At 73.6% G+C, this 111,862-nt stretch carries 101 protein-coding genes, 1 tRNA gene, 1 other RNA gene and 2 pseudogenes (2 of these 105 only partly in view); 50 read left to right on the top strand and 55 right to left on the bottom strand.

Annotated features, from left to right (window positions below; translation table 11 throughout):
• On the bottom strand, positions 1–358 hold the start of the coding sequence (locus ACZ47G_RS12485; protein ID WP_465741729.1) for a hypothetical protein. It extends 962 nt beyond the left edge of the window; 358 of the gene's 1,320 nt are visible here — the first part of the coding sequence; it begins with the start codon at positions 356–358; the stop codon falls past the left edge of the window.
• Positions 359–557: 199 nt separating this feature from the next.
• On the opposite strand from ACZ47G_RS12485, the gene ACZ47G_RS12480 reads away from it, so the two are divergent.
• The 7 genes from ACZ47G_RS12480 to ACZ47G_RS12450 all read left to right on the top strand — a co-directional run bounded on the left by ACZ47G_RS12480 (position 558) and on the right by ACZ47G_RS12450 (position 8,217).
• Positions 558–629, top strand: a tRNA-Val gene (locus ACZ47G_RS12480).
• Between the two features lie 959 nt (positions 630–1,588).
• Positions 1,589–2,080 carry a methyltransferase family protein gene (locus tag ACZ47G_RS12475; protein ID WP_465741727.1) on the top strand — a complete coding sequence of 164 codons (492 nt, stop codon included), beginning with the start codon at positions 1,589–1,591 and terminating at the stop codon, positions 2,078–2,080.
• Between the two features lie 207 nt (positions 2,081–2,287).
• Positions 2,288–2,992 (top strand): VIT1/CCC1 transporter family protein, encoded by a 705-nt coding sequence (locus ACZ47G_RS12470; protein WP_465741725.1) that lies wholly within the window; start codon positions 2,288–2,290, stop codon positions 2,990–2,992.
• A gap of 178 nt (positions 2,993–3,170) precedes the next feature.
• Complete coding sequence (locus ACZ47G_RS12465) at positions 3,171–5,684, top strand: ATP-dependent Clp protease ATP-binding subunit (protein ID WP_465742080.1); 2,514 nt, start codon at positions 3,171–3,173, stop codon at positions 5,682–5,684.
• 286 nt (positions 5,685–5,970) lie between these two features.
• Positions 5,971–7,083: a sensor histidine kinase gene (locus ACZ47G_RS12460; protein ID WP_465741723.1), complete on the top strand. Its 1,113-nt coding sequence runs from the start codon at positions 5,971–5,973 to the stop codon at positions 7,081–7,083.
• Positions 7,080–7,757, top strand: coding sequence for a response regulator (locus ACZ47G_RS12455; protein ID WP_465741721.1), 678 nt, complete (start codon positions 7,080–7,082; stop codon positions 7,755–7,757). The genes ACZ47G_RS12460 and ACZ47G_RS12455 overlap by 4 nt, the downstream gene beginning before the upstream one ends.
• Positions 7,758–7,920: 163 nt before the next feature.
• Positions 7,921–8,217 carry an SHOCT domain-containing protein gene (locus ACZ47G_RS12450; protein WP_465741719.1) on the top strand — a complete coding sequence of 99 codons (297 nt, stop codon included), beginning with the start codon at positions 7,921–7,923 and terminating at the stop codon, positions 8,215–8,217.
• A gap of 189 nt (positions 8,218–8,406) precedes the next feature.
• Here the strand turns inward: ACZ47G_RS12450 and ACZ47G_RS12445 are convergent, their stop codons facing one another.
• The 3 genes from ACZ47G_RS12445 to ACZ47G_RS12435 form a co-directional block, all read right to left on the bottom strand.
• Positions 8,407–9,297, bottom strand: coding sequence for a metallophosphoesterase family protein (locus ACZ47G_RS12445; RefSeq protein WP_465741717.1), 891 nt, complete (start codon positions 9,295–9,297; stop codon positions 8,407–8,409).
• 115 nt (positions 9,298–9,412) lie between these two features.
• The gene (locus ACZ47G_RS12440) at positions 9,413–9,736 is read right to left on the bottom strand and encodes a DUF4190 domain-containing protein (protein WP_465741715.1); all 324 of its coding nucleotides are present in this window, start codon (positions 9,734–9,736) and stop codon (positions 9,413–9,415) included.
• Positions 9,737–9,865: 129 nt separating this feature from the next.
• Entirely contained in the window at positions 9,866–10,021 is a 156-nt protein-coding gene (locus tag ACZ47G_RS12435; protein ID WP_380455354.1) for a hypothetical protein, read from the bottom strand.
• A 121-nt stretch (positions 10,022–10,142) separates the two neighbouring features.
• Here ACZ47G_RS12435 and ACZ47G_RS12430 point away from each other — a divergent pair, with 121 nt between their 5' ends.
• The 3 genes from ACZ47G_RS12430 to ACZ47G_RS12420 all read left to right on the top strand — a co-directional run bounded on the left by ACZ47G_RS12430 (position 10,143) and on the right by ACZ47G_RS12420 (position 13,539).
• Entirely contained in the window at positions 10,143–10,772 is a 630-nt protein-coding gene (locus ACZ47G_RS12430) for a TetR family transcriptional regulator (protein WP_380455353.1), read from the top strand.
• Between the two features lie 239 nt (positions 10,773–11,011).
• Positions 11,012–11,884 carry a S1 family peptidase gene (locus ACZ47G_RS12425; RefSeq protein WP_465741712.1) on the top strand — a complete coding sequence of 291 codons (873 nt, stop codon included), beginning with the start codon at positions 11,012–11,014 and terminating at the stop codon, positions 11,882–11,884.
• A 161-nt stretch (positions 11,885–12,045) separates the two neighbouring features.
• Positions 12,046–13,539 (top strand): S28 family serine protease, encoded by a 1,494-nt coding sequence (locus tag ACZ47G_RS12420; RefSeq protein WP_465741710.1) that lies wholly within the window; start codon positions 12,046–12,048, stop codon positions 13,537–13,539.
• A 38-nt stretch (positions 13,540–13,577) separates the two neighbouring features.
• On the opposite strand, the gene ACZ47G_RS12415 is transcribed toward ACZ47G_RS12420, so the two are convergent.
• On the bottom strand, positions 13,578–13,757 hold the full coding sequence (locus ACZ47G_RS12415; RefSeq protein WP_465741708.1) for a hypothetical protein: 180 nt from the start codon (positions 13,755–13,757) through the stop codon (positions 13,578–13,580).
• Between the two features lie 7 nt (positions 13,758–13,764).
• On the opposite strand from ACZ47G_RS12415, the gene ACZ47G_RS12410 reads away from it, so the two are divergent.
• The 3 genes from ACZ47G_RS12410 to ACZ47G_RS12400 all read left to right on the top strand — a co-directional run bounded on the left by ACZ47G_RS12410 (position 13,765) and on the right by ACZ47G_RS12400 (position 17,058).
• Positions 13,765–14,490: a TetR/AcrR family transcriptional regulator gene (locus ACZ47G_RS12410; protein ID WP_465741706.1), complete on the top strand. Its 726-nt coding sequence runs from the start codon at positions 13,765–13,767 to the stop codon at positions 14,488–14,490.
• Entirely contained in the window at positions 14,474–16,108 is a 1,635-nt protein-coding gene (locus ACZ47G_RS12405; protein ID WP_465741704.1) for an acyl-CoA dehydrogenase family protein, read from the top strand. The genes ACZ47G_RS12410 and ACZ47G_RS12405 overlap by 17 nt, the downstream gene beginning before the upstream one ends.
• A 119-nt stretch (positions 16,109–16,227) precedes the next feature.
• A complete protein-coding gene (locus tag ACZ47G_RS12400) occupies positions 16,228–17,058 on the top strand; it encodes an amidohydrolase family protein (protein WP_465742078.1) in 831 nt (276 codons plus the stop codon).
• Here the strand turns inward: ACZ47G_RS12400 and ACZ47G_RS12395 are convergent.
• Complete coding sequence (locus ACZ47G_RS12395) at positions 17,051–17,863, bottom strand: inositol monophosphatase family protein (RefSeq protein ID WP_465741702.1); 813 nt, start codon at positions 17,861–17,863, stop codon at positions 17,051–17,053. The genes ACZ47G_RS12400 and ACZ47G_RS12395 overlap by 8 nt on opposite strands.
• A 115-nt stretch (positions 17,864–17,978) precedes the next feature.
• Here ACZ47G_RS12395 and ACZ47G_RS12390 point away from each other — a divergent pair, with 115 nt between their 5' ends.
• Entirely contained in the window at positions 17,979–18,968 is a 990-nt protein-coding gene (locus ACZ47G_RS12390; RefSeq protein ID WP_465741700.1) for an Lrp/AsnC family transcriptional regulator, read from the top strand.
• A gap of 45 nt (positions 18,969–19,013) precedes the next feature.
• Here ACZ47G_RS12390 and ACZ47G_RS12385 read toward each other — a convergent pair whose 3' ends face one another.
• The 3 genes from ACZ47G_RS12385 to ACZ47G_RS12375 form a co-directional block, all read right to left on the bottom strand.
• The gene (locus ACZ47G_RS12385) at positions 19,014–19,841 is read right to left on the bottom strand and encodes a helix-turn-helix domain-containing protein (protein WP_465741698.1); all 828 of its coding nucleotides are present in this window, start codon (positions 19,839–19,841) and stop codon (positions 19,014–19,016) included.
• Between the two features lie 73 nt (positions 19,842–19,914).
• Positions 19,915–20,397: a DUF2269 family protein gene (locus tag ACZ47G_RS12380; RefSeq protein WP_465741696.1), complete on the bottom strand. Its 483-nt coding sequence runs from the start codon at positions 20,395–20,397 to the stop codon at positions 19,915–19,917.
• A 131-nt stretch (positions 20,398–20,528) separates the two neighbouring features.
• Positions 20,529–21,236: a 4'-phosphopantetheinyl transferase family protein gene (locus ACZ47G_RS12375; protein WP_465741694.1), complete on the bottom strand. Its 708-nt coding sequence runs from the start codon at positions 21,234–21,236 to the stop codon at positions 20,529–20,531.
• 380 nt (positions 21,237–21,616) lie between these two features.
• Here ACZ47G_RS12375 and ACZ47G_RS12370 point away from each other — a divergent pair, with 380 nt between their 5' ends.
• Positions 21,617–23,065 (top strand): choice-of-anchor A family protein, encoded by a 1,449-nt coding sequence (locus ACZ47G_RS12370; protein ID WP_465741692.1) that lies wholly within the window; start codon positions 21,617–21,619, stop codon positions 23,063–23,065.
• 89 nt (positions 23,066–23,154) lie between these two features.
• Here ACZ47G_RS12370 and ACZ47G_RS12365 read toward each other — a convergent pair.
• From ACZ47G_RS12365 to ACZ47G_RS12355, 3 genes and pseudogenes are all read right to left on the bottom strand, one after another.
• A pseudogene (locus ACZ47G_RS12365) lies at positions 23,155–23,256 on the bottom strand (3-alpha-hydroxysteroid dehydrogenase); the annotation flags it as partial.
• A gap of 1 nt (position 23,257) precedes the next feature.
• Positions 23,258–24,484 carry a kynureninase gene (gene kynU / locus ACZ47G_RS12360; RefSeq protein WP_465741690.1) on the bottom strand — a complete coding sequence of 409 codons (1,227 nt, stop codon included), beginning with the start codon at positions 24,482–24,484 and terminating at the stop codon, positions 23,258–23,260.
• Between the two features lie 26 nt (positions 24,485–24,510).
• Positions 24,511–25,341: a tryptophan 2,3-dioxygenase gene (locus ACZ47G_RS12355; RefSeq protein ID WP_465741688.1), complete on the bottom strand. Its 831-nt coding sequence runs from the start codon at positions 25,339–25,341 to the stop codon at positions 24,511–24,513.
• Positions 25,342–25,560: 219 nt separating this feature from the next.
• Here ACZ47G_RS12355 and ACZ47G_RS12350 point away from each other — a divergent pair, with 219 nt between their 5' ends.
• Positions 25,561–25,995, top strand: a complete 435-nt coding sequence (locus ACZ47G_RS12350) for an Lrp/AsnC family transcriptional regulator (protein WP_033348146.1) — start codon at positions 25,561–25,563, stop codon at positions 25,993–25,995.
• A 109-nt stretch (positions 25,996–26,104) separates the two neighbouring features.
• The gene (locus ACZ47G_RS12345; protein WP_465741686.1) at positions 26,105–26,644 is read left to right on the top strand and encodes an NADPH-dependent FMN reductase; all 540 of its coding nucleotides are present in this window, start codon (positions 26,105–26,107) and stop codon (positions 26,642–26,644) included.
• Positions 26,645–26,669: 25 nt separating this feature from the next.
• On the opposite strand, the gene ACZ47G_RS12340 is transcribed toward ACZ47G_RS12345, so the two are convergent.
• Positions 26,670–27,302: a MarC family protein gene (locus tag ACZ47G_RS12340; protein WP_465741684.1), complete on the bottom strand. Its 633-nt coding sequence runs from the start codon at positions 27,300–27,302 to the stop codon at positions 26,670–26,672.
• Positions 27,303–27,541: 239 nt separating this feature from the next.
• Here ACZ47G_RS12340 and ACZ47G_RS12335 point away from each other — a divergent pair, with 239 nt between their 5' ends.
• The 3 genes from ACZ47G_RS12335 (at position 27,542) to ACZ47G_RS12325 (ending at position 31,073) form a co-directional block, all read left to right on the top strand.
• Positions 27,542–28,102, top strand: a complete 561-nt coding sequence (locus tag ACZ47G_RS12335) for a DoxX family protein (RefSeq protein ID WP_380455326.1) — start codon at positions 27,542–27,544, stop codon at positions 28,100–28,102.
• A 327-nt stretch (positions 28,103–28,429) separates the two neighbouring features.
• Entirely contained in the window at positions 28,430–28,942 is a 513-nt protein-coding gene (locus ACZ47G_RS12330) for an FxLYD domain-containing protein (RefSeq protein ID WP_465741681.1), read from the top strand.
• Between the two features lie 313 nt (positions 28,943–29,255).
• Positions 29,256–31,073 (top strand): glycosyl hydrolase family 18 protein, encoded by a 1,818-nt coding sequence (locus ACZ47G_RS12325; protein WP_465741679.1) that lies wholly within the window; start codon positions 29,256–29,258, stop codon positions 31,071–31,073.
• 115 nt (positions 31,074–31,188) lie between these two features.
• Here the strand turns inward: ACZ47G_RS12325 and ACZ47G_RS12320 are convergent, their stop codons facing one another.
• Positions 31,189–31,773, bottom strand: coding sequence for a MarR family winged helix-turn-helix transcriptional regulator (locus tag ACZ47G_RS12320; RefSeq protein WP_380455321.1), 585 nt, complete (start codon positions 31,771–31,773; stop codon positions 31,189–31,191).
• A 155-nt stretch (positions 31,774–31,928) separates the two neighbouring features.
• On the opposite strand from ACZ47G_RS12320, the gene ACZ47G_RS12315 reads away from it, so the two are divergent.
• From ACZ47G_RS12315 to ACZ47G_RS12305, 3 genes are all read left to right on the top strand, one after another.
• Complete coding sequence (locus ACZ47G_RS12315) at positions 31,929–33,227, top strand: MFS transporter (RefSeq protein ID WP_465741676.1); 1,299 nt, start codon at positions 31,929–31,931, stop codon at positions 33,225–33,227.
• Positions 33,228–33,707: 480 nt separating this feature from the next.
• Entirely contained in the window at positions 33,708–35,327 is a 1,620-nt protein-coding gene (locus tag ACZ47G_RS12310; protein WP_465741674.1) for a dolichyl-phosphate-mannose--protein mannosyltransferase, read from the top strand.
• Between the two features lie 293 nt (positions 35,328–35,620).
• The gene (locus ACZ47G_RS12305) at positions 35,621–36,205 is read left to right on the top strand and encodes a TMEM165/GDT1 family protein (protein WP_465741672.1); all 585 of its coding nucleotides are present in this window, start codon (positions 35,621–35,623) and stop codon (positions 36,203–36,205) included.
• A 76-nt stretch (positions 36,206–36,281) separates the two neighbouring features.
• On the opposite strand, the gene ACZ47G_RS12300 is transcribed toward ACZ47G_RS12305, so the two are convergent.
• Positions 36,282–37,388, bottom strand: coding sequence for a peptidoglycan-binding domain-containing protein (locus ACZ47G_RS12300; RefSeq protein ID WP_465741670.1), 1,107 nt, complete (start codon positions 37,386–37,388; stop codon positions 36,282–36,284).
• 286 nt (positions 37,389–37,674) lie between these two features.
• Between ACZ47G_RS12300 and ACZ47G_RS12295 the strand changes: the two genes are divergently transcribed.
• On the top strand, positions 37,675–39,777 hold the full coding sequence (locus tag ACZ47G_RS12295; RefSeq protein ID WP_465741668.1) for an MDR family MFS transporter: 2,103 nt from the start codon (positions 37,675–37,677) through the stop codon (positions 39,775–39,777).
• Positions 39,778–39,793: 16 nt separating this feature from the next.
• Here the strand turns inward: ACZ47G_RS12295 and ACZ47G_RS12290 are convergent, their stop codons facing one another.
• A complete protein-coding gene (locus ACZ47G_RS12290; protein ID WP_380523442.1) occupies positions 39,794–40,270 on the bottom strand; it encodes a MarR family winged helix-turn-helix transcriptional regulator in 477 nt (158 codons plus the stop codon).
• Between the two features lie 62 nt (positions 40,271–40,332).
• Here ACZ47G_RS12290 and ACZ47G_RS12285 point away from each other — a divergent pair, with 62 nt between their 5' ends.
• Together ACZ47G_RS12285 and ACZ47G_RS12280 are read left to right on the top strand one after the other, a co-directional pair.
• The gene (locus tag ACZ47G_RS12285; protein WP_465741666.1) at positions 40,333–40,743 is read left to right on the top strand and encodes a cupin domain-containing protein; all 411 of its coding nucleotides are present in this window, start codon (positions 40,333–40,335) and stop codon (positions 40,741–40,743) included.
• A 97-nt stretch (positions 40,744–40,840) separates the two neighbouring features.
• Positions 40,841–41,167, top strand: a complete 327-nt coding sequence (locus tag ACZ47G_RS12280) for an antibiotic biosynthesis monooxygenase family protein (RefSeq protein WP_465741665.1) — start codon at positions 40,841–40,843, stop codon at positions 41,165–41,167.
• A 67-nt stretch (positions 41,168–41,234) separates the two neighbouring features.
• Here the strand turns inward: ACZ47G_RS12280 and ACZ47G_RS12275 are convergent, their stop codons facing one another.
• From ACZ47G_RS12275 to ACZ47G_RS12250, 6 genes and pseudogenes are all read right to left on the bottom strand, one after another.
• Positions 41,235–41,834: a hypothetical protein gene (locus ACZ47G_RS12275; protein ID WP_465741664.1), complete on the bottom strand. Its 600-nt coding sequence runs from the start codon at positions 41,832–41,834 to the stop codon at positions 41,235–41,237.
• Positions 41,831–42,181 (bottom strand): hypothetical protein, encoded by a 351-nt coding sequence (locus tag ACZ47G_RS12270; protein WP_465741663.1) that lies wholly within the window; start codon positions 42,179–42,181, stop codon positions 41,831–41,833. Before ACZ47G_RS12270 ends, ACZ47G_RS12275 begins: the two co-directional genes overlap by 4 nt.
• The gene (locus ACZ47G_RS12265) at positions 42,178–47,262 is read right to left on the bottom strand and encodes an HD domain-containing protein (protein ID WP_465741661.1); all 5,085 of its coding nucleotides are present in this window, start codon (positions 47,260–47,262) and stop codon (positions 42,178–42,180) included. Before ACZ47G_RS12265 ends, ACZ47G_RS12270 begins: the two co-directional genes overlap by 4 nt.
• Positions 47,263–47,335: 73 nt before the next feature.
• A complete protein-coding gene (locus ACZ47G_RS12260; RefSeq protein WP_465741659.1) occupies positions 47,336–48,214 on the bottom strand; it encodes a LysR family transcriptional regulator in 879 nt (292 codons plus the stop codon).
• Positions 48,215–48,493: 279 nt separating this feature from the next.
• Positions 48,494–51,328, bottom strand: a complete 2,835-nt coding sequence (locus tag ACZ47G_RS12255) for a glycoside hydrolase family 3 C-terminal domain-containing protein (RefSeq protein WP_465741657.1) — start codon at positions 51,326–51,328, stop codon at positions 48,494–48,496.
• 313 nt (positions 51,329–51,641) lie between these two features.
• Positions 51,642–51,812: pseudogene (locus ACZ47G_RS12250) on the bottom strand (NUDIX domain-containing protein); the annotation flags it as partial.
• Between the two features lie 79 nt (positions 51,813–51,891).
• Between ACZ47G_RS12250 and ACZ47G_RS12245 the strand changes: the two are divergent.
• Complete coding sequence (locus ACZ47G_RS12245) at positions 51,892–52,338, top strand: hypothetical protein (RefSeq protein ID WP_465741655.1); 447 nt, start codon at positions 51,892–51,894, stop codon at positions 52,336–52,338.
• Positions 52,339–52,342: 4 nt separating this feature from the next.
• Here the strand turns inward: ACZ47G_RS12245 and ACZ47G_RS12240 are convergent, their stop codons facing one another.
• The gene (locus tag ACZ47G_RS12240) at positions 52,343–52,990 is read right to left on the bottom strand and encodes a M15 family metallopeptidase (RefSeq protein ID WP_465741653.1); all 648 of its coding nucleotides are present in this window, start codon (positions 52,988–52,990) and stop codon (positions 52,343–52,345) included.
• Between the two features lie 56 nt (positions 52,991–53,046).
• Between ACZ47G_RS12240 and ACZ47G_RS12235 the strand changes: the two genes are divergently transcribed.
• Positions 53,047–53,352, top strand: coding sequence for a putative quinol monooxygenase (locus ACZ47G_RS12235; RefSeq protein WP_465741651.1), 306 nt, complete (start codon positions 53,047–53,049; stop codon positions 53,350–53,352).
• 59 nt (positions 53,353–53,411) lie between these two features.
• On the opposite strand, the gene ACZ47G_RS12230 is transcribed toward ACZ47G_RS12235, so the two are convergent.
• The 8 genes from ACZ47G_RS12230 to ACZ47G_RS12195 all read right to left on the bottom strand — a co-directional run bounded on the left by ACZ47G_RS12230 (position 53,412) and on the right by ACZ47G_RS12195 (position 61,761).
• Positions 53,412–54,065, bottom strand: a complete 654-nt coding sequence (locus ACZ47G_RS12230) for a hypothetical protein (RefSeq protein ID WP_465741649.1) — start codon at positions 54,063–54,065, stop codon at positions 53,412–53,414.
• A 58-nt stretch (positions 54,066–54,123) separates the two neighbouring features.
• Positions 54,124–55,101, bottom strand: coding sequence for a ricin-type beta-trefoil lectin domain protein (locus ACZ47G_RS12225; RefSeq protein ID WP_465741647.1), 978 nt, complete (start codon positions 55,099–55,101; stop codon positions 54,124–54,126).
• Positions 55,102–55,154: 53 nt separating this feature from the next.
• Positions 55,155–55,994 (bottom strand): ECF transporter S component, encoded by an 840-nt coding sequence (locus tag ACZ47G_RS12220; protein ID WP_465741645.1) that lies wholly within the window; start codon positions 55,992–55,994, stop codon positions 55,155–55,157.
• Positions 55,991–57,592, bottom strand: coding sequence for an ABC transporter ATP-binding protein (locus ACZ47G_RS12215; protein ID WP_465741643.1), 1,602 nt, complete (start codon positions 57,590–57,592; stop codon positions 55,991–55,993). Before ACZ47G_RS12215 ends, ACZ47G_RS12220 begins: the two co-directional genes overlap by 4 nt.
• Positions 57,589–58,695, bottom strand: a complete 1,107-nt coding sequence (locus ACZ47G_RS12210; protein WP_465741641.1) for an energy-coupling factor transporter transmembrane component T — start codon at positions 58,693–58,695, stop codon at positions 57,589–57,591. The genes ACZ47G_RS12215 and ACZ47G_RS12210 overlap by 4 nt, the downstream gene beginning before the upstream one ends.
• 20 nt (positions 58,696–58,715) lie before the next feature.
• Positions 58,716–59,465 carry an SCO2322 family protein gene (locus ACZ47G_RS12205; RefSeq protein WP_465741639.1) on the bottom strand — a complete coding sequence of 250 codons (750 nt, stop codon included), beginning with the start codon at positions 59,463–59,465 and terminating at the stop codon, positions 58,716–58,718.
• A complete protein-coding gene (locus tag ACZ47G_RS12200; RefSeq protein ID WP_465741636.1) occupies positions 59,465–60,712 on the bottom strand; it encodes a prenyltransferase/squalene oxidase repeat-containing protein in 1,248 nt (415 codons plus the stop codon). Before ACZ47G_RS12200 ends, ACZ47G_RS12205 begins: the two co-directional genes overlap by 1 nt.
• Before the next feature lie 428 nt (positions 60,713–61,140).
• Entirely contained in the window at positions 61,141–61,761 is a 621-nt protein-coding gene (locus ACZ47G_RS12195; protein ID WP_465741634.1) for a TetR family transcriptional regulator, read from the bottom strand.
• 270 nt (positions 61,762–62,031) lie between these two features.
• Between ACZ47G_RS12195 and ACZ47G_RS12190 the strand changes: the two genes are divergently transcribed.
• The 3 genes from ACZ47G_RS12190 (at position 62,032) to ACZ47G_RS12180 (ending at position 65,395) form a co-directional block, all read left to right on the top strand.
• A complete protein-coding gene (locus ACZ47G_RS12190) occupies positions 62,032–63,342 on the top strand; it encodes a glycosyltransferase family 4 protein (protein WP_465741632.1) in 1,311 nt (436 codons plus the stop codon).
• A 245-nt stretch (positions 63,343–63,587) separates the two neighbouring features.
• Positions 63,588–64,337, top strand: coding sequence for a class I SAM-dependent methyltransferase (locus ACZ47G_RS12185; protein WP_465741630.1), 750 nt, complete (start codon positions 63,588–63,590; stop codon positions 64,335–64,337).
• Positions 64,334–65,395, top strand: coding sequence for a prenyltransferase/squalene oxidase repeat-containing protein (locus ACZ47G_RS12180; RefSeq protein WP_380455281.1), 1,062 nt, complete (start codon positions 64,334–64,336; stop codon positions 65,393–65,395). Before ACZ47G_RS12185 ends, ACZ47G_RS12180 begins: the two co-directional genes overlap by 4 nt.
• Before the next feature lie 108 nt (positions 65,396–65,503).
• Here ACZ47G_RS12180 and ACZ47G_RS12175 read toward each other — a convergent pair whose 3' ends face one another.
• The 4 genes from ACZ47G_RS12175 to ACZ47G_RS12160 form a co-directional block, all read right to left on the bottom strand.
• Positions 65,504–66,406, bottom strand: coding sequence for a hypothetical protein (locus ACZ47G_RS12175; RefSeq protein ID WP_465741628.1), 903 nt, complete (start codon positions 66,404–66,406; stop codon positions 65,504–65,506).
• 209 nt (positions 66,407–66,615) lie between these two features.
• Positions 66,616–67,599 carry an N-acetylmuramoyl-L-alanine amidase gene (locus ACZ47G_RS12170; protein ID WP_465741626.1) on the bottom strand — a complete coding sequence of 328 codons (984 nt, stop codon included), beginning with the start codon at positions 67,597–67,599 and terminating at the stop codon, positions 66,616–66,618.
• A 7-nt stretch (positions 67,600–67,606) separates the two neighbouring features.
• Positions 67,607–68,878, bottom strand: a complete 1,272-nt coding sequence (locus ACZ47G_RS12165) for a hypothetical protein (RefSeq protein WP_465741624.1) — start codon at positions 68,876–68,878, stop codon at positions 67,607–67,609.
• Positions 68,879–69,075: 197 nt separating this feature from the next.
• Positions 69,076–69,729, bottom strand: coding sequence for a class I SAM-dependent methyltransferase (locus tag ACZ47G_RS12160; protein ID WP_465741622.1), 654 nt, complete (start codon positions 69,727–69,729; stop codon positions 69,076–69,078).
• A 200-nt stretch (positions 69,730–69,929) separates the two neighbouring features.
• Here ACZ47G_RS12160 and ACZ47G_RS12155 point away from each other — a divergent pair, with 200 nt between their 5' ends.
• Entirely contained in the window at positions 69,930–71,033 is a 1,104-nt protein-coding gene (locus ACZ47G_RS12155; RefSeq protein WP_465741620.1) for an alcohol dehydrogenase catalytic domain-containing protein, read from the top strand.
• A 118-nt stretch (positions 71,034–71,151) separates the two neighbouring features.
• Here ACZ47G_RS12155 and ACZ47G_RS12150 read toward each other — a convergent pair whose 3' ends face one another.
• From ACZ47G_RS12150 to lanL, 6 genes are all read right to left on the bottom strand, one after another.
• Positions 71,152–71,325 carry a hypothetical protein gene (locus tag ACZ47G_RS12150; RefSeq protein WP_465741618.1) on the bottom strand — a complete coding sequence of 58 codons (174 nt, stop codon included), beginning with the start codon at positions 71,323–71,325 and terminating at the stop codon, positions 71,152–71,154.
• 163 nt (positions 71,326–71,488) lie between these two features.
• Positions 71,489–73,246, bottom strand: a complete 1,758-nt coding sequence (locus tag ACZ47G_RS12145; RefSeq protein ID WP_465741616.1) for an ATP-binding cassette domain-containing protein — start codon at positions 73,244–73,246, stop codon at positions 71,489–71,491.
• Between the two features lie 452 nt (positions 73,247–73,698).
• On the bottom strand, positions 73,699–75,378 hold the full coding sequence (locus tag ACZ47G_RS12140; protein ID WP_465741614.1) for an ATP-binding cassette domain-containing protein: 1,680 nt from the start codon (positions 75,376–75,378) through the stop codon (positions 73,699–73,701).
• A gap of 169 nt (positions 75,379–75,547) precedes the next feature.
• Positions 75,548–75,691, bottom strand: coding sequence for a VenA family class IV lanthipeptide (locus tag ACZ47G_RS12135; RefSeq protein WP_157882160.1), 144 nt, complete (start codon positions 75,689–75,691; stop codon positions 75,548–75,550).
• 150 nt (positions 75,692–75,841) lie between these two features.
• Complete coding sequence (locus ACZ47G_RS12130; RefSeq protein WP_465741612.1) at positions 75,842–77,833, bottom strand: alpha/beta hydrolase family protein; 1,992 nt, start codon at positions 77,831–77,833, stop codon at positions 75,842–75,844.
• Positions 77,830–80,958, bottom strand: coding sequence for a class IV lanthionine synthetase LanL (gene lanL, locus ACZ47G_RS12125; protein WP_465741610.1), 3,129 nt, complete (start codon positions 80,956–80,958; stop codon positions 77,830–77,832). Before lanL ends, ACZ47G_RS12130 begins: the two co-directional genes overlap by 4 nt.
• Positions 80,959–81,513: 555 nt before the next feature.
• Between lanL and ACZ47G_RS12120 the strand changes: the two genes are divergently transcribed.
• Genes ACZ47G_RS12120 through ACZ47G_RS12110 form a run of 3 tightly spaced genes read left to right on the top strand, consistent with a single transcriptional unit; the run spans position 81,514 to position 84,255 of the window.
• Positions 81,514–82,350: a Nif3-like dinuclear metal center hexameric protein gene (locus ACZ47G_RS12120; protein WP_465741608.1), complete on the top strand. Its 837-nt coding sequence runs from the start codon at positions 81,514–81,516 to the stop codon at positions 82,348–82,350.
• A 23-nt stretch (positions 82,351–82,373) separates the two neighbouring features.
• The gene (locus ACZ47G_RS12115) at positions 82,374–83,117 is read left to right on the top strand and encodes a zinc ribbon domain-containing protein (protein ID WP_465741606.1); all 744 of its coding nucleotides are present in this window, start codon (positions 82,374–82,376) and stop codon (positions 83,115–83,117) included.
• A 4-nt stretch (positions 83,118–83,121) separates the two neighbouring features.
• On the top strand, positions 83,122–84,255 hold the full coding sequence (locus ACZ47G_RS12110) for a bifunctional RNase H/acid phosphatase (protein WP_465741604.1): 1,134 nt from the start codon (positions 83,122–83,124) through the stop codon (positions 84,253–84,255).
• 18 nt (positions 84,256–84,273) lie between these two features.
• Here the strand turns inward: ACZ47G_RS12110 and yaaA are convergent, their stop codons facing one another.
• Positions 84,274–85,059, bottom strand: coding sequence for a peroxide stress protein YaaA (yaaA, locus tag ACZ47G_RS12105; RefSeq protein WP_465741602.1), 786 nt, complete (start codon positions 85,057–85,059; stop codon positions 84,274–84,276).
• A gap of 10 nt (positions 85,060–85,069) precedes the next feature.
• Positions 85,070–85,519, bottom strand: coding sequence for a DUF3995 domain-containing protein (locus ACZ47G_RS12100; protein ID WP_465741600.1), 450 nt, complete (start codon positions 85,517–85,519; stop codon positions 85,070–85,072).
• A 257-nt stretch (positions 85,520–85,776) separates the two neighbouring features.
• Between ACZ47G_RS12100 and ACZ47G_RS12095 the strand changes: the two genes are divergently transcribed.
• From ACZ47G_RS12095 to rnpB, 5 genes are all read left to right on the top strand, one after another.
• Positions 85,777–86,112: a hypothetical protein gene (locus ACZ47G_RS12095; protein WP_465741598.1), complete on the top strand. Its 336-nt coding sequence runs from the start codon at positions 85,777–85,779 to the stop codon at positions 86,110–86,112.
• Positions 86,109–86,483: a type II toxin-antitoxin system death-on-curing family toxin gene (locus ACZ47G_RS12090; protein ID WP_465741596.1), complete on the top strand. Its 375-nt coding sequence runs from the start codon at positions 86,109–86,111 to the stop codon at positions 86,481–86,483. Before ACZ47G_RS12095 ends, ACZ47G_RS12090 begins: the two co-directional genes overlap by 4 nt.
• 84 nt (positions 86,484–86,567) lie before the next feature.
• Entirely contained in the window at positions 86,568–88,043 is a 1,476-nt protein-coding gene (locus ACZ47G_RS12085; RefSeq protein ID WP_465741594.1) for an RNB domain-containing ribonuclease, read from the top strand.
• Positions 88,044–88,081: 38 nt separating this feature from the next.
• Positions 88,082–89,599 carry an MFS transporter gene (locus ACZ47G_RS12080; protein ID WP_465741592.1) on the top strand — a complete coding sequence of 506 codons (1,518 nt, stop codon included), beginning with the start codon at positions 88,082–88,084 and terminating at the stop codon, positions 89,597–89,599.
• 13 nt (positions 89,600–89,612) lie between these two features.
• An RNA gene (rnpB, locus tag ACZ47G_RS12075) (RNase P RNA component class A) lies at positions 89,613–90,010 on the top strand.
• 85 nt (positions 90,011–90,095) lie between these two features.
• On the opposite strand, the gene ACZ47G_RS12070 is transcribed toward rnpB, so the two are convergent.
• Positions 90,096–90,353, bottom strand: a complete 258-nt coding sequence (locus ACZ47G_RS12070) for a Prokaryotic metallothionein (protein ID WP_380454557.1) — start codon at positions 90,351–90,353, stop codon at positions 90,096–90,098.
• A 151-nt stretch (positions 90,354–90,504) separates the two neighbouring features.
• The gene (locus ACZ47G_RS12065) at positions 90,505–90,903 is read right to left on the bottom strand and encodes an ACT domain-containing protein (RefSeq protein WP_465741590.1); all 399 of its coding nucleotides are present in this window, start codon (positions 90,901–90,903) and stop codon (positions 90,505–90,507) included.
• A gap of 338 nt (positions 90,904–91,241) precedes the next feature.
• Here ACZ47G_RS12065 and ACZ47G_RS12060 point away from each other — a divergent pair, with 338 nt between their 5' ends.
• A complete protein-coding gene (locus ACZ47G_RS12060) occupies positions 91,242–91,919 on the top strand; it encodes a PadR family transcriptional regulator (RefSeq protein ID WP_465741588.1) in 678 nt (225 codons plus the stop codon).
• Between the two features lie 142 nt (positions 91,920–92,061).
• On the opposite strand, the gene ACZ47G_RS12055 is transcribed toward ACZ47G_RS12060, so the two are convergent.
• Both ACZ47G_RS12055 and ACZ47G_RS12050 read right to left on the bottom strand, forming a co-directional pair.
• Complete coding sequence (locus ACZ47G_RS12055) at positions 92,062–92,271, bottom strand: hypothetical protein (RefSeq protein WP_465741586.1); 210 nt, start codon at positions 92,269–92,271, stop codon at positions 92,062–92,064.
• Positions 92,272–92,310: 39 nt separating this feature from the next.
• Positions 92,311–92,541, bottom strand: a complete 231-nt coding sequence (locus tag ACZ47G_RS12050) for a hypothetical protein (protein WP_465741584.1) — start codon at positions 92,539–92,541, stop codon at positions 92,311–92,313.
• A gap of 428 nt (positions 92,542–92,969) precedes the next feature.
• On the opposite strand from ACZ47G_RS12050, the gene ACZ47G_RS12045 reads away from it, so the two are divergent.
• Positions 92,970–93,668 (top strand): bifunctional DNA primase/polymerase, encoded by a 699-nt coding sequence (locus tag ACZ47G_RS12045; RefSeq protein ID WP_465741582.1) that lies wholly within the window; start codon positions 92,970–92,972, stop codon positions 93,666–93,668.
• Positions 93,669–93,749: 81 nt separating this feature from the next.
• Here the strand turns inward: ACZ47G_RS12045 and map are convergent, their stop codons facing one another.
• On the bottom strand, positions 93,750–94,595 hold the full coding sequence (map, locus tag ACZ47G_RS12040; RefSeq protein WP_380454548.1) for a type I methionyl aminopeptidase: 846 nt from the start codon (positions 94,593–94,595) through the stop codon (positions 93,750–93,752).
• Between the two features lie 117 nt (positions 94,596–94,712).
• On the opposite strand from map, the gene ACZ47G_RS12035 reads away from it, so the two are divergent.
• Entirely contained in the window at positions 94,713–94,943 is a 231-nt protein-coding gene (locus ACZ47G_RS12035; RefSeq protein WP_465741580.1) for a hypothetical protein, read from the top strand.
• Positions 94,944–94,955: 12 nt separating this feature from the next.
• On the opposite strand, the gene ACZ47G_RS12030 is transcribed toward ACZ47G_RS12035, so the two are convergent.
• Positions 94,956–96,284: an MFS transporter gene (locus ACZ47G_RS12030; protein WP_465741578.1), complete on the bottom strand. Its 1,329-nt coding sequence runs from the start codon at positions 96,282–96,284 to the stop codon at positions 94,956–94,958.
• Between the two features lie 46 nt (positions 96,285–96,330).
• Positions 96,331–96,933, bottom strand: a complete 603-nt coding sequence (locus tag ACZ47G_RS12025; RefSeq protein WP_465741576.1) for a hypothetical protein — start codon at positions 96,931–96,933, stop codon at positions 96,331–96,333.
• A 47-nt stretch (positions 96,934–96,980) separates the two neighbouring features.
• Here ACZ47G_RS12025 and npdG point away from each other — a divergent pair, with 47 nt between their 5' ends.
• Both npdG and ACZ47G_RS12015 read left to right on the top strand, forming a co-directional pair.
• Positions 96,981–97,673: an NADPH-dependent F420 reductase gene (npdG, locus tag ACZ47G_RS12020; RefSeq protein WP_465741574.1), complete on the top strand. Its 693-nt coding sequence runs from the start codon at positions 96,981–96,983 to the stop codon at positions 97,671–97,673.
• A gap of 123 nt (positions 97,674–97,796) precedes the next feature.
• Positions 97,797–97,988, top strand: a complete 192-nt coding sequence (locus ACZ47G_RS12015; RefSeq protein WP_465741572.1) for a hypothetical protein — start codon at positions 97,797–97,799, stop codon at positions 97,986–97,988.
• On the opposite strand, the gene ACZ47G_RS12010 is transcribed toward ACZ47G_RS12015, so the two are convergent.
• Entirely contained in the window at positions 97,985–98,800 is an 816-nt protein-coding gene (locus ACZ47G_RS12010; RefSeq protein ID WP_465741570.1) for a site-2 protease family protein, read from the bottom strand. The genes ACZ47G_RS12015 and ACZ47G_RS12010 overlap by 4 nt on opposite strands.
• Positions 98,801–98,993: 193 nt before the next feature.
• Between ACZ47G_RS12010 and ACZ47G_RS12005 the strand changes: the two genes are divergently transcribed.
• Positions 98,994–102,395, top strand: coding sequence for an AfsR/SARP family transcriptional regulator (locus tag ACZ47G_RS12005; protein ID WP_465741568.1), 3,402 nt, complete (start codon positions 98,994–98,996; stop codon positions 102,393–102,395).
• Positions 102,396–102,549: 154 nt separating this feature from the next.
• Here ACZ47G_RS12005 and ACZ47G_RS12000 read toward each other — a convergent pair whose 3' ends face one another.
• The 3 genes from ACZ47G_RS12000 to panB all read right to left on the bottom strand — a co-directional run bounded on the left by ACZ47G_RS12000 (position 102,550) and on the right by panB (position 105,429).
• On the bottom strand, positions 102,550–103,380 hold the full coding sequence (locus ACZ47G_RS12000; protein ID WP_465741566.1) for an ABC transporter permease: 831 nt from the start codon (positions 103,378–103,380) through the stop codon (positions 102,550–102,552).
• Positions 103,377–104,402 carry an ATP-binding cassette domain-containing protein gene (locus ACZ47G_RS11995; protein WP_465741564.1) on the bottom strand — a complete coding sequence of 342 codons (1,026 nt, stop codon included), beginning with the start codon at positions 104,400–104,402 and terminating at the stop codon, positions 103,377–103,379. The genes ACZ47G_RS12000 and ACZ47G_RS11995 overlap by 4 nt, the downstream gene beginning before the upstream one ends.
• Before the next feature lie 157 nt (positions 104,403–104,559).
• Positions 104,560–105,429, bottom strand: coding sequence for a 3-methyl-2-oxobutanoate hydroxymethyltransferase (gene panB / locus ACZ47G_RS11990; RefSeq protein WP_380455878.1), 870 nt, complete (start codon positions 105,427–105,429; stop codon positions 104,560–104,562).
• Positions 105,430–105,707: 278 nt separating this feature from the next.
• On the opposite strand from panB, the gene ACZ47G_RS11985 reads away from it, so the two are divergent.
• From ACZ47G_RS11985 to ACZ47G_RS11975, 3 genes are all read left to right on the top strand, one after another.
• Positions 105,708–107,333 carry a DHA2 family efflux MFS transporter permease subunit gene (locus ACZ47G_RS11985; protein ID WP_465741562.1) on the top strand — a complete coding sequence of 542 codons (1,626 nt, stop codon included), beginning with the start codon at positions 105,708–105,710 and terminating at the stop codon, positions 107,331–107,333.
• Positions 107,334–107,513: 180 nt separating this feature from the next.
• Complete coding sequence (locus tag ACZ47G_RS11980; protein WP_465741560.1) at positions 107,514–108,143, top strand: TetR/AcrR family transcriptional regulator; 630 nt, start codon at positions 107,514–107,516, stop codon at positions 108,141–108,143.
• 198 nt (positions 108,144–108,341) lie between these two features.
• Positions 108,342–109,385 carry an endonuclease/exonuclease/phosphatase family protein gene (locus ACZ47G_RS11975; protein WP_465741558.1) on the top strand — a complete coding sequence of 348 codons (1,044 nt, stop codon included), beginning with the start codon at positions 108,342–108,344 and terminating at the stop codon, positions 109,383–109,385.
• A gap of 3 nt (positions 109,386–109,388) precedes the next feature.
• Here the strand turns inward: ACZ47G_RS11975 and ACZ47G_RS11970 are convergent, their stop codons facing one another.
• Positions 109,389–111,143, bottom strand: coding sequence for an NAD+ synthase (locus tag ACZ47G_RS11970; RefSeq protein ID WP_465741556.1), 1,755 nt, complete (start codon positions 111,141–111,143; stop codon positions 109,389–109,391).
• Between the two features lie 185 nt (positions 111,144–111,328).
• Between ACZ47G_RS11970 and glnA the strand changes: the two genes are divergently transcribed.
• Positions 111,329–111,862, top strand: the beginning of a protein-coding gene (gene glnA / locus ACZ47G_RS11965) for a type I glutamate--ammonia ligase (protein ID WP_360228084.1). The gene runs 828 nt beyond the window's last position; only the first 534 of its 1,362 coding nucleotides appear in the window; the start codon lies at positions 111,329–111,331; the stop codon falls past the right edge of the window.

Here is a 111,862-nt window from a genome sequence, read left to right as displayed (position 1 = left end):
CCGCAGCGGCGTCCAGCGCCTCGTTATCCAGGTCATGGGCGTCCAGGGCGGCCAGGTAGTTCACCGTGACCTGCTCCACCCGGCCGGAGATCGCCGGCAACTCGGCCAGCACCCGCTGCGCCGCCGCGGCGTCCTCCGCCGCCCGCACGGTCTCCACCGCCAGCTGCAGCTCCCGCTGGGTCTCGTCCAGCTCGTAGAACGCCTCCTGCGCCGCGGCCCGCGCCTCCCGCGCCTCCGCCCGCACCCCGTCCCCGGCACCCCGCCGGCCCCACCAGCCGCCACTTCCCGCCGACGCCAGCCCGACCGCCCCCAGCGCACCTGCCAGCACCACCGGCAACACCAGCGCGTCGCCCAGCACACTCCCCGCCCGACGCCGCCCCCGCCGCCCGCTCCCGCCGGCCACCGTCACTGCGCGCTCCCTGCTCCGACCCGCTGATCCGCGCCCATTCTCCCCGATCCCCCCGCCCCAAGGGGACCCCGGGGCCCGCCCCACACCACACCACCCTTCCGAACCAGGTACCCTAGGCACTCGTCGTGCGCCCACCGGCCACGACTGGGGGCGCGTAGCTCAGTGGTAGAGCGCCGCTCTTACAAAGCGGATGTCGGCGGTTCGAAACCGTCCGCGCCCACCCACGCGAAGGGCCAGTTCGGAGGCAACATCCTCCCGAACTGGCCCTCGATCGTTCCCGGGGTCCTACCCGTCCCGTGCCACCCGCGTGCTTGGTTGACGGCTTCGCCCAGCCGGTCGGCCCAGTCCCAGTCCCAGTCCCGGTCGTTGGTCATGTGCTGGTGGATTCAGTGTGGGGCGGGTGCTGCTGTGGCCCATCCTGGTCATGAGTTCCCGGGTGCTGGCTTCGGGGCGAAACGGCCGTGTCCTGTCTGTAGTGTCCGGGCATGATGAGCGAGTTGGAGCCGGATGGGCCGTTGAGCGATGCTGAGGCCGAGCGGCTCCGGCAGTTGCTGAAGCGGTAACTGTCCCACGAGCTTGATCAGTGGGAGATGTGGAAGAGCGAAACGCCCCATGGACCGGCGTACGTGGTTCTGAGTCGTGCGCTGCTTGACGGAGAGCTGCCGGAGCACTTCCTCGACTTGTGAACGTGTCACAGGCCCGCCAGAACGGATGGCGCGTGGCGGTCGGTCGCGGGCGCCGGAGGCGCGGTGGTCGGGGAAAGCGGATGTCGGCGGTTCGAAACCGTCCGCGCCCACCCCGTGAACAGCTGAGACGGCAGGGTGCGGCCCAGGTCAGGAGCATGATTCCGACCTGGGCCGCAGTCGTTTCGGCAGTCTCGGCGCAGAAGTCGATCTCCGATATTTCACCCAAACGATCAAGGGGAGCCCCCCCCCGGGGGCGTTCCGGTCTGCGCGGTGGGGGCTCCACCTGGGGGTGGACGGGGGTGGGGGGTCCATCGGCCCGGGGGTGGTGGTGAGGGGTCAGTGGGCGGAGCAGCCTTGGGGGATGGATTCTCTGCAGTCGGCAACCGGGTTGCTGGCCGAGGCGTGTGTCGTGATCTTCTGTGTGGCTTGGATCGCGGGTGTCCTGTATTTCGCGGTGGCGGGGCGGTCCGGTTTCCGGGGGTGGTTGGGCGGGTTGCGCCGTTCGTTGTTCCGGCGGGTGTTGTTGGGCGTCGGGGTTTACGGGGTGCTCGCCGTGCTGGACCGGACGCGGGGGTTCTGGCGGCACTTGGAGTACTGGCAGCCGGAACTCGCGGTGGTGGGTGTGCTGTTGGCGGTGGCCTCGACCGGGCTCCTGCTGTGGGCCCGGTGGGTGCTGGGGACGATGTGGGCGAGCGTGCCGACCGTCCGGGAGCGGCACGAGCTGCGCACCGACGGTCCGTACGGGCTGGTCCGTCACCCCATCTACACCGGTCTGCTGGGTCTGATCGGCGGGGGCATGCTGGCGTGCGGCTTCGGTGTGTGGGTCGCCTACTTCGTGGTCGTGCTCCCGTGGCTGCTGCTGCGGGTCCGGGCGGAGGACGGGCTGATGGCCGGCCTGTTCGGCGCGGACTACGAGGGCTACCGGGACCGTGTTCCGGCGCTGATCCCGCGGGGGTGGTCCCGCTCCGGTTCGGCCGGGCGCTGACGGCATCCGGTGCGGGGGGCGGTGGTCGTGCGTGGTAGGAGAGGTGGGGGGGAGGTGGCGGCCTGTCGGCGGCCGGGCGGGAGACCCCGGTCGGGCTGCTGGACAAGCCGCCGACCGACGTCCGGTCGCGGGTGGCGGGGCCGGGGGCGGCGGGCGAGGATCGGGGGGACCGTATGGACCCCACGGACCAGGGAGCGGTGGGCGCGGATGGCGGAGCAGACCGGGGGGACCCGGGCGGAGCTGTCGGCGCGGCTGAACTGGCTGCGGGCGGCCGTGCTGGGTGCCAACGACGGCGTGGTCTCCACCGCCGGGATCGTGACCGGTGTGGCGGGCGCGGCCGGCTCCCGTACCGCGCTGCTGGCGGCGGGGGTGGCCGGGCTGCTGGCCGGGGCGATGTCGATGGCGGCCGGCGAGTACGTCTCGGTCAGCACCCAACGGGACACCGAGCGGGCCGCGTTGGCGAAGGAGCGGCGCGAGCTGGCGGAGGACCCGGAGGGGGAACTCGACGAACTGACCGACTACTACCGGGACAGCGGGCTGACCGACGGCCTGGCCCGGGAGGTGGCGACGGCGCTGACCGCGCGGGACGCGCTGGGCGCCCACGCGCAGACCGAACTCGGCATCGACCCCGAGGCGTTGACCAATCCCTGGGAGGCGGCGCTGGCCAGCGCGGCCGCGTTCACCCTGGGCGCGCTGGTGCCGCTGCTGGCGGTCATGCTGCCGCCGGAGTCCTGGCGGCTGGTGGTGACGGTGGTGGCGGTCATGCTGGCGCTGACCCTGTCGGGCTGGACGAGCGCCCGGCTGGGCGGGGCCGGGCCGGGGCGGGCGGTGCTGCGCAACGTGGTGGGCGGGCTGCTGGCGATGGCGGTGACGTACAGCGGCGGTGTGCTGCTGGAGCAGATCACCGGTTGAGCGGGCGGGACCGCGGTCCGGGGGATCAGGGACCGGGGATCGCGGGATCGCGGGACCGGGGACCCGGGGAGCGGCATCCGGATCCGGAGCGCTCCGGACGGTTCGCCCGGGAGGCGGGTCCACGCGCCCTGTGTTTGTGTGGCTGCAAACCGCTTGGGAGAGGTGAACCTCCGTGACCATGCCCCCGTTCGGATCGAACGATCCGTTCTCCGACCTGCTCAGCCGGTTCTTCGGAATGAGCCCGCTGGCCTCTCCACCCGCCGTGCAGCGGGTGCCGATCGGGCGGTTGCTGAGCGAGTCCTCCCAGGAGTTGCTGGGGCTCGCCGCGCAGCGCGCGGCCGAGGACGGCAGCAGCGACCTCGACACCGCGCACCTGGCTTGGGCGGCCACCCGGGTGGAGCCCTCGCGGCGGATGCTGGAGCGGGCGGGGATCGACCCGGACCGGCTGTCCGAGGACCTGGCCCACGCGCTGCCCACCGGCGACCGGGAGTCGCTGGACGGGCAGCCCGCGCTGACCCCCTCGGCCAAGCGCGCGCTGCTCGCCGCGCACGCCCGTTCGCAGGCGGTCGGCGCCTCGTACATCGGCCCGGAGCACATCCTCGGCGCGCTGCTGGAGCAGGAACGTTCCGGCGCGGGTACGGCGTTGCGCAACGCGGCGCCCTCGCAGGAGGCGCTGAAGTCGGTGCTGGAAGGTCGCGGTACCGGCGGTGAGCGCAGCAGTTCGGGCGCCCACCCGAGCGAGACGCCGACGCTGGACGAGTACGGCCAGGACCTCACCGAGGAGGCGCGCGGCGGCCGGCTGGACCCGGTGGTCGGGCGGGCCGAGGAGATCGAGCAGACGGTGGAGATCCTCTCCCGGCGGACCAAGAACAACCCGGTGCTGATCGGCGAGCCGGGCGTCGGCAAGACCGCGATCGTCGAGGGGCTGGCCCAGCGGATCGTCTCCGGGGACGTGCCGCAGAGCCTCAAGGACAAGCGGGTGGTCACCCTGGACCTGACCGCCCTGGTGGCCGGCTCCAAGTACCGGGGCGAGTTCGAGGAGCGGCTGAAGAAGGTGATCGACGAGGTCACGGCGGCCGAGAAGAGCGTGATCCTGTTCCTGGACGAGCTGCACACCGTGGTCGGCGCGGGTGGTGGCGGCGAGGGCTCGATGGATGCCGGCAACATCCTCAAACCGGCCCTGGCGCGTGGTGAGTTGAGCGTGGTCGGGGCGACCACGCTGGACGAGTACCGCAAGCACGTGGAGAAGGACGCCGCGCTGGAGCGGCGCTTCCAGCCGGTGCTGGTGCCGGAGCCGAGCGTCGAGGAGACGATCGAGATCCTCCAGGGGCTGCGCGACGCCTACGAGGCGCACCACCAGGTGCGGTTCACCGACGAGGCGCTGGACGCGGCGGCGACGCTCTCCGACCGGTACGTCAGCGACCGCTTCCTGCCCGACAAGGCGATCGACCTGCTCGACCAGGCGGGCGCCCGGGTGCGGCTGCGCAGCCTCAGCGGCTCCACCGCGGCGACCTCGGTGCAGGACCGGATCACCAAGCTGAAGCGGGAACTGGACGAGGCCGTCGCGGACGAGGAGTTCGTGCGGGCCGCCAACCTGAAGACCGAACTGCGGCAGACCGAGGACGAGTTGGCGGCGATCGCGGAGTCCCGCGAGGAGGTCGTCGACGTGACCGCCGACGACATCGCCCAGGTGCTCTCCTCCCGGACCGGCATCCCGGTGGCGGAGCTGAACGCGACCGAGAAGGAGCGGCTGCTCAAGCTGGAGCACCACCTGCACGAGAAGGTGATCGGTCAGGACGAGGCGGTCACCGCCGTCGCCCAGGCGGTGCGCCGCGGCCGGGCCGGGATGGGCGACCCGGACCGGCCGACCGGCTCCTTCCTCTTCCTCGGGCCGACCGGCGTCGGCAAGACCGAGCTGGCCAAGGCGCTGGCGGCGCTGCTGTTCGGCGACCCGGACCGGATGATCCGCTTCGACATGAGCGAGTTCCAGGAGAAGCACACCGTCTCCCGGCTGGTCGGCTCCCCGCCCGGCTACGTCGGCTACGAGGAGGCGGGGCAGCTGACCGAGGCGGTGCGCCGCAAGCCGTACAGCGTGCTGCTCTTCGACGAGGTGGAGAAGGCGCACCCGGACGTCTTCAACCTGCTGCTCCAGGTGCTGGACGACGGGCGGCTCACCGACTCCCAGGGGCGTACGGTCGACTTCCGCAACACCGTGGTGATCATGACCAGCAACATCGGGTCGCAGCGGATCCTGGACCACTCGGGCAACGTCGACGAGATCCGCGACGACCTGATGCAGGACCTGCGCCGGCAGTTCCGGCCGGAGTTCCTCAACCGGATCGACGAGGTGATCGTCTTCCACGCGCTCACCCGGAAGGACCTGCTGTCGGTGGTCGGCCTGCTGCTGGAGCGCACCCGGCGGCGGCTGCGGGCCCAGGGCGTGCGGCTGGAGGTCACCGAGGCGGCCAAGGAGTACCTGGTCAACCGCGGCTACCAGCCGGAGTTCGGGGCCCGGCCGCTGCGCCGGACGATCCAGTCGGAGCTGGACAACCGGATCTCCAACCTGCTGCTGGACGGGTCCGTGCGGGAGGGGGACACGCTGCTCGCGGACGTCGTCGACGGGGAGCTGGCGGTGACGCTGGTGCGGCCGGAGGCGTCGGCGACCTCCGGACAGGCGGAGCAGGAGGGGTGACCGGTTCGGGCGTACTCCAGCGGGAGTACGCCCGAACGCCACTGGTGGAGGACGCGCGGGGGTCGGGCGCGGGTCTAGCCTTCCGGGCATGATGCCGCCCACGCCCCAGCCCCCGGAGCGCCCGGAGCCGTCGGAGCCGTCGGGCACGCCGTCCGCCGGGACGCCACCTGCGCCGGAGCCGCCGTCCGGGCGCCGGCGCCCGGCCTGGGCGCGTGCGGGTTGGCCGGGCCGATCGGGCTGGCCCGGCTGGTCCGGCGGGTCGGGACCGCCGGTGCGGCTGGCGCTGGTGGCTGCGGTGGTCCAGGCGGTCGGGTCGGGCGTCGCCGCGCGCCACCAGGGCGGCCGGGTCCCGCTGGACGTCTTCGGCTACCTCCTGCTGCTGCTCGGCCCGGCGCTGCTGATGCTGTTCGGGCGCCGTCCGGTCGCGGCGGTGGCGGGGACGTCGGTGGTCACCGCCGGGTACCTGGCCGCCGGGTACCCGTACGGGCCGGTGTTCGTGAGCTGGGTGATCGCCTGCGGCCTCGCGATCGGCTGCGGGCACCGCCGGGCGGCCTGGGCCGGGGTCGCCGGGGTGTACCTGGTGCACGTCCTGGCCACCTTCGTGCTGCCGGACAGCTGGCAGCGCACCCCGCCGAGCAGGTTCGTCTGGCAGGCCGAACTCGGGCTGCTGGCCTGGCTGTTGCTGGTGCTGGCGGTCGCCGAACTGATCCGCTTCCGGCGCGAGCGGATCGCCGCCCACCGGGCCTACCGGCAGCAGCTGGAGCAGCGCCGGGCCAACGAGGAACGGCTCAGGATGGCCCGGGAGTTGCACGACATCCTGGCGCACAGCCTGTCGCTGATCAACATCCAGGCCGGGGTCGCGCTGGCGCTGCTCGACCGGCGGCCGGAGGAGGCCCGCACCGCGCTGGTGACCATCAAGTCGACCAGCAAGGAGGCGCTCGGCGAGGTCCGCCAGGTGCTCGCCACGCTGCGCGGGCCCGACGCGGCGCCGCGCGGGCCGGCCCCCGGGCTGGGTCGGCTGGACGAACTCACCGAGCAGGCCGACCGGGTGGGCCTGGCGGTCCAGGTGCACGAGGACGGCGAGCGCCGACCGCTGTCCGCCACTGTCGACCTCACCGCCTTCCGGATCGTCCAGGAGGCACTGACCAACGTCATCCGGCACTCGGTGGCCCGGGAGGCGGTGGTGGTGCTCGACTGGCGGGACGCCGCCGCCCTGGTGGTGCTGGTCGAGGACCCGGGGCCCGCGGTGGTCGGCGACGCCGGGGGGTCCGGCAGTGGGCTGGTCGGGATGCGGGAACGGGCGTCCGCGTTCGGTGGCACCATCACGGCGGGGCCGCTGCCGGGCGGCGGCTTCCGGGTCCGGGCGGAGCTGCCGACACCGAAGGCGGAGAGCGATTGATTCGGGTACTGCTGGCGGATGACCAACTGCTGGTCCGGGCGGGCTTCCGGGCCCTGCTGGACCTCCAGGACGACCTCACGGTGGTCGGCGAGGCGGACGACGGCGAGGCGGCGCTGCGGCTCGCCCGCGAACTGGTGCCGGACGTCGTGCTGATGGACGTCCGGATGCCCCGGATGGACGGGCTGGAGGCGACCAGGAGGATCGCCGCGGACCCGGCGCTGTCCTCCGTACGGGTGGTCGTGCTGACCACCTTCGAGCTGGACGAGTACGTCTTCGAGGCGCTGCGCTCGGGGGCGGCGGGCTTCCTGGTCAAGGACACCGAGCCGGCCGACCTGCTGCGGGCGATCCGGGTCGCGGTCGCCGGCGACGCGCTGCTCTCACCGGGCGTGACCAGGCGGCTGATCGGCGAGTTCGCGGCCCGCTCGAAGGGGCCCGAGGCGGCTCCGGCGGGGCTCTCGGACATCTCGATGCTGACCGAGCGGGAGCGCGAGGTGCTGGCGCTGGTCGGGATGGGGCTGTCCAACGACGAGATCGCCCGGCGGCTGGTGGTCAGCCCGCTGACGGCGAAGACCCACGTCAGCCGGGCGATGGTGAAGCTCGGGGCCCGGGACCGGGCGCAACTGGTGGTGCTGGCGTACGAGTCGGGGCTGGTGCGGCCGGGCTGGCTGGGCTGACGGCTACTCCCGGCCCGGCGTGTCGGGCGGTGTTCGTACTCTCGCGGGAGTACCCCAACTGCCGCTGCTGGGAGGATGCGCGACGAGACTCCTCGGCGGGACGCTCAAGACACCTCGGGAAACCCCGGGGGTGTGGAGCCGACCGCGAGGAGATGAACCCGCGATGTACACCCAGCTGGCAGATTGGCACGGGCCGGGCGCCTGGATCCTGCTGGTGCCCCTGGTCTGGATCGCCGTGGTGGTCCTGGTGATCGCGCTGCTGCGCCGGACGGTCTGGCGGCGTCGCGGAGCCTGCGGCTTCGCGGGCGGGGCCGGGGCCGCCGGGGCGGCGGAGCACCCGCTCGCCGTCCTGGGCCGCCGCTACGCGGAGGGCGACATCGACGCCGAGGAGTACCGCGCCAAGCGGGCCGTGCTCACGGAACCGACCAGGGACACCGACCGGGGAGGTGGCGCCAGGTGACCGTGCCCGACACCGGACTCGACACCGGATGCGGCACCGGATGCAGCGTCGGATGCAGCGCCGTTGCCCGGGCTGCCGGCGCCGTGGAGGTCCACGGCGCCGGTGGCACCGGCATCCGGGCGCGGGGGCTCAGGACGCGGGGGCTCAGGACGCGGAGGCTCAGGGCGCCGCCGCTCACGGAACCGCCGCTCAGCCCACCGTGACCTGGGGGAGCACCTCCCGCAGGAGCGGGTCCGGCAGCCCGCGCTTGCGCCACTCGCGCGGGTAGCCGAGCGAGACCTCCTCGAACGGGACGCCGTCGTAGGTGGTCTTGCGCGGGATGTGCAGGTGACCGTAGATCATCGCGGCGGTATTGAAGCGGCGGTGCCAGTCGGCGGTCAGCTCGGTGCCGCACCACTGGGCGAACTCGGGGTACCACAGGATCTCGGTGGGGTGGCGGACCAGCGGATAGTGGTTGACCAGGACCAGCGGGACATCCGGGTCACAGGCCGCGAGCCGCTGCTCGGTCAGCCGGACGCGTTCGCGGCACCAGGAGTCGCGGTCCGGGAACGGGTCCGGGTAGAGCATCCGCTCGTCCGCGCAGACGATGCCGCTCTCGTAGGCGGCCGCCAGGGACTCCTCCTTGGTGGTCGTGCCCGGGGCACGGAAGGAGTAGTCGTACAGGAGGAAGAGCGGGGCGATCCGGACGGGGCCGCCCGGGCCCTGCCAGATCGGGTACGGGTCCTCGGGGGTGACGACGCCGAGGCCGCGGCACAGTTCCACCAGGTGGTCGTAGCGGGCCACGCCGCGGAGCTGGACCGGGTCCTCGGGGTGGGTCCACAGCTCGTGGTTGCCGGGCGCCCACACCACGCGGGCGAAGCGGTCGGCGAGCAGGCCGAGCGCCCACTCGATGCTGGTGGTGAGTTCGGCGACGTCCCCGGCGACGAGCAGCCAGTCGTCGGGGTGGGTGGGCCGGAGCTTCTCCACCAGTTCGCGGTTCTCCCGGTAGGAGATGTGCAGATCGCTCACCGCGAGCAGCCGCCCGCCCCCGCCCGCGTCGGTGGACGCCGACTGTGCGTCGCTGCGGATCTCGGTACTCACTCCTGCCCCCTGGTGTCACCCGGCCGATGTGGCCACCCTACGTGGCGGGCGGGGGCCGTGGGCAGAGTTGGGGTGATCAGTGGTTCGGCCCGCGGGCCGGGGAGTTGAGCGTGGTTCAGGAGCCGAGGTCGATCAGCACGCCGTGCGAGGTGACGGTGGTGACGGCGAGGATGACCAGGGAGGTGATGCCCAGGGCCAGGCCGAGGGAGGCGCGGACGCGGCGGTCGGTGCCGCGGACCAGGGCCAGCGTGGCGAGGGTGATGGCGATCGGGCCCAGGACGATGTTGAAGAGCAGCAGGCCGGGGAGGCCGAGGAGGAAGGAGGCGATGGCCAGGTTGTCGGCCTCGGCGGTGCCCTGACGGTCGCCGGCGGTGCGCTCTGTGGCGGCGTGGGCGCTGGCGGCGCGGTTGGTGCGGGCGTGCTCGGTGACGGTGCTCATGGCGGTGGCGGTCCTCTCAACGGGAGTGGACGGGGCGGCGGGGGTTGCGGGGGCCTGTGGCGTTCGGCCGGGTCAGCGGCGTTCGGCTGGGCTCGTAACGTTCGGCCGGGCCTGTGGCGTTCGGCCGGGTCAGCGGTGGCGCAGGCGGGCGATGCCCTCGCGGGCGCCGAACGCGAGCAGCCAGGCGGCGATGGCGGCGGAGGCGGCGAGGAACACCGGGAGGGGGAGGTGGGCGGCGGTGCCGATCAGGACTCCCATGGCGACCAGTGCGGAGAACAGGATCACGGCTGGCTCCTTCGGCTGCGGCTGGTGCTGTGCCGGTTTCGGTTGACAAGTGTTCACTGACTTCGGGCACCACTGTACGCCCGGCTGGCCAAGTTCGGCAAACGACTGTTTACTGAATGGCGTGAGTCACACCGTAGGGGCCAGACAGGCCCAGAAGCAGCAGAGTCGGCGGGCCTTGCTGGACGCGGGGCTGCACCTGCTGGCCGATCAGAACCTGGCCAGCCTGGGCGTCCGCGAGGTCACCCGGGAGGCCGGGCTGTCCCCGGCCGCCTTCTACCGGCACTTCCCCGATCTCGCCACCCTCGGTGTCGCGCTGGTCGAGGAGTCGCTCGCCAGCCTGCACGTCATGATCCGCTCGGTGCTCGCCGAGGCCGGCGGCGCCGAGGAGCTGATCGACCGGACGGTGGACGTGATCCGGCAGCACGTCCGCGAACACCGCCCGCACGTGCGCTTCCTGGCGCGCGAGCGGCACGGCGGGGTCCGGCAGGTGCGCGAGGCGATCGACGCCGAGCTCGGCCGCTTCGCCGCCGAGGTCGGTTCCGCTCTGGCGCTCCAGCCGGTCTCGAAGGGCTGGAGCGAGCAGGACCTGCGGATGCTCGCCGAGTTGTACGTCGACCACATGGTGTCGACGGCCTCCGCCTTCCTGGAGGCCCAGGAGGCGGACCCGGCCCGCGAGCAGCGGATCGCCGCGACCGCCCGGCTGCAGCTGCGTCTGATCAGCCTCGGTCGGCGTCATTGGCAGGGGAGTTGAGCGCTCCGGGCTCCTGGCGGACCCCCGGCGAGCTTCCGACGAGCCCCGGATGGGCCCCTGGGTGAGCTCCTGCTGGGCCCCCATTGAGCGCCCATTGAGCCCCCATTGAGCCTCCGGCCGGGCTCGGTGGGGAGGGGCGGCCCTCGCGGTCAGGGGTGTTCTCTTGGTCTTGTTTTGACTCTTGACAGTAAGTCATGTCCGCGACAGTTTTGGGGGACCCCCACACCGAGAGGTCTCTCATGAAGAAGCCGCTCATAGGCATGCTCTCCACGCTCCTGGTCGCCGGCGCGTCCTCCCTCGTCGGCGCCCTCCCGGCCCAGGCCGCCGCCCCGACCCAGGCCGCCCCTCTGACCCAGGCCACCCCGACGGCCCGGACAGCCGCCGTCAGCTTCGCCGGGACGGTCGCGCTCAGCAACTGCTCCGGTTCGCTGGTGCGGATGCCGAACTCGGCCGCGACCGACCCGGCCCTCGTGCTCTCCAACGGCCACTGCCTGGAATCCGGCATGCCGGGCCCCGGCGAGGTGGTGCTCGACCAGGCCTCCAGCCGGACCTTCACCCTGCTCAACGCCACCGGCGGCCGCCTCGCCACCCTGCGCGCGACCAAGGTGGTCTACGGCGCCATGACCGACACCGATGTGTCGATCTACCAGCTGAACACCAGCTACGCCTCGATCAAGTCGAAGTACGGGATCTCGCCGCTGACCATCGCCGACACCCACCCCACCCAGGGTGCGGACATCCGGGTCGTCTCCGGTTACTGGAAGAAGATCTACTCCTGCTCGATCGACGGTTTCGCCTACCGGCTGAACGAGGCCGACTGGACCTTCAAGGACTCGGTCCGCTACACCTCCGGCTGCAACGTCATCGGCGGCACCTCCGGCTCGCCGGTGGTCGACGCCTCGACCGGTCAGCTGGTCGCGGTGAACAACACGATCAACGAGAACGGCGAGTCCTGCACCCTCGACAACCCGTGCGAGGTCGACGCGAGCGGCGCGGTGACGGTGCACCAGGGCATCGGCTACGCCCAGGAGACGTACGGCATCCCCGCCTGCTTCGCCCCCGGCAACCGCCTGGACCTCACCCTGTCGGGCTGCACCCTGCCCCGCCCGTAGGCCTCGTCGACAGCCCCCTGACCAGCACCTTCTCCCGATGGGCCACCCGCGACCAGGCGGGTGGCCCATTCGGCCGTCCACCGGGCGGCCGCCGCACCATCCGCACCGCAGAGTTGTGCCGACGAGGCAGCTGTCATGTCCGTTGACCAGATGGAGAGTTGATGACAACCAAGCTGAAGAGGCTGTTGGTTTCCGCCCTGCTGATACCGATGTTCGCGATCGGAGGCCTGGCCGCGCCGGCCTCGGCCGCCGACGGGCAGGGGGTCGAGGCGGCCGGTGCCGCGCACGGCCGGAGCCCCGCGGACGACCCGACCGCCGACATCAAGGACCGCCTGGCGGCGATCCCCGGCGTGACGATCACCGAGGAGCAGCCGACCACCACCGGCCACCGCTACTTCCTGGCCACCTACACCCAGCCGATCGACCACTTCCGCCCCTGGCTGGGCACCTTCCAGCAGCGCTTCAGCGTGCTGCACCGGGGCTACGACCGTCCGACCGTCTTCTACACCAACGGCTACACGCTGGGCACCACCCCGTCCCGCACCGAGCCGACCCGGCTGGTGGACGGCAACCAGGTCTCCATCGAGTACCGGTTCTTCACCCCCTCCCGCCCCGAGCCGGCCGACTGGTCCAAGGCGGGCATCCGCCAGCAGGCCGCCGACTCGCACAAGCTGGTGACCGCGCTCAAGCGGATCTACCAGCAGGAGTGGCTCTCCACCGGGGGCAGCAAGGGCGGCATGTCCTCCACCTTCTACCGCCGCTTCTATCCGGACGACGTGGCGGGCACGATCGCCTACGTCGCGCCGAACAACACCGATGTCAACGACTACGCGGCCTACACCGACTTCTTCCGCACCGTCGGCACGCCCGAGTGCCGCGCCAAGCTGAACGCCGCGCAGCGCGAGCTGCTGGTGCGCCGCGACCGCCTGGAGCCCCGCTACATCGCCGACAACAAGGCGGCGGGCTCCACCTTCAACACCCTCGGCACCCCGGACCGCGCCTACGAGGCCGGTGTGCTCGACGTGGTCTGGGCGTTCTGGCAGTACAGCCTGGAGTCGGACTGCGCGAAGGTCCCGGTGGCCGCCACCGCGACCGACGACGAGCTGTACGCGTGGTACGACGCCCAGTCCGGCATCACCGGCAACAGCGACCAGTCACTGGCGAAGTACACCGCGTACTACTACCAGGCCGCGACCGAGCTGGGTGCGCCGTACTTCGACGTCTCGTACCTGAAGGACCAGCTGCACTACGACTACAAGGAGCTCTACTCGGCCCGCTCCTACGTGCCGAAGGAGATCCCGACCGTCTTCAACCCGCGTGCGATGCCCGACATCGACCGCTGGGTGAAGCGCGAGGGCGAGCGGATCATGTTCGTCTACGGCGGCAACGACCCGTGGGGCGCCAAGCCGTTCCACCTCGGCCGGGGCAGTGACGACAGCTATGTCTACGTCGTTCCGGGCGGCAACCACGGCTCCAACATCGGCAAGCTGCCGGCCGCGCAGTCGGCGGAGGCCACCGCCAAGGTGCTGGAGTGGGCCGGTCTGGGTGACCAGGACGGCGCCCGCTCGCTGGCCAAGTCCCCGCAGACGGGGGCGCCCTTCGGCCCGCTCGACATCGAGGGCCAGCGGCTGGAGCAGGAGCGCCGCCCGCTGTAACACCCCGTAGCCGTAGCACCCCGTAGCCGACCGGCTGATCAGCCGACCGGCCGGACCAGCCGGACCAGCACGACCGGCACGACCAGCCGTACCAGCACGACCAGCACGACCAGCGCGACCAGCAGGGCCAGGAGGCCGCCCCACCCGGGGCGGCCTCCCGTCGTTGAAGCCGAACGAGGGCGCCGACCCCTCCCCGAAGCAGTGAATCGGTGCTTCAATGCTTCCATGGCCTACCGACGCACCCCAGCCGTCCAAGCCCGCCTGGACGCCCAGCGCGAGGCGGTGCTGCAGTCGGCGGTCGGCCTGCTCGCCGAGCGCGGCTACGGCGGCTGCACCATGGCCGCCGTGGCGGACCGCGCCGGGATCGCCACCGGCAGCGTCTACCAGCACTTCGCCAACAAGGCCGAGCTGTCGGTGGAGTTGTTCCGCCGGGTGGTCACTCACGAGATGGCCGCGGTGAACACCGCAGTCGCCCTCCGGGACACCCCGCAGCGGCGGATCGCCGCCGTGGTCGAGACCTTCGCCGCCCGCGCTCTGCGCGCGCCCCGGCTGGCGTACGCGCTGCTGGTGGAGCCCGCCGACGCGGTGGTGGACGGCGAACGCCTGGTCTTCCGGCGGGCGTTCCGGGACGTGATCGCCACCGAGATCGCCGCCGCCGTGGCAGCCGGCGAACTCCCCGAGCAGGACCCGGTGCTGACTGCCGCCGCCCTGGTCGGCGCGGTCGGCGAGGCCCTGGCCGGCCCGCTCGCCGCCGCCCCGGTCGAGACGACTGCCCCTGCTGAGACAGCCGAGACAGCCGAGAAGGCCGAGACAGTCGGGAGCGCCGAGACGGCCGGGAGATCCGAGACAGCCGAGCCCTCCGAACCCCAGCGGGCCACCGCCGAGGTGGTCCCCGCCCTGGTCTCCTTCACCCTGCGTGCCCTGGGAGGACGCGATGACAGCGACGCATGAGGTCACCAACCAGGTGCCCCTGCCGTACGGACACGACACCGCCGCCGACCCGACCCTGCTCGCCGCCCTGCACCGGGCCGGCGCGGGCTGGGCCGAGCCCGAACTGCGCGAGCTCGGCCGCCTGGCGGGCTCCGAGCAGGCCGCCGACTGGGGTCGGCTGGCCAACGAGAACCCGCCCGTGCTGCGCACCCACGACCGCTTCGGCCACCGGATCGACGAGGTCGAGTTCCACCCGTACTGGCACGAGCTGATGCGCACCGCCGTCTCGTACGGGCTGCACGCCGCGCCCTGGCGGGAGGATCGGCCCGGCGCCCACTCCGCCCGCGCCGCCAAGTTCTTCGTCTGGAGCCAGGTCGAGGCCGGCCACACCTGCCCGATCTCGATGACCTACGCCGCCGTCCCGGCGCTGCGCCAGAGTCCGGAGCTGGCAGCCGAGTTGGAGCCGCTGCTGGCCGCCACCGAGTACGACTACGGGCTGCGCGAGCCGCACACCAAGCGCGGGCTGATCGCCGGCATGTCGATGACCGAGAAGCAGGGCGGCTCGGACGTCCGCACCAACACCACCACGGCGCTCCCGCAGCCGGACGGCAGTTACCGGCTCACCGGCCACAAGTGGTTCACCTCGGCGCCGATGTCCGACCTCTTCCTGACCCTCGCCCAGGCCCCCGGCGGGCTCAGCTGCTTCGTGCTGCCGCGGGTCCTCCCGGACGGCAGCCGCAACCGGCTGCACCTGATGCGGCTCAAGGACAAGCTCGGCAACAAGTCCAACGCCTCCGCCGAGCTGGAGTACGACGGCGCGGTCGGGCTGCTGGTCGGGGCCGAGGGCCGGGGTGTGCAGACCATCATCGAGATGGTCAACATGACCCGCCTGGACTGCACCATCGGCGCCGCCTCCGGGATGCGCTACGGCGCCACCCGCGCGGTCCACCACGCCCTGCACCGGCGGGCGTTCGGCAAGGCACTGGTCGACCAGCCGCTGATGCGCAACGTGCTGGCCGACCTCGTGGTGGAGTCCGAGGCGGCCACCACCGTCGCGATGCGGCTGGCCCGGTCCACCGACCTCGCCCTCGCCGGGGACGAAACCGAGGTGCTGGTACGGCGGTTGGGCCTGGCGGTGGCCAAGTACTGGGTGTGCAAGCGCGGTCCGGCGCACTCCGCCGAGGCGCTGGAGTGCCTGGGCGGCAACGGCTACGTCGAGGAGTCCGGGATGCCCCGGCTCTACCGGGAGGCCCCGCTGGTGTCGATCTGGGAGGGCTCCGGCAACGTCGCCGCGCTGGACGCCCTGCGTGCCATGGCCAAGCGCCCGGAGACGGTCGAGGCCTTCCTCGGCGAACTCGACGCGGCCGCCGGGGCGGACCGCCGACTGGACGCCGCCGTCGCCGAACTCCGCAAGCAGCTCAGCGACTTGAGCGATCTTGAGTACCGCACCCGGCGGCTGGTCGAGTCGATGGCGCTGGCCTTCCAGGGCTCGCTGCTGGTCCGCTACGGCAGCCCGGCGGTGGCCGACGCCTTCTGTGCGAGCCGGCTCGGCGGCGACCACGGCGCCGCCTTCGGCACCCTGCCCTCCGGTGTCGACACCGCGGAGATCATCGACCGCGCCCGCCCGGTGCCCGCGTGAACGACGAGGAGGCCCAGGGGGCCCAAGAAGCCCAAGAAGCCCAAGAAGCCCAAGAAGCCCAGGAAGCCCAGGAGGTCCAGGAGGCCCAGGGCGTACGGGAGTTCTGGCAGGCGCTCGGCCTGCCCGGGCTGATCGACGTGCACACCCACTTCATGCCGAAGAACGTCCTCGACAAGGTGTGGGCGTACTTCGACGCGGCCGGCCCGCTGGTGAACCGCCCCTGGCCGATCACCTACCGCGAGGCCGAGGAGCAACGCGTCCAGCGGCTGCGGGACTTCGGCGTCCGGGCGTTCACCTCGATGCTCTACCCGCACAAGCCGGGCATGGCCGGCTGGCTGAACGCCTGGGCGGCCGAGTTCGCCGCCCGCACCCCGGACTGCCTGCACACCGCGACCTTCTTCCCCGAACCGGGGGCGGCCGGCTACGTGGCGCGGGCGATCGAGGACGGCGCCCGGGTGTTCAAGGCGCACCTCCAGGTCGGCGGCTACGATCCGACGGACGCCCGGCTGGACGGGGTCTGGGCGCTGCTGGCCGACTCCGGCACCCCGGTGGTCGCCCACTGCGGATCCGGTCCGGTCCCGGGCAAGTTCACCGGCCCCGGCCCGATCGGCGCGGTCCTGGACCGGCATCCGGGCCTGGTCCTGGTGGTCGCCCACCTCGGCATGCCCGAGTACCGCGACTTCCTCGACCTGGCCGAGCGCCACCCGTTCGTCCGGCTGGACACCACCATCGCGTTCACCGACTTCGCCGAGGCCGACGTCCCGTTCCCGCGCGACGAACTGCCGCGCCTGCGCGGGCTGGGCGAACGCGTCCTGCTGGGCAGCGACTTCCCCAACATCCCGTACCGGTACGTCCACCAGCTGGAGGCGCTGGCCGGGCTGGGGCTGGGGGAGGAGTGGCTCCGGGCGGTCTGCCACGACAACGCGGCCGCGCTGTTCGGCCTCAGCTGACGGCGCCCAGCACCCCCACCGCCGCCGGGTGCAGTCCGGGCGCGGCGGCGAGGAAGCTGTCCGAGCCGGCCGTCCAGGCCGCCCCGGCGGCGTCCGTCACCGTCGCCCCCGCCTCGCTCGCCACCAGGGCGCCGGGCAGCAGGTTGCCCGCGTCCTGCCCGTACTCCCAGAACAGCGCCAGGTGCCCGGAGCCGACCTGCGCCACCTGGAGCGCGGTCGGGCCGAGGTTGCGCACCGCCAGCACCGCGCCGGCCATCGCGGACACTGACTCGCCGGCCCGGCGCAGCGCCACCGGGTCGGCGGCCACCAGCGGCGGCTGGCTGGTGGCGGCGACGGTGGCTGCCAACTCCCGCTCCAGCGGCGCGATCGGCCGCCCGTCCAGCTGTGCTCCGCCGCCCAGCACCGCGCGGTAGGTGCGGCCCGCGCCGAACAGCTCCGGGGCGTGCACCACGGCCAGCACCGCCGCGCCGTCGCGCACCAGGGCCGCGGTGACCGCCCAGTGCGGCTGCCCGAGCAGGTACTGCACCGCGCCGTCGGTCGCGTCGCACACCCACCATTCGCCCTCGGCGGGCACCGAGCCGTCCAGCTCCTCCGGCAGCCAGCCGGCCTGCGGGCGCAGCGCGGCCAGCCGCTCGCGCAGCTCGGCTGAGGCCGGGTCGTCCAGCTCCGCGAACCGCGCCATCGCCTCCTCGACGGTCCGCCCCGGGGTGGGCTCGGCCGGCCGGCCCGCGGCCAGCTTCGCGCCGACCTCCCGCACCGCCGCCTCCACGGCCGCCGCCAGCGTCCACAGCTCCGTCGTCCCCATCGCGGTCTCGCCCTCTCCCGGTGGCCGGTCCGCTCCGGCCGAACGGGACAAGGAGTACCGTCAGGGCTGCCGAACAGGACGCTCAATCGGCCCAGAACGACGGAGATCGGACACCATGGACCTCGCCACGACCGATCCGGACACCGTGCTGGACACCCTCGACCGCCGCCTGATCGGCGCCCTCCAGGTGGACGGACGGGCCGAGCCCGGCCGGATCGCCGAGGTGCTGGGCGTCTCCGCCCGGACGGTCACCCGCCGACTGGGCCGGATGCGGCAGGCCGGGGTGCTGCGGGTGGTCCGGATGCCCGACGTCGAGGACGCCGCCGTGGGGGCGCTGCTGCTGCGGGTCCGGGTGCTGCGCGGCCGGGTCGACGCCACCGCCCGGGCGCTGGCCGACCGCCCCGACGTCCCCTTCGTCGACGTCATGCTCGGCGGCCACGAGGTCGGCGCCGTGATGCTGAGCGACGCGGGCGCCCGCGACCGCCTGCTGTACGGGCAACTGCCCGCGACCGGCGCCGTCACCGAGACCACCACCCACGCCGTGCTGCACGCCTTCGCGGACGCCGGGCAGTGGTGGGCCGGCTCGCTGACCGACCAGGAGGCCGCCGCGCTCGCCCGGCCGCTCGCCCCGCGCCCGGCCACGCCCCCGCCGCTGGACGGCCTCGACCGCGCGCTGCTGGACCGGCTGGAGCAGGACGCCCGGCAGTCCCACGCCGTACTGGCGGCGGCGGTCGGCGCCCCCGAGTCGACCGTCCGGCGCCGCCTGCACCGGCTGGACGGGCTCGGACTGCTGCGCACCCACGCCACCGTGGACCCCCGACTGCTCGGCATGGCCGTGGACGCCAACCTCTGGCTCGACGTGCCGCCCGGCCGGCTCGCCGAGGTCGGCGCCGAACTGGCCCGCCACCCCCGGGTGCACGGCGTCTTCGCCACCAGCGGCCCGACCAACCTGCTGGCCACGCTGTTCTGCCCCGACCACGGCGGCCTCTACCGCTTCCTCACCGACACCCTCGGCCCGCTCGGCGTCATCCGCGCCGAGACCACCATCACCGCCCGCGCGGTGAAGCGGGCGGGCGTGCTGCTCCGGCAGCCGGGCCGGCCGTGAGGGGCCGGGCCTTCCCGCCGCCGGGGCAGGGGGAGCGGTGGCCGGCTACCGCTCCGGGCCGACCACGGACTGGAGGTACCGGACGGTCGCCGGGTCGGCGGGCAGGAAGGTCTCCATGGCGAGTTCGGAGACGGTCACGTCCAGCGGTGTGTTGAAGGTGGCGATGGTGGACAGGAAGGAGAGCACCCGCCCGTCGCGCCGGACCCGCAACGGCAGTGCGAAGGGGTGCCCGTGCCCGGCGTCGTCCCCGGGCGGCCCGTCCTCCGCCGGTTCCGGGTAGCCGCGGACCTCCTCGTACAGCCGCCGCAACGGCTCCGCGCGGACCAGCTCCAGCCGGTGTTCCAGCCGCGCCAGCAGGTGCCCGCGCCACTGCCGGAAGTTGACGATGTGCGGCGCCAGCCCGTCCGGGTGCAGGGCGACCCGTACGGCGTTGAACGGCGGTCGGAGCAACTGCGGGTCGACGCCGTCCAGCAGCAGGGCGAGCGAGCGGTTGGCCGCCAGCACCCGGAAGGTCCCGTCGAGCACCATCGCCGGGTACGGGTCGTGCGCGGCGAGCAGCCGCTCGACGCCGCCGCGCAGCGCGTCCATGGACGGGTCGTCCAGTGGTGTCTCGGGGTAGTGCGGGGCGTAACCGGCCGCCAGCATCAGGGAGTTGCGCTCGCGCACCGGGACGTCCAGCTGTTCGGCCAGCCGTAGCAGCAGGTCCCGGCCCGGCCGGGCGCGGCCGTTCTCGACGAAGCTGAGGTGCCGGGCCGAGGAGTCCGCCCGCAGGGCCAGTTGCAGTTGGCTGAGCTGCCGGAGTTCCCGCCAGCCGCGGATCAGCGGGCCGACGCCCGTCCCGGTGGGGCTGCCCATGCCCGCCACGATCGTCATGGGCAAGGACGGTACTCGAACGAGCCGGTCCTGCGGGAGGGGGCCGTGCGGATCAGGCGGGGTCGGCCGGGGGTCAGGCGCCGGTGGTCGAGCCCGGGCGGATCACCATCAGCACCACGACCACGGCCCACAGCAGGTTGAACACCCCGGCGGTCATCGGCAGCAGTCGCAGGCCGCTGACGGCCTTGGTGTGCTTCTCGTCCGCCGGGTCGAGGCCGAGCGCGTCCACGGCGGCCTGCTGGCCGGGCAGGACGAAGAGCAGCAGGGAGAGCGCGGCGATCGCGGTGAGCACCATCGAGGCGATCAGCCAGGACTGGCTCAGCACGTCCATCACCTGGGCGACGCCGATGCCCAGCACCGGCACGGCGACGCCGAGCAGCGCGTAGACCTGGGTGATCCGGTGCAGGACGCGCAGCACGCCCGCGTCCGAGGCCTGGTCCGGCCCGCCGGCCAGGGCGGCCTTCGCCCGGCGCGGGAACATGCTGACGGCCACCGCGACCGGGCCTATGAACAGGACCGACGCGAGGACGTGCAGGCTCAGCAGGAACTTGGCCATGGCGGGCACCCTTTGGTCCGGTGGGCAGCTGGGGGTCGGCGGGCGTGCGCCGTCGGCGTGCCCACGACCAGGCACGCTAACACCGCTTATTCAGCGGCCCCGCGCTCGGGTGCCCCCGGCCGGTGCCCTGCTCAGCCCGCCGGGACCAGCTCCACGATCCGCGGCGGGGCGGTGCTGACGGCGGCGACGGCCGCGCCCTGCCCGGGGTCGGTCCAGTCGAGCAGGTGGAGGTCCTGGAAGCGGTTGCGCGCCGGGGGGCCGGGCGGCACCTCCAGCGGCAGGGCGGAGAGGTCGACCTGTCCGAGGGTGTCCAGGGTGGCGCGCCCGATCTTGATCAGCGACTCCTTGCGCACCCACAGCCGCAGGAACGCCCGGTCCGGCTCCGGGGCCGCCTCGACCAGGGCCAGCTCGGCCGGGGTGAGCACCCGGCGGGCCACCGCGCCCAGCGAGCCGCCCCGGGTGGCGAGTTCCACGTCCACGCCGACCGGCCGGCGGCCCGCCCCGGCGGCGACCACGCCCCGGGTGTGGGACAGGCTCACCTCCACCCCGGGGTGGTCGGGCAGGTAGGGCTTGCCGTGGTCGGCGAGGCCGCAGTCCGGGCACTGCTGGGCGAGGACCAGCCCGGCCGCGGGGACGCCGAGCAGCCGGGCGGCGCAGAGCCGGACCAGGACGTGCCCGGCGACGAAGTCGGTCCGCCCGGACTCGTGCCGGAAGCGCGCGGCGCGGGCCCGCTCGACGTCGGTGAGCAGGTGCTCGCCCGCCTCGGGGTGGCGGAGTACGGCGTCTGCGGACGCGACGGCGACGAGCGGTGCGTCCTGCTCCTGGGCCTCGGTGGTCATGGGCTCCAACCTAGTCCGCCGGGTCGTCGCGCGGGGACCCGGACCTCGGGAGCCCGCGGTGAGCCCGCAGTGAGCCCGCGGGGACGGCGCGGGAAGCCCGCGGGGACGGTGCGGGACACGGCGAGGCCTTGGGCCGATCGGATGATCGTCGGATCGGATCTGAGGGTCCGTAGGGTAGGAAAAGTCCCTTTTGGGATTGGATGTCCCGGATCTGTGGGATCGCCAGCAGATACCACGGGACATGGCAGGTCCTCCGGGCCTGTCTTTTTCTATGCGCGGAGGAAATGTCGATGGGTCAGGCCACCGGTTCGCCGGATCACCGCACGACCGCCGTGAGAAGAACACCCGCCGGCGGACGGCGCCGGGCCGTCCGGATCGCCGTGGCCACTGCCGTGGCCGCGGTGCCGCTGGCCGCCGTGCTGACGGTCGGTTCGGCCGCCCCGCTGGCCCCGCCGCTGGGTGCCTGCTCCGGTCCCGACTGCCCCGCCACCTGGCCGCCGCCGCACAACGGCGACTTCCCCGGGCGGGACGCCACGATCAACGTGTTCACCGGCGGCGACTACACCGTCAACGGCCGCGCGGCCGAGGCCGAGGGCAAGATCGTCACGCTGGGGAACCTGACCGTCGACAAGAACGGCGGCGGCATCTACAACATGGGTGTCGTGGGCGTCGGGTCCCGCGTCGTGCCGCCGAACGGCAGCGACTTCGTCACCACCGGCGGCAACGTCGACGCGAGGAGCGGCAACTCGATCCTGATCGGCGGCAGTGACTCCCACGGCCCGGCCTTCGGCAACCTGCGCCACGCGGGCGGCGTCACCGGCACCGTCACCATCGACCCCACCGGCCAGTCGATCCAGGACCCGAACGCGGCCGCGCCGTACCAGGACGTGCTGACCCAGATCGAGGAGGTCTCCGACTGCGTCAGGCGGGCCGCCGCGACCGGCACCGTCGACGTCTCCGCCAGCCAGGCCACCTTCACCGGTGACGGCGTCAGCATGAAGCAGGTCTTCAACGTCTCCCGGGACCTGGCCTCGCCGAGTGGCGGCCAGATCGGCCTGGTCTTCGCCAACATCCCGGCCGGGGCCACCGTCGTGGTGAACATGCTCGGGGACAGCCCGATCATCAACACCTACACGGGCACCGGCCAGCCGGGCGACCAGACCACCGACATGCGCTCCAAGCTGATGTACAACTTCCCGACCGCGACCAACGCCCGGATCCTGGGCAGCGCCCAGTTCCAGGGCTCGGTCCTGGCGGGCAACCCGGGCGGCACCACGACCCTCGCCCAGCCGGGCGTGAACGGCCGGGTGTACCTCGCGGGCAACCTGATCCACACCGGGACGGGCGGCTACGAGATCCACAGCTACCCGTTCGACGGGGACCTGCCGGACTGCAAGGTGACGCCGAGCCCGACGCCGACCTCGCCCTCGCCCTCGCCCTCGCCCTCGCCGAGCCCGACATCGCCGTCGCCGTCGCCGACCTCCCCCTCCCCGACCTCCCCCTCCCCGACGTCTCCGAGCCCGACGTCGCCGTCCCCGACGTCTCCGAGTCCGACCTCGCCGTCCCCGACCTCCCCGAGTGCGAGCGCCACCTCGCCGTCGGCGAGCACGTCCACGTCGAGCGGGCACCCCGCTCCGACCAGCCACCACCCGACCAGTCACCACCCGACCGGCCACCGCCCGACCGGCCACCACCCCGGTGGCGGTGGTGAGTTGCCCTCGACCGGTGCGGGCGACGCTCCGGTGGTCTTCGGGCTGGCCGGTGTCGGCCTGCTCGGGCTGGGCGGTCTCGCCGTCCTGGCCGCCCGCCGCCGCGGCCGCCACAGCTGACGGTCGCGCCGACGCGAAGGCCGCCCGGTCGATCCGACCGGGCGGCCTTCGCCGTACCGCGGCCGGTGCGCCGGGTTGACCCGGATCCGCATGGTGACGACCGAGCCGCCGCCGATGGCCGCCCGCATCGCCGGGACGACGGCCTCCATCCCGATGAAGACGCCGGTCAGGCTGATGTCCAGGACCTTCCGGTTACGTCACCTCGCCCCGACGGGAGAACCGTTCCTCCCGCCACTCGCCGCTCGCCAGCACCTCGGCCAGCTGCCGGGCCGCGTCCCAGACCTCGGTGTACGAGAGGTAGAGCGGCGTGAAGCCGAAGCGCATCAGGTCCGGCGCGCGGAAGTCCCCGATCACCCCGCGGGCGATCAGCGCCTGCACCACCGGGTAGCCGTCCGCGTGCCGCAGCGCGACCTGGCTGCCCCGCCGGGCGTGCTCGCGCGGGGTCACCACCTCGACCCCGTCCAGGCCCTCGACCAGCGAGACGAACAGGTCGGTCAGCGCCAGGCTCTTGGCCCGTACGGCGGCCAGGTCGGCCCGCTCCCAGATGTCCAGCGAGACCTCCAGCGAGGCCTGGCCGAGCAGCGAGGGCGAGCTGGTGAGGAAGCGCCCGATGCCGGGCTTGGGGTCGTAGCCGGGCTCGAAGGCGAACGGGCGGGCGTGCCCGAACCAGCCGCTCAGCGGCTGCCGCGGACCGGCCGCCAGGTGGCGCTCGGCGACGTACAGGAAGGCCGGCGAGCCGGGGCCGGAGTTCAGGTACTTGTAGGTGCAGCCGACCGCGAAGTCCGCGTTCGCGGCGCCCAGTTCGACCGGCAGCGCGCCCACCGAGTGGCACACGTCCCAGATCATCAGGGCGCCCGCGGCCTGCACCCGGGCGGTGATCCCGGGCATGTCCAGCAGTTCGCCGGTGCGGTAGTCCACGTGCGACAGCACCACTGCGGCGACGTCGCCGTCCAGGTGCCGGTCCAGCTCCTCGGGGCGGATCAGCACGCTGCGCCCGCCCTCGGTCAGGCCGGTCACGCCCTCGGCGATGTACAGGTCGGTGGGGAAGGCCTCGACGTCGCCGAGTACCGTGCGCCGCTCCGGGCGCAGCCGCAGCGCGGCGGCGAGCACCTTGAACAGGTTCACCGAGGTGGTGTCGCAGACGACCACCTCCGCCGGATCGGCGCCGATCAGCGGCGCGATCCGCCGTCCCAGCCGGTACGGCTGCTCGAACCAGCCGGCGTCGTTCCAGCTGCGGATCAGCTCCCGGCCCCACTCCTGCTCGACCACCCGGGCCACCCGCTCCGGGGTGCGCACCGGCAGGGCGCCCAGCGAGTTGCCGTCCAGGTAGATCACCCCGTCCGGCAGGGTGAACTCCTTGCGGAACGCCGCCAGCGGGTCGACGGCGTCCAGCGCCGCGCACTCCTCGCGCGTGATCATGCCCATCCCTCGTCCGTCGCTTCTGCTCACAGCTCGTCCCGGATCGCCCACAGCTCCGGGAACACGTCCTGCTCGGCGGCCTTGCGCAGCCAGGTCAGCCCGCTGGAACCGCCCGAGCCGGGCTTGCCGCCCATGGTCCGCTTGACCGAGCTCAGGTGCCGCTGGCGCCAGCGGGTGACCCGCTCGGCCACGTCCAGCAGCGTCTCACCGAGTGGCTGCAGCTCCGCGAACTCCGGCTCGGTGTAGACCCGGCGCCAGGCCGCGGCGGCCTCCTCGGAGGGGCGGTAGCGCTGCTCCGAGGCCTCCGGGTGCACCGCCAGGCCGCGCCGGGCCAGCAGCCCGAGCGCCTCGTCGTACAGGCCGGGGGAGCGCAGTGCCTCGGTCAACTCGGCCTGGACGTCGGGCATTTCGCCGTACATGTTGAGCAGTGCGGCGTTCTTGTTGCCGAGCAGGAACTCCAACTGCAGGAAGGCCGAGGACTGGAAGCCGGAGGCCTCGCCGAACAGGGCGCGGAAGGAGTTGAACTCCTGCGGCGTCATGGTGGCCAGTAGGTCCCACGACTCCACCAGCACGTCCTGCACATGGGTGCCGCGGCGCAGTGCGGCCAGCGCGCCGGTCAGGTCGTCCTCGCGCAGCGCCTGCCGGGCGATCGTCCACTCGTGCCGCAGCAGGTCGAAGAGCAGCTCCATCACCTGGGTGGTGACGATGAACGACAGCTCGGCCGGCTCCTTGCTGCGCGGGTGCTGGAGGCTGTGCAGCTCCTCCAGGCGCACGTACTGCGCGTAGGGGGTGCCCCGACCCGGCCGGCCGCCCCGACCGAACGACAGGTTGGGTGTCTCCACCGTGTCGTGCCCCATCCCGATCCCTCCTGATCCGTCCGGGCACGGTCGCCCGGGGCCGGCGGAGCGGACGGACGTCCTGGTTCCACCGGGGAGCCCATTGTGCGGCGCCGTGGCCCCCCGCTTGAATGGCCGATGAGCACCGCAACCGTGCTTCGGGTTGTCGTTCGCGAGGCGTTCGGTCGATCTGCTTAATGAATGTAAAACCGCCGATCGCAACGCTTCTCGGGAGCCGCCATGGACGCCGTCGACCGCCGCCTGCTGGCCGAACTGCAGGCCGACGCCAGGCTCTCGTACAACGAACTCTCCCGCCGGGTGAGCCTGTCCGCACCCGCGGTGGCCGAACGGGTCCGCCGCCTGGAGGCGGACGGGGTGATCAGCGGCTACCACGCCCACGTCGACCCCACCCGGGCCGGACTGCCGATCACCGCACTGGTCCAGGTCCAGTGCTACGGCCCGCGCTGCGTGCTGCGCGACCCCGAGGTGGCGACCTGGCCGGAGGTGCTGCAACTGCACCGGGTCACCGGCGGGGCGTGCTGCGTGCTGCTGGTCGCGGTGGCGACGATGGCCGAGTTCGAGGCGCTCTGCGACCGGCTCGGCGGGTACGGGCCGCCGGCCAGCTCGATGATCCTCTCCAGCCCGGTGCCCTGGCGCCCGCTGCTGCCGAACTGACGGCCGGGCGGCCGGGCGGCCGCGCGGTCGTGCGGTCGTGTGGCACCGGCGGTCGTGCGGTACCGGCCGCCGTGCGTTGACGTCGACGTCAGGGAGTAGCTTCCTCGGCATGCCGAACGAGCGCCACATCCTGCTGCTGTCCGGGAGCCTGCGGGCCGGCTCCGCCAACGAGGCCGTGCTGCGCACCGCCGCCGCGGTGGCCGACACCCTGCCCGGCCTCCGGACCACGTACTACCCGGGCCTGGCCGGACTGCCGCACTTCAACCCGGACCACGACACCGACCCGCTGCCGGAGCCGGTGGCCGCGCTGCGGGCGGCGATCGGGGTGGCCGACGCGCTGCTGGTCTGTACCCCCGAGTACGCCGGGACGCTGCCGGGGGCCTTCAAGAACCTGCTGGACTGGACGGTCGGCGGGATCGAGATCTCGGACAAGCCCGCGGCCTGGATCAACTGCGCCGGCCCGGGCCGCGGCCGGGGCGCCGAGGCCACCCTGGGCACCGTGCTCGGCTACACCGGCGCGGCGGTGCTGGCGGAGGCCTGCGTCCGGATCCCACTGGAGCGCGGCGCGGTCGGCCCGGACGGGCTGGTCGCCGACCCGGCGGTGCGCGGGCGGATCGGCGAGGTGCTGGCCCGCCTGGCGGCCGGCTGAGCCGGCCGCGGTCGGTGCGCCGCGGTCAGTGCGCCGCCGGCAGGTGCACCCCGAGCCCGGCCAGGCCCTCCAGGAACAGCTCGACGCCGACCGCCGCCAGCAGCAGGCCGAGCAGCCGGGACAGCACCTCCAGCGAGGTGCTGTGGGTGCGCCGCATCAGCGGTGCGAGGACGGCCACGCAGACGTAGTTGAGTGCCACCACGGCCACGTACGCCCCGGCGACGGCGGCCTTCCAGCCCCAGTCGTCCCGGTTGAGCGAGGCGACCAGCACGGCGGTGATCGCGAGCGGGCTGGCGATGTACGGCAGCAGCAGCTCGCGGATGCCGTCCGCCAGCGGGTTCGCCAGGTGATCGTCGTCGTCGCCGTCCGCGCCGAGGTGCAGGCCGAAGACCAGGGCGACCGCGTAGACGAAGAAGATCGCCCCGCCGGCGAGCTGCAGCGACTGGTCGCTGATGTGGAAGAGGGTGGTGACCTCGTCCGCCCCGAAGCCGAGCACCAGGCCGATCACCGCCGAGATGACGGTGCTCAGCGCGGCCAGGCCGCGCAGCTCCCGGTTGCTGCGGGTACCGGCCAGCCGGGCGAAGGACAGCATGGTCTTCGGCGGGCCGACCACGGCGAAGAAGGTGATGAAGGCGCTGCCGAGGTTGAAGACGAACATGGGCCCAGCATGACCGCGGCGCCGGGTGCGACCGCTCCGCCACGCCACGCCCCGCGCTCGGGCGTGGCGCGGATCTCCCCGTTCGCGGTTCATTCCGCACAGTGGGCGGATTCGCCCGGATGGCGGTCCCGGCTCGAACGGGCGAGCGCTCTCGGGTGCCATGGAGGTAGGTGCCACGGAGGTGGGTGCGACCGCTCCCCGGCGGTACGACCACTCCTCGGCGGAAACGAGGATGCGACATGTGCCTGAACCGTAAGGACCTGGGCCTGCTGGCCCTGCGCAGTGCGGTCGGCGGGGTGCTGATCGCGCACGGCACCCAGAAGCTGTTCGGCTGGTTCGGTGGCGCCGGCCTGGAGGGGACCACCCAGGCGATGGACCACATGGGCTTCCACCCGGCCCGGGAGAGCGCCATCGCGGCGGGCCTCGGCGAGGCGGGCGGCGGCGCGCTGCTGGTGGCCGGACTGGCCACCCCGGCGGCCGGCGCGGTGGTGGCCGGAACGATGGCCGGCGCCGTGGCGGTGCACGCCCCGGCGGGCTTCTTCATGACCGGTGGCGGCTACGAGTACCCGGCGTTCCTCGGCGCGACCGGGCTGGCGATCGGCCTGGCCGGCCCGGGGCGGTACTCCCTGGACCACTGCACCGGGCACGTCTTCGACCGGCCGTGGGTCGGCGCGCTGGCCTTCGTGGCGAGCGCGGCGGGCGCGTACGGGGTGGTGGCTCGGCGCCGTCACCTGGTGCGGCTGCGCGAGGAGCGGGCGGCGGTGGAGGCGGACGAGCAGGAGGGCTCCGGGCTGTCGTAGGGCCGCTCCGACGGTTCCGGTCCGGCGGTTCCCGTCCGGCGGTTCCCGTCCGGTGGTTCCCGTCCGGCGCCGCGCGCCCGGTGGGAAGCGTCGGACCCGCCCCGTGGCGCGGCCCGGGCGTCACCCGGAGGCAGCACCCCTGCTGGCGGGGGTGGCGGGCGGCTCGGAAGGTGGGCGGGGAGTGTGCCGGGCAGCCCGGCGCCGGGAAGGAACGAGGACCCCATGGACCCCATGGACCGCACGGACCGTCGGCCGCCCGTCCGAGTCGCCTCCGGGCCGCGCCCGGCCGTACCGGTGAAGCGTCAACACAGGCTCGTCACGGGGGTGTTGGCCGTCACCGTGCTGGGTTCGGCGGTGCTGGCCGGCTGCTCCTCCGGCAAGAGCGCGAGCAGCTCGGCCTCCTCGGCGGCCGGGGAGGCGCAGAAGCTGGCGAGCGCCGCGGCCTCCGCCGCCTCGGCACTGGCCTCGGCGGCCGGCGGGGTGGGCGGGGCGATCTCCTCGGCGGAGGCGGAGGCCTCGTCGGCGATCTCCGCGGCCTCCTCGGCGGTCGCCGGGATCAAGGGCGGCCTGGACGCCAAGGGGGACGTCTCGGTCGGGTCGGTGTCGACCGGTTCGGACGGCAAGCCGCAGGTGCAGCTGACCGTCACCAACCACGGGCAGCAGTCGTACCGGTACGTGGTCCAGGTGAACTTCACCGACGGGAGCGGCAAGCTGCTGGACGCGACCGCGGTGACGGTCGACGACGTGGCCGCGGGCGGGAGCGCCCAGGCGACCGCGCACGCCAACCGGGACCTCTCCGGGACGGTCAAGGCCGAGGTGGCCAACGCCGTCCGCTACTGAACCGCCGCAGCTCAGGCCCGGTTCGCGGCCGCGGTCGGCGCGGCGCGGAACCTTAAGCGGGTCTCAAGGGCCAACAGCACCCCTTGACGGGGGAGTTGGTCTAGTCCATTTTTATTGCCCAGGTGCAGGGAGCCCCTGAACCGGCGTCACCGGCCTCGTGCCGGGGGCGCCGGTTCGGCACATCCCGGTGTCCGTCAAAGGCCTGCCCGCTCGATTCCCACCCCTTGTCTGTCATGTCCCGGTCGTCCGGCCCCACCCCGGATGTGCCACCCCACCGGGCGACGGAACCCCCACACCCAGGAGTCACGCACCCATGCTGCGCTCACGCATTGAAAGGGCCGGGACCCCGGCTCCGGACGGGCCCCGCCGGCGCCGCCCGAAGAGCCTGGCCGCCATCGCGGCCGGCACCACCGCCTCCCTGCTGCTCGGCGCGGGCCTCGCGCTGACCGGCGGCGGCGCGGCCAACGCCGCGACCACCAACTCCACCGGCGCGCCCGCCACCAGCGGCGGCATCAAGGTCGCCTACTACGACCAGTGGTCGGTCTACGCCAACGCGTACTACCCGAAGACGATCCAGGACACCGGCGTGGCCGGGAAGCTGGACTACCTGATCTACGACTTCGCCAACATCTCCCCGACCGACCTGGGCTGTTTCGAGGCGACCAAGGCCGCCGACACCAACGACAACAACCCCAACGCCGGTGACGGCGCGGCCGACGCCTTCGCGGACTACCAGAAGAGCTTCGGCGCGGACATCTCGGTGGACGGCGTCGGCGACGTCTGGAACCAGCCGATCGCGGGCAACTTCAACCAGCTGAAGAAGCTGAAGGCGAAGAACCCCAACCTCAAGATCCTGCTCTCGATCGGCGGTTGGACCTACTCCAAGTACTTCTCGTCGGCGGCCGCCACGGACGCCTCGCGCAAGCACCTGGTCTCGTCCTGCATCGACATGTTCATCAAGGGCAACCTCCCGTCCGACGCCGGCTACGGCGGTCCGGGTACGGGCAAGGGCCTCTTCGACGGCATCGACATCGACTGGGAGTACCCGGGCGGCGGCGGCCACACCGGCAACATCTCCAGCCCGGCCGACAAGCAGAACTTCACCCTGCTGCTGCAGGAGTTCCGCAACCAGCTGGACGCCCAGGGCAAGGCCGACGGCAAGACCTACGCGCTGTCGGCGGCGGTCGGCGCCGGCCAGGACAAGATCATGAACGTCGAGACCGACAAGATCGGTCAGTACCTGACCTTCCTCGACGTCATGACCTACGACATGCACGGCGGTTGGGACCCCCAGGGGCCGACCAACCACCAGGCCCCGCTGTACTCCGGCCCGAACGACCCGTCGACCCCGGCCAAGCCGGGCAACGGCAAGTACTCGATCGACAACGCCATCAAGGCCTGGACGGCCGGCGACGCCCAGTACGGCATCCCCGGCGGCTTCCCGGCCAACAAGATCAACATGGGCGTGCCGTTCTACTACCGCGGCTGGACCGGCGTCCAGAACAACGGCAAGAACGGCCTCTTCCAGCCCGCCACCGCCCCGGCCGCCGGCGCCGCGATGTCCGGCAACGTCCCGGGCATCCAGATGTACAAGGAGCTGGCCGGCTTCGTCGACAACCCGTCCAAGACCTACTGGGACGACGACGCCAAGGCCGCCTACTTCTACGACGGCAACACCTTCTGGAGCGGTGAGAACGCCAAGTCCGTCCAGGCCAAGCTCGACTACGCGCACTGCAACGGCCTCGGCGGCTCCTTCGCCTTCTCGCTGTACGACCTGGGTACCAACACCACCCTGTTCGACACGATGGTGAACGCCACCAACGGCTCCGCGGCCGGCTGCCCGGCCCCGCCGACCGGCACCCCGACCCCGACCCAGACCCCGACCGGCACCCCCACGGGCACGCCCACCGGCACCCCGACCGGCACGCCCACCGGCACCCCGACCGGCACCCCGTCCTCGCCGGCGACCTGCCCGGCCGCCCCGAGCTGGGACCCGAACGCCACCTACGCGGCCGGCGGCACCAAGGTCTCCTGGAAGGGCCACTACTACACCAACAAGTGGTGGACCAAGGGCGACGACCCGAGCCAGAGCGGCCAGTGGGGCGTCTGGACCGACAACGGTCCCTGCTGAGCGGCTGAGCGGCTGAGCGGCTGAGCAGCTGAGCGGTACCTGACCTGGAACGAGTCCGGCCCGCCGGGGGAGCACCCCCGGCGGGCCGGACTCACGCGTTCCCGTCGAACCGGCGTCACGGGGCCAGGTCGGCCGTGCGCCCGAGCGCGTCCGGCTGGCTCTCCTCGATCCGCCGCAGCATCCGGGCCAGCAGGGCGGAGAGCGCGGTGCGCTCCTCGCCCGCGATGTCCTGGAGCAGCTCCTCCTCGAACACCGCCGCCATCCGCATCGACTCCAGCCACTTGTCGCGGCCGTTCTCGGTCAGCTCGATGATCACCCGCACCCGGTTGGACTCGTCCCGCTCCCGGGTGACCAGGTCCTCGGCCACCATCCGGTCGATCCGGTGGGTCATCGCGGCCGGGGTGAGCCCCAGCCGCTTGGCCAGCTCGCCCGGCCCCAGCTGGTACGGGCTGCCGCTCACCACCAGCGCCTTGAGCACCTCCCACTCGGCGGAGGTGATTCCGAGCACAGTCAGCTGCCGGTCGTACGCGACGCCCATCCGCCGGGAGACCCGGTTGAGGGTCTGCACGATCGTCTCGACCTGAGGGTCGACGGTGGGGAACTCCCGCTGGTAGAGGGCGACTTGCTCGGCGATGCCGAGCTCCAGGGGAGTGCTCCGCGGCGGCTTGTCGGCAGCCGGCGACGGCTTGTCCGTAGTCATGCGGACCAGTGTCGCACGGGCGTGCACTCCTTAAGCCTTTGACTCCGCAGTCTTCCGGTGCTAAGACTTTATCTCGTCACAGTTTAGGTCTGAAATCTTCCGGGCTTAAGAGTTCCAGTCGAAATAGAGAAGGGATGTGCACGGTGACCGGCACGGTGAAGCAGCAGAGGCAGCAGCGCGGGGCGGGCGGCCCGCTGCGCCGCGTCCAGATCGGCAACGCGCTCAGTGCGTTCGGCAGCGGGTTCACGATGCCGTACATGTTCGTGTACGTGGACCAGGTGCGCGGGCTGGGTTCGCTGGCGGCCGGGATGGTGTTCACCGTCTTCGCGCTGGCGGCGCTGGCCGTGCTCCCGTTCACCGGGCGCGGCATCGACCGCTACGGTCCCCGTCCGGTGCTGCTGGTGGGTGCGGCGCTGGCCTCTACCGGCGCGTTCGCCTTCGGCCACGCCACCGGCACCCCGGCCCTGCTGGTCTCCTCGTTCCTGTTCGGCGCGGGTGTCACCACCTGCCAGCCGGCGCTCGCCACGATGATCGTCCGCTGCTCCACGGCGGCGACCCGCTCGCACGCCTTCGCGCTGCAGTTCACCCTGGTCAACCTGGGCATGGGCATCGGCGCGCTGGTCGGCGGGCAGATCGTGAACGTCGCCGACCCGGCCAGCCTCACCCGGCTGTTCACCATCGAGGCGATCACCTTCCTCGGCCTGGCCCTGGTCACCGGCACCGCACGGATGCCCAAGACCCAGCTGAGCGTCGTCCAGCAGCAGAGCGACGGCCCGACGGGCCTGCGCGCCCTGCTCGCCGACAAGGCGATGGTGCGGCTCAGCATCCTCGCCGGGCTGATCTTCTTCACCTGCTACGGCCAGTTCGAGTCCGGCGTCGCGGCCTTCGCCACCGACACCGTCGGCACCGCGCCGTCCACCCTGGGCCTCGCGATCGGCGCCAACGCGGTGACCATCGTGGTGCTGCAGATGTTCATGGTGCGGATCACCGCGCGCCGCCGCCGCACCACCGCGATGGCCGCGGCCGGCGTGGTCTGGTTGGCTGCCTGGGCGATGGCCCTGGTGGCCGGCCTGATACGGACGGAGACCATGGCCGCCACGGTCGCCATCGTCTCGATCTACGCCCTGTTCGGCGTCGGGGAGTCGCTGCTCGCGCCCACCATGGGCCCGATGGTCGCGGACCTCGCCCCGGCCCGGCTGCTCGGCACCTACAACGCCGGGTACGCCCTGGTGAAGCAGATCGCGATCGCGGTCGGCCCGGCCGTCGGCGTGCTGCTGGTCGGCTCCGGCACCTGGCCGCTCTACCTCGCGGCCATGGCGGGCTCGACGCTGCTGATCGTCCTGCTGGCGCTGCGGCTGCGCCCGTACCTCACGGCCGAGCAGGACAACGCGGCCCCGGCCGTGGTCCGCACCCCGGCCCCGGTCCGGGAGCGGGAGCTGCAGACCGCCGCGTGACGAATATCCAAGCGGGCGCCGACCAGATCACCTGGTCGGCGCCCGTCGCGCTTGGCTTCCCGACTGCTGCCCCATAGGGTCAGTGGCTGTCGATCGCCCGGCTCCCGCCGGCACCTGAGACGGCGAATCGGCGAGGCTTTGACATCATCCCCAGCGTGAATGCGGGGGACTCCAACCCTCACGGGTCGGGCTTTCTGCTTCACAGCCGTTCGCCGACCTGGATCACCAGCGAAGGGACGGTGTGCCGCCCATCGGCCTTACGTCAGCTCCACAGACCTGACATCCCGCCAGCCCGGCGGTAGGCCCGGCCGACTTGGTTCTCGCCGACCGGGCATCGACAACCTATCGCCAGTTCGGATTATCCCGAGCGGATAGGGTGGCGATTCGCCCGAATGAGTGAATCGTTGAAGCCCGAGCCGCTGTGTCGGGAAATCTGGTTCCTTCCCCCTGTCGAAGCGGGGGCATCCCCGGAGGTATCCGATGACGCAAGCGGCGCTCACGCACCCCCCGGCGGCCCGGGCCACCGCCGACCCGGATCCGGCACCGGCCCCGCGCGGAGGTCTGCTCCGCTGGGCGGCCGACCACTCCGGCTGGCTCGGCCCGATCGGCGTCGCGGTCTTCGCGGGCCTGCTGCGGTTCTGGAACCTCGGCTACCCCAACGCCTTCGTCTTCGACGAGACGTACTACCCCAAGGACGCCTGGTCCCTGCTCCAGCAGGGCTACGAGGGCACCTGGCCCGACCACGCCAACGCCGACATCCTGGCCGTCCCGCAGTCCATCCCGCTCACCTCCGCGCCCGAGTTCATCGCCCACCCGCCGCTCGGCAAATGGGTGATGGCGATCGGCGAACAGCTGTTCGGGCTGCATCCCTTCGGCTGGCGGTTCATGACCGCCCTGCTCGGCACCCTCGCGGTGCTGATGCTGGCCCGGATCGGCCGTCGGCTCTTCGGCTCCACCCTGATCGGCTGCACCGCCGCCCTGCTGATGTCCGTCGACGGCCTCCAACTGGTGATGAGCCGGGTCGGACTGCTCGACGGCATCCAGATGTTCTTCGTGCTCGCCTCCTTCGGCGCCCTGCTGGTCGACCGCGACCATGCCCGCGCCCGGCTGGCGGCGGCCACCGACGGCGACACCGTCCGGCTCGGCCCGCGCCCCTGGCGGATCGCCGCCGGGGTGCTCATCGGCGCGGCCTGCGCGGTCAAGTGGAACGGCGCCCCGATCCTGGCCGCCTTCGGCCTGCTGACCGTGCTCTGGGACCAGTCCGGCCGCCGCGGCGCCGGCGCCCGCCGCCCCTGGCGCTCCATGCTGCGCCGGGACGCCGTACCCGCCTTCCTCGCCATGGTCGGCTCCGCCGTGGTGGTGTACGTCGGTGCCTGGAGCGGCTGGCTGGCCAGTGGCGCGAACGGCGAGGGCGGCTACGACCGGCACTGGGCCGACGGCCGCGCCGGGCTCTCCCCCGACCACGCCTTCGGCATCCCGCTGCCGCAGGTCTCGATGAGCTGGGTGCCCGGGCCGCTGCGCAGTCTGTGGCACTACCACTCGCAGATGTACGACTTCAACACCGGCCTGAGCACCCCGCACACCTACCAGTCCAACCCCTTCTCCTGGCTGGTCGACGGCCGCCCGGTCTCGATGTACTGGGAACCGGCCCAGGGCGGGACCCGCGGCTGCACCTCCTCCGGCGGCTGCGCGGCCCAGATCCTCGGCCTGGGCACCCCGTTCCTCTGGTGGGCGGCCTGCTTCGCGCTGGTCTACCTGCTGTGGCGCTGGTTCTTCCGCCGGGACTGGCGCTCGGGCGCCGTGCTGTGCGCGGTCGCCGGGATCTACCTGCCCTGGTTCCAGTACCAGGAGCGGACGATCTTCTCCTTCTACATGGTCGTGCTGGTGCCGTTCCTGTGCCTGGCCGTCGCCCAGATGCTCGGCGCGATGCTCGGCCCGGTGGGCTGCAGCCCCCGGCGCCGCCGGTACGGCGCGGCGGCGGCCGGGCTGATCGTGCTCGCGATCGTCGGCTGCTTCGCCTTCTTCTACCCGCTGTACACGGGCGAGGTGATCCCGATGTCGTCCTGGCAGGACCGGATGTGGTTCACCAGCTGGATCTGACGCCCGCGGGGCCGCTGCCGGTGCCGCCGCCGGTGCCGCCGGCGGTCACGGCGGCGGTCACGGCGGGGTGTTCGACGGCGTCGGGTAGGCTGGGGCGCGTTGAAGGGGAGTAGCCCTCCACCGGACCGTCGACATACTGGCCCTCACGGGCCCGGCGCCCGGGGCACCGCTCGGTTGGCGGGTGCCGGCGAGACCTTCGGCCGCAGTGCTGTGACCATTTCCAGTGCTGTCGGGCCGAAGCGTCCCCTGACGGACCTGCGGAGGCCGGGCAGCCCGACCGAGGGATTCCTCCGATGAGTTTGACCGTTGCCGCGTTGACGTTCGGCATCATCTTCCTGGCCGAACTGCCGGACAAGACCGCGCTGGCCAGCCTGGTGCTCGGCACCAAGTACCGGGCGAGCTACGTCTTCGCGGGTGTCGCCGCCGCGATGCTGGTCCAGGTGGTGCTGGCGCTGGTCGCCGGGCACCTGCTCTCGCTGCTGCCGCACCGGTGGGTGGAGGGCATCACCGGCGTGCTGTTCCTGGTCGGCGCGGCGATGCTGCTGTTCCACGGCGGGGAGGACGAGGACGAGCACGCCGCCAAGGAGCCGTCCTCGAACCGCTTCTGGAAGGTGGCCGGGACCAGCTTCCTGGTCGTCGCGGTCGCCGAGTTCGGCGACCTGACCCAGATCATGACCGCCAACCTGGCCGCCAAGTACGCCGATCCGCTGGCGGTCGGCCTCGGCTCCTGGCTGGCGCTGTGCGCGGTCGGCGGGATCGCCATCGTGGGCGGGCAGAAGCTGCTCAAGCACGTGCCGATGAAGCTGATCATCCGAGTGGCGGCGGCGATCATGGTGGTGCTGGCCGGGGTCAGCATCTTCGGGGCGATCACCGGCTGACGGTGACCTCCCGCGCCGGTCGGCGCGGACCGGCGGCGGGGGGCCAGCGGCCCGGCGGCCGGGGGCAGCGGCGGGGTCAGCAGCCCGGGTCGGCGGTGAGGACGGCCTGGGTCTTGGGACCGTAGACGCCGTTCTCGCCCTTGATGCGGTTCTGGCCCTGGTAGTCCTGCAACGTCGTGCGGGTCCAGTAGTCGAAGGTGCCGGTGATGATCGACTTGTCGACGTAGCCGCACTCGGCGTTGTAGAGCAGCTGCTGCATCGCCTTGACGTCCGGTCCGCTCATGCCGATCTGGAGCACCCGCGGGGTCTGGGTGGCCGTCGGCGTGGGGGTGGGCGTCGGGGTCGGTGTGGGCGTCGGGGTGGGGGTCGGTGTCGGTGTGGGGGTGGGGGTGGGCGTCGGGGTGGGCGTTCTGGTCGGGCTCGGCTTACGGGTGGGCGTGGGGGTCGGGCTCGGCGCCTCGGTGGTCGGCGCCGCGGAGTCGGTCGGCGGGGCGGCCAGGGTCGGCGGGTCCACCGGGGCGGGGGCGAGCGAGGTGCTGGGCGCCGGTGCGGCCCGGCGGGCCGGCTCGGAGGAGGGCGTCACGGCGTACGCGAGGCCCACGGTGAGCGCCAGCAGTCCGGCGCCGATGCCCGCGATCAGTCCCTTGCGCCCGGCGAACGGGCTGCGCTCGGCCTGCTCGGCCGCCCGGCGCGCGGCCCGTCCGCCGGGGGCGGCGCCGGGTTCGGGTGCGCCGTTGCCGAACGGGAAGTAGCCGAGGTCGTCCCCGCCGCCGGGCGGGGCGGGCGGCCCCGGCTGGACCGGCTGGACCGGTGGCAGGACGCTGGTCGCGTACGCGTCCGGCGCGGGGCCCGGGACGGGCGGCAGCACGGTCGTCGCGTAGGCGTCCGCGTCCGGCCCGAGCGGGGGCGTGCCCGGTCTGCCCTGGAGACCCGGCTGGGCCGGCTGACCCGGCTGGACCGGTCGGCCCGGCTGGACCGGTGGCAGGACGGTGGTCGCGAACGGGTCGGTGGTCAGCGGCGGCTCGTCCGCGACCTGGTCCGGCGCCTGCGGCACGTACGGGCGGACCAGCGGTGGGCCCTCCAGGTGCGGGAGGACGGCGGTCTCGTCGAGGCTCCGGTCGGGGAGGCAGCCGCACCCGGTGGAGCGGGCGGTGCCGCACGTCGGGCAGTGCTGGTCCGGCATCGGCCGGTCCTCCTCGGTTCTCGGGTCTCGCGATCGCGCCTGATTATGCAGGACGTCCCGGAGGGTGGACAGGGGCGTCCGGCCCCCGGCGGGGGTGTTGTGCCGGTTGGTGGTGGTTGGCCCCGGCGGAAACCGCCGGGGCGCGTGGGATGGCCCGGGTGCTTACGTTCGGCTCAACCGGGCGGCGCAAAACGGGACGAATCTGCCAGCATGGGGAACCGGGAGTGATCATCCACCGGGCGTCCGGTGGTCCGGCCCCGCCACCCCGCGACCCTACGGAGACGCCATGACGGACCCTCCCCCGACCTCCGGCCGGGGGTACCCCCGTGCCGCGTCCGACCGGAGCCCGGCGGCCGAGTCCGGCCCGCCCGAGGTCACCGTCCCCAACCTGTGGGTGCCCATCGGTGCCCTGCTGCTGGCGATGCTGCTCGCCGCCCTCGACCAGACCATCGTCTCCACCGCGCTGCCCACCATCGTCAGCGACCTCGGCGGCCTGGACCACCTGTCCTGGGTGGTCACCGCCTACCTGCTCGCCTCCACCGCCGCCACCCCGCTCTGGGGCAAGCTCGGCGACATGTACGGCCGGAAGCGGTTCTTCCAGGCCTCCATCGTGATCTTCCTGATCGGCTCGATGCTCTGCGGACTCGCCCAGGACATGGGCGAGTTGATCGCCTTCCGGGCGCTCCAGGGGCTCGGCGGCGGCGGGTTGATGGTGCTCTCCCAGGCGATCGTCGGGGACCTCGTCGCCCCTCGGGACCGCGGCAAGTACCAGGGCGTCTTCGGCGCCGTCTTCGGCGTCACCAGCGTCCTCGGACCGCTGCTCGGCGGCCTGTTCGTCGACCACCTCAGCTGGCGCTGGGTCTTCTACGTCAACCTGCCGATCGGCGTCGTCGCCCTGGTGGTGATCGCCGCGGTGCTGCACGGCCGGGAGGTCCGGCGCGAGCACCGGATCGACTACCTGGGCACCGCGCTGATCGCCGCCGTCGCCACCTGCCTGGTGCTGATGACCTCGCTCGGCGGCACCACCTGGGCCTGGAGCTCCTGGCAGGTCGTCGGCCTGGGGGTGCTCGGCCTGGCGCTGCTGCTGGTCTTCGTCCAGGTGGAGCGGGCGGCCGCCGAGCCCGTCCTGCCGCTGCGGCTGTTCCGCTCGCGGACCTTCAGCCTGGTCGCGGTGATCTCCTTCGTGGTCGGCTTCGCGATGTTCGGCGCCCTCACCTACCTGCCGACCTTCCTCCAGGTGGTCCAGCAGGTCTCGCCCACCATGTCCGGCATCCACATGCTGCCGATGGTGCTCGGCATGCTGGTCACCTCGATCGGCTCCGGCCAGATCGTCGCCCGCACCGGCCACTACCGGATCTTCCCGATCGCCGGGACGGCCGTCACCACGGTCGGCCTGCTACTGCTCTCCCGGCTGGACGAGCACAGCAGCACCGCCGAGATGAGCCTCTACTTCCTGGTCTTCGGCCTCGGGCTGGGCCTGGTGATGCAGGTGCTGGTGCTGATCGTGCAGAACTCGGTCGGCTACCAGGACCTCGGGGTGGCCACCGCCGGCGCCACCTTCTTCCGCTCCATCGGCGCCTCCTTCGGCGTCTCCATCTTCGGGACGATCTTCGCCAGCGGCCTGCGCTCCCGGCTCGCCGACGCCCTGGCCGGGCAGCCGCTGCCACCGGGCTTCCAGGTGGAGGCGATCACCGCCGACCCTCGCCTGATCACCCGGCTGCCCGCCGCCGCCCAGGCCGGTGTCCACCACGCGTACGCCGAGTCGATCACCCGGGTGTTCCTCTATGCGGTGCCCGTCGCGGTGGTCGCCTTCGTGCTGTCGCTGTTCCTGCGCGAGCAGAAGCTGCGCTCCACGGTGACCGCGCCCGACCTGAGCGAGTCCATCGGGATCAACCCGGTCGAACGCTCCTCCCTGGACGAGATCGCCCGCGCGCTGTCCGTACTGAGCACCCGGGAGGCCCGGCGCGACCTCTTCCGCCGGATCACCGCCACCGCCGGACTCGACCTGCTGCCCGCCTCCAGCTGGCTGCTGCTGCAGATGCACCACCACGGCTCGGTGGAGCCCGCCGAGCTGGCCGAGCGGCGGATCGTCCCGGTCTCGGTCGTCGAGGAGGCCGTCCGGGAGGTGGAGGGCCGCGGCCTCGCCGCCCGCTCCGGCGGGCTGCCGCTGCGGCTCACCGAGCCGGGGGAGGAGGCGGCGCTGCGCCTGGTCGCGGCCCGGCGCACCCAGCTCGCCGAACTGCTGGGGGACTGGGACGAGAAGGAGTACGACGACCTCGCCGCCCTGCTCACCCGGCTGAGCTCCGCGCTCTGCGCCGACCGGCGCGACCGGCCCGACCCGCCGCTCGACCCCCAGCCGCCGTACCGAGGGGAGGGGCGGTCGTTCTGAGACCTCTTTCACGGGTTCACGGGCCGCCGAACCAGCGCGGGGTGTCGAGCCGGAACGGGTCCCCGGGGGCGAGCTGCCGCAGGCCGTCCTCGATCCGGCGCAGCTGCTCCTCGCCGAGGGTGGCGGACCACTCGGCGCGCAGCTCGTCGAAGATCCGGGCGGAGCGGACCAGGCAGTCCACGCCCCGGTCGGTGAGCCGGACCACCTTGCGCCGGGCGTCGGCCGGGTCGCTGCCGCGCTCGACGTAGCCGAGCTGCTCCAGGTTCTCGACGGTCTTGCCCGCGGCCTGCTTGGAGACGCCGAGCCGGCGGCCGAGTTCGACGGCGGTGGTGCCGTGGGGGCCGATCGCCTGGAAGACGAAGCCGTGCATCGGGCGCAGGTCGGGGTGGCCCTCGCGGGCGATGCGCTCGTGCAGCTCGTCGATGATCGTCCGGAACGCGAGCAGCAGGCGCAGCGGCAGCTCGAAGCCGGGCGGGGCGGGGTCACTTGACATGATAGACAACCTCATTGACCATATAGACAACGACATTGTCCACCTTAAGGGGTTCCTTCGCCATGCCCGTGATCCGCTCCGCCGACGCCCGTCGCACCGAGACCCCGAACGCCGTCATGACCACCCTCGCCTCGCCCACCCAGGGCGCGACCGCCCTCGCCCAGTGGCGGGTCGAGATGCCCGCCGACCGGCAGGGACCGCTGCACGCCATGGACACCGAGCAGATCTGGACCCTGCTCGCCGGCTCGGCCACCGTCGCCCTGTCCGGCGAAACCCTGACCATCGCCGCCGGCGACACCCTCGTCCTCCCCGCCGACGCGCCCCGCCGCATCACCACCGCCGAAGGCTTCACCGCCCTGGTCGCCTCCCCCTCCCCGTCCCACGCCTACAACCCGGACGCCCGCACCCCCGACGGCGCCTGCGCCCTCGCCCCGCGCGACGCGGAACGCCTCCTCCCGGCATGGATCGCCTGAACCGGCGGCGTGTGAGGTGTAGCAGACTGCTGCTCGTAGGGAGCAACCGAGCCGGCGGCCGTACGGGCCCCGGCGGACCAGTTCACTGAGGAGCGGCATGTCCGTTGTCAAGATCAACGTACTGACGGTGCCCGCCGAGCAGCGCGAGGTGCTGGAGCAGCGCTTCGCCTCGCGGGCCGGCGCGGTGGAGAACTCCGACGGCTTCGAGTGGTTCGAGCTGCTGCGCCCGGTCGAGGGGACCGACCAGTACCTGGTCTACACCCGCTGGCGTGACGAGGAGTCCTTCAAGGCCTGGATGGAGGGCCCGATGAAGTCCGCCCACCAGGGCGGCGGCGAGGGCGGCGAGGCCCCGAAGCGGCCGGCCGCCTCGGGCTCCACGCTGTGGTCCTTCGAGGTCGTCCAGTCGGCCGGCCCGAAGGCCTGAACCGGCGAAAGGCGAATCGTCCGCCCGGAGTTCGTATGCTCCGGGCGGACACCCCGGCGGGTGACTGTCAGCACGATGTGACGGGATACATACTGAGCAGAGTCGCCGTGGGTATGGACGACACTCCGGTGACGAGTGCGGTCGGGCGAATCAGAACCTGGTGCTGATCCGCTGATACCAGTTCACCGCACGACCCGCCGGAGGGGGTCGTGACCCTGACGAGGTTCGAGGCCTTGGCCTGGGTGGTCGTCCAGGCGACGGCAACGGCGCCCACGATCAGCACCAGGCCGAGCACGGAACAGGCTGACGCCCGGGCCAGAGCCCTGGTCACCCGGGACGCCTCCCGCTCGTTCCACCGGCGTAGTGCCTGTCCGCCGAGCAGCATCTCCGGCTCAGGAGCCCCGTGGGCCGCTCGCATCGCCAGGAGCGAGCCGGTGACGAGCAGCGCGAACGCCCCCACCAGAAGGCCGGTGGCGACGAAGCGAGCCCAGTCCGGCAGGTCGGCCAGATTGTCCCGGCCTTTCAGCAGGGCCAGTACGGTGAGCAGCGCCGTCAGCCCGGTCAGCCCGGTTCGCCAACCCTCGGCCTGTCGGCGGAGTTCGGGCAGGCGGGTGAATTCGAGTTCACGGGCGAGTTCGGCCCAGCGGCGATCGGAACGGCTGCTCACGCTCGGATCCTCCAGCTGCCACCACAGCCGATGAAGGCGGAGTCCGGGGGGAGTTCGGGGTGCATGTGCCCGCATTCGCAGAAGTGCACCTCCGTGACCAGCGGCTCGGACTCGTCCGGATCGTGCTGCTGCCCGATGAGCAGATCGAGAAGTCCCTTGGTGCCGACCCCGGGGATTCCTCGGGGGATTTCCGTCTCGGTGTGACCGTGGCAACGCGGACAGATGCCGCGCACGATGATTCCACGCCCGTCGGCAGCGGGAGATTGGCTGAAGCCCGGGGAGTCGATGACGCCGAGGTCCTCCTCCGCATAGGGCTTGTCGAAGTCGTGCGATGTGCGCTGCGTCAATTCGGTTCCTGTGTCTCGGTTTCCGGTGGGAGTTCGAGGTCGAAGAGTTCCGCGTAGCGCAGGAGGCGTTCTCGCACGAACCTGGATGACTCTCCGATCCCGGCGCCGGCGAAAGCGAGTCGCTCCGGTGTCACCCCGCCCTTCACCGCCGGCAGCATGCCGTTGAGGCCCACTGAGAGGATCGTCAGGTCCTGCCAAGTCGGAACGATGTCGGGGGCGCTGGTCATCGGCGAGATCGTCGACTCCAGCGAGAGGTACGGCATGATTCGCTGCCAGGTGCGGCTTGCCGGCTCGCCGAGTCGGCCTGCGATGCTGATGAGGTCGAGCGGATCGAGTGGGTCGTCCTGTCCGGACAAGCGGCAGGTCGGATCCAGCGCCTCTACGTCCTGTTCGTTCGGCACGTCTTCGGGCAGTGCGGCGACGGCTTCGGTGGCGAGCTCGGGAACCAGTGCGCCGATGGCCCGCAAGGGCGCCAGTAGTTCGAACGCGGCGCGCGCGCCGACGTTCTTCGCGCGGGCGTAGCCGATGAGACGTGCCGGAGTGAGGCGCGCCCAACGGGGGCTCTCGACCCACTCGTCGTACTCCTCGTCGTCGCCGAAGTCGATCAGCGCATGGATTTCGTCCCAGGTCGGCCGGTAGCTCTTCAGTTCGTCGCTCAGATCGGGGGCCAGGAGCTCGGCCCCGAGTCCCAGTCGGCGGGATTCCTTGGCCGCTGTCTTCCACAGCACCGAGAGCTTCTGCCTCAACTGCTGGCAGCCGGTGAACAGCACCTCCGAACTGGGAAGGACAGGGTAGTCGGCAGCGTCGAAGGACGGATCACGACCGGAGAACGCGTATCGGCTGGGCAACGGTAGATCATCCCAAACCCGGAGGAGCTGGGCGGCGTTCGGTATGTTCACTCCTGCGGCACGCAACTCGTCCACCGCGTCGCCGAGTTCGGGCCAGGGCATCTCGTACATACGGGCGAACGCGAGATCGCGAAGGGAGATGCCGTTCTCGAGTCGAAGGCCCAGACCGTGCAGCCAGGCGACGACCGATCCGGCTTTTTCCTCGGGAACATGACCGCGTCCGGCCGATCCGTCCGCATACCGGCGCTGGTGAACCAGTTGCAGCTGCTCCGCCTGCCGGGCGAGGAGCTTCTCCGCTTTGCGGAGGGAGATCCCCCATTCAGCGGCCAGGTCGATCGTGGCAGCCCAGGGGAGCATCGCACTGCCGTCGGAGGTCTGGACGACGTAGCGCCGCAACACCGGTGCCAGGTCGAACGGGATCTTGGCCCACAGGTCAGCGAGTGTGTGGTCGGGCGCCGGGCGTCCGAGCCAGGAGAACCGGGAGATTCGCCGCCAGGTCTCCGCGATGCTCAGATCGAGGGCGTCGGCTGCCACGGGCACGTCCCAGGGGTGGGCCAGTGGTCGCCAGGTTCGCTCGTCCGCCTGCTGGTAGAGCAGGGCGAGGTCGTCCTTGCCGCAGACGTGATGGCGGTGATGCTCCGGTACCTCGCCGAGCGGGGCCGGGAGGAACGGGGTGTAGCGGGCGCAGGCCTCGGCCAACTCGCCGAGCGCCCAACTGGTCGTCTCGGAGGCGCGGACGATGCCGCTGAGGTCGGACGGCGCGTGTCGGTAGCCGTGGCCGGGGGCCCCCGGGGACTGTCGATTCGTCCTGGCATCGAAACTGAACCGATCGGGGGGAAGCAGACCGTCCATGATGACCGAGTCGATGAACGTCGGCTTCCAGTCCAGCTCGCCTTCGCGTACGGCTGGCCCGGCGAGGACGGGGTGTGCGACCCGCAGCCCGCGGGCCGCGCGGAGCACACTCGCCGGTGTGATGTTTTGCGAGTAGGCCAACGAGACCACGGTACGCCAGTCCTGGGTGGCCTTCGTGGCGATCTGGGACCAACCCGGCTCGGGTACCGGGTGTCCCGATGAGGAGAAGGAGGCGCGCCAGCTTCCGGAGAGAGGCGTGCGCAACATCGTCGATCGCCAGGGTCGGACGGCGTCCCGGATCGCCCGGTTCTCGTGGTCGTAGCGGTTCTTGTCGCCCAGCTGTTCGTCGATGCCGAACCAACCGACCTTGTCCAGATCGACCGTTTGTCGGTAACGGCCCCTGATCCGGATCCCGCGGCCTCGCCACTCCTTCCAGACCGTCCGGGCCGCCGCGAGGTTCCGGCCTTCCAACTGGTGGAGCCAGTCGAGGTCCAGCTCGGCCCAGCCCGCGAGGGCCTGGGCCCCGCACCGCCACTGGTCCGCCTGCCAGGCCTTGTCGTAGGTCTCCAGCTTCTTGCGGTTGACGCTCAACTCGCCGGAGTGCGAGCCGGTCAGGTTCAGGACGTAGCCGAACGGACGCGCATCGGTGGCGATGCCGTCGCAGAGGATCGCGCCGTCGTCCTTGACCCACCAGAGCGTCCCCGGTACGGCTTCGACGGCCGTGCTCGCCTCGATGGTCCTCTGCCCCGTTCCATCCTGGAGGACGCCCGGCAGCCACACGCTGTCGCAGCCGTTCTCGCTCCACGCCTCCAGTCTGAACTCGCTGAGGTGGACCAGTGACCGGAGCACCGCGGCACATGCCGAGCCGGTCAGGGCGTCAGGATCGCGGAGATAGAGACGGACACGGGTACCGCCTTCGGGGAGCGGCCCGTCGTGCCCACCCTCCTCCTGGACACGGAACAGGCTGCCGCTGCTCGGCACCTCCACCTTCAACGCCGTGTCAGCGAGTCTCCCCACCTCGTCGACCGGCCGCGTGGTGATCGTCATCTCCTCGGCCAGCATGAAGTAGCTGAAGACGCCGATCCCGAACCGACTGTTGGGGTAAAGCCGCAGTGAGCGGTCGTGGCGAAGCCACGCCGCTTGCTCCCTCCGGAACGCGCGGGCCTGCTCGAAACGGCGTCCCGCCTGGGTGAATGTGCTGGTGAGCTGGTCGACCGTCATGCCGACACCGTTGTCGACACACTCGACGTAGCGACCTCGGCCGTCGGTGCCAGTGGTGAACCGGATAGTGCCGGACCATGGTGCCGGCTTACCGCCCGTACCCGCGAGGTATCGCAGGCGCATCTCCCGGTAACGGCAAGCGTCCAAGGCGTTCTGGTACATCTCGCGCAATGCCAGGTTTCGCTCACCGTCGTAGAGCTTCTCTCCCATCAGTAGCCGGCGCACCTCCGTCTGCGCGAGCGAGAACCGCAACAGCGGTACGTCGTAAGCCCGTTGGCCCCTGAAGTCTGCCGGACGCAGTCGCCGGTCGGTGACCCGGGCCGGTAGTCCGGTCAGGAGCAGCGCATCGCGGGAGGCCATCGTGCGGGCCGCGTCGCGCAAGGTCTGGCTGACCTCGTCAGCATCCTCCACGACGGCACTCAGCGTGGCGTGCAGCGCAGGATGCGGGCATACGGCGTCGAGGTGCAGGTCGCGTAGTCCGCCGTCATTGTTCTCCGTGTCCCAGACGGCTTCCCGCAGGACGTCGACCACCTCCTGTGGCCGTACGGAGTCGGAGACGGCCAGGTGCTCGGCAAGGACGTCGGGCAGGGTGCGGGCGTCGAAGGCCATCAGACCGGCCAGGCGCAGGAGTGCGGCGAGCGGGCGGATGCGCAGTTCCTGGACCCGTCCGGGCATGGCGTACCGATTCGGGAGCGCGATGGCATCCTCGGGTGGCAGCCCCAGCGTGCGGCCGGCGGCGATCAGCTGGAGGGCAGCGGACAGCTCGTGGACACGTCCAGCGCGGTCGGCTGCGTCCGACGGATCGACTCCCAACAACTGGGCGGCGAACCTGGTGGCTCTCCCCTCCGGTACCGGTCGGTCATCGGTCTCGAAACGGTCCGCGATCCAGCGGTGCGTCAGCCACATGGCGACCGTCCGCTTCTCCTCCGGCGGATCGTCGTACCACAGGTAGGACTGGGAGAGCTTTTCGGCGACCTGCGGATGGTGCTTGACGACCTGCTCGTACTGCGACCGAAGGATCTCACCGTCGTTCAGGGGCCGGACGTAGTAGGGGGAGACTTCCTTCGCCTGACTGAGCCGGTCGGCCCAGGCCGCTTCGTGCAGGAAGACTCCGGCCACCAGTGCGGTGACCTCCAGCGCGGACAGCTCGGCATCCTCGGTGAGCAACTGCGGCAGGCGGTCCCGAAGGAGCCGGACCGGGAAGTCGTTGTCGGCCCAGAGGTCGGTCAGACGTGTCTGGGTCAGCGGATCGATCCGGCCCGCCTGGGCGAGATGGACGTGGCGCGCCGTTTCGGCGGCAAGGGCGGAGAGAAGCTCCTGGAAGCGGGTTGTGAGGTTCGTGTCCGAGGCCGGTACCCGACTCCACAGCTCGGGCGCGCGGACGGCCTCGCGCCACGGTTCCAGCAGCCGTCTACTCGGGGCGACGACCGTCCGTCGGGTCTCCTCCTCCAAGTCATCCCCGTAGCGAACTTGGGCATCCTGCCGGTCCGCCCGATGGCGCAATGCCAGTTGGCGGGTGCGCAGGGAGGCCGTCCGGTAGACCTGTTCCACGGTGGCGGCCTCGGTCAGCGGACCGAATGCCTCGGCGAGTGCCTGCGTGAAGAAACTGCCGTCGGCTGTGTAACCGCTCCGTTGCCCGGGCTTGCAGCTGATCATGACGGCGAACCCGGCATGTGGCGGGCCCTTGGTGATGCTGCTCCCGAAGGCCACCGGACCGCTGTCCTCCGGCGAGCGGCAGGCGTCGATCAGCCACAGGACCGTTCCCGCGGTGCAGCCGGACAGGTACTTGCTGATGTCTGCGTCGAGCAGGGACTCGGTGATGTGTGGTTGTTCCCAGGCCGCCGGATCGCCATCGGCGGGAGCCAACGCGTCAGAGGGCAGCAGATAGTCGGTGTCGCGGATCCGAACGCCGTGTCCGGAGAAGTACAACAGCAGGGTGCTGCCGACCGGGGCGTCCTGTGCGATCCGGGTGATGCGGTCGGCGATCTCATTGCGGGTCGGGTCCCGCAGCGGTTCGACGTCGTAACCGGCGTCGGTGAGGGCCGCGCCCAACTCTTGGAGGTCCGCGGTGACCGCGCCTTGCAAGGGCGGGAATCGATGCGCCGCAGCTGGGGTTTCGCCCACCCCGATCAGCAAGGCCTTGCGCGTTCCTTCGTCCACGGATCTGCCCCTCCCTTGAGCGCGTCAATGATCCCATCACGCTTGAGGGGCTCCTGTGCGGGGACCTGATGGATCAGGCCGCGGCGGCGCAGAGGACCTCGCGCAGGCCGGGGACGGTCTCGCGGTCGGCGCGCCAGACCAGGCGGAGGCGGAGGGGCGGGGGAGCGAGGGGGAGGCGGACCAGGGTGCCGGCGGTCAGGGCGTCCTGGACGGCGAAGTCGGGGAGCAGGGCGACGCCGAGGCCCTGTTCGGCGCAGGCGCGGGTGACGGTGACGCCGCCGGTGCGGACGCGTTCGACGTCGTTGCCGAGCAGGCGTTCGCCGGCGAGCCGGAAGGAGCAGGCGGGGGCGTTCACCAGGAGGCGCCGGCCGCGCAGGTCCTCGCGGGTGAGGGTGGTGGCGCCGCCGAGCGGGTGGGTCGGGGAGGCGACCAGGGCGAGCGGGACCTCCTTGAGGTCGAGGTGGTCGAGCGGGGCGGGCGGCAGGTAGAAGCCGAGTTCACCGAGCGGGCCGGCGGTGTCCAGGATGAGCGCGGCCTCCAGGGCCCCGGCCGCGACGCCGCCGAGCAGGCAGTCCCGGGTGGTGCCGGTGTGCAGGGAGACGTCGAGTTCGGGGCGGCGTTCGGCGAGCCGGGCCAGCACGGCCGGGACGTGGGTCGCCGCTATGGTCTCCAGCGCGCCGAGCCGGAGCCGGGCGCGGTCGGTGGCCACCTCCCGCCGGGCCTGTTCGGCCTGGTCGAGCAGTCTGCGGCACCAGGGCAGCAGCCGTTCGCCGGCCGCGGTGAGGGTCATGCCGCGCGGGGCCCGGTCGAACAGCTCGATGGCCAGGCTGCGTTCGAGGACGCGGATCTGCTCGGCGACCGAGGAGGGGGCGACGCCGAGCGCCACGGCGGCGGCGGTGACGGTGCGGTGGGTGACCACGGCTTCGAAGACCCGCAACTGACGAAGTTCCACTGGTTTCTCCGGTTCCCCCGAACGCCCGCGTGTGGTCGGATGGCCCGCCCGGCGCGGGTGGCCGCGGGCGGTTCGCGGTGCGGCTCGTGTCGAGGTGCTGCGTTGTTGTGTTCGCGATGATGCTGCCGGTGTTGCGGGACAGCGTACGGCTGCGTTCGGGTGTTCCGAACGGTTCGCGAGGAATCACCGGTGGGGCGGATTCCGGGGGAGGCGCAGCGTGGGCGCCTTCCCCCACCCCTCATCGGGCCCCTGGAGGCCTCCGCTGACCGCCGGCAGTGTTCAACTTGGCAGTTTCCAGAGCTGGTTGGCGCTTGCTTGGCAGTCCTGGATCTGGAGCCTGGTCCAGTCGGCGCTGCTGCCGTCCCGGGCGTCCAGGCAGCGGTTGGAGGCGGGGTTGAGGAGGGTGCCGTCGGGGCGGGGCAGCCAGTGTTGGGCGCCGGTGCCGTTGCAGTCGTAGAGCTGGGCGGGTGTGCCGGCGTCGGTCCAGCCGTTGGTGACGTCCAGGCACTTGCCGAAGGCCCGTAGCGAGCCGTCCTGTTGGACGGACCAGTCCTGGGCGCCGGTGGAGTTGCAGCGGTAGAGCTGGACGGCGGCGCCGTTGACGGTCGAGGCCCGGGCGATGTCCACGCACTGTCCGGCGATGCCGGTCAGCGGGCCGCTCGGGCGGGGGGTGGCCCAGTGCTGTTCCGCGGCGCCCGTGCAGTTCCGCAGCAGCAGGTGGCCGTCGGCGGCAGCGAGGCAGCGGCCGGAGGCGGGGTGCAGGATGGAGGTGTCCGAAGGTTGCTGCCACACCTGCTCGGGGGCGCCCGTGCAGTCCTGCAGCCGGACGGCGGCGCCGTCCGCCGGGCCGTCGGGGGTGAGGCAGCGGTCGAGGAGGCCGATGCTGCCGCCCGATCCCACCGTGGCGTCCTGGGTCGCGGTGGCCGCACAACTTGCGAGCTGTACCGGCGAGTTGGCGTCCGTCGCGTCCAGGCAGGAGCCGTCGGCGCCGGTGATCCGCCCGGACCAGGTGGAGACGGCGGGGGAGCCCGCCGCGTTCACCGTGCCCCGCAGCCGAGGCGCTCGGGAGGAGGAGCCGACCATCAGGTCGTACTGCCCGCCGGGCACGGCCCAGCCGTGGACGCCCGCGTCCCAGACGGCGAAGGCGGAGCGGTCCAGCCGCAGTTCCACGTGGGCCGAACCGCCTGGCGCCAGCGTGACCTTGTCGAAGGCCTTGAGCTGCTGCGGCGGCTCGCCGGCCGCCGACGGGAAGGTCAGGTACAGCTGGGGCACCTCCGTGCCGGTGCGGGTGCCCCGGTTGGTGAGGTCGAAGCCGACGCGCACCCGGCCGGCCTGGTCCGGGCCGGCCACGGTGAGGCCGCTGTAGTCGAAGGTGGTGTAGGAGAGGCCGTGGCCGAAGGGGAACAGCGGGGCGGTGCCGCTGGCGTCGTACCAGCGGTAGCCGGTGCCGAGGCGCTCGGTGTAGTGGTAGGCGCCGTCGGTGCCCGGGTACTGGTCGGCGCCCTGGAGGGGGGTCGCGTTCGAGGAGGTCGGGAAGGTGACGGGCAGCCGCCCGGCCGGGTCGGTGTCGCCGAACAGCACGTCGGCGAGCGCGGTGCCGCTCTGCTCGCCCGGGTACCAGGCCTCGACCACGGCGGGCACCGCGTCCAGCCACGGCATGGTGACCGGCCCGCCGGTGTCGAGCACCACCACGGTGCGCGGGTTCGCCCTGGCGACGGCCCGGATCAGCGCGTCGTCCGCCGCGGCCAGGTCGAGGGAGCCGCGGTCGGCGCCCTCGGTCTCCTGGTCGCCGACCACCACCACCGCGGCGTCCGCCCCTGCGGCCACCGAGGCCGCCGCGGTTGCGTCGTCGCCCGGGTGGTAGCGCACCTCGGTGCTCGCTCCGACCCGGGCCGCGATGCCTTGCCGGGGCGTCACCGTGTGCTCGGGGTACGGGGTGACGTGCGAGGAGCCGCCACCGCCGGTGTACGCGTGGTCCGCCCAGGGGCCGATCACCGCGACGGACTTCATCCGGGTGGCGTCGAGCGGCAGGGCGGCGTTCTCGTTGCGCAGCAGCACCGTTCCGGCGGCGGCGGCCGTCCGGGCGTCGCGCGCTCCGGCGGCCGGATCGGAGGCGGGCGCGGCGGCGCCGTCGAGCGCCCCCGTGCGCGCCATCAGCCGCAGCACCCGTCGGACCTGGTCGTCCAGCACGGCCGGGGCGAGCCGGCCGTCGGCCGCCGCCGCGGGCAGCTCGGCGAAGTACGTCGAACCGCCGAACTCCTGGTCCAGGCCGCCCGCCGCGGCGTTGACGGAGGAATGGGTCGCCGGGTAGTCGGAGCCGACCACCCCGTCGAATCCCCAGCGGCCCTTCAGCACGTCGCGCAGCAGCGGGAAGTTCTCGCACGCCCAGATGCCGTTGACCGGGTTGTAGCCGCACATCGCCGACCAGGCCCGGCCGTCCCGGACGGCCGCCCGGAAGGCGGGCAGCTCGATCTCGGCCAGCGTGCGCTCGTCCACGTCCGAGCTGTACGACTGGCGGTTGTCCTCCTGGTTGTTGGCCGCGTAGTGCTTGACCTGCGCGGCGACGTGCTGGGCCTGGATGCCGCGCACCTCGGCGGCGGCGACCTGCCCGGCGAGGTACGGGTCCTCGCCCAGCGTCTCGAAGTCCCTGCCACCCTGCGGGATCCGGACGATGTTCACCATCGGCCCGTACAGCACCTGGTAGCCGCGCGCCCGCGCCTCCCGGCCCAGCACGTCGCCGTACGCCGTCGCGAGCGCGGGGTCGAAGGCGGCGGCCAGTGCGACCGGCGCGGGCAGGGCGGTCGCCGGCCGGCCGTCCCGTACACCGGCCGGGCCGTCGGAGAGCAGCAGCGGCGGGATGCCGAGCCGGGGCACGCCCGCGACGTAGCCGACGGAGTGCACGCCGGGCGGGGCGTCCAGGCCGCGCAGGAGGGTGACCTTCTCGTCGGTGGTGAGCTGGGAGAGCAGGTGCTCGATGCGCTGCTCCTGCCCGCCGTCCGTCGGCTCCCGAGGGGCGGCGACGGCGTTGCCGGTGGTGACGGCGGCCAGGAGGCAGGCGCCGAGGCCGAGGCGGAGGATCCGCGTGCGCAGGGGTCGCAGGGGGGGACGTCGCATGGCAACCACCACCGATCGACGGAGTCGTAGCTGGTCAGGTAGGTCCGATGAACTGACGAGCTGTCAAATCTACGATGGTTCGACCCAGGACGGCAGGTGGCGTGCCGGGGCGTATCGGGTGCGTTCGGGGCACATCGGTCGGTTGGAGCCGTTCCCGCGACGGTGGCGCGAGGTCGGCTCAGTGCCGACAGGGCCCGTTGCGCGGCCCGCGCCTTCGGGTGGCCCTCGCCGTAGCGTTCGTGCCAGGCGGCGGCGTGGGCCGTACGGACCTCGATGGCCTCGGGAAGGCGGTCTCGCGGACGGCGGCCTGCTACGCCGACTCGCCGGGTTCGACCTGGCCGGCCGGGAGCTGCCAGGAGGGCTCACCCTCGGCGACCCGTCGGCGGACCGTCAGCACCCGGCCGTCCTGGACGACGATCGCCACGGCGATGCCGGGGAGGTGCCGGTCGGCGCTCGGCTCGGTCGCCCGACACCGGACGGACACCAGTGGAGGACAGCCGCGTGCCCGGCCGTCGGGGCACCGGCCGTCGCGTGTCGCAGGGGCGGTGGGTAGATTTTGGATCATGAGAACATCAACGGGGGACGGTAGACCGCTGCGTGCGGCGCTCGACCACTTGGGAACGGAACACCCGGCGGCGGAGCGCACCCGCCGACTCCTCGCCGCAGGGCTGCTCGCCGTCGCGGCCCTGCTCTTCGGCTGGCTGCTGGTCCTCGGATCGATCACCCGGGGGCAGGTCGAAGTCCGGAACTGGTCCACGGCCTGGGTCGGCATGGACGTCCTCCAGGTCGCCGGGCTGCTCGCCACCGGCCGACTGCTCGTCCGGCGCTCCCGCCTGACCGCCCTGGCCGCCGCCGCGTCCGCCACCCTGCTCCTGCTCGACGCCTGGTTCGACGTGATGACCGCCGACGGCGGCGGCGCCTGGTACACCGCCCTGGCGATGGCCCTCCTCGTCGAACTCCCGGCCGCCCTCGGCCTCGGGGCCCTCGCCAGGTCCGCCCTGGACTGGTGAGTCGCTACCGCCCGTCGGGCCCGTAGAGCGCGGCGGGCGCGCCGGTGGCCAGCGCCCAGTAGCGGTCGCCGTACGACCAGTGCCACCACTCCGTCGGGTAGTTGACCAGCCCGGCGGCGGTCAGGGCGCCGCTGAGCAGCCGCCGGTTGGTACGGGCCCGGGTGGAGATGCCCTCGGCATCGGTGAAGCAGGCCCCGGCGCTCTCCTCCGGGCTGGCGTTGACCCGGGTGCCGAGGTCCAGCTCACGGCCGTCGGCGTCGACGAGGGTGAGGTCGACGGCGGCCCCGGCGCTGTGCGGCGCGATCTCGGGCGGCGAGACGTACCGGCTGGCCGCCGACCGGAGCCGGTCCTCCGGCCAGTCCGGGTTGGCGGTGCGCAACTCGGCGGCGTACTCGTCGAAGTAGCGGCTCTGGAGGGCCGGCGGCCGGTAGCCCTCGACGAACAGCAGCCGGAGGCCGTCGGGCAGTTCCGCCTGGGCGTCGAGGAGGCGCTCCAGGACGGTGGACCGCAGGCGTGCGAACGCGCCGGTGTCGTCCTGCTTGCGACCGTCGACCAGCAGCTCGGGGCCGCGTACGTCCAGGAGCCGCTCGCCGCACTCCCGAACCGGGACGGCGGCCACCCGCGGGTCGGACATGAGGATGATTCCACTCAACGAGGGCTCCTTGATGGGTCGATAACATGCCCATCTCACCATCATTGGAGATCCACATGCCCGTCGTCATCGCCACGCTCAGGACCAAGCCCGGCCGACGCGACGAAGTCCTCGCCGCCTTCGAGCAGCACGCCCCGGCCATCCACGCCGAACCCGGCTGCGAGCTCTACGCCGTGAACGCCGGCCCCGACCGCATCACCGTCGTCGAGAAGTGGACCGACCGGGCCGCCCTGGACGCCCACAGCGCCGGCGCCCCGCTCGCCGCCCTCGGCCCCGTCCTCGCCGCCGCCCTCGCCGAGCCCGCCGACGTCGCCGTCCTCGACGCCTTCCCGGCCGGCGACCCGGCCAAGGGCCTGCTCTGACCTGTGTGCGTTGCCGCTGCACGGGAAGTCGGCCCGGCCGACTTCCCGTGCAAGGACGGTTACCAGTTGAAGAAGTCGGGCAGCTCGTCGGCGGGCGGCAGCGGGGCGTCCGCCGGGAGGGGGTGGATCTGGATGAAGGCGTGCTCGAACTGGGAGTACGAGAAGGGGTCCATTCCCGGGGCCACCACCAGGGCGTTGTCGCCCCGGCGCCAGATGCGGTACCGCCATACGTAGCTTGAGTGCGGCCCCCGCTCGTGGGTGACGTCGTGGTCGGGCGGGCCCAGTAGGGTGGTGAACTGAGCTGCTACTGCGTCGAGTTGGGCGTCGAAGGTGCCGGCCGGCGGGTCGACGGCGCTCTGCCAGCCGGGGAGGGTGCCCCAGAAGTCCTCGGCCATCGCGCCATCGGGGTGCAGGTAGTACTCGTACGCGAACGGCACGAAGAGGCATTCGTCGCCGTACGCGAAGTGACCTGCGGGCGTGTAGGCCTTCTCATTGAGCTCGCCCAGGTAGTCGCCGGTCGAGCGCCAGCCGGCGTCGGTCATCGCCTGTCGGCCGGCGTCGCCGTCCGTCCAGTCGAGCTCCGTCATCCCGGCGATCTGCGCGGCCAGTTCGGGTGAGACGGGGCAGCTCGCGACGATCCAGGGATCGTCCTCGTCCTCGTCCTCTTCGTCGCTGTCGATGTCGCTGTCGATGTCGAGGGGTTCGTCGGACACTTCGGTGGGCTCCCGTTCTGGCGCGCGGATCGAACGTTCACCCTAGTGGCGGCCCGGCTCAGAGCGTGTCGCGGACCTTGATGTAGCCGCGTTCGACCAGGAACTTCTGGTCGGTGTCGGTGGCCCCGCAGGTGGAGAGGAAGGTGGTGTCGCGGTCGGCGCCGACGTCGATGCACATCTCGTCGGCGGTGCCCGCGGTCCGTTGGAGGGCGAAGGAGCCTTCTCGCAGTAGCCAGGTCTGGTTGGCGCGGCCGGCCGGGGTGTGTTCGCAGGCCCAGATGCGGACGGCGTCGCCGTTCTCGCCGGTGTAGTCGGCGTCGAAGCACATCTCCTGCGCGGTGCCGATGGTGTCGGCGACCTTCACTCGTCCGCCGTCCAGGACGAAGCGCTGGTTGGTGTGGTCGAGGCACTCCCGGACCCGTACGTAGTCGGCGTTGAAGCGGGTGTTGCCGACGTCCAGGCACTTGGCGGTGGAGGTCCGGGGCGGGGTGGCGACATTGAGGGTGCCGTTGTCGATGGTGTAGGCCGTCCCGTTGTTGGGGTCGGTGTAGCGGAGGCTGCCGGCGCCCCGGGGGAGGGTGGTGGCTTCGGGCGCGTACGGGTCGACGGAGACCTGCGGGGAGAAGCGGAAGTAACCGCCGGACGGCCAGCCGCTGTTGCCGCCGTTGCGGCCGTAGCCCTCGCAGCTGAGGGTCCGGTTGCCGTTGCCGAGCGCGCAGTCGCGCAGGCCGACGTTGTTGCCGCTCCAGGACGCGCCGTCACCGCTGTACTCGGTGGGGACGGTGGTCTGCGCGGGGAAGGTGGTGTTGCCGGGGGCGGTGAAGACGGCGGTCATCCCGCTGGGCGGGAGCAGCCCGGTGCCGCCGGTGTTCTGGTACGTCCACGGCACCGCGCCGGTCCGGCCGGGGGCGATGGTGACGGTGGCGGGCACGTCGCGGCCGATGAAGGTGACGGCGGCGGCGGGGGTGGCCAGGGCCGTGGCCAGGGTGAGGGAGAGCGCGGCGACGGTGGCGGTGCGGGCGAGGGTTCGGGTCACGGTCGCGATGATCGTGGACGAACGGGACCGGGGCGGTGAGTGGCGCGGCGGGTTCACCCGGCCGGCGGCGGCCGGAAGTCGACGGGTGCGTCGAAGGCCGCCCGGCGGGTGGTGCGGCGCAGGGCGCGCAGCACCGGGGTGCCGAGGGTGAGGCACAGCACGACGGTGAGGGCGGCCCGGGGGAGGTCCCAACCCAGGGACGTGGTCAGGCAGTAGGCGGCGAACCGGACCAGGTTGGCGGGCAGCGGATCGCCGGGGTGGAAGGAGATGGAGCCGGCCAGCCCGCCGATGTACGGCCAGCCCTGGAGGTTCATGATCGTGCCGTACAGGACGGAGGAAACGGCGCCGTACCCGGCCAGCAGCAGCAGTTCACGGCGCCCGCGCAAGGTGGCCGACCCCGGCAGCAGCCCCGCGCCGAGGCAGACCCAGCCCATGGCGAGCATCTGGAACGGCAGCCACGGTCCGACCCCGCCGGTGAGCAGCGCGGACGCGAACATGGACAGCGAGCCGAGGACGAAACCGAAGCCGGGGCCGAGCACCCGCCCGGACAGCACCATCAGGAAGAACATCGGCTCCAGGCCCGCCGTGCCCGCGCCCAGTGGACGGAGCGCCGCGCCGGCGGCCGCCAGCACCCCCAGCAGGGCGACGGACTTGGCGTCCAGCCCGGGTGCGCCGCCGCCCGCTGTACGGCCCTCGGAGATCTGGGCGATGACCACCGCCAGCAGCAGTGGCAGCAGCAGCGCGAACAGCCAGGGCGCGTCGGCGGAGTGGCCGACCAGTGCCGACTTGGTGGAGGCGAGCAGCGGCCAGCCGAAGGCCGTCACGCCGACGAACGACACCAGCAGCAGGGCCGTGACGGATCGACGGCCGAGCGGAACGGGACGGCTGCTCATGCGCCCATCGCCTCCGCGACCTGCCGGACGGTGAGCCACGGCCCCGGCGCCAGCACCTTGGCGACCTGCGGCGCGAAGGCCGGGGAGGAGAGCACCACCTCGGCCGTCGGGCCGTCCGCGACGATCTCCCCCTCGGCCAGGATCAGGGTGCGGTGGGCGAGTTCGGCGGCCAGCTCGACGTCATGGGTGGCCAGCAGGACGGCGTGCCCCTCGGCCGCCAGCGTGCGCAGGATCTCGACCAGCCGGGCCTTGGCGGCGTAGTCCAGGCCGCGGGTCGGCTCGTCCAGCAGCAGTAGCGGGGGCCGGGCGGTGAGGACGACGGCGAGGGCGAGGGTGAGCCGCTGGCCTTCGGAGAGGTCGCGGGGGTGGGTGGTGTCGGCGATGCCGGGCAGCAGGCGTTCGACCAGGGCGCGGCAGGTGCCGGCTGCGGCGCCCGCGTCCGCGTCGGCCGCGGCGCACTCGGCGGTGACGCTCTCGCCGTACAGCAGGTCGCGCGGGTCCTGGGGGACGAGGCCGACGTGGCGGATCAGTTCGGCCGGGCGGGTGCGGTGCGGGGTGCGGCCGCCGACGGTGACGGTGCCGGAGGTGGGGGCGTGCAGGCCGACCAGGCTGCCGAGCAGGGTGGACTTGCCGGCGCCGTTGCGGCCCATCAGGGCGGCGATCTCGCCGGGGCGCAGCGCGAGGTCGACCCCGCGCAGGGCGTGGACGGGGCCGCGCCGGACGGCGAGGCGGTCACCGGTGGCGATCGGTGCGCCGTCGGGGGCGGCGACGGCGGCCGGCGCCCGCCCGTCCAACTCGGTGCGCAGCGGTGCGGCCTTGCGCCGGGCGTCGCGGACGGACAGCGGCAGCGGCCGCCAGCCCGCGAGCCGGCCCAGGCCGACCACCGGCGGGTGCACCGGGGAGTGGGCCATCACCTCGGCCGGTTCGCCGAGCACCGGCTCCCCGCCCGGGGTGAGCAGCAGCACCTGGTCGGCGTACTGGACGACCCGCTCCAGCCGGTGCTCGGCCATCAGCACGGTGGTGCCCAGGTCGTGCACCAGCCGCTGCAGTACGGCCAGTACCTCCTCGGCCGCGCCCGGGTCGAGCGCCGAGGTGGGCTCGTCCAGGACCAGTACGCGCGGGTGCACGGTGAGCACCGAGCCGATGGCGACGCGCTGCTGCTGGCCGCCGGAGAGCGAGCCGAGGGCGCGGTCGCGCAGGTCGGCGAGGCCGAGCAGGTCGAGGGTCTCCTCGACCCGGCGCCGCATGACGTCGCCCGGCAGGCCCAGGGACTCCATGCCGTAGGCGAGTTCGTCCTCGACGGTGTCGGTGACGAAGTGCGCCAGCGGGTCCTGGCCCACCGTGCCGACCAGGTCGGCGAGTTCGCGCGGCCGGTGTTCGCGGGTGTCCCGGCCGCCGACGGTGACCCGGCCGTGCAGCACCCCGCCGGTGAAGTGCGGCACCAGTCCGCTGACCGTGCCCAGCAAGGTGGACTTGCCGGAGCCCGACGGGCCCACCAGCAGGCAGAGTTCACCCTCGGGGACGGTGAGGTCGACCCCGTTCAGGACGGGTTCGGCGGAGTCCGCGTACCGGACGGAGACCTGCTCGAAGGTGATCACGAGGCCCTCCGGGGCGGGGTCGGGGCGGCGAACGCCGGTGCCAGGCCGAGGAGTACGGCCAGGACGGCGGCCAGCGGCAGCGCGGGGACGGTCGGCGGGACGACGGTGGGGGCGAAGGCGGCCGGATCCCGCGAGGCGAGGTAGGTGGCGAGGGCGGCCACGGCGGCTCCGGAACCGGCGGTCAGCCACTCGGGAAGTGCCCAGGGGTCGGGCCGGTAACGGGATCTGACGGACCGTCGGTTGCCGAGCAGTAGTCCGGCGAAGGCGGCGGCCAGGCCGAGCAGCAGCACCGGCAGCGCCCAGCCGGCGCCCCCGGCGGTCAGCAGGCCGTACGCGGCCAGGCAGACTCCGAGCAGTCCGGCCAGGGTGAGCGCGGCGGTGGCCCGGGCCAGTCGGCGCGGGACGTCGGCGGTGCGGCCGAATCCGCGGGTGTCCATCGCGGCCGCCAGCGCGATCGACCGCTCCAACGCGCCCTCCAGGACGGGGAGCCCGACGCTCAGCACGGCCGCGACACCCTTGTCGGTACGGCCCCGCAGCCGCCGGGCGGCGCGCAGCCGGCGGACGTCGGCGACCAGGTTCGGCGCGAAGGTCATCGCCACCACCACGGCCACGCCCGCCTCGTAGAGCGCGCCCGGCAGGGCCCGCAGCAGCCGGGCCGGGCTGGCCAGCGAGTTGGCGGCGCCGACGCAGACCAGCAGGGTGGCCAGCCGCAGGCCGTCGTACAGGGCCGCGAGCAGCCCTTCGAGCGTCACCCGCCCACCGATCCGCACCCCCTGCGCCCAGACGGGCAGCGGGACTTCGGGCAGGGTGAACAGCACATGGGTGCCGGGGATCGGCGAGCCCAGCAGCACCGCGAAGACCAGCCGGATGCCGAGCACCAGCAGGCCGAGGCGCAGGAACGCCCCGTACGAACGCGACCAGGGCGCATCGCCGCGGCGCGCCGCGACCACGTACCCGGCGGTCGCGGCGAGCAGCAGCAGGATCACCGGATTGGTGGTGCGGGTCGCCGCCGCGCCCAGCCCGAGCGCCCACAACCACCAGGCGCCGGGGTGCAGTTGGCGGGGGCCGACGGGTGGGCGGGTGCTACGGGCGGGGCTGTTCACGGATCTGTCCTGGGAACGGGTTAGGAGTGACGGCGGCGGCGCGCCTGCCAGACGGCGCCACCGGCGAGGACGACGACCAGCGCGCCGCCGGCGACCAGGCCGATGTCCGGGCCACCGTCCGACGAGCCCTTCGGGCCCTTCGCGCCGTCCGGCCGGGCGGCGGCGGGTGCGCCGATCCGGTCGCCGCAACCCGCCTCGGGGTAGCCGGCGATGGCGCACAGCAGGCCGTTGGAGTCGTAGCGCAGCGGCGGGGCGACGGCGGCCAGCGCCTCGGCCGAGGTGGCGCGCGGGGCGAGCGTGGCGCAGGCGGTCCGCTGCCCGGGCGGTTGCGCGGCGGACGCCCCGGCGTCCTCGGCCGTCCCGAAGTCCAGCACCACGGCGACCCGCTTGCGGCCGTCCTGGGCGGGGGTGGCGGCGCAGATCTCGTCGAACCGGGCCGCCGCACGCGGCATGGCGGCGTCCTGCCCGCCGTCCGGGCTGACGGCGAACCGCCACCCGTCCACCGAGCCGTCCGGCGGCACGGCGACCGCCGGCCCCTGCTGCTGGTACGCCCACGCCCCGCCGTCGCCCCCGCGCCAGAACGACCAGTACCGGTACCCGGCCGCCTCGGCGGGCGCCGCGGCGGCCAGCAGGACCAGCACCCCGAGCAGCGGCAGCAGCACGGCGGCCACCGCGCGCCGCGCAGGGCGGCGGGCCCCCGGTGGGGTGGCCTGCCGTCCTGCCCGGCGGGCCACGCCGCCCTGGACCGGGGCGTCGGGGAGGTGGCCCATCAGAGGTTGGGGTTGCGCTTGCGCTGGAGGCTGAGGAGCAGGCCGCCGCCGATGCCGATGAGGGCGCCGACGATGATCAGCCAGACCTTGCCGAAGCCCCCGTCCTTCTTCTTCGCCGGGACGGCGTCCGTGGTGGCGGCGCTGGCCTTGGGGGCCGGGCCGAGCGCGGTGAGCTGCTCGGTGAGGGCGGTGTCGCTGCGGTGGGCGGCCTGGGAGACCAGGAGGAGGGTGGCGGTGGCGGCCGCGTCGGTGCCGTTCTTGGTCCAGGTGGAGCCCTGGGCGTCCAGCCAGTCGACGGCGCCGGTGGCCTGGTCGGGGTGGCCGCTCTGGGTGAGGGCGAGGGCGGCCCAGGCGGTGGCGGTGTAGTCGGGCTTGGGGTCGGCGCCCGGGGTGGTGAGGGTGAGGTGGCCGTCGCCGGTTTCGAGCTGGGTGGCGAGGTAGGCGCCGACGGCCTCGCCGGCCTCGGCGTGCGGGATGGTGGCGGGCGCGGAGCCGTCGGCGCAGGCGAGCGGCGCGGCGGTGGCGTCGGCGCGCACGGAGCCGACGACCGGCAGGTGTCCGCCGGCGGCGGCGAGGGCGGCCTGGGCACTGGCCAGGGTGTTGGGGGTGAGGGTGCCGGCGGCCGGGTCGGGCTGGTAGGCGAAGGCGCCGCGCTGGTCGGCGGGGGCGGTGCAGCCGAGCTGGAAGCGGGCGAGGCCGTCGAAGGCGTTCTTGCCGGCCGCGCCGCCGGTGCCGGGCCTGGCGACGCCGGCCGGGTCGGTGCGGGCGGCGAACAGGGCGTTGACGACGAGCCCGGTGGAGTTGGCGTCGCCGGGGTTGCCGGGGTTGTAGGGCCAGCTGCCGTCGGCGTTCTGATTGGCCTTGAGCCACTGGACGCCCTTGTCGACGGCGGGCTGGTGCCCGCCGAGGGCGACCAGGGCCTGGACGGCGACGGCGGTGGCGTTGCTGTCCTCGGACTTGGGGTCGCAGGCGGCGCCGGCGGCCCGGTAGGAGGGCCAGCCGCCGTCCTCGCACTGCTGCCCGGTGAGCCAGCCGACGGCGGAGTCGGCGGGGGTGATCTTGGCCGCGGTCAGCGCGGTGAGCGCGAGGGACTGCCGCCAGACGCCGTCGTACGTCGGGTCGCTCTTGCCGTACAGGCCGTCCGGGGTGGCGGGCGGGGCGGTGTCGGCGAGGGCCGGTCCGGCGGCGAGGCCGGCCAGCAGCGCGGCGGACAGGGTGGCGGCACCCAGGCGGGCGGCGGTCGGCATGGTGCGGGTGTGCCTTTCGGTGAGCGGTGGGGGCCCGGGCGGGGCCGTCCGTAGTCCTCGACGGGTGCCGGGCGCGCGGGGGCGTCCGGCTCGCCGCTCGTCCCTCCCCGGGTGCTCCGGCTCGCCCGGCGCGCGGGGGCGCGGCCGGGTTCACGGTTGCGGGTCAGCGCCGGATTCGCACCGGCTTTCCCCGGGGGAGGAGCGGGATGGAGTTGTGCGACCCGTCGACTCTAACCGCCGGGTCGCGGCGGGCGGGTCGGCGGGAGCGGGCCGGAGCAGGAACAGGTTCCAGTAATGGGCCCGTCGGCCGGGCTCCGCGGGGCCGGATCGGGGGCCGGATCGGGGGTGGGACCGGGGCCGGATCGAGCGGGACCGGGGCGGGGCCGGGGCAGGATCGGCGTCGGGTCCGGGCGTCGGGTCCGGAGGGCTCAGGGCAGGGTGAGCAGCCGGGCGGCGGTGTGCAGGTCGGCCCGGACCTCGGCGATCGAGGCGCGCCCGGAGAGCCAGGCGACCAGCGCCGAGTGCCAGGTGTGCTCGATCACCCGGACGGCCGCGCGCTGGCTGTCGCTGGGTGGGCCGGACTGCCCGATCGCGTCCAGGATGAGCTGTCCGGTGGCCGCGCTGACCTGGTCCACCTCGGTGCCGACCGAGCGGTCCGCGAAGCTGAGCGCCCGGACCATCGCCTCGGCCAGCAGCGGCTCGCGCTGCAGCGCGTGGAAGGCCCTGGTGAGGGCGTCGGCGACGCGCAGGGCCGGCTCCGGGTCGGTCGGCGGGTGCCGCCGGATGTGCTCCTGGAGCCCCTGGAGCTGCTCCAGCATGACCGCGACCAGCAGGTGGACCTTGGACGGGAAGTACCGGTACAGCGTCCCGAGGGCGACCTGCGCGCCCTCCGCGACCTCCCGCATCTGCACCGCCTCGTACCCGCCGCGGGCGGCCAGCGCGGTGGCGGCGCGCAGGATGCGCCGGCGCCGCTCGGCCTGGCGCGCGGACAGCGACGGCTCGCCCGGGGCGGGGGAGGCGGGGCTCACGGACGTGGTCGGCGACGGCAAGGGTGCTCCCGGGGGCGCGTGGGTGGCGGCGTGCTCCAGAAAGGTCGACCCGAAGCTTCCGGTGGTCGGTCGCGGTCGGTCGGGCCCGGCGTGGCGGGAATCACCAGCCCTGGCTCCTGAGCGAAAGCTACGGGCCGGTATCTTCGAGGTCTCTCATTGTTCACACGGTCGATGACGAGTTCCACAGCCACTGAAACCTGATCTACTTTAGCGACCGGCACCACCGTTGGCGCCGCTCGCACCGATAGCAGCCAGAGATGAGGGCCGAGGATGACCGCGCAGCCGCTGCGGATTGCCCTGCTGTCATACCGCGGGGACCCGTTCTGCGGCGGTCAGGGCGTGTACGTCCGGCACCTCTCCCGCGAGCTGGCCCGGCTCGGCCACCACGTGGACGTGATCGGGGCCCAGCCCTACCCCGTGCTGGACGAGGTCGAGGGCCCCGGCTCGGTCCGCCTGGTGGAGCTGCCCAGCCTGGACCTCTACCGCGCCGACGACCCGTTCCGCACGCCCGCCCGCGGCGAGTTCCGCGGGCCGGTGGACGTGCTGGAGTTCGCCACCATGCGCACCGGCGGCTTCCCCGAGCCGCTCACCTTCTCGCTGCGCGCCCGCCAGTACCTGGCCCGGCACAAGGGCCGCTACGACGTGGTGCACGACAACCAGACCCTCGGGTACGGACTGCTCGGCCTGGCCCGGCACGGCTTCCCGCTGGTCACCACGATCCACCACCCGATCACCGTGGACCGGCAGTTGGAGCTGGACGCGGCCACCACCCGGGGCAAGCGGCTCTCGCTGCGCCGCTGGTACGCCTTCACCCGGATGCAGCGCCGGGTCGCGGCCCGGCTGGACCACGTGATCACCGTCTCCGGCACCTCCCAGCGCGAGATCGCCGAGCACCTGGGCGCCGCCCCGGCCGCGATCTCGGTGGTGCCGATCGGTGCCGACACCCGGCTCTGGTCGCCCTCCGAGGAGATCGGGCGGGTCCCCGGCCGGATCGTCACCACCTCCAGCGCGGACGTGCCGCTCAAGGGCCTGGTGTTCCTGGTCGAGGCGCTGGCCAAGGTCCGCACCGAGCGGGACGCCCACCTGGTGGTGGTCGGCAAGCCGCAGAAGGAGGAGGGGCCGGTGGCCGAGGCGGTGCGCCGCTTCGGACTGGCGGAGCACATCGAGTTCCGCACCGGCCTGAGTGACCGGGAGCTGGTCGACCTCTACCGCTCGGCCGAGGTGGCCTGCGTCCCGTCGCTGTACGAGGGCTTCTCGCTGCCCGCCGCCGAGGCGATGGCCACCGGCACCCCGCTGGTCGCGACCACCGGCGGGGCGATCCCCGAGGTGGCCGGGCCGGACGGCGAGACCTGCCTGGCCGTGCCGCCGGGGGAGGCGGACGCGCTGGCCGCCGCGCTCGGCCGGCTGCTGGACGACCCGGAGTTGCGCGCCGCCCTCGGCGCGGCCGGCCGGGAGCGGGTGCTGGCCCGGTTCACCTGGGCGCGGGCCGCCGAGCTGACCGCCGAGGCGTACCGCGCGGCGATCGCCACCGGCGCCGGCGCCCGGGCCCGCTCCGGGCCGGGCTGGCGGTACGTGCCCTGAGCCCGGTGGTGCGTCCGCCGAGCCGGCGGTACGTGCTCCGAGCCCGGCGGTACGTGCCCTGAGCCCGGCGGTTCGTCCGCCGAACTCGGCGGTACGTGTTCCGAGTTCAGCGGTACGTCCCCGAACTCGGCGGTACGCGCCCCGAGCCCGGCGCCGAGGCGCCGGACCGGCGGAGCGTTGACCTGACGAAATGGTCTGACGAAGCGTCAGGACCGCTTGGTAGCAATAGGAATGGGAGCCCTGCAGTGCTGACCGTCGATTTCTCGCGCTTCCCGCTCGCCCCCGGCGACCGGGTGCTCGACCTGGGCTGCGGCGGGGGCCGGCACGCGTTCGAGTGCTACCGCCGCGGCGCCAATGTGATCGCCCTCGACCAGAACGCCGAGGAGATCGCCGAGGTCAAGAAGTGGTTCGCCGCGATGGAGCTGGCCGGCGAGGCCCCCGAGGGCGCGTCGGCGGTCGCGATGGAGGGCAACGCGCTGGCGCTGCCGTTCGAGGACGACTACTTCGACAAGATCATCATCTCCGAGGTGATGGAGCACATACCCGATGACAAGGGCGTGCTCAACGAGATGTTCCGGGTCCTCAAGCCGGGCGGCCTGCTCGCCGTGACCGTGCCGCGCTGGCTGCCGGAGAAGATCTGCTGGGCGCTGTCCGACGAGTACCACGAGGTCGAGGGCGGCCACATCCGGATCTACCGGGGCGACGAGCTGGTCGGCAAGCTCAAGGACGCCGGCCTGGAGCCGTACGGCACCCACCATGCGCACGCGCTGCACTCGCCGTACTGGTGGATCAAGTGCGCCGTCGGCGTGGACAACGACAAGGCGCTGCCGGTCAAGGCGTACCACCAGCTGCTGGTCTGGGACATCGTCGGCACCCCGGTGATCAGCTCGATCACCAAGGCCGCCGAGAAGGCGCTCAACCCGCTCATCGGCAAGAGCTTCGTGGCGTACGCCGCCAAGCCGCACCGCGCCGAGTCCGGTGGGGCGGGCGCATGACCGCCGCCGTCCCCGAGGTGCTGCTGCTCGACGGGGTGCTGGACGCCGAGCAGGCGGCCGACACCGTCCGCAGCATCCTGGCCGAGCAGCGCCCCGACGGCGCCATCCCCTGGTTCGCCGGCCACCACCTCGACCCGTGGGACCACACCGAGGCCGCGATGGCCCTCGACACCGCCGGCGAGCACGCCGCCGCCGAGGCCGCCTACCGCTGGCTGGCCGCCCGGCAGAACCCGGACGGCTCCTGGTACGCCGGGTACACCGACGGCGAGGTCACCGACCGCGCCAAGGAGAGCAACTTCTGCGCGTACATCGCGGTCGGGGTCTGGCACCACCACCTCAGCACCGGCGACGACGCCTTCCTGGAGTGGATCTGGCCGGTGGTCCGGCGGGCGCTGGACTTCATCGTCGGCCTGCGGCTGCCCGGCGGCCCGATCGCCTGGCGGGTCGACGAGGACGGCGCCGCCACCGACGAGGCGCTGCTCACCGGCTCGTCCAGCATCCTGCACGCGCTGCGCTGCGGGCTGGCCGTCGCCGACTACCTGGAGGAGCCGCAGCCCGACTGGGAGCTCGCGGCGGGCCGGCTGCGGCACGCCGTCGCCCACCACCCCGAGCGGTTCCTCGACAAGGGCCGCTACTCGATGGACTGGTACTACCCGGTGCTCGGCACCGGCCTGCGCGGCGACGCGGCGGTGCAGCGGATCGAGCGGGACTGGGAGCGCTTCGTCGTCCCCGGCCTCGGCGTGCGCTGCGTCAGCGACCGCCCGTGGGTGACCGGCGGCGAGAGCGCCGAACTGGCCCTCGCGCTCTGGGCGATCGGCCAGTCCGACCGCGCGGTGGAGATCCTGCGCTGGATCCAGCGGCACCTGCGGCACGAGGACGGCTCGTACTGGACCGGGTACGTCTTCGAGGACGACGCGATCTGGCCCGAGGAGCGCACCACCTGGACGGCCGGGGCGCTGCTGCTCGCGGTGGCCGCGCTCGGCGGGGACCCGGCGACCGTCGCGGTCTTCGGCGGGGAGCAGCTGCCCGCCGGGCTGGTGGTCCAGGACTGCTGCTGAGCGGGTCTGCTGAGGGGCCTGCGGGGGCCTGCGGAGGGGCCTGCGGAGGCATGACGAAGGGGCGGGACCGGATCACCGGTCCCGCCCCTTCGTCATGTGCGGCGGGCGTCAGCCGCGCTGGATGCCCGCGGTGTCGGCCAGCACGCCCTGGGTGCCGTCCGGCAGCTGGGCGACCAGGGCCGCGCCGCGCTGCTCGACGGCCAGGTACCAGGTGCCCGGCACGACCTCGCCGATCGGGGCGCCGACCGGGTTGTCCTTCGGCGCCAGCTGGCGCGGGGACGGGACGGCGAACCAGAACGGCTGGAAGTCCGCCGCCGGGGCGGCCGGCTGCTGGACGGCCGGGGTCGGCTGCGGGGCCGGGACGCCGGCGTCCTGCGGCTGCACCGGCTGGCCGGGCTGCGGCTGGCCGGCGGCCGGGTAGCCGTAGCCACCGGCCGGCTGGGCGCCGAAGGCCGGGTCGTGGGCCTGGCCCGGGTAGCCGTACTGGCCGGGGCCGGGCTGGCCGGGCTGACCCGGCATCGGGTAGCCGCCCTGGTAGGGGACGGCCGCCGGGCGGTCGCTGACCAGCGGGGCCTTGAGCGCCGGCACCAGCGGGGCGGCCGCGGCCGCGCCCGCCAGCACGATCAGCGAGATCAGGCCGAGCCAGGCGCCGAAGCCGTGGCTGATGCTGCCGGCGGACGGGCCGCCGCCCAGCGACCAGAGCGAGGTCCACAGCGCCGCCACGGCGAACGCGATGCCCCACTGGTCCAGCCGCAGGCCGAGCACCTGGCGGTTGGCGGCGGCCGGACCCTGGAAGCGCTGCACCAGGATCAGTGCGGCGGCGGCGATGCCCAGCAGGTAGATCGAGGGCAGGATGGGGAACAGCTCGGTGCTCCACGCGTTCTGCGAGGTGTTCCCGCAGTACCGGCCGCTGCAGTCGACGGTCCAGTAGGGCAGGAAGGAGGCGATGAAAAGCAGGACGGCCCCGCCTGCGACGGCGGCGTCTCCCCTGGTGAGAGCGCGCAGATTCACTTACGTTCCCCTCGTTGACGTGTCGTGGACGGTGCTTCGTGCGGTCGGGCCGACCGGCCGAAACTCCCGAACGGACCAGAAGCCTAGGCCCAACCGTCCCGCCGGTGCACGGCGGGCTCGGCAATGGGTCGAAGTCGTTGCAAACCGTGCGGCCGCGGTGGGGTGTCGTCCACCGGGCTCGTACGTCCCAACTCCCTTGCCCAGCCGACTCAGTGAGTGGTCAGGAAGGCCGCCAGCGCATCGGCGATCCCCTGGGCGGCCTGCTGGCGCCACTGAGGGTCCGTCATCCGTCGGGCGTCCGCGGAGTTGCGCATGTTACCGCACTCGATGAACACCTTGGGAACCGCGGAGAGGTTGAGGCCGCCCAGGTCGGAGCGGGTGTCCAGGCCGTCGTTCGCGATGTAGTCGGCGTACGGTTCGCCGGTCGCGGCGTGGAAGCGGTCGCGCAGCAGCAGGCCCAGCCGGTGCGAGGGTTCGACGATCGCCGAGTTGTCCGCCTTACCGGCCACCACCTTGGCGGGCATGATCACGTGGAAGCCGCTGCCGCTCGCCGGGCCGCCGTCGCCGTGCACCGAGACCGCCACGTCGGCGTGCGCGTCCGCGCCCGCCCGGGCGCGCTCGTCGACGCACGGGCCCCAGGGGCGGTCGCCGTCCTGGACCAGCACCACCTTGGCGCCCCGGGCGGTCAGCAGGGCCCGGGCCCGGCGGCTGACGTCCAGGGTGTAGTCGGCCTCGGTGTAGCCCGCGTCGGTCTCGGTGCCGGTGGTGTCGCACTCCTTGTGGCCGTTGCCGACGTCCACCTGGCGGTTGATCTCGGTGGGGTGGGCGAAGTTGCCGGGGTTGTGGCCGGGGTCGATCACGACGGTGCGGCCGGTGAGGTCGGCGGCCGGGCTCTGCGGGGCGCCGCCGGTGGGGGTGCTGCCGGTGGGGGTGCCGCTGGTCGGCGGGGCCTCCGGGACGGCCGGGGTGGCCGGGGCCTGGGTGGTCGGCTGGGTCGGCTGGGTGGGCTCCGCGGTGGTGGACTGGGCGGCGGCGGCAGGCGAGGCGGAGGTCGCGGCGCCGACCGGGCCGGAGTCGTCCAGGGCGTGCCACCCCAACCAGCCCGCCGTGCAGAGCGGAACGGCCACGGCCACCGCGGTGGCGGCGCGCAGCAGGGCGGTACGGCGGGGGGTGCGGGAGGTCGGGCCGGTCACGGGTGGTTCAGATCCTGTCCGAGGTGGGCGAGGTGAGACCGTACGTCGTGGCGATCGGCTTCCACTTGGTGAGGAAGTCGTTCTTCGCCTGGGTGGCCTGCGGGTTGAGCTCGTCCGCGTGCTTCTTGTCCGCGGTGGAGGGCGCGGTGCCGGAGCAGCCCTGGGTGGCGACCGCGCGGCCCCAGCTCGCGTACGCCCGGTCGATGTCGGCGGACAACTGCCAGGCGGACTTGAGCGAGTTCACCGCGTCCGCGCCGCCCGGCAGGTCGGTGACGCTCAGCTTGGCGAGCTTGGCCAGCAGGCCGTCGCGCTGCTTGGCACCGCTGTCGAAGACCTGCACCGCGCTGTCGATGTCGGCCTTCGCCGGGCAACTGGACACCTTGGCGACCGCGTTGCCTATCTGCGTCCTGGCGTTCCCGCCCTCGGTCAGCAGCGCGTCCAGGGCCTGCGCCTGGGCCTTGGCGTTGGGGCCGGCGGTGGTCGCGCTCGGGGAGGGCGAGTCGGTGGGCGTGGCGGCGCCGCTCGGCGCGGCGTCCGTACCGGTGGGTGCCGGGGCGGGCTGCGGATTGCCGGAGCCGGTCGCGCTGGCGGCCGAAGGGGCGGGCGCGGCCTGGTCGTTCTTGCCGCCGCCCTGGGTCGCGTACAGCAGGCCGCCGCCGACCGCCAGCACCAGCAGCACCGCGAAGCCGATCAGCAGCGGGGCCTTGCGGTTGGCCGGGCGGTCCTCGTCGTCCGCGCGCTCGCCGGGGTGGGCGGTCGGGTAGTCCGGCTGGGCCGGCTGGGCCGGATACGGGGGCGGGGGCGGGGGCGGGGGGTACCCGTAGCCGCCCTGCGGGTGCGGGGCCTGCGAGTTGGCCTGCGGGTACGGGCCGGCCTGGGGCGGCGGCGGGTAGACGTACCCCGGGCCGGGGAGCGGCCCGCCCTGGGGGCCCCGCTCCTGCGGGGTCGCGTGGGAGGGGAACGGCGCGGCCGCCGGCGGCGCGCCCGGCGGCGGGGTGATCCGGGGGAGGGCCGTGGTCGGCGCCCCGGGGCCCGCGGCCGGTTCGGGCTCCGGCGCCGACATGTCCGGCGGCGGGCCGAAGCCCGGGGCGGTGGACAGGTACGGGCGGCCGCCCAGCGGCGGGCCCTGGTCGCCGACCGCGCCCGCGGCGGGGGGTGCGGTCGGTGTGGCGGCGGCGGACTCGGCGTCCGGGCGCTGCGGATTGCGCACCCAGCCGCCGGCGCCGCCGCGCGCGGTCGGGTCCCAGACCGCCGGAGCGGTGTTGTGCTGGTCCGTCATGTGCCGCTAGCCCCCACCGTCCGCCGATGCCCTGTGCTCTGCCTGGTGCCGCGCGTGGTTCCGCGCACTGCCTGGAGCCGCGCGGACACCGTACCGTTCGGGCTCCGCCCGACGGTCCCGGCACGACGTTAGAGCATCCGGGCCGGGCCGTGGGGGCGATCCCGAGGCTGCCCGGTCCGTCGGGTGGCGGTCCTTCCCTACCCGGCGGCCCGGCGCAGGACCCGCAGCGAGCCGGTCACCGAGACCTCCTCGAAGCCCTCGGCAAGCGCCCGCAGGTACACCCGGTACGGGGCCTGGCCGCCGTCCGCCGGATCCGGGAACACGTCGTGCACCACCAGCAGGCCCTCCGGCGCCAGGTGCGGCGCCCAGCCCTCGTAGTCGCCGGTGGCGTGCTCGTCGGTGTGCCCGCCGTCGATGAAGACCAGGGCCAGCGGCCGGCCCCACAGCGCGGCGATCTGCGGCGAGCGGCCGACCAGCGCCACCACGTGCTCCTCCAGCCCGGCCGCGTGCAGGGTGCGGCGGAACCGGGGCAGGGTGTCCATCCGCCCGACCTCGGGGTCCACCAGGGTCGGGTCGTGGTACTCCCAGCCCGGCTGCTGCTCCTCCGAGCCGCGGTGGTGGTCCACCGTCAGCGCCACCGTCCCGGCCTCCCGCGCCGCGGCGGCCAGCAGCACCGCCGAGCGGCCGCAGTAGGTGCCGATCTCCAGCACCGGCAGCCCGGTGCGCCGGGCCGCCGCCACCGCCGCCGCGTACAGCGCGAGGCCCTCGTCCACCGGCATGAACCCGGTGGCCGCCTCGAACGCCGCCAGCACCTCCGGCGCCGGTCGGGCGCCCTCCAGCAGGTCGGACATGCGGTGCTCCTCGGGCTCGGACGACGGACGGGACGTGCTCGGGACCCTACTCGACGGTAGCGCCGCACCCGCCGCCCCCTCCCGCTCCGCCCGGCTGGCACCGCCCGCAGGGGCCGTTCTGGAACGCGTTCTAGTCGGTCGCCGAGGGCCGTGCCAGAATCGGCCCGACCCATGACCCGAAGCACACCGGGAGCAGCCCCATGCGCGCAGCCGTCCTGCACAAGACCGGCCAGGACACCCTCGACGTCCGCGCGGACGTCACGGCCGTCGGCTTCGGACCGGGCACCGTACGGGTCCGGATGCGCGCCGCCAGCCTGTGCCACTCGGACCTCTCCGCGATGAGCGGCGTGCTGCCGCAGCCCGCGCCGTTCGTCCCCGGGCACGAGGGCGCCGGCGACGTCGTCGAGGTCGGCGAGGGCGTGACCGGCGTCCAGCCCGGGGACCGCGTGGTGCTCTGCTGGATGGCCCCCTGCGGCCGCTGCGCCCACTGCGAGCAGGGCCGCGGCCACCTGTGCGTCGCCAGCCTGCGACGGCTCGGCGCGCCCGGCTTCCGGCTGGCCGACGACGGCACCGAGGCCTCCGGCTTCTACGGCACCGGCGCCTTCGCCGAGGAGGTGGTGGTCACCGCCGACGCCGTGATCAAGGTGCCGGCCGACCTGCCGTACGAGGCCGCCGCACTCATCGGCTGCGGCGTCACCACCGGCATCGGCGCCGCCGTCAACACCGCCCGGGTCGAGCCCGGCTCCTCGGTCGCGGTGATCGGCGCGGGCGGGGTCGGCGTGGCCGCCGTCCAGGGCGCCCGGGTCTGCGGCGCCGCCCGGATCACCGTCGTCGACCCGGTCGGCTCGCGCCGCGAACGGGCGCTCGCCTTCGGCGCCACCGCGGCGCTCGCCCCCGAGGAACTCAAGCCCTTCGCCAAGGGGCTGCCCGGCGGCGGCTTCGACTACGTCTTCGAAGCGGTCGGCCGGGCGGCCACCGTCCGGGCCGGCTACGACGCGGCCCGGCGCGGCGGCGCGGTCGTCGTCATCGGCGCCGGCGCCCAGGACGACCTCGCCCAGTTCACCATGGGGGAACTGTTCTTCAACGAGAAGCGGCTGCTGCCCTCGCTGTACGGCGGGGCGCCGGTGGCGCGCACCATCGGCCTCGTCGTGGACCTGTGGCGGGCCGGGCGGATCGACCTCGACGGCATGATCACCCACCGGGTCGGGCTCGCCGACGTGAACCGGGCCATCGAGCAGATGCGCAGCGGCGAGGCGCTGCGGACGGTGGTCTCGCTGGACCGGTCGGACCGGTCGGACCGGTGACGTGCGAGGGCCCGCCGGGGTGTGTGCCCCGGCGGGCCCTCGCGATGTGCGGTTGACGCAGTGTGCGGTTGATCCGTTCGGGCCGGCTCCGGGGCCGGCCCTGGACTCGGCCCTGGGCTCAGCCCTGGGCGCCGGCCGCGCGGTGGCGGCCGTGCGGGTCCGACCCAGGGGTGTCGTTCGCGGCGGAGCCACCCCGGTGGCGACCGTGCGACGCGGCGTCCCCGGCCGTCTTCTCGTCGGCGTCGGTCCCGTTGACCGCGGGTCCGGTGATGTCGGTGAGGGTGTCGGACATGAGAATCGTCTTCCGTGCGAGGGTGCAGGTCATCGGCGCCCGTCCGGCGCCTGCGGCACACGGTCGGGTCCCCGATCGGGCGCCCGGTACGCGCCCACAGCCGGTGATCGCGGCCCGTGCCCCGGCCACCATAACGGCCGGGACGGACGAGATCCTATCGACCTCATGAGGCGAGTCCCGCCCCGCCCGGTGGCGTCGAACCCAACCAGTGGCCGACCAGTTCGCGGTAGAACGGCGACAGCACCTGCAGATCGCCGTGCCGGGCCAACACCCCACGTCCGCCGTCCAACAGCAGCACCCGGTCCGCCCGCAACGCCGAACTGATCCGGTGCGCGACCACCACCAGCGTCCCCGGCCGACCCGCGAACGCCCGCTCCACCCGCTCCTCCGCCGCGGCATCCAGATGGCAGGTCGCCTCGTCCAGCACCACGACCGGCGAACCCGCCACATACGCCCGCACCAGCGCCAACAACTGGCGCTCACCGGCCGACAGTTCACCCGGATCGCGCAGCGCACCCGCCAACCCGCCCAGCCGAGCCACCACCCCGCCGGCCCCCAAGCACTCGACGGCCGCCGCCAACTCCCGCTCCGACACGTCCGGAGCGAGCCAGGCCAGGTTGTCCCACACCGACCCCGGGAACACGTACGCCTCCTGCGGCAGCAGCACCACCCCGCCCGCCCCGCCACCCACGGCCACCACCCCCGCCGTCGGCACCACCAACCCCGCCACCAGCCCCGCCAACGTCGACTTCCCCACCCCACTCGCCCCCACCACCGCCACGTGCTCCCCGGCCCCGACCACCGCATCGAGCCCCTCCAGCACGGGCGCCACCCCGCCCCGATGGGCGAACCCGACCCCGACCAGCCGCACCTCCCCGACCGGAACCCCCGCCCCGGGGCGCGGGTCCTGCTGGGCGGGCGGGCAGCTGGCCTCTGCCGCTGCGGGCTGCCACGCGCCGCCCGCGCCCGGGCGTTGCCCGCCCACGGCCGTACCTCGATCTGCGGTGCCGGTGCCGGTACCGGTGCCTGTGGCCTCGGCGGGGCTGACCGTGACTGCCGCGAGACGGTCCAGTACCACGGCGAGGTTGAGCAGCCAGCCGCCGACCGTACCGGCCAACGTCCGTACCGCTGGGTCGAGTTGCTGGAGCAGATAGGTGGAAACACCGAGCAGTTCGCCCGCCGTCAGCGCGCCGTGCGCGAGCAGCCAAGGGGCCGCCACGAGGACGGCCAGTACCGGCAGCCGTCCGCCGAGCGCCACCACCAGCGCACGCAGGGCCGATGCCCGGCCCAGCGCACGGGAGGCCTCGGCGCTCTCCCGCGCCGCCTCGGCCAGCGCGTCGGCGACCACGTCCCCGGTGCCCGACGCCTGCACATCGCGCAGCCCGTGCAGGGCCCGTCCGGCCTCGGCCGCCAGCCTTTCCTCGGCCAGGACGACCGCCCGCCGGCGAGCCGCCATCGGCCGCAGCAGCCGTACGAAGAGCAGCCCGGCCGCCAGCAGCGGCAGCAGCACCAGCGGCAGGACGGCCGGTGCCAGCAGCGTCAGGCCGATCAGCGCGGCAACCAGCGTGACCCCGACCCCGCGCAGGGTGCGGAGCAGCGTCGCGGTCAACTGCCGTGCGGACTCGACCTGCTCGGTGAGCCGCGCGACCTCGGCCGGGTCCGCCGTGGGCCGCGCGAGCGCACTGTGGACCACCCGCTCGACCAGCGCGTCCCGCAGTGGCTCCACCACCCCCGCGAGGTGCGGGAATCCGGCTCTCGCCGCATACGCCCGGAGCCCCATGGCCGCCCCGAACCCACCCAGCCAGGCCACCCCGACCCCGGGCCGCCCGGCCAGGAACCCCTGATCGACCGCGGCCGAGACGAACAACCCGGACACCAGTGGCGGCAGCGCCTCCACCCCGGACCACCCGAGCAACCGCACCAACGCTCCGCGGGTCCCCCGCAACTGCCGGAACAGCAACCCCCACCCCGCCGCCCCCACCACCGAGTCCCGCCGCCGACGCCGCCGGCCCGCCCGGTGGTTCGCCCGGCTCTGCGGTTGTGGTGGTCGGGGCCGGGCTTGCATGGGAAGTCGGCCCCGCCGACTTTCTGTGCCGGCGCTTGCGCGGCTTGAGGTCAGTTGCATGAGAAGCCGATCCAGCTGACTTTCTGCGAGGAGGGATATAGAGGAGAGACAGGGGAGGAGAAGTCGGTGGGGCCGACTTCTGGTGCGGGCAGCGCCGCAGGGGCGAGTGCTGCGCACAGGAAGTCGACCCGCCTGACTTCCTGTGCGCCGCTCGTTCGTACAGGGAGCCCGCGCCGGTCCTCTCCGCATGGCTGACGCGGATTCGCCGCGCGCGAGAAGTCGATCGGGCCGACTTCTGGCGCAGGAGGTCATGGTGTCTGCAGGGCGGCGTCGGAGAGGGTGGCGCGGTAGTCGGGGTGGGCGAGGAGGGTGGCGTGGGGGGCGAGGGCGCGGAGGTGGCCGGCGTCGAGCCAGGCGACGAGGTCGGCGCGGGCGGCGACGGTGGTGCGGTGGGCGATCACCAGGCGGGTGCGGCCCTGGGTGGCGCGGTCGAGGGCCTCGGTGACCTGGTACTCGGTGGCGAGGTCCAGGCCGGAGGTGGCGTCGTCCAGGACGACGACCCGGGTGGGCCGGGCCAGTAGCCGGGTGAGGCCGAGGCGTTGGAGTTCGCCGCCGGAGAGGTGCAGTTCGTCGAGCGGGGTGTGCCAGCCGTCGGGGAGCCGGGCCAGGAAGCCGTCGGCGCGGGCGGCGGCCGCCTCGGCGGGGCCGGCGCCGGCGAGTGCGTCGCGGAGCGTGCGGCCGACCAGGGCCGGCCGGGCGAAGGCGTAGCCGACGGCGTGCCGCAGTTCGGCGGCTGACAGGGCGTTCACCGGGACACCGTCGATCAGTACGGTGCCCTCGTCGGGGTCGCGCAGCCGCCCGGGCAGTGCGGCCAGCAGGGACTTGCCGGAGCCGGAGCGCCCGACCAGGGCGACCGTCCGACCGCCGGGGACGGTGAGGTCGAGCGGACCGAGCAGGACCCGTTCACCGTCCCGCACCACCACGCCCCGCAGCGAGACCTCCCCGGGTCCGCCCGCCGGGAGGGCCGCCGTGCCGGTGGGGGCGGGTGCGAGGGCGAGCAGCTCGTCCACCCGGGTCTGCCCGGCGCGGGCGTGGGCGACCCCGACCAGCGACTCGACCTGCTCGAACAGCCCCGCGCCGAGCGCCGCCCAGCCCGCCGCCGCGGCGAGCGCGCCGGGGGCGAGTGCGCCGTCGGTGAGCAGGGCCCCGGCGGTGGTGAGCACCGCGACCTCCACCAGGGCGATCAGGAGGGTGGCCTGCCAGGCGGTGCGTCGCTGTGCGGCCCAGAGCGCGTGTCCGGCCGTGGCGAGTTCCGGCAGTGGCGCCAACACTCTCGTGGCCTCGCGCTGTTCGGCGTGTGCCGCGTGGATGCTGCGCAGTCCGGTGAGGGCGCCGCTTAGCCGGGCGGCGATCTCGGCCTGCACCTCCTGGTACCGGGCGAACACCGGGCCGGCCTGGCGCAGGAAGAGCCGGATCAGCAGCACGCCGGGCACCACGCCCGCGAAGAAGGCGAGGGCCAGCCACGGCGACAGCACGGCCAGCCCGAGCAGCGCGCCGACCGAGGTGAGCAGGGCGGTGGCCGCGCCGAGCACGGCGGGCAGTCGGGCGCCCGCGTCGCCCGCCGAGCCCAGCAGTCGGGCGGCGAGGTCACCGGGTGGCGGGCCGCCGTGCAGTCGGCCGCCCGGTCCGAGGGCGAGCAGGTGGCGGACCAGGCGCCCGCGCAGGGCGGCGGTGGCTTCGGCCGAGCAGGCGGGCGCGGCCGCCGCGGCGATGGCGTTGGCGGCGGCTGCCGCGCCGAGGACGACGGCGGGCAGTACGACGGCGGGCAGGACGAGGCCCGGCAGCCCTCCGGGGGAGGCCCCGGCCCGATGGGCGAGGACGGTGTCGACGGCCCCGGCGAGTACGGCGGGCAGGGCGAGGGTGGTGGCGGCCTCGACGGGCAGGGCGATGCCGAGCGCGAGGGTCCATCCGGTGGGGCGGCGGGGCAAGTCCTGGCTCCCGTCGAGGAGTTGAAAGGGGTTGGAAGGGGTGGGGGCTGCGAAGGGGTGGGAGATGAGACGGGTGCCGTCCCCGCCTGTCCGGACAGGCGGGGACGGCACCCTTGGTCGAACCCGGTCGACCCGGTCGACCCGGTCGGCCGATGGATCAGCCGATGGCTCAGCTGTTGGTGAAGATCAGGCAGGTCAGGATGAGACAGGTGTACTGGCACCCGCTGCCGTGGCCGGTCAGCTCGACGGACTCGGTCTCCGGCAGGTCCTGCAGGGCCGCGAGGTCGGTCTCGAAGTCCACCATGTTCTCCATGTTGTGGGTCCTCCCCTTGAGGTGCGCCCGCCGCGATCTGCCTGCGGGCGTCGGGTGTTGCGCCCCGGGCGGCCTCCATCCGCCGCGCCGGGGGTGGTGCCCCGGGCCGCGACGGGCCCGGGAGTCTGAAGTGCTGGGGCGTCGGGCGGGTCAGCCCGGTCGGCCGGTCCGCAGGAAGGCGGCCAGCAGTTCGTGCAGCACGGCGGCGCCCTCCTCGGCCAGCACCTCGTGCCCGGAGCCGGCCGCCTCCACGTACCGGAAGTCCGCGCCCTCGACCCGCCCGATCCGCAGCAACTCGTGCCGCAGCGAACGGGATTGGCTCACCGGTACGACCTCGTCCCGGTTGCCGTGCACCACCAGCAGCGGTGCGCTCAGCCGGTGGGCCAGCTGGAGCACGTCGCGCGGGCCGCGGGCGTCCAGGATCTGGTCGCCGCCGCCCAGCCGGGTGGTCAACGCCCGTACGGTGGGCGCGGCTTCGGCCAGCAGCCGGCCGCCGGACAGGAACGGTGCGACCACCGCGCAGCGGGCGACCTGCTCGGCCGGCGCGTGCGCGGCCGCCAGCAGCGCCAGGAACGCGCCGTAGCTGACCCCGAACAGGGCGGGCGGCTCCAGGCCGAGAGCGGCCCGTTGGCCGGCGATGCCCTCCAGCAGGTACAGCACGTCGTCCAGGTCGGGCCCGCCCCAGGCGCCCCGGATGGCCAGGGCGTGCGGCACTCCGTAGCCGGTGGAACCGCGCTGGTTGGGGGCGACCACGGCCAGGCCCTCGGCGGCCATCCGTTGCAGGGCCGGGTCGAACTCCAGCCGCCAGGCGTCGGCCGGGCCGCCGTGCAGGGCGAGCACCAGGTGCGGGCTGCTCAGCCAGGCGTCCCCGCCGTACACCACGGCCTCCAACGGGCCTGCCGGGCCGGCGAGTTCGAGGCTCTGGGCGGGATGCCAGCGGCCGCCGTCGCCGGGCGGGGTGCTGCCGTCCAGCCGCCAGCCGGCGGGCTGGGTACGGACGGCGCGCTGCGCGCCGGGCTGCCAGGGCGGGACGGTGTCCCGCCACGGGCCGGGCAGCCCCGATCCCAGGGGCGCGAGCTGGAGCGGCAGCGGGATCGGGGCGGACCCGGTCGGGGCGGGGCCGTGCGCCAGCAGGGCGTCCACGTCCAGGGTGGCCAGTGCCGCCGGGTGGTCGGGTGAGGAGTACGGGAGGCGCAGCCCCGCCCCGTCCCAGTGGCCGACCGCGCCGAGCCGTCCGGGCGGGACGGGCAGCGGGTCCAGTCGGCCGACGGTGGGCCGCCACAGGGCGAGCGCCGACCCGGCGCCGTGGTCGATCTGCACCGCGACCCGGGGGCCGTCCGCCGCCTGCCGCAGCGCGACCGGGCGCAGGACCATGCCCGTGGCGTGCAGGCATTCCGGGAACCGCAGTGGCTCCCCGCCGCCCAGCACGCCCCAGCCGAGCCGGTCGGTGCCGGGCGCGTCGCTGCGCACCATCGCGAAGCGGCTGTCGGGGTCGAACAGCACCAGCCGGTCGTTGCTGTGCTCGCCGATCTCCAGCAGCGGGCTGGTGGTGCCGCTGCGCAGGTCCAGGACGACGGTGCGGACGAGCCCGCCGGCCACCCGGTCCAGCGCGAGCAGTGCGCCCGCGTGGTCCAGCCAGGCGCCGCCGCCGTGCAGGCCGGGGATCTCGGCGACCTTGACGGGTTCGCTGCCGTCCGCCCGGACCAGCCACGCGGTGGTCGCCGGCCGGGTGTCGGTGCCGAGGGCGATCGCCACCGGGGTGTGCGGGTCGGCGCCGGGCGGTGCCGGGAGCGGCAGCAGCCGCAGTCCGGGCATCCGGAGCGAGGCCAACTCCTGTTCCACGGTGCCGTTCTCGCCGTACGAGAGGCGGACCAGGTCATGCCGTTCGCCGTCGTGCCGGCAGACCAGCACCGAGCCGTCGGGCAGTGCGACCAGCTGTGAGCGCAGGTGCTCGGAGCGGTTGCCGGACAGCGGCAGCGCGGCCGGGGTGGCCGGTGCGCCGTCTGCGGGGAGCCGCCAACTCTCCACGTACCAGCCGCTGTCGGCGGCAGCGGCCAGGCAGGCCGCGTGGCTTCCGTCGGCGGCGAAGGAGAAGCTCAGTCGGCGCAGTGCCCGGGTGGTGGTGCGGGTGGCCACGTTCATGCCTCGCTCACCCCGGTTGTCTCGCACGGGAGTTGATGGACGGCGGGGAGGCGCGGGTCCAGCCAGAGCCGGGGGCCGCCGTGGCGGAGCCGGAGCAGGAAGGCCAACGGCCCTGCGGTGCCGGTGCCGTAGGCGGCGGCGCAGCCCGTGCCCGTCTCGTCGGGGAGGGTCAGCAGGCCGTCGCGCAGGGCGGAGCGGGCTGCGATCAGTCGGCCCAACTCCCTGGCCCCCGCGAGGAATTCCGGATCATCGGTGGCCTCGGCGAGATCCAGTAGGTACTCGCCGTCACCGGCCAGGCCGTGGCAGGCGCTCACCCCGCTGTGCCAGCGGCCGGCCAGCACGGCCCGCCCGGCGGCCCGGGCGAGGGCGAGCGCGTCGGGGTCGCCGGTGGCCCGCCACAGCCGCAGCAGGAAGCTGCCCGCGCCGGAGGAGCCGCTGCACCAGTGGGAGAGCCGGATGTGCTCCGGATCGCCCGCGCTCTGCGGCCACCAGGCGGTGGTCCGGGCGGTGCTCCGGTCAGCGATCCGGTCACCGGTCCGGTCGATGGCCGGGTGGGTGGCGCCGTCGGCCGGACCCCACCGTACGGTCGCGCCGAGCGTCCGGCCGGCCTCGATCGCGGCCGTGGTGCAGGCGTCCCGCAGGGCCTGGTCGCCGGTCGCTGCGGCGGCGGAGAGGAGGAAGGCGCCCACGCCCGCCACGCCGTGGGCGAAGCCGAGGTGGGTGGCTCCGGCGAGCGCCGAGTCGAAGCCGGTCGGCACCGGCCAGACCGCCCCGTACGGCTCCCGCCGCGCGGCGGCGAGCAGGGAGCGGGCGCAGCGGTCGGCGCGCCCGGCGAAGCCATCGCCGAGGTCGTCATCGAGGTTGCCGCCGCCGAAGCCGTCGGCGCTGTCGGCGAAGTCATCGGCGGCAAAGCGGAGTTGGGTGAATCCGGCGCCGGCTGTGCCGTGGCACACATCGGGGTTGGGCCACTCGACGGGGATCCGCCGGGCGAGCGCGGCGGCCCGCTCGGCCGCGTCGGCGTCGCCCAGGACTCGGGCGGCATCCAGCAGTGCCCAGGCCGTCCCCGACCGTCCGAAGTGCAGCCCGGGCAGCACCACCGGCTCGGCGGCCACCCGCCGCTCGATCCACCCGGCGGCGGTACGGGCCGTGCGCGCGGCCTCCGCCCGCACCTCGGTCGGCAGACCCTCGGCCGCGACCGCCCGCGCCAGCACGGCGAGCACACCGGCGGCGCCGTGCTGCACAGTGCACGGGTCAGTCCGCTCCCCGGCGGGCACCACGGGCCACAGCCGGTCGGACCGCTCCGGCGTAGCGCTGACGGCGAGGTGCCGCAGGCCGTCGCACAGCAGCCGGTCGAGCGACGGTTCGTCGGCGCCGGCCTCCTGCGGCGCGCCGGGGCGAATCAAGCCTGCGCCGGGGCGAACCGGGCCTGCGCCGGGATGGGCCGAGCCGACTCCGGGGCGAACCGGGCCCACGCCGGGGCGAGCCGCGACCGCGCCGGGCCGGGCGGCGGCATGCCACAGCGGAGCGACGGCGGCGGACGCGGCGCCGTCCGGCCGGTGCGCGGAACGGTCGACGGCACCGGCCGCGCCGACCAGCGCCTCCCGAACCCGAGCCACCCCCCACCGCAGCTCCGGCTCCTCCGCCCGCAGCCCCAGCACCACCGGCGCCAGCCGCCGCGCGGTCGCGCCGGAGCGGGCCGCGAGGGTGAGCCAGCGGCCGAGGCGTTCGGCGACCGGGCGTGCGTACGGCAGGTCTTCCGGCAGCAGGGGGTCGTGCCCGGTGGCGAGCAGGAAGAGCAGCCCGCCGAGGGCGTACAGGTCGACGGCCGGGTCGGCGACGCAGGAGCCCGCGAGGGCGAGCCGGCCCTGTTCGGGGGCGCGGTAGCCGGGGGTGCCGGCCGTTCCGGCGGGGCGGCCGGTCTCGGCGGCGAGTTCGAGGTCGACCAGTCGCAGGCTGCCGTCCGGGCGGACCATCACATTGCCGGGGGAGAGGTCGCGCAGGACCAGCCCCTGGCCGTGCACCCGCTCGACCAGGTCGAGCAGCCCGTGCACCACCGGGCCGGCCTCGGCCCAGTCGACGTCCGGGGTGCCGTCGCGCCGCAGCCGGCCGGCGACCCAGGCACCCAGCGGCTGTCCGGCGATTCGTTCCTGCACCAGGAAGACGGAGTCGTCCTGCTCGATCAGTTCGACGGCGCGCGGTGCGAGCCCCTGTCCGTCCAGCCGGGCGAGCAGGTCGGCCTCGTGCCGCAGCGCGTCGCGGGCGTCCGTTCCGGCGCGGTCGACCTCGATGTGCGCCCGGGCCTGCTTGACCACGACCTCCGCGCCGCTCGCCGCCTCCCGCCCGAGGAACACGCCCCCCTTGGCGCCGTGCCGTACGGCGGCGGTCACCGCGTAGCGCCCGGCCAGCAGGACCCCGCGACCCCCTCGGCCCCTGCCGCTCGAAGGGCCACGCGAAGGAGCACCCGAAGGAACAGGGGCCGCGAACGGATCCCGCACCCACCCCGGCGCCCGGTACGACCCCCCGCGCGCGTCCTCGGCCCGCTCCCCGCCCGGCCCGCGCAGCACCGAGCGGTACTCCCCGTCGTTGCCCAGCTCCGCCCGCGCCGCGAACGCGCCGTAGCGGTAGTGCACCCGGCTGCCGGGCCGGTACGGGCGGTCGGAGAGCACCACCGGCCCGGGCAGTCCGGCGGTGGCCCGGTCCAGTTCGGCCGCCAGCCGCTGGAACTGCGCGTCGTCCGCCGGGTAGACGGTGATGAACTTGCCCGCCGAACCCCGGTCGCTGTTGCGGGAGTTGAGCTCGCGCAGTCGTTCCTCCGTGGCGGCGAACTTGAAGTCGCACGGGTCCGCGGCGAGCACCCGGACCACCGCCGCGAGCACCTCCCCGCCCGCCACCGAGGCCGCGCTGACGTGCAGCTTCCACCCCTGGTCCGGTAAGGGCGCGGACGCGGACGGCCTGGCCGTGCACCAGAAGCCCCCGACGGTGACCTCCCAGTCACCGCCGCCTCCCCGGCCTCCGGCGCCGGCCAGCGCCGCCCGCGTCGTCCCGGGCCACGTACCGGCCGCGTCCGGTCCATGGCCCGCCGATCCCCGGCCCCCGGCCGTACGAAGGGATGCGCTCGCCCTCATCCGCCGCCACATCCCTTCGTCTCGGCCGCCGGCGGCCGCGGCTGCCCCTGCTCGGCATCCGCGGCGCGACGGCCCGGCCTGATCGGTTTCTCGGAAGGAGCGGGAGTGCCGCTCCTGGACGGGAGCCCTCAACCGGGCCGCCGACCGGTCGGTCGGGGCGGCCGGGGCAACTCCCGTTCGCAGGACTGAAGTTAGTTTCGAGAAAACCGAAGCCTCAACGCAGAGCCGGTCACTTCACTCGTAAGGGTGATCAGGAGGCGGTTTCGAATTCGTACGAGAACACTGCTGTGAGTAGTGGGCGCCCGGCGCACGGGCGCGTACGGTGCGCGCGAGCCCGAACGGGGCGCCCCGCCCGGGGGTTCGGGCGCTCCATCCACAGGTTGACGTGCATCTGTACGGCGGCAGCACTCCCGTCCGCGACCTCACCCGGCCCCGTCCGAGACCCCACCCGCCGCCGTCGACGACCCCACCCACCCCCGTCCGCAGCCCGTCCCGCCCCCCGTCCCCCGATCGGCCGAGGCCCGACCGCCCCCGCGCGCACGGTAGTCTCGACAGGTGCCGAAACTGTCCGACGTCATCACCGCGCTCGAAGAGGTCTACCCCCCGCAGTGGGCGGAGTCCTGGGACGCCGTCGGCCTGGTCTGCGGGGACCCTCAGGCCGAGGTCAGCCGCGTGCTCTTCGCCGTCGACCCCGTTCAGGCGGTCGTCGACGAGGCCGTGGAGTGGGGCGCCGACCTCGTGGTCACCCACCACCCGCTGTACCTGCGCGGCACCACCAGCGTCGCCGCCACCACCTTCAAGGGCCGGGTGGTGCACACGCTGATCAGCAACGGCATCGCGCTGCACGTCGCCCACACCAACGCCGACCACGCCGACCCCGGCGTCTCGGACGCGCTGGCCGAGGCGGTCGGCCTCAAGGTCACCGGCCCGCTGGTGCCGGACCCCACCGACCCGCTGGGCCGTCGCGGCACCGGCCGGATCGGTCTGCTGGAGCCCTCGCTGCCGCTGTCGGCCTTCGCCGCGCAGGTCGCCGCGGGCCTGCCCGCGACCGCCGCCGGCGTGCGCGTCTCCGGCGACCCGGACCGCCTGGTGAGCCGGGTGGCGGTCTGCGGCGGCTCGGGCGACGGCTTCCTCGCCGACGTACGGGCGGCTGGCGTGGACGCCTACGTGACCGCCGACCTGCGCCACCACCCGGCCTCCGAGGCCACCGAGGCCGCGCCGGTCGCACTGGTCGACGCCGCCCACTGGGCCACCGAGTGGCCCTGGCTCGGCCTGGCCGAGCGCGCCCTGCGGGCCGCCGCCGACCAGCACGGCTGGGCCGTGGAGACCAAGGTCTCCCACCGGGTCACCGACCCGTGGACCGCGCACGCCCCCATGTCCTTCACCGCCTGACCCGATTCACAGGAGCTTTCCCCTTGAACGCCGCGCCCGCCGACCAGATCCGCCTGCTCGACCTCCAGGCCATCGACTCGAAGCTCGACCAGCTGGCCCACCGGCGCCGGGGCCTGCCCGAGCACGCCGAGATCGACAAGGCCACCGCCGACCACACCGCGCTCAAGGACCTCGTCGTCGCAGCCGAGGCCCAGAAGGGCGACACCGCCCGCGAGCTGACCAAGGCCGAGCAGGACGTCGAGCAGGTCCGCGCCCGGGCCGCCCGCAACCAGCAGCGCCTGGACTCCGGTGCGATCACCTCGCCGAAGGACCTGGAGAACCTCCAGCACGAGATCGGCTCGCTGGCCAAGCGCCAGAGCGACCTGGAAGAGGTCGTGCTGGAGATCATGGAGCGCCAGGAGAGCGCCCAGAGCCGGGTCGAGGAGCTGTCCGCCCGCCTGGAGCACTCCACCGTCGTGCTCAAGGAGGCCGAGGCCCGCCGCGACGCCGCCTTCGCCGAGATCGACGGCGAGGCCGACAAGGTCAAGCGCGACCGCGAGGCCGTCGCCGCCGTCATCCCGGCCGACCTGCTCAAGGTGTACGCGAAGCTGCGCGAGACCCAGGGCGGCGTCGGCGCGGCCCGCCTCTACCAGCGCCGCTGCGAGGGCTGCCGCACCGAGTTCTCGATCACCGAGCTGAACGCCATCAAGGCCGAGCCGGCCGACAAGGTGGTCCGCTGCGAGAACTGCTCGCGGATCCTGGTCCGCACCGCCGACTCGGGCGTCTGAGCCGATGGCGGCGCGCTTCGTCGTCGAAGCGGACGGCGGGTCCCGGGGCAACCCGGGGCCGGCCGGCTACGGCGCGGTGGTCCGGGACGGCGACACCGGGCAGCTCGTCGCCGAGGCCGCCGAGTTCATCGGCCACGCCACCAACAACGTGGCCGAGTACCGGGGCCTGATCGCCGGGCTGAAGGCGGCCCGCGAGCTCGACCCGGACGCCTCGGTGGACGTCCGGATGGACTCCAAGCTGGTCGTCGAGCAGATGTCCGGGCGCTGGAAGATCAAGCACCCCGACATGCAGCCGCTCGCCGCCGAGGCGCGCACCGTCTTCCCGCGCGGCCGGGTCACGTACACCTGGATCCCGCGCGAGCGGAACAAGGACGCCGACCGGCTGGCCAACGAGGCGATGGACGCCGGCCGCGACGGGCGCCGGTGGGAGCCCCGGAAGCCCGCCCAGGAGGTCCCCGAGCCGCTGCCGAGCCCGCCCGCCCCCAAGGCCGGCTGGGCCGCCCCCGCCGACCTCGGCACCCCGACCACCTTCGTCCTGCTGCGCCACGGCGAGACCCCGCTCACCCCGGAGAAGCGCTTCTCCGGCAGCGGCGGGACCGACCCGGAGCTGTCCGACAAGGGCCGCTGGCAGGCCGAGCGGGCCGCCGAGGCGCTGACCGCGCGCGGCAGCATCCAGGCGGTCGTCGCCTCCCCGATGCGCCGCACCCGGCAGACCGCCGAGATCGTCGCCGCCCGGCTGGGCCTGGAGGTCCGGTACGAGGACGGGCTGCGCGAGGTCGACTTCGGCGACTGGGAGGGCCTGACCTTCGCCGAGGTGCAGGAGCGCTACCCGGACGACCTGTCGGCCTGGCTGGGCTCCGCCAAGGCCAAGCCGACCGGCAGCGGCGAGAGCTTCACCACCCTCACCCACCGGGCCGGCGTCGCCCGGGACAAGATCCTCGCCCGGTACGCGGGGAAGACGGTGCTGGTGGTCTCGCACGTCAGCCCGATCAAGACGCTGGTCCGCCTCGCGCTCGGCGCCCCGCCGGACTCGATGTACCGGATGGAGCTCTCCGCCGCCTCGATCTGCGCCGTCCAGTACTACGCGGACGGCAACGCCTCGCTGCGGCTGCTCAACGACGGCTCCCACCTGCGCTGATCCCCGCTGAACCGGGGGTCAGTGCACCTCGGTGACCACCACGTCCAGCTGCCACGGCTTGCGCGCGGTGCCTTCCGCCGCCAGCTCGACCCGGTGGCCCAGCTCCAGCAGCGCGTCCATCAGCTCGCCCGGCGTCTTCGGCTCCGCCCCGGCGACCAGCAGGTCCCGCACCAGCCGGCCCTTGGTCGCCTTGTTGAAGTGGCTGACCACCGTGCGCTTGCCGTTCCGCTCCTGCAGCACCCGGACGGTCGCCGTACGGGAGGCCACCTCGCCGGCCGGCTTCCAGGCCGCCGCGTACGCGGAACTGCGCAGGTCCAGCACCAGCCCGTCCGCCACCTCCGGGAGCACGGCGGCCGTCGCACCCCGCCAGTACGCGCCGAGCGCCCCCAACTCCGGGAGTTTCACGCCCATCGAGCAGCGGTAGGACGGGATCCGGTCGGAGATCCGCACCGCGCCCCACAGTCCGGAGAACACCAGCAGCGAGCGCTCGGCGCGGGCGTACGCGGCGGCGTCCAGGGTGGCCAGGCCCAGGTTGTCGAACAGCACCCCGGTGTACACCTCGGCCGCCGGACGGGCCCCGGCGGTCGGCAGGGCGGCGTTCTTGGCGATCTCGCCGCGCAGCCCGGGCGTCAGCCCGAGCACCTCGGCGGCGGCGTCCTGATCACCCCGGCAGAGGCCGACCAGCGCGTCCAGCACCGCACCGCGCGCCGCCGTCAGCCCCGGCAGCGACAGCCGGTCGAGCGCGACCGGCTCGCCGTCCCCGGACACGGCCTTGCCCTCCGAAGGCGGCAACAGCACCAGCACAGCGGACTCCTCAACAGTTTGTGGCGGACGAACCCCGCCACCCTACTGCGGCCGCCCCGGCTCCCAGCGCCACGCACAGGGGCGAGTAGTACCGGACGTTCAGCCGCCGGAACCGCGCCGAGCGCCGGGTCAGTCGCCCGAACACCACCGGCCCGGCGAGCCCGCGCGCCAGCAGCACCCCGGCCACCGCCCGCACCCCGGCCCGCTGCCACCCCGGCGGCAGCACCGGCGGCAGCACCCCGGCCTCCGCCGCCACCAGGTGCGAGGCCGTCCCCAGCAGCCCCGCCACCGCCAGACAGGCCGCCGCCGGCGGCACCCCCTCACCCGCCCCCACCACGGTGTCCGCGAACTCCTCCGCCGTCCGCAACGGCCACGGCGTCACGGCCCACACCGCGTGCAGCGCCCCCGTCACCGCCAGCCCCGCCGACACCCCGGCCCCGACCGCCCTGACCACACCCACCGCCCGAACCCCCTCCGCGTGAACCACCACTCGCCCCACCGTACGAGCCCTCACACCGCCCCGGCCCCCCACCCCGCAGGCCCGTCCCCGCACCCGTCCACCCCCAGGGCGGTTCCGCCGCGCTCCCGGGCAGCGGACCCTCGGCCGCTGCGGGATCGTCGCAGGTCCGGGGCTGTGGCGGCCGCGGAGGCGAGGGCAAATCGGTAGGAACGGCCGGCGTTCCCGACTACCGTGAGTGGCGAAGGAGAGTGAGCGAGATGACCATGCGACCCCTGGACCTGGTGCCCGGCGACGGCGATGCCGTGGAGGAGTCCCTGTCCGTGCGGCTGCCCGCGGGGTTGCCGGCCGAGACGCGCCAGGCGCTGGAGTTCGCGGTGCGGGCGGCGGCCGAGGCCGTGATGGGCGGCCGGGTGCGGGTGACGGAGGCGGCCGCCGGGTCGGACACCGCCGAGCTGGCCTTCGAGGTCCGCCAGTCGGAGCTCCCGGAGGCGCTCACCGAGGGGACACCCGGCAAGGCCGAGCGCCGCGCCGCCATGGTGGCCCGGATCCGCGCCGCCAACGCGGAGACGCTGGAGCGGCTGAAGGACCTGTGACCACCGTGTACCTGGACCTCGACGACGTCACCTACCTCGCCGGGGGCGCGCGGAACATCCGCGACCTCGGCGGCCTGCTCTCGGCGATCGCCCGCCCGCAGGCCAGCCTGTTCGGCTCCGACGCCTACCCCGACCTGTGGACCAAGGCAGCCGCCCTCGGCCAGAGCCTGTCCCGCAACCACCCGCTCGTCGACCGGAACAAGCGCACCGCCTTCGAGGCGATGCTCCTTTTCCTGGACTACAACAGCGAGCCCTACACCGACCCGCACCCGGACGACGCCGTGGCCTTCGTGCTGCGGCTCGCCACCGGCGGCTACGACGACGCGATCGCCCTCGCGGCCAAGGACCTCAGGTCCCTCCTGGGCCGCTGAGGCCGGACGGGCCAGGGCCCCCGGCGGCAGGACGCGCCGGGGTCCTCCGTCCGGAATCACCCGATTCGCCCTACGCTGGCCTGCATGCCTCGCCGAAAACTGCGCGTCAAGGCCGTCGACTCCGCCCGGATCAACACCGAGCTGACCGAGCTCCGCACCCGCCTGGAGATCCACACCGAGTGGCCCGAGGCGGTGCTCGCCGAGGCGGAGGAGGCGGCCGAGAGCCCCCGGTTGCCGGAGTACGACGCCACCGACCTGCCGCTGTTCACCGTCGACCCGCCCGGCTCCCGCGACCTCGACCAGGCCATGCACCTCACCCACCGCCCCGGCGGCGGCTACCGGGTGCACTACGCGATCGCCGACGTCGCCGCCTTCGTCCGCCCGGGCGGCGCCATCGACACCGAGGCCCGCAGACGCGTCGAGACCCTCTACTTCCCCGACCACCGCGTCCCCCTGCACCCCACCCGGATCTCCGAGGACGCCGCCAGCCTGCTGCCCGGCGAGACCCGCCCCGCCCTGCTCTGGCAGCTGGACCTGGACGCCGACGGCGCCGTTGTGCTGGCGGACGTCCGCCGCGCCCTGGTGCGTTCGCACCGCCGCCTGGACTACGCGGCCGTCCAGCGCGCCGTGGACCTCGGCGGCGCCGACGAGCAGCTCGCCCTGCTCGCCACCGTCGGCCGGCTGCGCGAGGAGCAGGAGCGGGCCCGGGGCGGGATCAGCCTGCCGGTGCCCGAGCAGGAGGTCACCGAGACCCTGCACGGCTATGTGCTCGGCTACCGCGCGGCCGGCCCGGCCGACGGCTGGAACGCCCAGATCTCGCTGCTCACCGGCATGGCCGCGGCCGAGCTGATGCTGGACGCGGGCGTCGGCCTGCTGCGCACCCTGCCGGCGGCGCCCGCCGCCGCGTACGAGCGGCTGCGCCGGATCGCCGGCGCGCTGGACGTGGACTGGCCGCAGGCCGTCCCGTACCCGGAGCTGATCCGGTCGCTGGATCCGGAGGTGCCGTTGAACGCCGCCTTCCTGAACGCCTGCACCGGTCTGCTGCGCGGCGCGGGCTACCACGCCTTCGACGAGTCCCGCGGCCTGCCGGCCCCCGCCGAGCCGGGGCACGCCGCGCTGGCCGCCCCGTACGCGCACTGCACCGCGCCGCTGCGCCGGCTCGGCGACCGCTTCACCCAGGAGGTGTGCGCGGCGGTGGCGGCGGGGGAGGACGTGCCGGGCTGGGCGCGGGAGGCGCTGCCGGCCGTGCCGGCGCTGATGGCGGGCGGGGACCGGCGGGCGGCCGAGGTCGAACGGGCCTGCGTGGACCTGGTGGAGGCGGAGCTGCTGGTGGGCCGGGAGGGCGAGGACTTCTCGGCGGTGGTCATCGAGGTGGACGGCAAGCGCCCCGGCTCGGGCACCGTCCAGCTGCGCGAGCCCGCCGTCCGGGCCCGCTGCGACGCGGCCGGGAACGGCTCGCCGGCCGGGGCGCCCGCCGGGCTGCCGCTGGGTCGGGAGATCGACGTCCGGCTCACCAGGGCGGACCCGGCCACCCGGACGGTCCGCTTCGAGGCGCTCTGAGTCATCCGCCCCCGGCCCGGGGGTGGGAGGATCGGTCCGTGCCCGATCCCCAGCCCCCCACCCTCGCCCCCGGACCCGCCGGCCCCGCTCCCGACGCCGGGCGCCGCCGCCGGCTGCTCGTCCTCGCGATCTGCTGCCTGAGCCTGTTCATCGTCGGCCTGGACAACACCGTGGTGAACATCGCGCTCCCGGTGATCCAGAAGGACCTGGACGCCCCGGCCTCCGGCCTGCAGTGGATCATCGACGCCTACACCCTGGTGCTGGCCTCGCTGCTGATGCTGTTCGGCTCGGTGGCCGACCGCTTCGGCCGCCGCCGGGTGTTCCAGATCGGCCTGACCTGCTTCGCGCTGGGCTCACTGCTGTGCAGTCTGGCGCCGAGCCTGGAGTGGCTGGTGGCGTTCCGGGCGCTGCAGGCGGTGGGCGGTTCGATGCTGAACCCGGTGGCGATGTCGATCATCACCAACACCTTCACCGATCCCAAGGAGCGGGCCCAGGCGATCGGCGTCTGGGGCGGTGTGGTCGGCATCTCGATGGCGCTCGGCCCGCTGCTCGGCGGCTTCCTGGTGGACGGCGCCGGCTGGCCGTCGATCTTCCTGATCAACGTCCCGGTGGCGCTGCTGGCGATACTGCTGACGGTCCGCTACGTCCCCGAGTCGCGCGCGCCCAGGCCGCGCCGGCTGGACCCGGTGGGGCAGTCGCTGATGGTCGTCCTGCTGGGCTGCGGCACCGCGGCGATCATCGAGGGCCCGGGCAGCGGCTGGACGTCCCCGCTGATCCTGGCCCTGGCCTCGGCCGCGGTGGCCGCGCTGATCGCCTTCCCGCTGTGGGAGCGGCGGGTCGCCGAGCCGCTGGTGGACCCGCGGTTCTTCGCCAGCGCGCCGTTCACCGGGGCGACCGTCACCGCGGTCTGCGCGTTCGCCGCGCTCGGCGGCTTCCTCTTCCTCAACACCCTCTACCTGCAGGACGTCCGGCACTACACCCCGGTCGAGGCGGGCCTGTGGACGCTGCCGATGGCCGGGCTGATGCTGGTCTGCGCGCCGCTGTCCGGACGGATCGTCGGCAGCCGGGGCCCGCGGCTGCCGCTGGTGGTGGCCGGGCTGGGCCTGGCCGCCAGTGGACTGCTGCTGACCCGGCTGACCGCGGACTCCCCGGCGGCGCTGCTGCTGGTCGCCTACGCGCTGTTCGGTTTCGGCTTCGGCCTGGTGAACGCGCCGATCACCAACGCGGCCGTCTCCGGGATGCCGCGGGCCCAGGCGGGTGTGGCCGCGGCCGTGGCCTCGACCAGCCGCCAGGTCGGCCAGTCGCTGGGGGTCGCGGTGATCGGTACGGTCGTCACCTCGGCCGTGGTGGGCCCGATGGCGACCGGCTTCGCCCCGGCCAGCCACGCCGGCTGGTGGATCCTGGTCGGCCTCGGCGGGGCGGTCCTCGTCCTGGGAGTGCTCACCACCGGCGCCTGGGCGACGGGTACGGCCGCCCGGGTGGCGGCCCGCCTCGGTGCGGAGGCGCCGGTGGTCCGGACCGGGGTACGGGAGGCCCCGCCCGAGCGGCTACCATGACCACTACGGCGGAAGAGCCGGCCGGGCGGTCGCGACGGGTCCCAGACCCGCCGAGGAACGTCCGGGCTCCACAGAGCAGGGTGGTGGGTAACGCCCACCCGGGGTGACCCGCGGGACAGTGCCACAGAAAACAGACCGCCCACCGCTTCGGCGCGTGGGTAAGGGTGAAACGGTGGTGTAAGAGACCACCAGCGACCGGGGTGACCCGGCCGGCTAGGTAAACCCCACCTGGAGCAAGGTCAAGATCGGTGCCTTCGGGCGCCGTGCGCGAGTGTTCGAGGGCTGCTCGCCCGAGCTCGCGGGTAGACCGCACGAGGCTGTCGGCAACGGCAGCCCTAGATGGATGGCCGTCTCCCCGGGCCGCGCAAGCAACCCGGGTGACAGAACCCGGCGTACAGGCCGACTCTTCCGCCCCCTGAACGTCGAAGGCCCTCCGGCCCGCGCGCATAGCGCCGGCCGGAGGGCCTTCGTGCGTCCCGTCCCGTCCCGTCCCGGCTCAGGCCGGGCGGGAGCCGACGGCGTCGCGGATCTGTTCGCCGAGGCCGCCGTTGACGCGGGCGCAGTTGGCGCAGCAGAAGAACATGCCGGCCACCTCGACGCCGTGGCCGACGATGCGCACGTGGCACTGTTCGCAGCGGGGGGCGAGTTTCTCCATCGCGCACTCGAAGCTGTCGAAGGTGTAGGTGTCGCCGGTGACCGTCTTGATCTCGAAGGCGAGCCAGTAGTCGTTGCCGCAGGTGACGCAGATGGCCATGGCGGCCGTCTCCTTCCGGTGGGGGCCGGCCCTGGCGGGGCGGCTCCTTCCAGTGTCGAAGGACCGGCGGGCGGCGGCCACCCGGTGGGGCCCGTCCGGCGGGACGGGCCGGACGGCGCAGGGCGGCGCAGGGCGGAGTCGGGCGGGAGCGTCAGGCGGGGCCGGCGGAGAGCTCCTCCAGGGCGCGGACGGCGCGGTCGGCGTCGTCGGCGGCGACGAACAGGTGGTCGTGGTGGAAGCCGGCCACCACGTTGCAGCTGATGCCCCGCTCGGCGAGCCGCCCGGCGACGGCCGCGGTCAGTCCGACGGCCTCCAGCGCGGAGTGGATCTGCAGGGTGATCCAGGCCGCCACGTATTCGTAGCGCAGCCCGAGCGCGTCCGCCTCGTCCTGGGCGACCACCATCGTCACCCCTTCGGGTTCGGCGACGGTCACCACCGGCCGCATCCCGGCGGGCACCTTCGCGGGGAGCGTGCAGTAGACGTACCGCCCCGGGTTGAGCTGCGGGCGCATCCCGCGGAGCAGGGTCGCAAGGTCTCGTTCACCGGCCATACCCGTCACCGTATCGGTTCGTCCGGGCCGGTGCCGTCCGGCGGATGTCCTGTCCCGGCGACGGCCGAGGGAGCTGCGAGCGTGGCGCACACGGCCAGGGCCAACAGGCCCAGCCAGGTGCCGACGCGTGATCGTCTGTTCATGGGCCCGAATGCTGTCGGCGCCGGGTAGACGTGCGATCAACGCGTCATCGGGAGCCTGCTGGACCCCGTGGGTCGCCGGCGGAGCCGTGTCGGTATCCGTTGACGAGCGACAGTCACCGATATATCGTCGAACTATCGAGACGGTGACTCGACTGGCTCGGATACGTCAGATGGAACCTCAAGGAGGTGGGCGCCATGCGCTCAGGAATGCGATTCGGCGGGGAGGGCCCGCGCGGCGGCGGACGGCGCCGTGGGCCGGGCCCGGAGTTCCGGGGGATGCCCGGGGACGGCTTCGAGGGGCGGGAGGCCTTCGGCGGCTTCGGCCCGCCGTTCGGCGGCGGCGGCCCCGGCCGGTCGATGGGCGGCCCGTTCGGGCACGGCTTCGGCGGCCACGGCGGCCGGCGCGGCGGCCCGCACGGGCGGCGCGGCGGCCGGGCCCGGCGCGGTGATGTCCGGGCCTCGCTGCTGGCGCTGCTCAAGGAGCGGCCGATGCACGGCTACGAGATGATCGCCGAGATCACCGAGCGGACCAACGGGGCCTGGCGGCCCAGCCCGGGCTCGATCTACCCGAACCTCCAACTGCTGGAGGAGGAGGGCCTGATCACGGCGGAGGAGGTCGGCGGCAAGCGGCTGGTCTCGCTCACCGAGAAGGGCCGCGCCGAGGCCGAGGCCGGTCCCGCCGAGCCGTGGGCCGAAGCCGGCCGGGAGGTCGACTGGGAGGCCGTCCAGGAGGTCGGCCAGGCGCTCGCCGCGGTCGAGCAGGCGGTCCAGCAGGTCATGCGGACGGGCACCGAGGCGCAGCGCGTCAAGGGCCTGGCGGTGCTGACCGAGGCCCGCAAGAAGCTCTACCTCATCCTCGCCGAGGATGACTGACCGGTGCGGGGGCCGGTCCCGGCGGCAGCCGGTGACAGGGCGGTGCCGCTACTCAAGGGTCGATCACTGCCCAAGGGCCGACCATGGCCCAAAGGTCGACCACTGCTGAGGGGCCGATCATCGCTCAGGGGCGGCCCGCTGCTCAGGGGCGCACCACGAAGAGGGCCACGCAAGCGAGCAGCAGCACCGCCCAGCCGAACCAGAGCCAGCCGTCCGGGCCGATCGTCACGCTGTAGAGGCACACCACCAGCAGCAGCGCCCCCGTCACCCCGGCGACCTGCCGGTTGTGGTGGGCGGCCGCCTGCGCGCGGCTCCTGGAGCGCCGTACGGGGTGCCGTACCGTCCTGGCCATGCCGACCTCCCGGGGAGGGGAAGGGGAGCGGGCGGCCGGTCAGTCCGAGGGTCCGCTGGAGGCCGCCTCGTCGTACTCGTAGCGCCAGAACCAGCTGAGCCCCCGCGTCTGCTTGCTCCGGACGTACACCAGTGTGCGCGCGGCGGAGTCGCCGTGCGCGGGGACCGGAACCTTGTACTTCTTGGGCACGCCGAGCATCGGCCCCAGCGGGATCGGGAGGATCCGCCCGTCCAGGGGGCCGCCGACGAATTCGGTGTCCGCGCTCTTCACCCCTCCAGGGTCTCACCTCCACGCGGTGGCCACGGCGGGAGCACCCCGGGGCGGAGGCCCGGTGAGCGCGGAGTGCCCGGAGTGTGACCGGAGAGGCACCGCCCCCGGTCATCCGGAGGCCCCGCGCACCCTTATCCTTCCTGTTACGCCCTCGGGGTCCGCCCCGGGTCAGCGGGCCCGTACGGGCCGGGCGGGGCGCGTGTCAGCGCGCCCTCCGGCCGTCACCGGCGCGGACAGCGTGCTGCCGCGACAGGCGTACCGAGACCCGGCGTCGGCCGTCCGGTGACCCCGGGCCGCGGTCGGCGGGGCGCGGACAGCAGGGCCGAGCACCACCCCGGGGAAGCAGCGGGGGGCGCCGTGCGTTGCGTCGGAGTGGTACGTCGAACGCTGTGTCGCACCAGGCACGGCAGTTGCGCGGAAGGGGCCCGATGGAAGCCGGCGGCAGGTGGACGACCTGGTGGCAGAAGCGTGACCGACAGCGGGACCGCCCGGGAGGCGCGGACCCGGCCGCCAGACTCGATCAACTGCTCGGCGCGGTACGCGCCGGATTCCCCCTCGCACCCGCCGCCCACCCGGCCGGCTACCGGTGCTCCTGCGACCGGGTGGCCTGTCCGGCCCCGGCCCAGCACCCGGTCTCCTTCGCCTGGCAGACCCAGGCCACCACCGACCCCGAGCAGCTCTCCCGCTGGCTCTCCCGCGATCCCCTGGCCAACTTCATCACCGCCACCGGCCGGGTGCACGACGTGCTGGACGTCCCGGCCGAGGCCGGCCGGCTCGCCCTGGAGCGGCTGACCGCGCTGGGCGTCGAGGGCCCGGTCGCCGCCGTCGGCGAGGACCGCTACCTGTTCTTCACCGCCACCCGGGGCACTCCCCAGGACGAGGACGAGTGGTGGGACAGCGCGCTGGACTCCACCCCGGACACCATGTCCGAGCACCCCGGCCTGCGCTGGCACTGCCGCGGCTCGTACACCCTGCTCCCGCCGGCCGCGCTGCCGGACGGCTCCGAGGTGCGGTGGCTGCGCGGGCCCGAACTGCCGCTGCCGGACCCGCTGCGCGTCCTGGACGTGCTCACCGACGCCTGCACCGAGGTGGGCGCCGTCGCCGAGGAGCAGTGGCTGATCGGCTAGGACGCCCACCGGTCGGGGTCACGGCGGGGCTTCGCGGAGAAGCACTGCGGCAGGGCCTGCCGCAGTGCTTCTCCGCACGGCTTACGGCAGGGTGAGGATTTCCGCGCCGTCCGCCGTGACCACCAGGGTGTGCTCGAACTGGGCGGTGCGCTTGCGGTCCTTGGTGACGACCGTCCAGCCGTCCGGCCAGATCTCGTAGTCGTAGGTGCCCAGGGTGAGCATCGGCTCGATGGTGAAGGTCATGCCGGGCTTGATGACCTCGGTGGCCCGCTCGCTGTCGTAGTGCGGGATGATCAGGCCGGAGTGGAACGACGTGTTGATGCCGTGTCCGGTGAAGTCCCGCACCACGCCGTAGTCGAAGCGCTTGGCGTAGGACTCGATGACCCGTCCGATGACGTTGACCTGACGGCCAGGCTTGACCGCCTTGATCGCCCGGTCGAGGGACTCCCGGGTGCGCTCGACCAGCAGCCGGGACTCCTCGTCCACGTCGCCGACCAGGTAGGTGGCGTTGAGGTCGCCGTGCACCCCGTGGATGTACGCGGTGGCGTCGATGTTGACGATGTCGCCGTCCTGCAGCACGGTCGAGTCCGGGATGCCGTGGCAGATCACCTCGTTGATGGAGGTGCAGACGGACTTGGGGAAGCCGCGGTAGCCGAGGTCGGAGGGGTAGGCCCCGTGGTCGCACATGTACGCGTGGGCGACGGCGTCCAGCTCGTCGGTGGTGACACCGGGGGCGATCAGCTTGGCCGCCTCCTCCATCGCCCGGGCGGCGATCCCGCCGGCGATCCGCATCTTCTCGATCGTCTCGGCGGTCTGCACCTCGGGCCCGGTGTACGGCGTCGGGGCGGGCTTCCCGACGTACTCGGGGCGCGCGATGTGCGCCGGGACCTTGCGGGTGGGGGACTGGATGCCGGGTACGAGAGCCATGGCGGCGAGTCTAGTCGCCGCCCCCGCCCCGGCCCTGCGGTTCCCCAGGCGGTGTGCAGGGCGGCCCGGCCCGGGGAATGATCGGTACCGACCCTTGTGTCCGGACAGGAGAACACCATGCCCCTCGGATTCAACCGCAAGCCGACCGGCAAGCCCGGCGAGTGGTTCTACTGCATCAAGCACGGCAAGGTCGAGGAGGGCCCCGAGTGCCCGGCCAAGGACCGCCTCGGCCCCTACGCCACCCCCGACGAGGCCGCCCACGCCCTGCAGATCGCCGACGAGCGCAACCGCGAGTGGCAGAACGACCCGCGCTGGAGCGACCGGCCGAAGGACGAGGGTGGTGAGTAGGGCGGCGACCGGTCACGCCGGGGCGGCGGTCCGCTGTTCCGTGCGTTCGTGCTCGGCGCGGACGGCCGCGGTGTGCGGGTCGGTGCGGTCGTCGTAGGCGAGCAGGCGGGGCAGGGCGGCGGCGACGGCGAGGACGGCGGCGACGCAGGCCAGGCCGCCGGTCCAGACGGCGGCGCGGGCTCCGAGCAGGCCGGCCATGGTGCCGGCCCGGACCTGGCCGAGCTGGGGGCCGACGGAGAAGCTGAGCAGTTCGACGCCGGCCATCCGGCCGCGGACCGCGTCCGGGATGGACTGGTTCCACATGGTGGAGCGGGCGAGCCCGCTGATCTCGTCCGCGCCGCCGGCCAGCGCCAGTCCGAGCAGCACCACCCAGACGTTCCCGGACAGCCCGGCCAGCGTCATGGCCGCGCCCCAGCCGACCGCGGCGGCCACCAGCAGCCGCCCGTGCCGGTGCACCCGGGACGCCCAGCCGCTGGTCGCGCCGACCAGCAGGGCGCCGACGGCGGAGGCCGCGTACATCGGGCCGAGCGCCCAGTCGGTGCCCAACTCCGAGGCCAGGAAGGGGAAGACGGCCACCGGGAAGGCGAACAGCATGGCGCAGACGTCGATCGCGTAGGTGCCCAGCAGGTCCTTGCGGCTCCACGCGTACCGCACGCCCGTCAACACCGCCCGCACGGAGGGGCGTTCGGCGCCGGTGGCCGGCGGCACCGCCTTGATCCGGACGAGCAGCAGCAGCGAGACGGCGAAGGTCAGCACGTCCAGCGCGTATGCGGTCTGCACCCCCGAGAACGCCACCACGACACCGGCCAGCGCCGGCCCGGCCACCGAAGCGACGTTGTGGTACAGCGACTTGAGGGCGAAGGCGGCCGTCAGGTGCTGGTGCGCCACGATCCGCGGCAGCAGCGAGTCGAGCGCCGGGCGCTGCAGGCCGTCGCAGGCCGCGACCAGTGCGGCGACCAGGTAGATCGGCCAGAGCAGCGGGCGCGGCAGCAGGGCGTTGAGCAGCAGCAGCCCGGCGAGCAGGCCGAGCGCGGCCTCGGAGCGCAGCACCAGCCGGCGGCGGTCCAGGGCGTCGGCGAGGGCGCCGCCCCAGAGGCCGAAGACGATCAGCGGAATGAGTTCGACGGCGCCGATCAGGCCCACCGCGAAGGAGGAGTCGGTGAGCTCCTTGATCTGCATCGGCACGGCGACGTACGTCAGGAAGCTGCCGAAGCTGGTGACGCAGCCGCTCGTCCACAGGTAGCGGAAGTCGCGGGAGGCGCGCCAGGGCGTCAGATCGGGCGTCAGCGAGCGCAGCAGGCCGCGCGGCCGACCGGTATGCGGTGGTTCGTCGTCGTTCACGAACCACCATCCTCGGACGGTCGGTTCCGCGCCCGCAACGGGTTTTTCACCAGCGGTTGATCGTGGGCCCCGCGGTCAGCCGCCCGGCGAGTCCGGCCAGCCGGTCCAGCGCGGAGCGGCGGCCCGGCGGCTGCCCGGCGGCGGCGCTGACCAAGTGCTGGGCGAGGTCGAAGGGCTCCTCGGCGGCGGTGCCGACGCCGAGCCGCTCGTGCGCGAGACCGGCGAGGTCGCCGGTGGCGGAAGCGGTGCCGTCCAGCGCCAGCACCGTCGCGCCGTGCCGGCGGGCGTCCCGCACCCGCTCCAGCAGGGGGGCGCCGGCCGCCCCCGGGGCCACCACCAGCACGGTGGCGCCGCGCCGGGCCTCGGTCAGCCGCCGCAGGTCGTGCGCCAGGTGGGCCGGGGCGGCGGCGGGCGGCCGGTGCCGCAGCAGGGTGGGCGCCAGTCGGGGGACGGCCGACCAGGCGGCCTCGTCCTCCAGGTGGGCGGCCAGGTGCCAGGGCTCGTACGCCTCGGTGCCGACCAGCAGCAGCTCGCCCGCCCCGCGCCGTTCCACCGAGCGCCGCAGCGAGCCGGCGAAGCCGCCGACCGCCTCCAGCCAGCCGGTGCCCGCGAGCCGCTCCCGGAGTGCCGAAACTCTCACCGCGTCCATGCGGGCCAGGATGTCGCGCCGGGTCGGCGATTTGGGAAGATCGGCCCATGACTTCCCTCGAATCAGCGACAAACCCGGCCCACGAGCTGCCGGACGTCTCGCAGTTGGTGGTAGGCGTCCTCGGCGGCACCGGCGACCAGGGGCGCGGCCTCGCCCTGCGGCTGGCCAAGGCCGGCCAGCAGGTGATCATCGGCTCCCGCGACGCCGCCCGGGCCGAGGCCTCGGCCGCCGAGCTGGGCGTCGGCGTGCGCGGCGCCGACAACGCCACCGTCGCCCGGGAGAGCGACGTGGTGATCGTCGCGGTCCCGTGGGACGGCCACGCCGCCACCCTGACCGCGCTGCGCGGGGACCTGGCCGGAAAGATCGTCGTCGACTGCGTCAACCCGCTCGGCTTCGACAAGCAGGGCGCCTACGCGCTCAAGCCGGAGGAGGGCAGCGCCGCCGAGCAGGCCGCCGCACTGCTCCCGGACTCCCGGGTCGCCGCCGCCTTCCACCACCTCTCGGCGGTGCTGCTGCAGGACGAGTCGGTGGAGCGGATCGACACCGACGTCATGGTGCTCGGCGACGACCGGCCCGCGACCGACGTGGTGCGGGCGCTGGCGAGCCTGATCCCCGGCATGCGCGGCATCTACTCGGGCCGGCTGCGCAACGCCCACCAGGTCGAGGCGCTGGTGGCCAACCTGATCTCGGTCAACCGCCGCTACAAGGCCCACGCGGGCCTGCGGATCACCGACGTGTAGTGACCGACCGATGACCGGCGTCGTGTCGGCCTCACCCCTGGGCCCCGCCCGGAGGTGAGGTCGGCGACAATGGGGGGCGGCCGCAACCCGGCCGTCCGTACCCGGTCCTAGGAGCCTCGCCCCATGCCTCGCACGTCCCTCTTCGCCCTGCTCGTCGTCGTCCTCGCGCTGGCGGCCGCCGTGGTCTCGATGATCGAGGGCTTCTGGATCGGGCTGATCTGGCTCCCGCTCGCCGGTGTGGCGAGCAACGTGCTGTGGATGAACCGCCGCAAGGCGAAGATCGCCGAGGCGGCGGCCGCCGCCCGGCAGGGCTAGCTCTTCCAGAAGCTGAACAGGTACCGGCCGACCGTCGAGTAGTCGGTGTCCACGCCGAACAGGCTCATCAGGTCGTGGACGATCCCGAAGAAGAACGAGTTCACCTCGGGCTGCCACAGCAGTGCGAACACCGCGAGCATCCCGTACGGGGCGAAGGGCTCGACCGAGCGCCGGGTCTTGGCCGACAGCCAGGGCTCGATGATCCCGTAGCCGTCCAGGCCGGGCACCGGCAGCAGGTTCAGCAGGGCCGCGCTGAGCTGCAGCAGGCCGAGGAAGCCGAGGGCGCAGGCGAACGGGGAGACGGGCAGCTCGTAGCCGTAGTACGAGGCGTGCAGGTCGGAGTCGTCCAGCCAGCCCGCGCCGACCGGGATCAGCAGCGCCGCCGCGAACACCACGTTCACCAGCGGCCCGGCCGCCGAGATCAGGCTGTGCTTGAGGCGCCCCTGGATCCGGCTGCGCTCGATCCACACCGAGCCACCGGGAAGGCCGATGCCGCCGAGGATCACGAAGACGATCGGCAGGACGAAGCTGAGCAGCACATTGGTGTACTTCAGCGGGTTGAGCGTGAGGTAGCCCTTGGCGCCGACGGTGATGTCGCCGCCGTGCAGTGCGGTGCGCGCGTGGGCGTACTCGTGCAGGCAGAGCGAGACCATCCAGCCCGACACCACGAACAGGAACACCCCGAACCGGGCGTTGCCGTACCCCGAGTACACCGCCCAGGCGGAGGTGCCGAGGGTGGCGAGGAGCACCCAGAACACCGGGCTGATCCGGCGGTCCTCGCTGCGGGAACGCGGCGTGGCGGCGAAGGTCATCTGTGGGGGCTCCGTGAACAGAGGGACGGGGGACTACCGGCTGGGACCGATCATGCCGGGCGGGCCGGTGGCCGGACAAGCCGCCCAGGGGGAACGTCCGAGGGGCGGTGCCCGGTTCCGTCGGGCGGCGGTGCCCGGTGGGGGCCAGCACAATTGTGCGCCCTCGCCGCCGCCGATCGACCAGAATGGACCGGTGCACTACGGCATCCTCGGAACCACCACGGCCCACCACGACGACGGCACGCCGGTCCCGCTCGGCGGCGCCAGGCTGCGGGCGCTGCTCACCGCGCTGGCCCTGCGGCAGGGCCGGCCGGTCCCGGCCGACCTGCTGGTGGACGAGGTGTGGGAGGCCGAGCCGCCGCAGGACTCCTCGGCCGCGCTGCAGACCCTGGTCGGCCGGCTGCGCCGCACCATCGGGCGGGAGCGGATCGGCTCCGGCCCGGCCGGGTACTGGCTGACCGACCCGGCCACCGACCTCGCCGACTTCCAGCGGCTGAGCACCGAGGGCCGCCGCGCCCTCGACGCCGGTGACCACGGGCTGGCCGCCGAACGGCTGCGCGCCGCCCTGGCGCTGTGGCGTGGCCCCGCCCTGGCCGACCTGCCGGACCGCAGCGGGCCGGCCGCCCGGCTGGAGTCCCAGCGGGACGAGGCCCGCCGCCATCGGATAGCCGCCGACCTCGGGCTCGGCCGGGCCGGCGAGCTGGTCGCCGAACTCGCCGAACTGTGCGACCGGCAGCCGCTGGACGAGCCCTTGCAGCTGCTGATGCTGCGGGCCCTGCACGGAAGCGGCCGTACGGCCGAGGCGCTGCGGCACTACGAGCGCACCAGGCGCGCCCTGGCGGGCGAGCTCGGCGCCGATCCGGGGCGGCAACTCCGTTCTTTCCACGCCGAGTTGCTCAACTCGGCGGAAGCCGAACCGGAACCGGAGTCGCAGCCCGGGCCGGCCCCGGAGCGGACGCCACCGGCCCCGGCCCCGGCCCCGGTCGAGGCCGCGCCCCCGCCCGCCGCCCAACTCCCGCGCGCCACCGGCAACCTGCGCGGCCGGCTGACCAGCTTCGTCGGCCGGGAGAGCGATCTCGCCGCCCTGCGCGAGCTGGTGACGGCCCGTCGGCTGGTCACGCTGACCGGCCCCGGCGGCTCCGGCAAGACCCGGCTGTCGGTCGAGGCCGGCCGCGCCGAACAGTCCGCCGGGCAGTGGCCGGACGGCGTCTGGCTGGCCGAACTCGCCCCGCTGGAGAGCCCGGAGGCCGTCCCCGCCGCCGTGGTCTCCGCGCTCGGCCTGCGGGAGATCGTGCTGCACAGCACCAGCATGGTCGCCGAGGTGATGGAGAAGCGCGTCGAGGACCCGGTGCGCCGGCTGATCGAACACTGCGGTCACCGCCGGATGCTGCTGGTCCTGGACAACTGCGAGCACCTGATCCAGGCCGCCGCCGACCTCGTGGACACCCTGCTCGCGGAGTGCCCCGGGCTGACCGTGCTCGCCACCAGCCGGGAGCCGCTGGGCGTCCCCGGCGAGACCGTGCTGCCGGTCGAGCCGCTGCCCGACCCGGTGGCGCTGCGGCTGCTCACCGAGCGGGCCGCCGCCGCCCGTCCCGGCTTCGACCCGCAGGGCGATCCGGAGGCCTGCGCCGAGATCTGCCGCCGCCTGGACGGCCTGCCGCTGGCCATCGAACTGGCCGCCGCCCGGCTGCGGGTGATGACCGCCCGGCAGATCGCCGACCGCCTGGACGGCCGGTTCGCCCTGCTCACCGCCGGCAGCCGCACCCTGCTGCCGCGCCAGCAGACGCTGCGCGCGGTGGTCGACTGGAGCTGGGAGCTGCTGGGCAAGCGGGAACGGGCGGTGCTGCGCCGGCTCTCGGTGTTCGCGGGCGGCTGGCAGCTGGAGGACGCCGAGGCGATCTGCGCCGACGGCACCGGGGTGGTCGCCCCGGAGGTCGCCGACCTGCTGCTCTCCCTGGTGGACAAGTCCCTGCTGGTGGCCGACCTCGCCGACGACACCGGCCAGCCGCGCTACCGGATGCTGGAGACCATCCACGAGTACGCCACCGAGCGCCTCGCCGAGTCCGCCGCCGAACGTGACGCCACCGAGGCCCGGCACCTGGCGCACTTCCGCGCGCTGGTCGCCACCGCCGACCTGAACGTCCACGGCCCGCAGCAGCTGCACTGGCTGACCGTGCTGGAGCGCGAGCAGGACAACATCCGGGCCGCGCTGCGCCGCGCGGTCGACCGCGCGGACGAGGAGCAGGCGCTGGTCATCGCCGTCGGCATGGGCTGGTACTGGTCGCTGCGCGGCTACGGCATGGAGGCCCGCGGCTGGTACACCGCGATCGGCGCGCTCGGCCCGGACCCGTTCGGCCCGGACGCCCCGCAGCCGGTGCCGCTGGAGCGCAACGTGCTCGCGTACGGCGTCCCGATGCCCCGGGAGGTGGTCGAGGAGGCCCGCCGGCTGATCGCGATGTTCCGGCTGATCGGGATGTTCGAGGGGAACCTCGACGTGCTCGGCAACCCGGACGCGGTCAGGACGGCGGAGGCGCTGCTGGACGCCTACACCCCGGAGCACCCGCAGGCCTACCGCTTCCCGGCGCTGATGCGGGTGTTCGGCGCCTTCCTGGCCGGCCGGCTGGACGCGATGCGGGAGCTGATGGACGACGCGGTGCGCGGCTGCGAGGTGCACGGCGATCCGAACGACCTGGCGTTCGCCCTCCAGGTCCGGGCCAGGATGCTGAACGACCTGCCGGGCGGCGAGGAGCAGAGCATCCAGGACGGCGTGCGCTCGCTGGAGCTGTTCGAGCAGGCCGGTGACCTCTGGGGGGTGTCCCAGGCACTGTCGGCCCGCGGCGAGTCGCTGGCCAACCGGGGCGACGCCGCGGGCGCCGCCGCGGCGTACGAGCGGGCGATCGAACTGGCCGAGGAGCTGGGCGCACCGCAGGAGGTGCCGATGCTCCAGGTGAACCTCGGCTGCGCCCTGCTGGAGCAGGACCTGGAGCTCGGCGAGCGGATCATCCGGGAGGCGCTGGCCGCCATCGAGGGCGCGGGGCCCAACCAGTCCGACACCGGCGCCCTGCTGTTCGGCCACCTGACGCTCTGCGGCATCCACGCCCAGCGCGGCGAGTACCCGCAGGCCCTGGCGGGGCTGGCGGAGCTCGACGCGATCACCTCGTCCGGGTTCGTGCCGGGCATCGTGCGCGGGATGCTGCTCAGTGCCCGGGGCTGGATCGTCGCCCGGGCCGGGGATCCGGACGAGGGGCTCGCCCTGCTGCGCGAGGGCCGCCGACTGCTGGTCTCGATGACGGCCGCGAGCGGGTTCGCCGAGCAGATGACGGTCATGGTGGTGCCGGCCGTGGTCGGGGTGCTGCGGGCGTTCGCGCAGCGGGACGGCGACCTGGAGCGGGCCCGGCAGGCGGCCGTGCTGATCGGCGCGCACACGCGGCTGAACGGCCCGAAGGGCGGCTACCTGGACCGGGTGGAGCGCGAGCGCTCGGCGGCCGTCCTGCAGGAGCTGCTGGGCGATGCCGACTTCGAGGCGGCGCACGCGGTCGGTGAGGAGCTGACCCAGCGGCAGACCCAGGAGATGCTGACGGAGCTGATCGGCTGAGGCCTCCCCGGCGTCGCCCGCCCGGCAGGGTTCGCGGGACACGCCCCAGGGGCCGGTCGTACGGGTGCCCGTCCCCTGGTCACCCGTACGACCGGCCCGCGTACCGGCCGGCGCCCTGTCCACGGCCGCCGGCCGGTCCTCGCCCCCGGCTCGCTCAGGTCCGCTTGCGGAAGCGGGCCACGGCGAGCGGGGCGAAGATCGCGGTCGAGGCGGCGGACCAGACCAGCACGATCATCACCGGGTGGGCGACCGCTCCCTGGCCGTTGAGCAGGGCCCGGGAGGCGTCGGCCAGCGCGGACAGCGGGTTGACCTTGGTGAAGGCCTGCAGCCAGCCCGGCATGGTGCTGGTCGGCGCGAAGATCGAGCTGCCGAACTGCATCGGCATCAGGACCAGCATGGAGACGCCCTGGACGGCCTGGGCGCTCTTCAGCGACATGCCGAGCAGCATCGAGATCCAGACGATCGACATGCCGAAGACCAGCGACAGGCCGACCGTGGCCAGCAGCTCCGGCAGGCCGGTCTTCAGCTCGAAGCCGAGGAGGAACGCGAAGGTCAGCAGGATCGCGGAGGAGAGCAGGGCGCGCAGCGTCTCCGCGACGATCTTGGAGAGCAGGACGGAGGCCCGGCCGATCGGCAGGGTGCGGAAGCGGTCCATCACCCCGGTCTGGAAGTCGGTGTTCAGGCCGGTGCCGACGGCCAGCGCCAGCGTCATGCCGGTCTGGCCGAGCAGGCCGGGGATCATGAACTGCTTGTACTGGTCCGGGTCCTGGGCGAAGATCGCGCCGCCGAAGACGTAGACGAACAGCACGGTGAAGATGATCGGCATCAGCACGGCGTCGAACATCGACTCCGGGTCGGCCTTGATCCGCATCAGGTTGCGGCGGGTCAGCGCACCGATGTGGCGCAGGTTGCCGGCCAGGCCGATCCGGGTGTCGTCGGCCGGGAGGCCGCCGGCCCGGGCGGGGGTGAGCGTGGCGGTGGTCATGCGACGGGCTCCTTGACGAGGGCGTCGGCGGACGCGGTGGCCGCGTCGGCGGTGGGCTTGCCGGTGATGGCGAGGAAGACCTCGTCCAGGCTGGGCACCTTGGTGTCGATGCCGGCGATCGCGAAGCCGCGGCCGCCGAGCACCGCGATCACCGCGGTGAGCTGCTCCTCGCCGGTGATCGGCACCGCGAGCAGGCCTTCGTCGGGGGAGATGGTGGCGGAGCCGATCCCGGCCTCGTGGAGGCAGCGGGCCATCTCCGGCAGTTCGGCCGGGTGGGCCGCGCGGACCTGGAGGATCTGGCCGCCGACCTTGGCCTTGAGCTCGGCGACGCCGCCGTTGGCGATCACCTTGCCCCGGTCGATGACGGTCAGCTCGTTGGCGAGCTGCTCGGCCTCCTCCATGTACTGGGTGGTCAGCAGTACGGTGCTGCCCTCGGCGACCATCCGCTGCACCTCGTCCCACACCTCGTTGCGGGTGCGCGGGTCCAGGCCGGTGGTGGGCTCGTCCAGGTAGAGCACCCGGGGGCGGCCCATCATGCTGGCGGCCAGGTCGAGGCGCCGGCGCATGCCGCCGGAGTAGGTCTTGGCGATCCGCTTGGCGGCGTCGGTGAGCGAGAAGCGCTCCAGCAGCTCGGCGGCCCGGGCCTTGGCGTCGCGCCGGGAGAGGTCGAGCAGCCGGCCGATCAGGTAGAGGTTCTCGTAGCCGGAGAGCAGCTCGTCCACGGAGGCGTACTGGCCGGTCAGGCCGATGGTGCGGCGCAGCTGCTTGGGCTGGCTCAGGACGTCGTAGCCGCCGACGAACGCGGTGCCCGCGTCGGGCTTGATCAGCGTGGAGAGCACGCGGACCAGGGTGGTCTTGCCGGCGCCGTTGGGGCCGAGCAGGGCGAGGACGGTGCCTTCGCGGACGGTGAGGTCGACGCCGTCGAGGGCCTTGGTGTCGCCGAAGTGCTTGACGATGCCGTGCACCTCGACGGCGTTCCCGGCAGTTCCCCGCGTGTTCGGGGCGGTGGCGATTCCTGTCATGCCTCCAGGTTGTCCGCCCCGGCTGTCAGCCCCCTGTCGCCGGGGCGGCCCCGCTGTCAGGCCGCTGTCATCCGCCGTCCGGCGCCGTCCGGGCATGACAGCGGCCCCGCTCCGAGCTGCTCGGAACGGGGCCGTGAGGGCCAGGGTCCAGGGGCCGTCAGTGGAAGCTGTGCTCCTCCGCCGGGAAGGCGCCGCCGCGGACCTCCGCCGCGAACTCGCGGGCCGCGTCGCCGAGGACGCCGCGCAGGTTGGCGTACTTCTTGACGAACTTGGGCACCCGGCCGGCGGTCATGCCGGCCATGTCGGTCCAGACCAGCACCTGGGCGTCGGTCTCCGGGCCGCCGCCGATGCCGACGGTCGGGATCGCCAGCTGCTCGGTGACCTGGGCGGCCAGCTCGGCCGGGACGGCCTCCAGCACCACCGAGAAGGCCCCGGCCTGCTGCACGGCCTTGGCGTCGCGGAGCAGCTGGTGGGCCGCCTCGTCGCCGCGGCCCTGGACGGGGTAGCCGCCGAAGGCGTGCACCGACTGCGGGGTGAGGCCGATGTGGGCCATCACCGGGATGCCGGCCTCGACCAGCAGCTCGATCGAGCGGGCGCTGCGCTCGCCGCCCTCCAGCTTGACCGCGCCGACCCCGGCCTCCTTCATCAGCCGGGCCGCGTTGTGCATGGCCTGGGCGGGCGACTCCTGGTACGAGCCGAACGGCAGGTCGGCGACGATCATGGCGCGCTGGGTGCCGCGGACGACGGCGGCGGAGAGCATCACCATCTGATCCATGGTCACCGGCACGGTGGTCTCGTAGCCGAGGTGGCAGTTGCCGGCCGAGTCGCCGACGAGCAGGACGGGGATCCCGGCCTCGTCGAACACGCCCGCGGTGAGGGCGTCGTAGGCGGTGAGCATCGCCCACTTCTCGCCGCGCTGCTTGGCGCCGGCGAGGTCGCGGACGGTGACGCGGCGGTTGGTGACCCCGCCGTAGAGGGTGGCGGTCGACGCCTGGTTCTGGGCAGGCGAAGGCGAAGAAGCGTTCATCGAACGGACTCCTGAAGGGTTGTCGTCTCGTGGCGCCGTACGGCGTCCCCGGATCACCTCCATGCTTGCACGCCCCGGCGCGAGCGCAAAGAGGGGTGTCGTCGCCGGGGTGCGATCCACGCCACACGTCCCGGGGGCATCAGCCGGGCTTTGCCTCGTTTTTACGAAACGGGCTCGTCTCGTATCGTATTGGCCGCTAATCTGTTCCCGGGGGGTTACGAGACGTCCGCGACTCGCAAATGCCCGCCAGTGCCACGCCAACACGGACGGGAAGACCAATGACCACCGCCGCCGCGCCACCCCGTGTGCCGGAAGCCATCCACCGCCGGCGCTGGGCGATCCTCTGCACCCTGGTGCTCGCCCTGCTCGTCGTCGTGCTCGACAACTCGATCCTCAACGTCGCGATGAAGACCATCGCGACCCCGGCCCCGGTCGGACTGGGCGCCACCCAGAGCGACCTGGAATGGTCGATCAACTCCTACACCCTGGTGTTCGCCGGGCTGCTCTTCACCTCGGGCCTGCTCGGCGACCGCTTCGGCCGCAAGCTCGCGCTGCTGGTCGGCATGGTGGTCTTCGGCATCGCCTCGCTGCTGTCCTCGATGTCCGGCTCGCCCGGTGAACTCATCGGCTACCGCGGCCTGATGGGCGTCGGCGCCGCGCTCGCGATGCCCGCCACGCTGGCGATCATCATGAACGTCTTCGAGCGCGAGGAGCAGCCCAAGGCGATCGGCATCTGGGCCGGCGCGGTCGGCCTGGCCATCGCCATCGGCCCGATCACCGGCGGCGTGCTGATCGAGCACTTCTGGTGGGGCTCGGTCTTCCTGATCAACGTCCCGATCGTGATCGTCGCGGTGATCGCGATGGCGATCCTGGTCCCCGAGTCCAAGGACCCCAGCCCGGGCGCCCTCGACCCGGTCGGCGTGCTGCTGTCCATCATCGGCCTGGTCGCGCTGATCTACGGCATCATCAAGGGCGGTGAGCTGGCCGACTTCACCTCCTTCGCCGCCTGGGGGCCGACCCTGCTCGGCGTGGTCGCCCTGGCCTCCTTCGTCGTGTACGAGCGCCGCATCCCGTTCCCCGCGCTGGACGTCACCTGGTTCCGCAACAAGGTGTTCAGCGCCTCCGTGGTGGTGGTCGGCGTGATCTTCTTCGCGCTGATGGGCGTCTCCTTCTTCGGCGTCTTCTACATCCAGAGCGTGCGCGGCTACAGCGCGCTGCAGGCCGGTCTGCTGATGCTGCCGCTGGCCGTCGCCCAGCTGATGTTCGCCCCGCGGGCCCGGCTGGTGGTCGAGCGCCTCGGCGTCGCCGCCACGGCCGCCGGCGGCATGGTGCTGGTCGCGCTCGGCTTCGTCGGCTACACCGTGCTGACCGCCACCACCCCGATCTGGGTGCTGATCGTGCTCGGCCTGGTGATGGGCACGGGCATGGCGCACGTGATGCCGCCGGTGACCGTCGCGATCATGGGCTCGCTGCCCCGCGAGAAGGCCGGCGCCGGCTCGGCCGTCAACAACACCTTCCGCCAGGTCGGCGGCTCGCTCGGGGTCGCCGTGCTCGGCGCGGTGCTCTCCACCGTCTACCGCGACGGGATGTCCGACACCCTCACCCGTCTGCCGGAGAACCTGCGCGACAAGGCGGGCGAGTCGCTGGAGGCCACCCTGGCCATCGCCGGCCGGATCCCGGACGGCAAGGGGCAGGCGCTGATCGCCCCGGCGAACGACGCCTTCATCCACGCGATGCACGTGGTGGCCTCGCTCTCCGTCGGCATCTCGCTGGTCGGCGCGCTGGTCGCCTGGTTCCTGCTCCCGCGCCGCACCGCCGCCCCCGGCGGTCCGGGCAAGCCGGGCGCCGTGGGCGGGCCGGCCACCGAGCAGCCGGGCCAGGCCCGGGAGTCCGCGGCCGCCTGACCCCGGCCGTTCGACCCGGGGGCGCCTGACCTGCGGGCGACTGAGCGACAATGGCCCTGCCGACCGGTGACTCCGGCCGGCGGGGCCCCGGCCGGGGCGGGGGCGGACCCCCGGCGGCCGGACCGACGGAACCACCGACGGCGCCCGCGCGCCCGGACCACCGAGGGAGAGACAGCGGGGATGAGGACGGACACGCCGAGCGCCGACACCGGGCAGCCCTGCGCGGCGGTACGCCGCGGCAGACCCCGCAGCGAGGCCGCCGAGCAGGCCATCTTCACCGCCGTCGAGGACCTGATGGCCGACGGCAACACGCTGTCCGAACTCACCATCGAGGGCATCGCCACCGCCGCCGGCGTCGGCAAGGCCACCATCTACCGGCGCTGGCCCAACAAGGAGGCCCTGCTGGTCGAGGTGGTCAGCCGGCTGGAGGAGCCGATGCCGGCCCCCACCGGCGGCGGCGCCCGCGAGGACCTGATCGCGATGGTCGACTACATCCGCCGCCGCGGCCTGGCCAAGCGCACCCGCTGGGTGCTCAAGGCCGCGCTCGGGCAGATGCAGACCCTGCCCGAGCTGTACACCGCCTACCGGGAGCGGGTGGTCAGGCCCCGCCGCGAGGCCGGGCTGCACCTGATCCGGCAGGCCGTCGCCGAGGGCGTGATCCGCGACGACCTCGACGTGGAGCTCCTCGGCGACCTGCTGATGGGGCCGATCCTCTACCGCAGCATCCTCTCGGAGGACTCCGACCTGGACGACCCGAACCTCGCCCGCCGACTGGTCGACTCCGTCCTCGACGGCGTCGCGCCCCGCTGAGGTTCACTCCTTCGTGCCCGGACGTGGCCTGTCTCACCAAAGCGGGCCACGCCGGAACCCGCTCCCGGGGCCGCGCGTCTGTCCCGGCATAGGCTGAGCCGGGTATCCGATCAAACCGGCACCGGTCCGGCGCCGCGCCCGTTCTCCCACGGACCGGACCCCGGACCGGCGACGGCACGAACGAACGGGAGCCACGGCATGGCGCAGGCGGACAGCACCGAACGGACCACGGCCCGTGCCGGTGCGAGCGCGGCGACCGGCCGTACCGGCGGCTTCCTCGGCCTGCGGGACTGGGGCCGGGACGCCCGCGGCGCCAACACCTGGCGGCGCGGGCTGCTGGTCGCCCTGCTGGCCCTGCTCACCGCGGTGCTGCTGGCCTTCCACGCCGAGGTGCCCAACACCGTCGGCAACCTCGGCAGCCTGCTGGAGACCTTCCTGCCCTGGGTGGGCCTGGCCGTCCCGGTGCTGCTGGTGCCCGCGCTGCTGCGCCGCTCCGCCACCGCGCTGATCGCCCTGCTGGTGCCCACCGTGCTGTGGGTCAACCTGTTCGGCGGGCTGGTCTCCGACAAGAGCGGCGGCAAGGGCGACTGGACGGTGGTCAGCCACAACGTGGAGGCCGGCAACACCGACGTCCCGGGCACCATCCGCGGCCTGATCGCCTCCGGCGCCGAGATCGTCGCCCTCCAGGAGCTGGCCGGCTCGCAGCTGCGGGCGTACGAGACCGGGCTCGCCGGGACGTACCCGCACCACACCGTGGAGGGAACGGTCGGTCTCTGGTCGAAGTACCCGATCGGCGACGCCTCCCCGGTGGACCTGAAGATGGGCTGGACCAGGGCGTTCCGGGCCCAGGTCAGCACCCCGCAGGGCCCGCTCGCGGTGTACGTCGCCCACCTGCCGTCCGTGCGGCTCAAGGCCGAGGGCGGCTTCACCGTCAACCAGCGGGACGTCAGCGCCCAGGCGCTCGGCGACGCGATCCAGGCCGAGCCGGTGAAGAAGGTGCTGCTGCTCGGCGACCTCAACGGCACCATGAACGACCGCAGCCTGGCGCCCGTCACCTCGCAGATGCGCTCGGCCCAGGGCGCGGCCGGGGACGGCTTCGGCTTCAGCTGGCCCGCGGCGTTCCCGATGGCGCGGATCGACCAGATCATGAGCAAGGGCGGGCTCCGGCCGGTCGACTCCCGCACCCTGCCCCGGGACGGCAGCGACCACCTCGCGGTGGTCGCCGCCTACAAGTACCAGTAGGCGCTAGCCGCGGCGCCAGCGGTTGGTGATCGGCAGCCGGCGGTCCCGGCCGAAGTTCTTGACCGAGATCTTCGGGCCCGGCGGGTACTGGCGCCGCTTGTACTCGGCGGTGTCGACCAGCCGGACCACCCGGTCCACCACGGCCGGGTCGAAGCCGGCCGCGACGATCGCGTCCCGGCCCTCGTCGTCCTCGATGTAGCGGGCCAGCACGGTGTCCAGCAGGTCGTAGTCCGGCAGCGAGTCGCTGTCCACCTGGTCCGGCCGCAGCTCGGCGGACGGCGGCTTGGTGATGGTGTTCTCCGGGATCGGCGGCACCTCGCCGCGCCGCTCGGCCTCCTCGTTGCGCCAGTGGGCGAGGCGGAAGACCAGCGACTTGTAGACGTCCTTGATCGGGCCGTAGGCGCCCACCGAGTCCCCGTACAGGGTCGAGTAGCCGACCGCCAGCTCGCTCTTGTTGCCGGGCGCGAGCACGATGTGCCCCTCCTGGTTGGAGATCGCCATCAGCAGGGTGCCGCGCAGCCGGGACTGGAGGTTCTCCTCGGCCAGGCCGGTGAGTTCGACGGCACCGAGGTAGGCGTCGAACATCGGGGCGATGGAGACCGTCCGGAAGTGCAGCCCGGTGCGGCGGGCCAGTTCGGCCGCGTCGTCCCGGGAGTGCTGGGAGGAGTAGCGGCTGGGCATCGAGACGCAGTGCACGTTGTCGGCGCCGACCGCGTCCACCGCGATCGCGGCCACCAGCGCCGAGTCGATGCCGCCGGAGAGGCCGATCAGCACGGACCGGAAGCCGTTCTTGGCCACGTACGCCCGGGTGCCGGCGACCAGCGCGGCCCAGATCTCGGCCTCGTCGGACAGCCGGGGCGCGATGCCGGCGGCGGGCCTCCCGGCGGGGGCCGGGGCCGGCTCGTCGCTCAGCTCGGTGCGGACCAGGTGCAGCCCGTCGCTCAGCAGCAGGCCGTCGGTGTGGTCGCTGTCGGCGGCCGGCAGGTCGAGGTCCAGGACCAGCAGGTGCTCCTCGAACTGCGGTGCGCGGGCCAGGACTCCGCCGTCCGCGCCGACCACGATCGAGTCGCCGTCGAAGACCAGCTCGTCCTGGCCGCCGACCATGTTGACGTACGCCAGGGCGCAGTCCGCCTCGGCCGCGCGCCGCTGCACCAGCTCCAGCCGCTGGTCGTCCTTGTTCCGCTCGTACGGCGAGCCGTTGAGCACCAGCAGCAGCCCGGCCCTGGCCTCGCGGGCGGCGCTGACCCGGCCGCCGTCCTGCCAGATGTCCTCGCAGATCGCCAGCGCGATGTCCACCCCGTGCAGCCGCAGCACCGGCAGCTGGTCGCCGGGGACGAACCAGCGGTACTCGTCGAAGACGCCGTAGTTGGGCAGGTGGTGCTTGGCGAAGCGGGTGAGCACCCGGCCCCGGTGCAGCACCGCGGCGCAGTTCTGCGGCGAGCCCGCGGGCCGGCCCAGCCGCGGCGAGGCGTGCTCGGAGCGCCCGAGGTAGCCGACCACCACCGGCACCTCGCCCAGTCCGTCGTCGGCCAGCCGGCCCGCCAGCCGGACCAGGGCGCCGCGCGAGGCCTCCACGAAGGAGCGGCGCAGCGCGAGGTCCTCGACCGGGTACCCGGTCAGGGCCATCTCGGGGAACGCGACCAGCTGGGCGCCGGCCTCCACGGCCTGCTTGGTCCAGCGCACCACCTCATCGCTGTTGCGGGCGAGGTCACCGACCCAGGGGTCGATCTGGCTCAGGGCGAGACGGAGAGTGGGCATGTCCGGAAGTCTAATCGTCTAACTGACACAATGTCCTGTGAGGATCGTCCGGGGCGAGCGCTGAGGGGGTCTGCCCTGCCGTGGTCCGCGGGGATCGGCCATGATGGGGGCAATCGCTTTACGAGGTCTTTCGGGGGCCTTCCGGGCGTAACACGCGCGTAAAGAGCAGAGGTGAGACTGTCCCCATGGGCAAGCAGCAGCAGTTCGTGCTTCGGACGCTCGAAGAGCGTGACATCCGGTTCGTCCGGCTGTGGTTCACCGATGTGCTCGGTTTCCTGAAGTCGGTCGCGGTGGCGCCGGCGGAACTGGAACAGGCCTTCGAGGAGGGCATCGGGTTCGACGGCTCGGCGATCGAGGGATTCGCCCGGGTGTACGAGTCCGACATGATCGCCAAGCCGGATCCGACCACCTTCCAGATCCTGCCGTGGCGCTCGGAGACCCCGGGCACCGCGCGGATGTTCTGCGACATCCTGATGCCGGACGGCTCGCCCTCCTACGCCGACCCGCGGTTCGTGCTCAAGCGCACCCTGGAGAAGGCCTCCGACCAGGGCTTCACCTTCTACACCCACCCCGAGATCGAGTTCTTCCTGCTGAAGAACCTGCCCGGCGACGGCACCGCGCCGATCCCCGCCGACCAGTCCGGCTACTTCGACCACACCCCGCGCGGGGTGGGCCACGACTTCCGCCGCCAGGCGATCACCATGCTGGAGTCGATGGGC

Source organism: Kitasatospora sp. NPDC030952, assembly GCF_055571335.1.
The sequence above is the reverse complement of the archived record's forward strand: the minus strand, read 5'-3'. Positions and strand labels throughout refer to the sequence as shown.

Excerpts from the sequence above, each read along its gene's own strand:
- ACZ47G_RS12470 (WP_465741725.1), top strand. The coding sequence starts at position 2,288 with ATGGCGGAGCAGACCGGGGGGACCCGGGCGGAGCTGTCGGCGCGGCTG.
- ACZ47G_RS12465 (WP_465742080.1), top strand. The coding sequence starts at position 3,171 with ATGCCCCCGTTCGGATCGAACGATCCGTTCTCCGACCTGCTCAGCCGG.
- ACZ47G_RS12450 (WP_465741719.1), top strand. The coding sequence starts at position 7,921 with ATGTACACCCAGCTGGCAGATTGGCACGGGCCGGGCGCCTGGATCCTG.
- ACZ47G_RS12440 (WP_465741715.1), bottom strand. The coding sequence starts at position 9,736 with ATGAGCACCGTCACCGAGCACGCCCGCACCAACCGCGCCGCCAGCGCC.
- ACZ47G_RS12425 (WP_465741712.1), top strand. The coding sequence starts at position 11,012 with ATGAAGAAGCCGCTCATAGGCATGCTCTCCACGCTCCTGGTCGCCGGC.
- ACZ47G_RS12420 (WP_465741710.1), top strand. The coding sequence starts at position 12,046 with ATGACAACCAAGCTGAAGAGGCTGTTGGTTTCCGCCCTGCTGATACCG.
- ACZ47G_RS12410 (WP_465741706.1), top strand. The coding sequence starts at position 13,765 with ATGGCCTACCGACGCACCCCAGCCGTCCAAGCCCGCCTGGACGCCCAG.
- ACZ47G_RS12405 (WP_465741704.1), top strand. The coding sequence starts at position 14,474 with ATGACAGCGACGCATGAGGTCACCAACCAGGTGCCCCTGCCGTACGGA.
- ACZ47G_RS12395 (WP_465741702.1), bottom strand. The coding sequence starts at position 17,863 with ATGGGGACGACGGAGCTGTGGACGCTGGCGGCGGCCGTGGAGGCGGCG.
- ACZ47G_RS12390 (WP_465741700.1), top strand. The coding sequence starts at position 17,979 with ATGGACCTCGCCACGACCGATCCGGACACCGTGCTGGACACCCTCGAC.
- ACZ47G_RS12385 (WP_465741698.1), bottom strand. The coding sequence starts at position 19,841 with ATGACGATCGTGGCGGGCATGGGCAGCCCCACCGGGACGGGCGTCGGC.
- ACZ47G_RS12380 (WP_465741696.1), bottom strand. The coding sequence starts at position 20,397 with ATGGCCAAGTTCCTGCTGAGCCTGCACGTCCTCGCGTCGGTCCTGTTC.
- ACZ47G_RS12375 (WP_465741694.1), bottom strand. The coding sequence starts at position 21,236 with ATGACCACCGAGGCCCAGGAGCAGGACGCACCGCTCGTCGCCGTCGCG.
- kynU (WP_465741690.1), bottom strand. The coding sequence starts at position 24,484 with ATGATCACGCGCGAGGAGTGCGCGGCGCTGGACGCCGTCGACCCGCTG.
- ACZ47G_RS12355 (WP_465741688.1), bottom strand. The coding sequence starts at position 25,341 with ATGGGGCACGACACGGTGGAGACACCCAACCTGTCGTTCGGTCGGGGC.
- ACZ47G_RS12350 (WP_033348146.1), top strand. The coding sequence starts at position 25,561 with ATGGACGCCGTCGACCGCCGCCTGCTGGCCGAACTGCAGGCCGACGCC.
- ACZ47G_RS12345 (WP_465741686.1), top strand. The coding sequence starts at position 26,105 with ATGCCGAACGAGCGCCACATCCTGCTGCTGTCCGGGAGCCTGCGGGCC.
- ACZ47G_RS12340 (WP_465741684.1), bottom strand. The coding sequence starts at position 27,302 with ATGTTCGTCTTCAACCTCGGCAGCGCCTTCATCACCTTCTTCGCCGTG.
- ACZ47G_RS12335 (WP_380455326.1), top strand. The coding sequence starts at position 27,542 with ATGTGCCTGAACCGTAAGGACCTGGGCCTGCTGGCCCTGCGCAGTGCG.
- ACZ47G_RS12325 (WP_465741679.1), top strand. The coding sequence starts at position 29,256 with ATGCTGCGCTCACGCATTGAAAGGGCCGGGACCCCGGCTCCGGACGGG.
- ACZ47G_RS12320 (WP_380455321.1), bottom strand. The coding sequence starts at position 31,773 with ATGACTACGGACAAGCCGTCGCCGGCTGCCGACAAGCCGCCGCGGAGC.
- ACZ47G_RS12310 (WP_465741674.1), top strand. The coding sequence starts at position 33,708 with ATGACGCAAGCGGCGCTCACGCACCCCCCGGCGGCCCGGGCCACCGCC.
- ACZ47G_RS12305 (WP_465741672.1), top strand. The coding sequence starts at position 35,621 with ATGAGTTTGACCGTTGCCGCGTTGACGTTCGGCATCATCTTCCTGGCC.
- ACZ47G_RS12300 (WP_465741670.1), bottom strand. The coding sequence starts at position 37,388 with ATGCCGGACCAGCACTGCCCGACGTGCGGCACCGCCCGCTCCACCGGG.
- ACZ47G_RS12295 (WP_465741668.1), top strand. The coding sequence starts at position 37,675 with ATGACGGACCCTCCCCCGACCTCCGGCCGGGGGTACCCCCGTGCCGCG.
- ACZ47G_RS12290 (WP_380523442.1), bottom strand. The coding sequence starts at position 40,270 with ATGTCAAGTGACCCCGCCCCGCCCGGCTTCGAGCTGCCGCTGCGCCTG.
- ACZ47G_RS12285 (WP_465741666.1), top strand. The coding sequence starts at position 40,333 with ATGCCCGTGATCCGCTCCGCCGACGCCCGTCGCACCGAGACCCCGAAC.
- ACZ47G_RS12280 (WP_465741665.1), top strand. The coding sequence starts at position 40,841 with ATGTCCGTTGTCAAGATCAACGTACTGACGGTGCCCGCCGAGCAGCGC.
- ACZ47G_RS12255 (WP_465741657.1), bottom strand. The coding sequence starts at position 51,328 with ATGCGACGTCCCCCCCTGCGACCCCTGCGCACGCGGATCCTCCGCCTC.
- ACZ47G_RS12245 (WP_465741655.1), top strand. The coding sequence starts at position 51,892 with ATGAGAACATCAACGGGGGACGGTAGACCGCTGCGTGCGGCGCTCGAC.
- ACZ47G_RS12235 (WP_465741651.1), top strand. The coding sequence starts at position 53,047 with ATGCCCGTCGTCATCGCCACGCTCAGGACCAAGCCCGGCCGACGCGAC.
- ACZ47G_RS12220 (WP_465741645.1), bottom strand. The coding sequence starts at position 55,994 with ATGAGCAGCCGTCCCGTTCCGCTCGGCCGTCGATCCGTCACGGCCCTG.
- ACZ47G_RS12205 (WP_465741639.1), bottom strand. The coding sequence starts at position 59,465 with ATGGGCCACCTCCCCGACGCCCCGGTCCAGGGCGGCGTGGCCCGCCGG.
- ACZ47G_RS12200 (WP_465741636.1), bottom strand. The coding sequence starts at position 60,712 with ATGCCGACCGCCGCCCGCCTGGGTGCCGCCACCCTGTCCGCCGCGCTG.
- ACZ47G_RS12190 (WP_465741632.1), top strand. The coding sequence starts at position 62,032 with ATGACCGCGCAGCCGCTGCGGATTGCCCTGCTGTCATACCGCGGGGAC.
- ACZ47G_RS12180 (WP_380455281.1), top strand. The coding sequence starts at position 64,334 with ATGACCGCCGCCGTCCCCGAGGTGCTGCTGCTCGACGGGGTGCTGGAC.
- ACZ47G_RS12165 (WP_465741624.1), bottom strand. The coding sequence starts at position 68,878 with ATGACGGACCAGCACAACACCGCTCCGGCGGTCTGGGACCCGACCGCG.
- ACZ47G_RS12160 (WP_465741622.1), bottom strand. The coding sequence starts at position 69,729 with ATGTCCGACCTGCTGGAGGGCGCCCGACCGGCGCCGGAGGTGCTGGCG.
- ACZ47G_RS12155 (WP_465741620.1), top strand. The coding sequence starts at position 69,930 with ATGCGCGCAGCCGTCCTGCACAAGACCGGCCAGGACACCCTCGACGTC.
- ACZ47G_RS12150 (WP_465741618.1), bottom strand. The coding sequence starts at position 71,325 with ATGTCCGACACCCTCACCGACATCACCGGACCCGCGGTCAACGGGACC.
- ACZ47G_RS12135 (WP_157882160.1), bottom strand. The coding sequence starts at position 75,691 with ATGGAGAACATGGTGGACTTCGAGACCGACCTCGCGGCCCTGCAGGAC.
- ACZ47G_RS12130 (WP_465741612.1), bottom strand. The coding sequence starts at position 77,833 with ATGAACGTGGCCACCCGCACCACCACCCGGGCACTGCGCCGACTGAGC.
- lanL (WP_465741610.1), bottom strand. The coding sequence starts at position 80,958 with ATGAGGGCGAGCGCATCCCTTCGTACGGCCGGGGGCCGGGGATCGGCG.
- ACZ47G_RS12110 (WP_465741604.1), top strand. The coding sequence starts at position 83,122 with ATGGCGGCGCGCTTCGTCGTCGAAGCGGACGGCGGGTCCCGGGGCAAC.
- ACZ47G_RS12095 (WP_465741598.1), top strand. The coding sequence starts at position 85,777 with ATGACCATGCGACCCCTGGACCTGGTGCCCGGCGACGGCGATGCCGTG.
- ACZ47G_RS12085 (WP_465741594.1), top strand. The coding sequence starts at position 86,568 with ATGCCTCGCCGAAAACTGCGCGTCAAGGCCGTCGACTCCGCCCGGATC.
- ACZ47G_RS12070 (WP_380454557.1), bottom strand. The coding sequence starts at position 90,353 with ATGGCCATCTGCGTCACCTGCGGCAACGACTACTGGCTCGCCTTCGAG.
- ACZ47G_RS12065 (WP_465741590.1), bottom strand. The coding sequence starts at position 90,903 with ATGGCCGGTGAACGAGACCTTGCGACCCTGCTCCGCGGGATGCGCCCG.
- ACZ47G_RS12060 (WP_465741588.1), top strand. The coding sequence starts at position 91,242 with ATGCGCTCAGGAATGCGATTCGGCGGGGAGGGCCCGCGCGGCGGCGGA.
- ACZ47G_RS12055 (WP_465741586.1), bottom strand. The coding sequence starts at position 92,271 with ATGGCCAGGACGGTACGGCACCCCGTACGGCGCTCCAGGAGCCGCGCG.
- ACZ47G_RS12045 (WP_465741582.1), top strand. The coding sequence starts at position 92,970 with ATGGAAGCCGGCGGCAGGTGGACGACCTGGTGGCAGAAGCGTGACCGA.
- map (WP_380454548.1), bottom strand. The coding sequence starts at position 94,595 with ATGGCTCTCGTACCCGGCATCCAGTCCCCCACCCGCAAGGTCCCGGCG.
- ACZ47G_RS12035 (WP_465741580.1), top strand. The coding sequence starts at position 94,713 with ATGCCCCTCGGATTCAACCGCAAGCCGACCGGCAAGCCCGGCGAGTGG.
- ACZ47G_RS12025 (WP_465741576.1), bottom strand. The coding sequence starts at position 96,933 with ATGGACGCGGTGAGAGTTTCGGCACTCCGGGAGCGGCTCGCGGGCACC.
- npdG (WP_465741574.1), top strand. The coding sequence starts at position 96,981 with ATGACTTCCCTCGAATCAGCGACAAACCCGGCCCACGAGCTGCCGGAC.
- ACZ47G_RS12015 (WP_465741572.1), top strand. The coding sequence starts at position 97,797 with ATGCCTCGCACGTCCCTCTTCGCCCTGCTCGTCGTCGTCCTCGCGCTG.
- ACZ47G_RS12010 (WP_465741570.1), bottom strand. The coding sequence starts at position 98,800 with ATGACCTTCGCCGCCACGCCGCGTTCCCGCAGCGAGGACCGCCGGATC.
- ACZ47G_RS12000 (WP_465741566.1), bottom strand. The coding sequence starts at position 103,380 with ATGACCACCGCCACGCTCACCCCCGCCCGGGCCGGCGGCCTCCCGGCC.
- ACZ47G_RS11995 (WP_465741564.1), bottom strand. The coding sequence starts at position 104,402 with ATGACAGGAATCGCCACCGCCCCGAACACGCGGGGAACTGCCGGGAAC.
- panB (WP_380455878.1), bottom strand. The coding sequence starts at position 105,429 with ATGAACGCTTCTTCGCCTTCGCCTGCCCAGAACCAGGCGTCGACCGCC.
- ACZ47G_RS11985 (WP_465741562.1), top strand. The coding sequence starts at position 105,708 with ATGACCACCGCCGCCGCGCCACCCCGTGTGCCGGAAGCCATCCACCGC.
- ACZ47G_RS11980 (WP_465741560.1), top strand. The coding sequence starts at position 107,514 with ATGAGGACGGACACGCCGAGCGCCGACACCGGGCAGCCCTGCGCGGCG.
- ACZ47G_RS11975 (WP_465741558.1), top strand. The coding sequence starts at position 108,342 with ATGGCGCAGGCGGACAGCACCGAACGGACCACGGCCCGTGCCGGTGCG.
- ACZ47G_RS11970 (WP_465741556.1), bottom strand. The coding sequence starts at position 111,143 with ATGCCCACTCTCCGTCTCGCCCTGAGCCAGATCGACCCCTGGGTCGGT.